General features: G+C 73.5%; 82 protein-coding genes, 1 tRNA gene and 2 riboswitches (1 of these 85 only partly in view). Of the genes, 34 read left to right on the top strand and 49 right to left on the bottom strand.

Annotated features, from left to right (window positions below; translation table 11 throughout):
- Positions 1-237: 237 nt before the first annotated feature.
- From ACFZBX_RS07975 to ACFZBX_RS07965, 3 genes are read right to left on the bottom strand one after another with little or no spacing between them, the layout of a single operon-like run.
- A complete protein-coding gene (locus ACFZBX_RS07975) occupies positions 238-1,317 on the bottom strand; it encodes a threonine aldolase family protein (protein ID WP_391532083.1) in 1,080 nt (359 codons plus the stop codon).
- Positions 1,314-2,072 carry an SDR family oxidoreductase gene (locus tag ACFZBX_RS07970; RefSeq protein WP_391532082.1) on the bottom strand — a complete coding sequence of 253 codons (759 nt, stop codon included), beginning with the start codon at positions 2,070-2,072 and terminating at the stop codon, positions 1,314-1,316. Before ACFZBX_RS07970 ends, ACFZBX_RS07975 begins: the two co-directional genes overlap by 4 nt.
- On the bottom strand, positions 2,069-3,469 hold the full coding sequence (locus tag ACFZBX_RS07965) for a DUF6421 family protein (protein ID WP_391532081.1): 1,401 nt from the start codon (positions 3,467-3,469) through the stop codon (positions 2,069-2,071). The genes ACFZBX_RS07970 and ACFZBX_RS07965 overlap by 4 nt, the downstream gene beginning before the upstream one ends.
- A gap of 353 nt (positions 3,470-3,822) precedes the next feature.
- On the opposite strand from ACFZBX_RS07965, the gene ACFZBX_RS07960 reads away from it, so the two are divergent.
- On the top strand, positions 3,823-4,440 hold the full coding sequence (locus ACFZBX_RS07960) for a DUF5134 domain-containing protein (RefSeq protein ID WP_391532080.1): 618 nt from the start codon (positions 3,823-3,825) through the stop codon (positions 4,438-4,440).
- A gap of 153 nt (positions 4,441-4,593) precedes the next feature.
- Positions 4,594-5,556, top strand: coding sequence for a M56 family metallopeptidase (locus tag ACFZBX_RS07955; RefSeq protein ID WP_391532079.1), 963 nt, complete (start codon positions 4,594-4,596; stop codon positions 5,554-5,556).
- Positions 5,557-5,568: 12 nt separating this feature from the next.
- Here ACFZBX_RS07955 and ACFZBX_RS07950 read toward each other — a convergent pair whose 3' ends face one another.
- Positions 5,569-6,039 (bottom strand): MarR family winged helix-turn-helix transcriptional regulator, encoded by a 471-nt coding sequence (locus tag ACFZBX_RS07950; RefSeq protein WP_391532078.1) that lies wholly within the window; start codon positions 6,037-6,039, stop codon positions 5,569-5,571.
- Positions 6,040-6,127: 88 nt separating this feature from the next.
- Here ACFZBX_RS07950 and ACFZBX_RS07945 point away from each other — a divergent pair, with 88 nt between their 5' ends.
- Positions 6,128-7,651, top strand: coding sequence for an MFS transporter (locus ACFZBX_RS07945; protein ID WP_391532077.1), 1,524 nt, complete (start codon positions 6,128-6,130; stop codon positions 7,649-7,651).
- Between the two features lie 258 nt (positions 7,652-7,909).
- Positions 7,910-8,515: a TetR/AcrR family transcriptional regulator gene (locus tag ACFZBX_RS07940; RefSeq protein ID WP_391532076.1), complete on the top strand. Its 606-nt coding sequence runs from the start codon at positions 7,910-7,912 to the stop codon at positions 8,513-8,515.
- A 76-nt stretch (positions 8,516-8,591) separates the two neighbouring features.
- On the opposite strand, the gene ACFZBX_RS07935 is transcribed toward ACFZBX_RS07940, so the two are convergent.
- Complete coding sequence (locus ACFZBX_RS07935; RefSeq protein WP_344327623.1) at positions 8,592-9,458, bottom strand: helix-turn-helix transcriptional regulator; 867 nt, start codon at positions 9,456-9,458, stop codon at positions 8,592-8,594.
- A gap of 414 nt (positions 9,459-9,872) precedes the next feature.
- On the opposite strand from ACFZBX_RS07935, the gene ACFZBX_RS07930 reads away from it, so the two are divergent.
- The gene (locus tag ACFZBX_RS07930; RefSeq protein ID WP_391532075.1) at positions 9,873-10,400 is read left to right on the top strand and encodes an ATP-binding protein; all 528 of its coding nucleotides are present in this window, start codon (positions 9,873-9,875) and stop codon (positions 10,398-10,400) included.
- A gap of 336 nt (positions 10,401-10,736) precedes the next feature.
- Here the strand turns inward: ACFZBX_RS07930 and ACFZBX_RS07925 are convergent, their stop codons facing one another.
- Positions 10,737-11,000: a DUF397 domain-containing protein gene (locus tag ACFZBX_RS07925; protein ID WP_391532074.1), complete on the bottom strand. Its 264-nt coding sequence runs from the start codon at positions 10,998-11,000 to the stop codon at positions 10,737-10,739.
- A 514-nt stretch (positions 11,001-11,514) separates the two neighbouring features.
- On the opposite strand from ACFZBX_RS07925, the gene ACFZBX_RS07920 reads away from it, so the two are divergent.
- Complete coding sequence (locus tag ACFZBX_RS07920) at positions 11,515-12,435, top strand: hypothetical protein (RefSeq protein WP_391532073.1); 921 nt, start codon at positions 11,515-11,517, stop codon at positions 12,433-12,435.
- A gap of 66 nt (positions 12,436-12,501) precedes the next feature.
- On the opposite strand, the gene ACFZBX_RS07915 is transcribed toward ACFZBX_RS07920, so the two are convergent.
- On the bottom strand, positions 12,502-14,715 hold the full coding sequence (locus tag ACFZBX_RS07915; protein WP_391532072.1) for a hypothetical protein: 2,214 nt from the start codon (positions 14,713-14,715) through the stop codon (positions 12,502-12,504).
- A 271-nt stretch (positions 14,716-14,986) separates the two neighbouring features.
- Positions 14,987-15,149, top strand: a riboswitch (cyclic di-AMP (ydaO/yuaA leader).
- Here ACFZBX_RS07915 and ACFZBX_RS07910 point away from each other — a divergent pair.
- Positions 15,136-16,425, top strand: coding sequence for a transglycosylase family protein (locus ACFZBX_RS07910; RefSeq protein ID WP_391532071.1), 1,290 nt, complete (start codon positions 15,136-15,138; stop codon positions 16,423-16,425). Its footprint overlaps the riboswitch before it by 14 nt.
- A gap of 161 nt (positions 16,426-16,586) precedes the next feature.
- The gene (locus tag ACFZBX_RS07905; protein WP_380764315.1) at positions 16,587-16,787 is read left to right on the top strand and encodes a hypothetical protein; all 201 of its coding nucleotides are present in this window, start codon (positions 16,587-16,589) and stop codon (positions 16,785-16,787) included.
- A 57-nt stretch (positions 16,788-16,844) separates the two neighbouring features.
- On the opposite strand, the gene ACFZBX_RS07900 is transcribed toward ACFZBX_RS07905, so the two are convergent.
- The 7 genes from ACFZBX_RS07900 to ACFZBX_RS07870 all read right to left on the bottom strand — a co-directional run bounded on the left by ACFZBX_RS07900 (position 16,845) and on the right by ACFZBX_RS07870 (position 27,699).
- Positions 16,845-17,864, bottom strand: coding sequence for a LacI family DNA-binding transcriptional regulator (locus tag ACFZBX_RS07900; protein WP_391532070.1), 1,020 nt, complete (start codon positions 17,862-17,864; stop codon positions 16,845-16,847).
- Between the two features lie 25 nt (positions 17,865-17,889).
- A complete protein-coding gene (locus ACFZBX_RS07895) occupies positions 17,890-19,596 on the bottom strand; it encodes a glycoside hydrolase family 13 protein (RefSeq protein WP_391532069.1) in 1,707 nt (568 codons plus the stop codon).
- 61 nt (positions 19,597-19,657) lie between these two features.
- Positions 19,658-20,590 carry a sugar ABC transporter permease gene (locus tag ACFZBX_RS07890; RefSeq protein WP_391532068.1) on the bottom strand — a complete coding sequence of 311 codons (933 nt, stop codon included), beginning with the start codon at positions 20,588-20,590 and terminating at the stop codon, positions 19,658-19,660.
- Between the two features lie 37 nt (positions 20,591-20,627).
- A complete protein-coding gene (locus ACFZBX_RS07885) occupies positions 20,628-21,629 on the bottom strand; it encodes a carbohydrate ABC transporter permease (protein WP_391532067.1) in 1,002 nt (333 codons plus the stop codon).
- Positions 21,630-21,801: 172 nt separating this feature from the next.
- Positions 21,802-23,079, bottom strand: coding sequence for an extracellular solute-binding protein (locus ACFZBX_RS07880; protein WP_391532066.1), 1,278 nt, complete (start codon positions 23,077-23,079; stop codon positions 21,802-21,804).
- A 308-nt stretch (positions 23,080-23,387) separates the two neighbouring features.
- Positions 23,388-24,473: an aldose epimerase family protein gene (locus ACFZBX_RS07875; RefSeq protein ID WP_391532065.1), complete on the bottom strand. Its 1,086-nt coding sequence runs from the start codon at positions 24,471-24,473 to the stop codon at positions 23,388-23,390.
- A gap of 181 nt (positions 24,474-24,654) precedes the next feature.
- Positions 24,655-27,699 (bottom strand): ATP-binding protein, encoded by a 3,045-nt coding sequence (locus ACFZBX_RS07870; protein ID WP_391532064.1) that lies wholly within the window; start codon positions 27,697-27,699, stop codon positions 24,655-24,657.
- 293 nt (positions 27,700-27,992) lie between these two features.
- Between ACFZBX_RS07870 and ACFZBX_RS07865 the strand changes: the two genes are divergently transcribed.
- The 3 genes from ACFZBX_RS07865 to ACFZBX_RS07855 all read left to right on the top strand — a co-directional run bounded on the left by ACFZBX_RS07865 (position 27,993) and on the right by ACFZBX_RS07855 (position 31,318).
- On the top strand, positions 27,993-28,940 hold the full coding sequence (locus ACFZBX_RS07865; RefSeq protein ID WP_391532063.1) for a terpene cyclase: 948 nt from the start codon (positions 27,993-27,995) through the stop codon (positions 28,938-28,940).
- Between the two features lie 291 nt (positions 28,941-29,231).
- The gene (locus tag ACFZBX_RS07860; RefSeq protein WP_391532062.1) at positions 29,232-30,755 is read left to right on the top strand and encodes an aldehyde dehydrogenase family protein; all 1,524 of its coding nucleotides are present in this window, start codon (positions 29,232-29,234) and stop codon (positions 30,753-30,755) included.
- A 239-nt stretch (positions 30,756-30,994) separates the two neighbouring features.
- Entirely contained in the window at positions 30,995-31,318 is a 324-nt protein-coding gene (locus ACFZBX_RS07855) for a nuclear transport factor 2 family protein (protein WP_391532061.1), read from the top strand.
- 46 nt (positions 31,319-31,364) lie between these two features.
- On the opposite strand, the gene ACFZBX_RS07850 is transcribed toward ACFZBX_RS07855, so the two are convergent.
- Complete coding sequence (locus ACFZBX_RS07850) at positions 31,365-32,612, bottom strand: serine hydrolase domain-containing protein (RefSeq protein ID WP_391532060.1); 1,248 nt, start codon at positions 32,610-32,612, stop codon at positions 31,365-31,367.
- A 34-nt stretch (positions 32,613-32,646) separates the two neighbouring features.
- Here ACFZBX_RS07850 and ACFZBX_RS07845 point away from each other — a divergent pair, with 34 nt between their 5' ends.
- From ACFZBX_RS07845 to ACFZBX_RS07830, 4 genes are all read left to right on the top strand, one after another.
- On the top strand, positions 32,647-33,192 hold the full coding sequence (locus ACFZBX_RS07845) for an NUDIX hydrolase (protein WP_391532059.1): 546 nt from the start codon (positions 32,647-32,649) through the stop codon (positions 33,190-33,192).
- A gap of 10 nt (positions 33,193-33,202) precedes the next feature.
- A complete protein-coding gene (locus tag ACFZBX_RS07840) occupies positions 33,203-34,042 on the top strand; it encodes a TetR/AcrR family transcriptional regulator (RefSeq protein ID WP_391532058.1) in 840 nt (279 codons plus the stop codon).
- 134 nt (positions 34,043-34,176) lie between these two features.
- Positions 34,177-36,066 (top strand): hypothetical protein, encoded by a 1,890-nt coding sequence (locus tag ACFZBX_RS07835; protein ID WP_391532057.1) that lies wholly within the window; start codon positions 34,177-34,179, stop codon positions 36,064-36,066.
- 314 nt (positions 36,067-36,380) lie between these two features.
- A complete protein-coding gene (locus ACFZBX_RS07830; protein WP_391532056.1) occupies positions 36,381-38,672 on the top strand; it encodes a glycosyl hydrolase family 18 protein in 2,292 nt (763 codons plus the stop codon).
- A 35-nt stretch (positions 38,673-38,707) separates the two neighbouring features.
- Here the strand turns inward: ACFZBX_RS07830 and ACFZBX_RS07825 are convergent, their stop codons facing one another.
- The 11 genes from ACFZBX_RS07825 to ACFZBX_RS07775 form a co-directional block, all read right to left on the bottom strand.
- Positions 38,708-39,415: a spermidine synthase gene (locus ACFZBX_RS07825; RefSeq protein ID WP_391532055.1), complete on the bottom strand. Its 708-nt coding sequence runs from the start codon at positions 39,413-39,415 to the stop codon at positions 38,708-38,710.
- Between the two features lie 104 nt (positions 39,416-39,519).
- Complete coding sequence (locus tag ACFZBX_RS07820; RefSeq protein ID WP_391532054.1) at positions 39,520-40,614, bottom strand: YeiH family protein; 1,095 nt, start codon at positions 40,612-40,614, stop codon at positions 39,520-39,522.
- 6 nt (positions 40,615-40,620) lie between these two features.
- The gene (locus ACFZBX_RS07815; RefSeq protein WP_391532053.1) at positions 40,621-41,187 is read right to left on the bottom strand and encodes a cysteine dioxygenase; all 567 of its coding nucleotides are present in this window, start codon (positions 41,185-41,187) and stop codon (positions 40,621-40,623) included.
- Positions 41,188-41,273: 86 nt separating this feature from the next.
- Entirely contained in the window at positions 41,274-42,179 is a 906-nt protein-coding gene (locus ACFZBX_RS07810) for a LysR family transcriptional regulator (protein ID WP_391532052.1), read from the bottom strand.
- Between the two features lie 115 nt (positions 42,180-42,294).
- Entirely contained in the window at positions 42,295-43,164 is an 870-nt protein-coding gene (locus ACFZBX_RS07805; protein ID WP_391532051.1) for an amino acid ABC transporter permease, read from the bottom strand.
- Positions 43,161-43,805 carry an amino acid ABC transporter permease gene (locus ACFZBX_RS07800; RefSeq protein WP_391532050.1) on the bottom strand — a complete coding sequence of 215 codons (645 nt, stop codon included), beginning with the start codon at positions 43,803-43,805 and terminating at the stop codon, positions 43,161-43,163. Before ACFZBX_RS07800 ends, ACFZBX_RS07805 begins: the two co-directional genes overlap by 4 nt.
- Before the next feature lie 14 nt (positions 43,806-43,819).
- The gene (locus ACFZBX_RS07795) at positions 43,820-44,707 is read right to left on the bottom strand and encodes a glutamate ABC transporter substrate-binding protein (RefSeq protein ID WP_391532049.1); all 888 of its coding nucleotides are present in this window, start codon (positions 44,705-44,707) and stop codon (positions 43,820-43,822) included.
- 10 nt (positions 44,708-44,717) lie between these two features.
- Entirely contained in the window at positions 44,718-45,446 is a 729-nt protein-coding gene (locus ACFZBX_RS07790; RefSeq protein WP_391532100.1) for an amino acid ABC transporter ATP-binding protein, read from the bottom strand.
- A gap of 47 nt (positions 45,447-45,493) precedes the next feature.
- Positions 45,494-45,736, bottom strand: a complete 243-nt coding sequence (locus ACFZBX_RS07785) for a LapA family protein (protein ID WP_380760729.1) — start codon at positions 45,734-45,736, stop codon at positions 45,494-45,496.
- Between the two features lie 134 nt (positions 45,737-45,870).
- Positions 45,871-47,643, bottom strand: a complete 1,773-nt coding sequence (locus ACFZBX_RS07780; protein ID WP_391532048.1) for an ABC transporter ATP-binding protein — start codon at positions 47,641-47,643, stop codon at positions 45,871-45,873.
- Positions 47,640-49,529 (bottom strand): ABC transporter ATP-binding protein, encoded by a 1,890-nt coding sequence (locus ACFZBX_RS07775; protein WP_391532047.1) that lies wholly within the window; start codon positions 49,527-49,529, stop codon positions 47,640-47,642. The genes ACFZBX_RS07780 and ACFZBX_RS07775 overlap by 4 nt, the downstream gene beginning before the upstream one ends.
- A 272-nt stretch (positions 49,530-49,801) precedes the next feature.
- On the opposite strand from ACFZBX_RS07775, the gene ACFZBX_RS07770 reads away from it, so the two are divergent.
- Complete coding sequence (locus ACFZBX_RS07770; protein WP_391532046.1) at positions 49,802-50,665, top strand: aldo/keto reductase; 864 nt, start codon at positions 49,802-49,804, stop codon at positions 50,663-50,665.
- A gap of 212 nt (positions 50,666-50,877) precedes the next feature.
- Here the strand turns inward: ACFZBX_RS07770 and ACFZBX_RS07765 are convergent, their stop codons facing one another.
- Positions 50,878-51,744 carry a MarR family winged helix-turn-helix transcriptional regulator gene (locus ACFZBX_RS07765; RefSeq protein WP_391532045.1) on the bottom strand — a complete coding sequence of 289 codons (867 nt, stop codon included), beginning with the start codon at positions 51,742-51,744 and terminating at the stop codon, positions 50,878-50,880.
- A gap of 590 nt (positions 51,745-52,334) precedes the next feature.
- On the opposite strand from ACFZBX_RS07765, the gene fabG reads away from it, so the two are divergent.
- On the top strand, positions 52,335-53,102 hold the full coding sequence (gene fabG / locus ACFZBX_RS07760; protein WP_391532044.1) for a 3-oxoacyl-ACP reductase FabG: 768 nt from the start codon (positions 52,335-52,337) through the stop codon (positions 53,100-53,102).
- 232 nt (positions 53,103-53,334) lie between these two features.
- A complete protein-coding gene (locus ACFZBX_RS07755; protein WP_391532043.1) occupies positions 53,335-54,060 on the top strand; it encodes a phosphatase PAP2 family protein in 726 nt (241 codons plus the stop codon).
- Here the strand turns inward: ACFZBX_RS07755 and ACFZBX_RS07750 are convergent.
- The gene (locus ACFZBX_RS07750; RefSeq protein WP_030305299.1) at positions 54,011-54,199 is read right to left on the bottom strand and encodes an I78 family peptidase inhibitor; all 189 of its coding nucleotides are present in this window, start codon (positions 54,197-54,199) and stop codon (positions 54,011-54,013) included. The genes ACFZBX_RS07755 and ACFZBX_RS07750 overlap by 50 nt on opposite strands.
- A 126-nt stretch (positions 54,200-54,325) precedes the next feature.
- Between ACFZBX_RS07750 and ACFZBX_RS07745 the strand changes: the two genes are divergently transcribed.
- Positions 54,326-54,598, top strand: coding sequence for a DUF6343 family protein (locus ACFZBX_RS07745; protein WP_391532042.1), 273 nt, complete (start codon positions 54,326-54,328; stop codon positions 54,596-54,598).
- Positions 54,599-54,660: 62 nt separating this feature from the next.
- Here the strand turns inward: ACFZBX_RS07745 and ACFZBX_RS07740 are convergent, their stop codons facing one another.
- The 15 genes from ACFZBX_RS07740 to ACFZBX_RS07670 form a co-directional block, all read right to left on the bottom strand.
- Entirely contained in the window at positions 54,661-56,121 is a 1,461-nt protein-coding gene (locus ACFZBX_RS07740; protein WP_391532041.1) for an aspartate aminotransferase family protein, read from the bottom strand.
- Complete coding sequence (gene dxs, locus ACFZBX_RS07735; protein ID WP_391532040.1) at positions 56,111-58,048, bottom strand: 1-deoxy-D-xylulose-5-phosphate synthase; 1,938 nt, start codon at positions 58,046-58,048, stop codon at positions 56,111-56,113. Before dxs ends, ACFZBX_RS07740 begins: the two co-directional genes overlap by 11 nt.
- Before the next feature lie 133 nt (positions 58,049-58,181).
- Positions 58,182-59,207 (bottom strand): adenosyl-hopene transferase HpnH, encoded by a 1,026-nt coding sequence (hpnH, locus tag ACFZBX_RS07730; protein ID WP_391532039.1) that lies wholly within the window; start codon positions 59,205-59,207, stop codon positions 58,182-58,184.
- A gap of 2 nt (positions 59,208-59,209) precedes the next feature.
- A complete protein-coding gene (locus tag ACFZBX_RS07725) occupies positions 59,210-59,905 on the bottom strand; it encodes a 1-hydroxy-2-methyl-2-butenyl 4-diphosphate reductase (RefSeq protein ID WP_391532038.1) in 696 nt (231 codons plus the stop codon).
- Complete coding sequence (gene shc / locus ACFZBX_RS07720; protein WP_391532037.1) at positions 59,902-61,995, bottom strand: squalene--hopene cyclase; 2,094 nt, start codon at positions 61,993-61,995, stop codon at positions 59,902-59,904. Before shc ends, ACFZBX_RS07725 begins: the two co-directional genes overlap by 4 nt.
- Positions 61,996-62,002: 7 nt before the next feature.
- Positions 62,003-63,091, bottom strand: coding sequence for a polyprenyl synthetase family protein (locus ACFZBX_RS07715; RefSeq protein ID WP_391532036.1), 1,089 nt, complete (start codon positions 63,089-63,091; stop codon positions 62,003-62,005).
- Positions 63,092-63,261: 170 nt separating this feature from the next.
- A complete protein-coding gene (gene hpnE / locus ACFZBX_RS07710; RefSeq protein ID WP_391532035.1) occupies positions 63,262-64,698 on the bottom strand; it encodes a hydroxysqualene dehydroxylase HpnE in 1,437 nt (478 codons plus the stop codon).
- Between the two features lie 166 nt (positions 64,699-64,864).
- Positions 64,865-65,722 carry a presqualene diphosphate synthase HpnD gene (gene hpnD / locus ACFZBX_RS07705; RefSeq protein WP_391532099.1) on the bottom strand — a complete coding sequence of 286 codons (858 nt, stop codon included), beginning with the start codon at positions 65,720-65,722 and terminating at the stop codon, positions 64,865-64,867.
- Positions 65,723-65,763: 41 nt separating this feature from the next.
- A complete protein-coding gene (gene hpnC, locus ACFZBX_RS07700) occupies positions 65,764-66,786 on the bottom strand; it encodes a squalene synthase HpnC (RefSeq protein ID WP_391532034.1) in 1,023 nt (340 codons plus the stop codon).
- Between the two features lie 274 nt (positions 66,787-67,060).
- Positions 67,061-67,864 carry an ABC transporter ATP-binding protein gene (locus tag ACFZBX_RS07695; RefSeq protein ID WP_391532098.1) on the bottom strand — a complete coding sequence of 268 codons (804 nt, stop codon included), beginning with the start codon at positions 67,862-67,864 and terminating at the stop codon, positions 67,061-67,063.
- A gap of 34 nt (positions 67,865-67,898) precedes the next feature.
- Positions 67,899-68,834, bottom strand: coding sequence for an ABC transporter permease (locus tag ACFZBX_RS07690; protein WP_391532033.1), 936 nt, complete (start codon positions 68,832-68,834; stop codon positions 67,899-67,901).
- 154 nt (positions 68,835-68,988) lie between these two features.
- Positions 68,989-69,834 carry a glycosyltransferase family 2 protein gene (locus ACFZBX_RS07685; RefSeq protein WP_380757893.1) on the bottom strand — a complete coding sequence of 282 codons (846 nt, stop codon included), beginning with the start codon at positions 69,832-69,834 and terminating at the stop codon, positions 68,989-68,991.
- A 125-nt stretch (positions 69,835-69,959) separates the two neighbouring features.
- Entirely contained in the window at positions 69,960-70,697 is a 738-nt protein-coding gene (locus ACFZBX_RS07680; RefSeq protein WP_391532097.1) for a CDP-alcohol phosphatidyltransferase family protein, read from the bottom strand.
- 91 nt (positions 70,698-70,788) lie between these two features.
- A complete protein-coding gene (locus ACFZBX_RS07675) occupies positions 70,789-71,862 on the bottom strand; it encodes an iron-containing alcohol dehydrogenase family protein (RefSeq protein ID WP_391532032.1) in 1,074 nt (357 codons plus the stop codon).
- The gene (locus ACFZBX_RS07670) at positions 71,850-72,605 is read right to left on the bottom strand and encodes a sugar phosphate nucleotidyltransferase (RefSeq protein ID WP_391532031.1); all 756 of its coding nucleotides are present in this window, start codon (positions 72,603-72,605) and stop codon (positions 71,850-71,852) included. The genes ACFZBX_RS07675 and ACFZBX_RS07670 overlap by 13 nt, the downstream gene beginning before the upstream one ends.
- Before the next feature lie 363 nt (positions 72,606-72,968).
- On the opposite strand from ACFZBX_RS07670, the gene idi reads away from it, so the two are divergent.
- The gene (idi, locus tag ACFZBX_RS07665) at positions 72,969-73,688 is read left to right on the top strand and encodes an isopentenyl-diphosphate Delta-isomerase (protein WP_391532030.1); all 720 of its coding nucleotides are present in this window, start codon (positions 72,969-72,971) and stop codon (positions 73,686-73,688) included.
- Between the two features lie 76 nt (positions 73,689-73,764).
- Here the strand turns inward: idi and ACFZBX_RS07660 are convergent, their stop codons facing one another.
- Positions 73,765-74,286 (bottom strand): ATP-binding protein, encoded by a 522-nt coding sequence (locus ACFZBX_RS07660; protein WP_380757877.1) that lies wholly within the window; start codon positions 74,284-74,286, stop codon positions 73,765-73,767.
- Positions 74,287-74,566: 280 nt separating this feature from the next.
- Here ACFZBX_RS07660 and ACFZBX_RS07655 point away from each other — a divergent pair.
- The 7 genes from ACFZBX_RS07655 (at position 74,567) to ACFZBX_RS07625 (ending at position 82,053) form a co-directional block, all read left to right on the top strand.
- Positions 74,567-74,654 (top strand) — tRNA-Leu (locus ACFZBX_RS07655).
- A 270-nt stretch (positions 74,655-74,924) separates the two neighbouring features.
- The gene (locus ACFZBX_RS07650) at positions 74,925-76,577 is read left to right on the top strand and encodes an APC family permease (protein WP_391532029.1); all 1,653 of its coding nucleotides are present in this window, start codon (positions 74,925-74,927) and stop codon (positions 76,575-76,577) included.
- A 179-nt stretch (positions 76,578-76,756) separates the two neighbouring features.
- Positions 76,757-77,647, top strand: coding sequence for an ABC transporter substrate-binding protein (locus ACFZBX_RS07645; RefSeq protein WP_391532028.1), 891 nt, complete (start codon positions 76,757-76,759; stop codon positions 77,645-77,647).
- Entirely contained in the window at positions 77,644-78,633 is a 990-nt protein-coding gene (locus ACFZBX_RS07640; protein WP_391532027.1) for an amino acid ABC transporter permease, read from the top strand. The genes ACFZBX_RS07645 and ACFZBX_RS07640 overlap by 4 nt, the downstream gene beginning before the upstream one ends.
- 20 nt (positions 78,634-78,653) lie before the next feature.
- The gene (locus ACFZBX_RS07635; RefSeq protein ID WP_391532096.1) at positions 78,654-79,415 is read left to right on the top strand and encodes an amino acid ABC transporter ATP-binding protein; all 762 of its coding nucleotides are present in this window, start codon (positions 78,654-78,656) and stop codon (positions 79,413-79,415) included.
- Positions 79,415-81,085 (top strand): amidohydrolase family protein, encoded by a 1,671-nt coding sequence (locus tag ACFZBX_RS07630; protein WP_391532026.1) that lies wholly within the window; start codon positions 79,415-79,417, stop codon positions 81,083-81,085. Before ACFZBX_RS07635 ends, ACFZBX_RS07630 begins: the two co-directional genes overlap by 1 nt.
- Positions 81,082-82,053 carry a serine hydrolase gene (locus ACFZBX_RS07625; protein WP_391532025.1) on the top strand — a complete coding sequence of 324 codons (972 nt, stop codon included), beginning with the start codon at positions 81,082-81,084 and terminating at the stop codon, positions 82,051-82,053. The genes ACFZBX_RS07630 and ACFZBX_RS07625 overlap by 4 nt, the downstream gene beginning before the upstream one ends.
- 57 nt (positions 82,054-82,110) lie before the next feature.
- Here the strand turns inward: ACFZBX_RS07625 and ACFZBX_RS07620 are convergent, their stop codons facing one another.
- The 3 genes from ACFZBX_RS07620 to ACFZBX_RS07610 form a co-directional block, all read right to left on the bottom strand.
- Complete coding sequence (locus ACFZBX_RS07620; RefSeq protein ID WP_391532024.1) at positions 82,111-83,046, bottom strand: LysR family transcriptional regulator; 936 nt, start codon at positions 83,044-83,046, stop codon at positions 82,111-82,113.
- A 157-nt stretch (positions 83,047-83,203) separates the two neighbouring features.
- Entirely contained in the window at positions 83,204-84,544 is a 1,341-nt protein-coding gene (gene lysA, locus ACFZBX_RS07615; protein WP_391532023.1) for a diaminopimelate decarboxylase, read from the bottom strand.
- A 183-nt stretch (positions 84,545-84,727) separates the two neighbouring features.
- A complete protein-coding gene (locus ACFZBX_RS07610) occupies positions 84,728-85,720 on the bottom strand; it encodes a class I SAM-dependent methyltransferase (protein ID WP_391532022.1) in 993 nt (330 codons plus the stop codon).
- 562 nt (positions 85,721-86,282) lie between these two features.
- On the opposite strand from ACFZBX_RS07610, the gene ACFZBX_RS07605 reads away from it, so the two are divergent.
- On the top strand, positions 86,283-87,731 hold the full coding sequence (locus tag ACFZBX_RS07605) for an aldehyde dehydrogenase family protein (RefSeq protein ID WP_391532021.1): 1,449 nt from the start codon (positions 86,283-86,285) through the stop codon (positions 87,729-87,731).
- A 67-nt stretch (positions 87,732-87,798) separates the two neighbouring features.
- Here the strand turns inward: ACFZBX_RS07605 and ACFZBX_RS07600 are convergent, their stop codons facing one another.
- Positions 87,799-89,256: a glycine hydroxymethyltransferase gene (locus ACFZBX_RS07600; protein WP_391532020.1), complete on the bottom strand. Its 1,458-nt coding sequence runs from the start codon at positions 89,254-89,256 to the stop codon at positions 87,799-87,801.
- Positions 89,257-89,276: 20 nt separating this feature from the next.
- Positions 89,277-89,374, bottom strand: a riboswitch (ZMP/ZTP riboswitch).
- A gap of 318 nt (positions 89,375-89,692) precedes the next feature.
- Here ACFZBX_RS07600 and ACFZBX_RS07595 point away from each other — a divergent pair.
- From ACFZBX_RS07595 to ACFZBX_RS07570, 6 genes are all read left to right on the top strand, one after another.
- Positions 89,693-90,673: an ABC transporter permease gene (locus tag ACFZBX_RS07595; protein WP_391532019.1), complete on the top strand. Its 981-nt coding sequence runs from the start codon at positions 89,693-89,695 to the stop codon at positions 90,671-90,673.
- 71 nt (positions 90,674-90,744) lie between these two features.
- A complete protein-coding gene (locus ACFZBX_RS07590; protein WP_391532018.1) occupies positions 90,745-92,502 on the top strand; it encodes an ABC transporter substrate-binding protein in 1,758 nt (585 codons plus the stop codon).
- A 99-nt stretch (positions 92,503-92,601) separates the two neighbouring features.
- Positions 92,602-93,594, top strand: a complete 993-nt coding sequence (locus ACFZBX_RS07585; protein ID WP_391532017.1) for an ABC transporter permease — start codon at positions 92,602-92,604, stop codon at positions 93,592-93,594.
- A 30-nt stretch (positions 93,595-93,624) separates the two neighbouring features.
- Positions 93,625-95,349: a dipeptide ABC transporter ATP-binding protein gene (locus ACFZBX_RS07580; RefSeq protein ID WP_391532016.1), complete on the top strand. Its 1,725-nt coding sequence runs from the start codon at positions 93,625-93,627 to the stop codon at positions 95,347-95,349.
- Positions 95,350-95,485: 136 nt separating this feature from the next.
- Entirely contained in the window at positions 95,486-96,016 is a 531-nt protein-coding gene (locus ACFZBX_RS07575) for a hypothetical protein (RefSeq protein WP_391532015.1), read from the top strand.
- Between the two features lie 139 nt (positions 96,017-96,155).
- Positions 96,156-96,719 carry an EF-hand domain-containing protein gene (locus ACFZBX_RS07570; RefSeq protein ID WP_391532014.1) on the top strand — a complete coding sequence of 188 codons (564 nt, stop codon included), beginning with the start codon at positions 96,156-96,158 and terminating at the stop codon, positions 96,717-96,719.
- Between the two features lie 7 nt (positions 96,720-96,726).
- Here the strand turns inward: ACFZBX_RS07570 and ACFZBX_RS07565 are convergent, their stop codons facing one another.
- Positions 96,727-97,458, bottom strand: the 3' portion of a protein-coding gene (locus tag ACFZBX_RS07565; RefSeq protein WP_391532013.1) for an MFS transporter. It continues 585 nt past the right edge of the window; the window shows 732 of its 1,317 coding nt (coding positions 586-1,317); its start codon lies beyond the right edge, outside the window — the gene reads right to left on this strand; the stop codon is at positions 96,727-96,729.

Genomic DNA, 97,458 nt, shown 5'->3' with positions numbered 1-97,458 from the left:
GGACGCTTCCTTCAGGCGGCTTTCACACCGGCCCTCCGGGCGCTTCGTTCTTTCGTGTTTCCAGCTTATCAGACGTTTTCCGCTCCGTTTTCCGGAGTTTCATTCACCCGACTTCGCTTTCCGCTTGTCCCCGCTCTCTCGCGGCGACTCCGGAACTGTATGGGAGGCGGCACGCCACATGCAAATCGTCCCGCCCTGCTGGCGCAGGGCGGGACGACAGGCGGTTCGGGGTCCGCGTCAGGCGCGGCCCATCTCCTCGGCGATGGCCGCCGCGAAGGCGTCGATGTCGGCCTCCGTGGTGTCGAACGCGCACATCCAGCGGACCTCGCCGGTGTGCTCGTCCCAGAAGTAGAAGCGGTAACGCTTCTGCAGCCGCTCGCTCACCTCGCGCGGGAGGATCGCGAACACCGCGTTGGCCTGGGCGGGGCGGACGACGGTCACGCCGTCGATCCCGCGGACCGCCGCCTCCAGCCGGCTCGCCATGGCGTTGGCGTGGCCGGCGTTGCGGAGGTAGAGGTCCCCGGAGAGCAGCGCCTCGAACTGGACCGAGACGAAGCGCATCTTCGACGCGAGCTGCATCGAGGTCTTGCGCAGGAACTTGATGTTCCGGACCTTCTCGGGGTTGAGCACGACCACGCACTCGCCGAACAGCAGGCCGTTCTTGGTGCCGCCGAAGGAGAGCACGTCGACGCCGACGTCCGTGGTGAAGGCGCGCAGCGGGACGCCGAGCGAGGCGGCGGCGTTGGCCAGCCGCGAGCCGTCCACGTGGACCAGCATGCCGTGCTGGTGCGCGTGGTCGACGATCGCCCGGATCTCCTCCACGGTGTAGAGGGTGCCGAGCTCGGTGCTCTGGGTGATGGAGACCGCGAGCGGCTGGGCGCGGTGCTCGTCGCCGTAGCCCCAGGCCTGCCGGTCGATGAGCTCGGGGGTGAGTTTGCCGTCCGGGGTGGGGACGGTGAGCAGCTTGATGCCGCCCATCTTCTCCGGCGCACCGCCCTCGTCCACGTTGATGTGGGCGGTCTCGGCGGCGATCACCGCGCCCCAGCGCGGGAGCAGGGCCTGGAGGGCGACGACGTTGGCGCCGGTGCCGTTGAAGACGGGGTACGCCTCGGCCCGGTCGCCGAAGTGGCGGCGGAAGACGTCCTGGAGGTGGGCGGTGTAGTCGTCCTCGCCGTAGGCGACCTGGTGGCCGCCGTTGGCGAGGGCTATCGCGGCGAGGACCTCGGGGTGCACGCCGGCGTAGTTGTCGCTGGCGAAGCCGCGGACGGCGGGGTCGTGCCGCCGTACCGCGTCCGTGGTGCCGGAAAGGTCGGTCATCGGGCTGTCAGCCACAGGTGCTGTCCGTTCAGTTCTTCTGCGGGGCGGTCCCAGAGGCCCGCCAGGTGTGCGGCGAGGTCGGCGGTGTCGGTGAAGCCGGCGAACTTCGCCTCCGGCTTCTCGGCCCGCATCTCGGGACTGACCAACGCCTTGATCACCAGGATGGCAGCCGCGGCGGTGGGCTTGCCGTCCTCGGCGGTGGTCTCCTTGCGGAAGGAGTCCGCCATGGCGAGCGTCCAGGCCTCGGTGGCGGCCTTGGCGGCGGCGTAGGCGGCGCCGCCGGAGGTGGGCTTGTGCGCGGCGGCGGCGGAGATCATCGCGTAGCGGCCGGACTCGCTGCGGACCAGGGCGGGCTGGAACGCCAGTGAGGTGTGCTGGAGGGTCCGCACGACGGTGTCGTGCAGGAAGTCCCAGTCGTCGATCCGGCTCTCGAAGAAGCTCTTGCTGCCGCGCCAGCCGCCGACCAGGTGGAAGACGCCGTCGACGTGGCCGTGCTCGGCCTCCAGGTGGTCGGCCCAGTCGTGGACCTCCTGGGGGTCGAGGAGGTCGATGACCTGGCCGCTGATCCGCGCTCCGCGCACGGCGACGCGCACGGTGTCGAGGGCGGCCTCCAGACGCTGGGCGTCGATGTCGGCGCCGATGACGGTGGCGCCGTCGGCGGCGAGGCGGCGCAGCACGGCCTGGCCGGCCGGGCCGCTGGCTCCGGCGACGGCGATGACCTTGCCGGTCAGCGGTCCCTTGGGTGCGGTGGTCACGCGGCGACTCCCTGGAGGCCGGCGCCGGTGATGCCGGCGGTGGAGGCGATGACGCCGCCGAGCTTCTTCGAGAGGGCCTCGTAGAACATGCTCAGCGGGAACTCGTCGGGGAGCACGGCGTCGCACAGGGCCTTGTTGAGCGCCTTGCCGTCGGTGATGTCGAACGGCAGCGCCTCGGTGCCCTTGGCCCAGGTGGAGGCGGGGTGCGGGGTGAGGTAGCGGGAGACCAGCTCGTAGGCGGCGACCCAGTGGGCCGGCTTGGGGCGGTCGATGCCCTCGCGGTAGAGGGTCTCGATCTCGGCGCAGAGCGCGTTGGTGACCTGCGGGGCGCGGTCCCAGTCGATGCTGAGGCGGTTGTCGCGCCACTGGAGGGCGTTGTTCTTGTGCAGGTAGGCGAAGAGCAGCTGGCCGCCCATGCCGTCGTAGTTGCGCACCCGGTCGCCGCTGAGCGGGAAGCGGAAGAGGCGGTCGAAGAGGACGGCGTACTGGACGTCGCGGGCGTGCTCGTTGCCCTCGGTCTCCAGCTGCACCGCCTCCTTGAAGGTGGTGAGGTCGCAGCGGAGCTCCTCCAGGCCGTACATCCAGAACGGGCTGCGCTGCTTGATCATGAAGGGGTCGAACGGCAGGTCGCCGTGGCTGTGGGTCCGGTCGTGGATGAGGTCCCAGAGCACGAAGGTCTGCTGGGTGCGCTCCTGGTCCTCCAGCAGGCTCGCGGCGTCGGCGGGGATCTCCAGGCCGAGCAGGTCGACGGCGTTGCCGGTGACGACGCGGAAGCGGGCGGCCTCGCGGTCGCAGAAGATGCCGCCCCAGGTGAAACGTTCCGGCGCCTTGCGCACGGCCACGGTCTCGGGGAAGAGGACGGCGGAGTTGGTGTCGTAGCCGGCCGTGAAGTCGGTGAAGGTGATCGGCACGAACATCGGGTTGTCGAAGCGGGTGCGCTCCAGCTCGGCGAGCCACTCGGGCCACACGACGTTCAGCAGGACGGCTTCGAGGTTGCGGTCCGGGTTGCCGTTCTGCGTGTACATCGGGAAGACGACCAGGTGCTGGAGGCCGTCCTCGCGCTGGTCGGCGGGCTGGAAGGCGAGCAGCGAGTCCAGGAAGTCGGGCTCCCGGTAGCCGGTGTCGGCCCACTTGGCCAGGTCGGCGTCGACGGCGGCCAGGTAGGCGGCGTCGTGCGGGAAGAGCGGGGCCAGCTCCGCGACGGCGGTGCGCACGGTGGCGACCAGCGGGTCGACGGTGTGGCGCTGCACGGCGGACAGGTCGATGGAGCCGTCCTTGGACTGCAGGGGGCGCAGGGTCTCGACGGCGTCCTTCAGACGCAGCCAGGCGGGGTGCTCGGCGAGGTTCTGGACCGGGGTGTCGGCCGCCACAGCGAGCCTTGGCGAAAGATTCTGCATCGTGGACTCACTTCGACAGGAGGGTTTTCAACGAGACCACCATAAGTACGAAAGGTTCTTCTGTTCAAGGGGGGTCTTGGCGGCGGATCTGCGGTGAGCTTCGACCGAGGCGCGCGCGGCGGGCGTGTGAACGGCCCCCGGGATCTTCCGGACGGCGGGGGACGAAGCCCCCCAAGGCGACCATGCCGCGCGTGTCCGGGGCCCGCCACCGGGGAAGAGATCCCGCACCGGCGCGGGCCGTCGGCCGCACCACGGCCGACACGTCCATGCGCCCCCGTACGCGCTCTGCTGCCCATGGCGGTCAGCGGTGATCGTGGACGGGACGCCCGTCCGCGCCGCCCGGGAGGCCGACGTTGCACGGTCCGGACCTGGTCAGCTGGCTGCTCGCCGTCCTCACCGCGGCGTCCGGGGGCTACTGCCTCTCCCGGCTGCGCCACGCCCCGTGCTCCCCGGCGGAGGCTGTGCCGGCGGAGGGCACGCCGACGGAGGCCGCGCGGGCGGACGGCCCGACGGCGGCCCGGCGGCGGCACTGGCGCGACCACGAGTCGGACCTCGCCGAGGGGCTGATGGGCTGTGGCATGGCGGTCATGGCGGTGACCGGGACGGCGGTGCCGGGCGAGGTGTGGGCCTGGGTGTACGGTCCGCCCGCCGTGCTCCTGCTGCTGGCGGCCGCCCGCCGCCCGGACCGGCGCGCGCACCGGCTGCACCACGCCGTCGGCGCGCTGGCGATGACCTACATGGCGCTGGTGATGGCCGCCGCCGGGCCCGGCCACTCCGGGCATCACGCGGCGGCGGACCCGCCGGCGCTGACCGGGGCGCTGCTCGTCTACTTCGGCGGGTACGCGCTGTGGTCCGGCAGCCGGCTGCTGAGCACGGACGGCGGCACGGTGCCGGTGGCCTCGGCCGGGCTGCCCAGGGCCTGCCGGCTGTCGGTGGTCATCGGCATGTTCGCCATGCTCCTGACCATGTAGCCGTTCGCGCGGGGCCAGCGGGACCCGGCGCGCCGGAGCGCGGCCGTGGCGTTGGTCACGGGTGGCCGAAATCCGTACCACCCCGCCGCGCCGGCGCATAAGTTGGCGGGAAGCGCACTGTCGCGCTCCGTGCCTCCTCGGGGAGCCCATGCCATGACGGCCCTGCTCGGCCTGCTCCTGCTCGGACTGCTGCTCGCCACCACCGCTCCCCGGCTGCTGACCCGGGCGCGCTGGGTGGAGCGTGAACCGGTGCTGGCGCTGCTGGTCTGGCAGTGCCTGGTGGTGGCCGTGCTGCTGTGCTGCGCGCTGAGCCTGCTGCTCGCCGCGATGGCCGCCCTGCCCGCCCTGCGCGAGGTGCTGTTCTCCGGCGCGCCGAGGGGCGTGGAGGCCGCGTACGGGCTGCACAACGCCGAGGGCTGGGGCCGGCTTTGCGCGGCGGTGCTGGCGGCGGGCGGGCTGCAGACGGTGTTCGCGCTGACCCGCGAGGTCCGGACGGCGAAGGCGCTGCGGGATCGTCGGCACGCCCAACTGGCCGAGCTGTCACCGCCGTTGCCGGAGTCGATCGAGCCGGTCTCGGGCCAGGGCGCCCGGCCGCGCCGGGAGCGGCTGGTGGTGCTGGAGAACGTCCGTCCCGAGGCGTGGTCGCTGCCGGGGCACGACTCCCGGCTGGTGGTGACCACCGGGGCGATGCGGCAGCTGACCGACCGGGAGCTGGCCGCGGTTCTCAGCCACGAGCGCGGGCACGTCCGGGCCCGGCACCACTGGCTGGCGCAGGGCGCCCAGGCGCTCGCCTCCGGTTTCCCCGGGGTCGGGGTCTTCCGCGCGTTCCGGGACCAGGTGGGCGAGCTGGTGGAGCTGGCGGCCGACGACCGGGCGGCGCGCCGGCACGGGCGGCACACCACCGCCCTGGCGCTGGCCGAGCTCAACCTGGGGCGCGGGGTGTTCGGCTCCTGCCCGCCCGGGCTGGCGCAGTCCCCGAAGCGGGTGGACCGGCTGCTGGCGGGGCGGCCGCGGCTGTCGGTGCCGAACCGGCTCCGGCTGACCCTGGTCGCCCTGACGGCGCCCACCGCGGCCGTGGTGCTGGCCATCGCGCCGGGCCTGCTCGCGCTGCGCTGAGCGCCGCTGCGGTCAGGAACCCGCGGCAGCGGCGGGCGGGTTGACGGCGGGTCGGCCGGTGATCGGCCCGCAGGCGGCCACCGGGTCGTCGTCCAGGGTGAGCGAGAGCACCTCGCGGTGCAGCGGGCGCGCCTCGGTGTAGCGCCGGCGCCCCTCCTCGGTCAGCGCGACCTTGATGCCGCGCCGGTCGTGGTCGCACATCGCGCGGGTGACCAGCCCGGCCTTCTCCAGCCGACCGATCAGCCGGGAGAGCGCGCTCTGGCTGAGGTGCACGGTGGGGGCCAGCTCCTGGACCCGCAGCCCGCCGCCGGTGCCGTCGCAGCCCTCGACCAGGCGTTCCAGGACCTCGAACTCGCTCATGCCCAGGCCGTGCTTCTCGCCGAGCTCGCGGTCGAGCAGGCAGGCGGTCTGGGCATGCCGGGCCAGCAGGTCGCGCCACTGGGCGACCAGACCTGCCTCCGCCGGGGAGTCGAGTTCAGTCACGCCGCCACGGTATCACAGGCGGAAGCAACTTATGCGTTAACATCTTATTCACTTGCATTGGATGCATGTGCATGTAGTCTCTTGCGCCATGACCTCAGCGACCGCCACGACACCCGACGCACCGTCAGCTGCCGGGGGCCACTGGACTCCTCGCCTCTGGGGCACGCTCATCGTGCTCTGCGCCGCGCTCTTCCTGGACGCCCTGGACGTCTCGATGGTGGGCATCGCCCTCCCGTCCATCGGCTCCGAACTGCACCTCTCCACCTCCACCCTGCAGTGGGTGGTCTCCGGCTACGTGCTCGGCTACGGCGGCCTGCTGCTGCTCGGCGGCCGCACCGCCGACCTGCTCGGCCGCCGCCGGGTCTTCCTGACCGCGCTCGCCGTCTTCGCCGCCGCCTCCCTGCTCGGCGGCCTGGTCGACGACGGCGGCCTGCTGATCGCCGCCCGCTTCCTCAAGGGCGTCGCCGCCGCCTTCACCGCGCCGGCCGGCCTGTCGATCATCACCACGACGTTCCCCGAGGGCCCGGCCCGCAACCGGGCGCTGTCGATCTACACCACCTGCGGCGCCAGCGGCTTCTCGCTCGGCCTCGTCCTCAGCGGACTGCTCACCTCGGTCGGCTGGCGCTGGACCTTCCTGATGCCGGTGCCGATCGCGCTGATCGCCCTGGTCTTCGCCGTCCGGCTGCTCCCCCGCCCGGTCGAGGAGAAGGCGCACGGCCGCTACGACGTGCTCGGCGCCATCACCGGCACCGGCGCCGTCCTGCTGCTGGTCTTCACCGCCACCGAGGCGCAGGGCGCGGGCTGGCTCAGCCTGCGCACCCTGGGCTCGCTCGCCGCCGTGGTGCTGCTCGTCGCGGCCTTCCTGGTGGTCGAGAGCCGCACCGCGCACCCGCTGGTGCGACTCGGCATCTTCCGCAACGGCCGGGTCGCCCGGGCCAATGTGATCGCCTTCGCGATGGCCGGCGCGTACGGCGGCTTCCAGTTCGTGGTCACCCTCTACCTCCAGGACCTGCTCGGCTGGTCGGCCCTGGCGATGGCGCTCGGACTGCTCCCGGCCGGTGCGATGATCGCCCTCTCGGCGCCGTTCATGGGCCCGGTGGTGGACCGCTTCGGCACCGGCCGGCTGCTGCCGATCGGCCTGCTCGCCCTGGTGGCCGCCTTCGCGCTGTTCCTGCGGCTGGACGAGCACAGCTCGTACCCGGTGCTGGTGCTCCCGTCGATCGTCCTGCTGGGCGTCGGCTTCGCGCTGGCCTTCCCCTCGGTGAACATCGCCGCCACCGACGGGGTGGCCGACGAGGAGCAGGGGCTGGCCTCCGGGCTGGTGAACACCGCGATCCAGGTCGGCACCGCGGTCGTCCTGGCCGGCGCCACCGCGATCATCACCGCGGGCAACGGCGGCGGGACGAGTGCCCAGGCCCAGCTGGACGGCTACCGGCCCGCGCTGTTCTTCGTCACCGCGGTCGCGCTGGCGGGCCTGGTGATCGCCGTCGCCGGCGCCGTGCTCGACCGGCGGAAGAAGGCCACTCCCCCGTCCGTCCCGGACTATGATTATCCGTCAGCGGGCCGGGAAGACCTGGCTCAGCGGCGCGGCGAGATCCTCAGCAAGAGCTGACCCACAAGCACCGGACGACATCGGGAACCCCGGACAGCGGTTCCCGGCCCGGGTCCGGACCACGCCGCCGGGCAAGGCGCCGGCTCTACCAAACCCCCGTGTTGGTAGGGCCGGCGCCTCCGTACGAACCGAACCGGACCGCGGCCGAGCGTCGGCCGCCGAGGTTCGGCCGCCGGCCCGGCCAGTATATTGGCCGCCAGCCAACGAACGTACGGAGCAGACACGATGGCACCTCGCGGGGATTCGGTCAATGAGGAGATGCGCCAGCGTTCCCGGCGACGCATCATGCGGGCCACCGTCGAACTGGTCGACCAGCGCGGCTACGCCGGCACCACGCTGACCGACATCGCCGAGCGGGCCGGGCTCGCACGCGGGCTGCTCTCCTACTACTTCGACGGCAAGCGGCTGCTGATGCAGTCCGCGACCCACCGGATGATGCACCAGGCGCTGACCGGCGCGCTCGGCGAGCTGGACCCCGCGGCGGGCCCGGAGGCCCGGCTGGCCCGGGCCATCGACACGGTGCTCGGCCTGGCCATGGACCACCCGCGGGTGATGCGCTCGCACCTCGCGCTGATCCTCGACCCGGACACCGGCGCCTTCGTCCAGGACCCGGAGCAGCAGCGGCTCGGCGCCATCCTCCAGGGACTGCTGCGCGACTGGGGGGCGCCCGACCCGGCGGCCGAGCACGCGGTGCTGCGCAGCGCCCTGATGGGCGGCTGCATAGGCGTGCTGCTGCCCGGGGCCGAGCTCTCGCTGGCGCCGATCCGCGCCGACCTGTTCGGCCGCTACGGCCTGCCCTGGCACCTGGGCCGCCCGCCGCAGCCGCAGCCCCCGGAACGCGAGCGGCCGCCGGCCCGCGGCTGACCCGCGGCGGCCGGCGGCCGCTCCCCCGTCGTGCTCCGGTCGTCTCCCGGTCTCCCGGCCTCCTCCCGGCTCCCTCTCAGCGCTCCTTCAGGATCGAGGCCAGCAGGTCGATGGTGCGCTCGGGCGTGAGACTGTCCACGCAGAGCCGCTCCATGACCTGGATGTAGGCGTCGACGTCGTCGCGCTTGTCCAGGTACAGCGCACTGGTCAGCTGCTCCAGGTAGACCACGTCCGCGAGGTCCTGCTCGGGGAAGCGCAGGATGGTGAACGCACCGGACTCACCGGCGTGCGCGCCGAAGCGGAACGGCATGACCTGGATGACCACGTTGGCCTCCTCGGCGGCGTCGATCAGGTACTGGACCTGGCCGCGCATCACCTGGGGCCCGCCGACCGGCCGGCGCAGCGCGGCCTCGTCGATGACCGCCCAGAGCCGCGGGCTGTTGCCCTCGGTGAGCAGCTTCTGGCGGCGCATCCGCAGGCTGACCCTGCGCTCCACCTCCTCCTCGCTGATCACCGGCCGACTCTGGCCGAAAACCGCCCGTGCGTACTCCTCGGACTGGAGCAGGCCGGGGACGAACTGGACCTCGTAGGTACGGATGAGGGCAGCGGCCTCCTCCAGGCCGACATAGGTCTGGAACCATCCCGGCAGGACGTCGTTGAAGCTGTGCCACCAGCCCGACTTGTTCGCCTCGCGGACCAGGCCGAGCAGTGCCTCGCGTTCGAGGCCGTCGTCCACGCCGTAGAGGCTGAGCAGGTCGGCGACGTCACGTTCCTTGAAGCTGACCCGGCCGAGTTCCATGCGGCTGATCTTGGACTCGGAGGCGCGAATCGCGTATCCCGCGTCCTCACGGGTGATGCCGCGCGTCTCGCGGAGCCGGCGCAGCTGGGAGCCGAGGAGGATCCGGCGGACCATCGAGCCGCCGCCCGGCTGAACTGTGGTCATGCGGTCCTAACCTCCACCTAGGGCAAACAGCGCACAGTCTGCCATCAGTTGAGCGCTCACGGTGCCGATACTGACGGATGTTCCTATCAGTTCCGCACTCCGCACACCAGGATGCACGTGCATCCGGCGCTTGCATATGCCATTTGAACGACTGCACGTGAATCGACTCTTGCATCTGCAGTGAGCGCAGAGCACGATGGTGCACGTGCACCTGCACATCCCTGGCAATCCCGCGGGCTCCGCGTCGACCCCACGCGCGATTCCGTGCACCGGCCCGGCAGCGCCCCCGCGCCTCCGGGCCCTCGTGCGCGCGCGCCTGGTCGAGGGGCGGCCGCGCGGCCGAGCGAGTCGGAGGTGACCGGCATGACCCCGGCGGGTCCAGCCGTGTCCGCCCCCTTATGGGAGGAGCTCTTCATGAGCACCGGAACGGCTTTGGCAGTCGACCCCCTAGTGGTCACCTGTACGCTCGCGCCCCGCTATGAGGCCGTCAGAACCGCGCGCGACTTCGCCAGGACCGCCCTGCAGCGCTGGGGGCTGGGCGAGCTCTTCGACGATGTCGCGCTGGTCGCGTCCGAACTGGTGACCAATGCGCTGCGGCACGCGATCGGCGCGTGCCCCACCGCGGCGGACGACTACGACTTTCCCACGTCGCCGGCCGCCGAGAGCCGGCTGCCGATCCGAATAAGCCTCGTGCACCGCGCGCCCCAGGTGGTCTGCGCGGTGAGCGATCCCAGCAGCATCGGCCCGGTGGCCCGGGAGGCGGACTTCGTGGCGGAGTCCGGCCGGGGCCTGCACCTGGTCGACTCGTTCAGCCGCTCCTGGGGCTGGCACCCGCTGGGCGGCGGCAAGGTCGTCTGGGCGCTGTTCGAGGCGGAACGGGCGCCACTGCCGACACCCGCCCCGGTGGCGGAGTTCGGCGGACGGCACCGCCGTTCGGCCTGAGGGACGACCGGCCAGAACGGGTACCCCGGCCGGCCACGGGTCCGGCGGTACGGCCCGCGCAACCACCACAGCACGGCGAACGACACCCCGGCAGCGGCGACCGGCGGCCCTCGGGCAGCGGGCACCGGCAGCCCCCGGCGGTGGCGGCGACAGCCGTGGCGTTCCCGGCACGCCCGGGGGTGCGGACCCCCGGCGGGCGGCCCGGACCGGCGTCCGCGGGGCGGCGCCCGGGAAGTCACAGGGCCGCACCCGGGCCTCACAGGGGCCGGAGAAAGACAAAGGCCGTCGTGGTGTCAGCACCCACGACGGCCCCCCGATGGTGAAGCCGGCGGCCGGTCAGACCGCCAGGTGGTCGAACTCCCCGTCCTTCGCCCCCAGGAGCAGTGCGGCGATCTCGGCCCGGGTGTAGATGAGTGCCGGACCGTCCGGGAAGCGCGAGTTGCGCATCGCCACCTCGCCCCCCGGCAGGGCGGCGAACTCGACGCAGTTCCCCTGGGAGTTGCTGTGCAGACTCTTCTGCCAGACCACACCCTTGAGATCGGTGGCGGCCATCCCGTTGTACGGGTCGTACGTGTCGTGCGTGTCGCGCGTGTCGTGCATAGAAATCTCCCGAAGAGCTCCGGAGTGGGTCGTTCAGCTCGGCGCCCCGGCCCCGGCCGAACGGACGGACCGGCCCCGTACCGGCCCGGCACAACGCCTCACTTGACGTGATGATAGCTCCAGTGCACGTGCATCAGCACGGGACGTTGCAGGTGCACGGCCTTTTCGACACCGAACCGGAACTCTTCACAAGGCCGCCTGCTGACGGTACGTAAACGGACATAGCCGACTGAATCGGCAAGCCGCCGATAACCGCCCGTAGGCGACCACCCGCCGATTGTTGATCTTCGAACGCCGGGAGTCGCCCTTCCGTGACGCTCCGTCAGCCCGTCCGCGCGCTGTGAGACATCTCACGCGCGGAAGCCGCAACGCGGTTCCCGTTCCGGCGCATCTGACCGGGTAGCGGGAGAACCGTCGGCCGGGGGCCGGTTATGTCCGATTTTCGCAGTGGCCGCCCCTCCTGGTTCGGCAGCCGACTGCGGAGCGGGTGGACCGATGTCCTACGATCTCCGCCATGAGCACCGCAGCCATCCCGGGCGCGCCACTGCCCGTCCGCACTCCAGGCTCCCGTGCGCGGGGGCGCCACCGCCGTCCCGAGCGCCCCGAGATCCCGGCCGGTTCCCCGGCCCTGCTGCTCGCCGTCCCCGCGGCCGCCGGGCCCGACTCCCGGTCCGTCGTCGAGGAGCTGCTGTCCATCGTCCGCAGCGAGCAGAACGGCGTCCGGACCGCCGCCGGCTACCTCCCCTCCGGTGACGGCGAGGCCGAGGCGGGCGACGAGCGCACCGTCGCCGAACTGCTGGCCGAGGCGGCCGGGGCCGGCCTGCCCGCGCCGGTCGTGGTGCCGCTGGTGCCCGGCCCGCACGACTTCCTCCCCGCACTGCACGGGCTCGCCGCCGAGTACGGCGCCCCCGTCACCGACGCGCTGGGCCCGCACCCGCTGCTCGCCGAGGCCGTCCACGTCCGCCTCTCCGAGGCCGGGCTGGCCCGTGCCGACCGGGCCAGGCTGTTCGCCATCGCGACCGCCGCCGACGGCGTGGTGCTCACCACCGTCGGCGGGCAGGCCGCGGCCGACGCCGCCGGCATCACCGGCATGCTGCTGGCCGCCCGGCTCGCCGTGCCGGTCGTCGCCGCCGCGCTGGACGTGCCCGGCTCGGTCGCCGACGCCGTCGCCCACCTCAAGGAGATGGGCGCCCAGAACCCGGCGCTCGCCCCGCTGGTGATCGGCCCGGAGGCGGACGCCGAACTGCTCGCCGCGGCCGCCGAGGAGTCCGGCTGCCCGTCGGCCGCACCGCTGGGCGCGTACCAGGCGGTCGGCCAGCTGGTCGCCTCCACCTACCTGGCCGCGCTGCCGGCCGCCGCCTCCGAGGCCGCCGACCAGGCCGGCCCCGCGCAGGAGGACGGCCCGCGCGCCGTCGGGCGGCACGCCGCCCAGTAGCACCCCCGTGCGAAGGGCCCGGAACGGACGCACCGTTCCGGGCCCTTCTCCATGTCCCGACGGGTCCTAGCGACCCACCCGGGTGGTGGGCGCGGCGGCGTCCTTCAGCCGCAGCGCCGGCAGGCTCACCGGCCGCGACTGGCCGGCCAGGGTGGGCACCACGGCCGCGGCGGCGTTCCACTGCGGCCGAGCGGTGCCCTCCTCGCCCGCCCGGCGCACCTGGAGCACCTCGGTGGACCCGGCCCGGCGCAGCAGGATGTTCTTGGGCGGCCCGGCCTCCGGGTCCAGCCACAGCTCATTGCCGCCGAACTCGCAGTCCAGCACCAGCAGGTCGTCCGGTTTGCCGTCGGCCCCGGCCCGGAAGGCGACCCCGGCCCGGCGGTAGCCGGTGAAGCGGCAGCGGCTGAAGGTGACGGACTCCCCGGCGAGCTCGTGCCGGGCGGTGGAGACCGCGAAGTCGCTGCGTCCGGCGGCGTCGATCAGCAGCCCGTCGAAGACGGTGCCCTTGTCCCGGCCGAGCGAGTGCAGCGCCACTCCCCCGCCCGCGTTGCCGTACAGCACGCTCGCGGTGTAGTCGAAGTCGTTGAGGTAGGCGCCGTGTTCGATGCCCCAGCCGCCGTTGTGGTAGGCCGCGAACTCGGTGACCACGTGGTGGTGCCTGGCGTTCAGCCAGACGAAGATCCCGTCCTGGAGGTTGTTGTGGGCCAGGCAGCGCTGGAAGGTCCAGACGCCCTCGCTGTTCTCCGGCCACTCGAAGCCCGAGGCGCCGTTGGCCCCCTGGACGCCGACCGCCACGCAGTCCAGCGCCTTGCCGCCGGTGCCCGCGCCGAGGTTGAAACCGGTCAGCCGGTAGGCCCGGGGGTTGGGTTCGAGCAGGGTGCGGGAGGCGACGCAGGACTCGTAGACGATGTCGTCGGACGGCTGCTGGGGGGTGCGGGTGTCCAGCGGGCCGTCCCACCAGTAGGCGTCCTCCCAGGTCTCGTGGCTGATGCAGGCGCGGAAGGTGATGCCGTGGCTGGCGTGCGGGACGTAGGCGTGGCTGCCGGCGTCGCGGACGACCACGCCCTCGACGACGGTGCCGCGGGTGGTGTCGCCGAGGCGGTGGAAGTGCAGGCCGTAGCGGCCGAGCACCGGCGCGGTGACCGGGGCGGCGCCGTCCGGGCCCTTCCAGGTCTCCTTGGTGTCGGCGCGCGGACCGACCCACCGCAGCGCGGCGTGCCGGACGTCGGCGCGCCGGGAGCTGGTGAGGTGGACGTGGGTGCGGCCCCCGGCGGTGCCCTCGACCCGGACGCTGCGGGTCAGGTTGAGCACCTCGGCGCCGACGGTGACGCCCCCTCCGGCGGCGACCCCGGGGTGGGCGTGGCGGAGCGGGGCGCCCAGGGTGACGGTGGTTCCGCTGACGGAGCGGATGGTGACGAGGTCGTAGGCGGTGGAGAAGCCGTCCTGGTCGGGCGGGCCGGTCGGGGTGACGGCGAGTTCGTCGCCGGGCAGCCAGCCGGCGGGCGGGGCGGCCAGCTCGACGACGGTGTCGCCGGCCGCGAGCGCGCCCCCGGCGCGGACCCAGGCGGTCTTGGCGGCGCCGTCCAGCCGCAGGTAGCCGGCGCCGGTGACCCAGAGGCCGACGTCGGTGTCGACCACCTTCATGCCGTCGCCCTGGAAGCGCTTCTCGTCGACGGCGGGGAAGCGCAGGGTGTGGACGTGGTCGCCGTCGGGGGCGAGGGCGAGGACGCCGCGGACCTCGACGTTGCCGGCGGCGGCGAGGGTGACGGTGCGGTCGGCGGCGAAGGTGAGCGCGCCGCCCGGCTCGACCAGCAGGGAGCCGACCTCGGCGTCGGTGTCGAGCAGCACCCGGTCGGTGATCCGTACGGCGCTGCGCGGGCCGGGCGGGCCGCCGCCCCAGCCGGCCCGGTCGGACCAGCGGCGGCCGCTCTGGTCGACGGTGGGTGCGGGGGCGGGCTGCTCGGGGGCCGCGCCGCCCGGCGGCGAGCCGCCGTGGCCGTCGGGGCCCATCGGGCCGGCCGCCTCGGTGGGGGTCGTGCCGATGACGGCGGCCGGGGTGACGAGCCGGGTCTCGCCGGTCAGCGAGCGGCGCAGGACCTCCTCGCCGCTGATCGCCGCGAAGGCGGTGCCGACGGCGAGCCAGCGCAGTAGTGCCCGGCGGGTCAGGTGAGTTCGGGACGGTTCGGGTTGGATGTCCGCTCTGCGGTGCTTTGCCCGGCGATGCGCTCCACGCGGCCGGGCGGCCGGACGGGAGGCGTCCGGCTCCTCGTCGATGCCCATCGGTGCGTAGCCCTCTCCCGAGACGGCTGCGGCGCGTCGGCGCGGTGCCGACGCTCTGAAGCATAGGCAGTTGCGTTGACCGCGACCGGCGTTGCGGGAAATCGGTCATTTCTGATCATGAAGGACAGCCGGTCGGCGGCGATTTCGTAAACCGTGACGAGCGTCACACATGTTTGCGGTTTGAACGCGCCTCTGCTTAACGTGCTCCCCGTTCGTGGCCACACGGACCCAGCACGTCCGCGACGCCGAGTCCTGCCGTCGGGCGCGCTGGCAGCGCAATGCACCACGGCAGGAGCGGGGGAACCACAGGTAGTTCGCCCAGGACCGGTCCTTTCGGGCCGGCCCCGGGCTAGGGGTGAAGCCGCGTCCACAGCGCGGCCGGGCAACTCCAGCCCGAATCCGACAGCTCACCTCGCAGGCGTGGGAGAGGACCGCGTCTTCATGCTGCCCACCAACGGCACCCGACTGTCCGGCCGTACCCGTCGCGCGATCGCCGCCCTCGGCGTCGCGGGCATCGGCCTCACCATCCCCTGCCTGACCTCCGGCACCGCCTCCGCCGCCTCCGTCGCCACCTGGGACAAGGTCGCCCAGTGCGAGAGCGGCGGCAACTGGAGCATCAACACCGGCAACGGCTTCTACGGCGGCCTCCAGTTCACCAGCTCCACCTGGGCGGGGTTCGGCGGCACCGCCTACGCCGCGCGCGCCGACCTGGCCACCAAGGACCAGCAGATCGCGGTCGCCGAGAAGGTCCTGGCCGTCCAGGGCCCCGGCGCCTGGCCGGTCTGCTCGGTCAAGGCCGGTCTGACCAAGGGCGGCACCCCGGCCGCGGTGGACACCTCCGCCGCCGCCAAGCCGGCCACCCCGGCCCCGGCCCAGACCCCCGCCCCGGCCGCCAAGCCCGCCGAGAAGCCCGCCGCCCAGCAGCCGGCCGCCAAGCCGCAGGCCCAGGCCCCGGCCGCCACCACCACCGCCCCCGCCGCCGAGCAGCGCCAGGACGGCCGGCAGTGGCGTCAGCAGGCCGGTCAGCAGGGCGCCGAGGCCTACACCGTGGTCGCCGGCGACTGGCTGTCCACCATCGCCGACGAGCAGCACGTCCAGGGCGGCTGGCAGCGCCTGTACGAGCTCAACCGCGCCACCCTGGCCGACGGCCCGCACACCATCTACCCGGGCCAGCGGCTGGCCCTGGGCGAGGGCGCCGAGGGCCGGGACTTCGACTGGTTCAACCGCGCCGGCAGCGGCACCCAGACCCCGGCCGCCCGGCCGCAGAGCCGGACCGAGGCCCCCGCCGCCAAGCCGGCCGAGAAGCCCGCCGCGCAGGCCCAGACCCCGGCCCCGGCCCAGACCGCCACCGGCAGCATGGCCGCCGCCGTCTCCTTCGCCCAGTCGAAGGTCGGCCAGGCCTACGTCTACGGCGGCACCGGCAACGGCGGCTGGGACTGCTCCGGCCTGACCCAGGCCGCGCTGCGCGCCGCGGGCGTCTCCGTCCCGCGCGTCGCCGCCGACCAGGCCGCCGCGTCCACCCACGTCTCGCTGGACGCCCTCAAGCCGGGCGACCTGCTGTTCTGGTCCAACAACGGCAAGGACTCCGGCGTCTACCACGTCGCGCTCTACATCGGCGACGGCAAGTACGTCGAGGCCGCCAACCCGAAGTCGGGCGTGCGCGTCCAGACGGTCGCCAACTGGGCCCCGGACTTCGCCGGCCGGGTCTGACCCCGCCACGCCGCGGCCCCCGGGGAGAGTCCGATCGCTCCTCCCCGGGGGCCGCGGCATGCCCGGAAACGCGCCGCTGCGTTGCCCGGACGACGGGCGGCCATGGTCAAACCGGGACCGCAGCGGGCATGCTGCTGCCCTGTACCCGAGGAGGAGTCACCATGGCCCAGGTCACCGTCTCGCTCGACGCCAACCTCGCGATCGACGCGATGATGCTGTCCGGCACCAAGAGCCCGCAGGACGCCGTAGAACTGATCCTCCGGGACTTCCTGGAGCGCGGCCGGCGCACCGAGACCCGCACCGGTGACGCCGCGGACGGCCACCGGGTCACCCAGGACCGTCCGATCGTCCAGGAGGGCTGAGCGGGAACGCCGAAGGGGCCCGGGAGCACACCGCTCCCGGGCCCTGCCCCGTTCTCCTCAGCGCGCGCGGGCCCCGGTCGAGCCGCGCATCACCAGCTCCGGCTGGAACATGAACTCCCCGCGCTGCACGGCGTTCCCGCCGACCTCCTCCAGCAGCGCGTCCACCGCCGCGGTGGCCATCGCCTCCACCGGCTGGCGCACGGTGGTCAGCGGCGGCTCGGTGAAGGCGATCAGCGGCGAGTCGTCGAAGCCGACCACCGAGACGTCCTGCGGCACCGCCAGGCCCCGCTGCCGCACGGCCCGGATCGCGCCGAGCGCCATCATGTCGCTGCCGCAGACGATCGCGGTGCAGCCCTTGTCGAGCAGCGCCCCGGCCGCCGCGTGCCCGCCCTCCACGCTGAACAGCGTGTGGTGGACCAGCCCCTCGGCCTCCTGGCCGGTGAGCCCCAGCACCTCGCGCATGGCCGCGGTGAAGCCCTCGATCTTGCGCAGCACCGGCACGTACCGGCGCTGGCCGACCGCCAGGCCGATCCGCTCGTGGCCGAGTTCGGCCAGGTGCTGGACGGCCATCCACATCGCGGCCCGGTCGTCCGGCGAGATGAACGGCGCGTCGATCCGCTCGCTGTAACCGTTGATCAGCACGAACGGCACCCCGCGCCCGGCCAGCCGGGCGTACCGGTCGTGGTCGGCGGTGGAGTCGGCGTGCAGGCCGGAGACGAAGACGATGCCCGCCACGCCCCGGTCGACCAGCATCTCCACCAGTTCGTCCTCGGTGGAGCCGCCGGGCGTCTGGGTGCAGAGCACCGGCGTGTAGCCGTGCCGGCTCAGCACCTGCTCGATCACCTGGGCCAGCGCCGGGAAGATCGGGTTGCTCAACTCCGGGGTGATCAGCCCGATCAGCCCGGCGCTGCGCCGGCTCAGCCGGGTCGGCCGCTCGTAGCCGAGCACGTCCAGGGCCGCCAGCACGGTCTGCCGGGTGGTGGCCGAGACGTTGGCCTTGCCGTTGAGCACGCGGGAGACGGTGGCTTCGCTGACCCCCGCCTGCGCCGCGATGTCTGATAGTCGCGCCGTAGTCACGGTCCCAGAGCCTATTGCAACCACGTCAGACCGCCCACCAGTCGGTGCTGTCCGCGGCGAGCACCGCCTCGCCGTCCGCCACCACCGGGTCGGCGCCGGCGGAGGTGAGCAGCAGCCGGCCGGGGGCCGGTATCCGCACCGGGGCGCCGGTGGTGTTGGCGGTGCAGACGAAGGAGCCGCGGCGGAACGCCAGGGTGCCCTCGGGGCTGTCCAGCCACTCGACGTCGGTGCCGGCGCCGAGGTCGGGGCGCGCCTTGCGGACGGCCAGCGCCGAGCGGTAGAGCTCCAGGGTGGAGGTCGGGTCGCCGGTCTGCGCCTCGACGCTGAGGGCGGCCCACTCGGCGGGCTGCGGCAGCCAGGACGGTCCGCCGGCGGTGGGGCCGAAGCCGTAGGGGGCCTCGGTGCCGGACCACGGGATCGGGACGCGGCAGCCGTCGCGGTAGCCGTCCTGGCCGGCCTGGCGGAAGAACGACGGGTCCTGGCGGACCTCGTCGGGCAGGTCGGTGACGTCCGGCAGGCCGAGCTCCTCGCCCTGGTAGACGTAGGCGGAGCCGGGCAGGGCGAGCATCAGCAGGGTGGCGGCGCGGGCGCGGCGCAGGCCGAGGGCGCGGTCGCCGGGGGTGCGGATCTGGGTGCCGAGGCCGGGCGGGTTGGCGAACCGGGTGGCGTGCCGGGTGACGTCGTGGTTGGAGAGCACCCAGGTGGTGGGGGCGTCGACCGGGCGCATCGAGTCGAGCGAGAGGTCGATCACGGCGCGCAGTTCGGCGGCGTCCCAGGAGGTGCCGAGGTACTGGAAGTTGAAGGCCTGGTGCAGTTCGTCGGGGCGGACGTAGTTGGCGGTGCGCTGGACGGTCGGGGTCCAGGCCTCGGCGACGCCGATCCGCTCACCCGGGTACTCGTCGAGGATGGTGCGCCAGGCGCGGTAGATCTCGTGCACGCCGTCCTGGTCGAAGAAGGGCATGACGTCGTTGCCGAGCAGCCTGAGCTGGTCGGCGCCGCCGAGGTCGGGCAGGCCGGGGGCCTTGACCAGGCCGTGGGCGACGTCGATGCGGAAGCCGTCGACGCCCATGTCCAGCCAGAAGCGCAGGATGGAGCGGAACTCGTCGGCGACGGCCGGGTTGTCCCAGTTGAAGTCGGGCTGCTCGGGGGCGAACAGGTGCAGGTACCAGTCGCCCGGGGTGCCGTCCGGGTTCTCGGTCCGGGTCCAGGCCGGGCCGCCGAAGATGGACTCCCAGTCGTTGGGCGGCAGTTCGCCGTTCGCGCCCTTGCCGGGGCGGAAGTGGTAGCGGTCGCGCAGCGGGGAGCCGGGGCCCTCGCGCAGGGCGCGCTTGAACCACTCGTGCTGGTCGGAGGAGTGGTTGGGGACGAGGTCCACGATGATCCGCAGGCCCAGCCGGTGGGCGTCGCGGATCAGCGCGTCGGCGTCCAGCAGGGTGCCGAACATCGGGTCGACGGCGCGGTAGTCGGCGACGTCGTAGCCGGCGTCGGCCTGCGGGGAGGCGTAGAACGGCGAGAGCCAGACGGCGTCGACGCCGAGGTCTCGCAGGTAGGGCAGGCGGCTGCGGATGCCGGGCAGGTCGCCCATGCCGTCGCCGTTGGAGTCGGCGAAACTGCGCGGGTACACCTGGTAGATGACCGCGTCCCGCCACCAGCCTCTGTCCGCGGCGGCACCGGCCCCGTCGGCGGTGGCGTCGGCGGCGGGCCGGGAGGTGTCGGCCAGGTTCTGGGTCATGGACGGTATCCCTTGCGGAGTGTGGCGGGCGGAGCGGTCGGGACGTCGGCGGGGACGTCGCTCAGGACTTGGAGGCGCCGGCGGTCAGGCCGGTCACCAGGTGGCGCTGCACCAGGTAGAAGAGGACCGAGGAGGGGATGGCGATCAGCACGGCGGTCGCGGCCATCAGGTTCCACTGGGCGTCGTGCTCGCTGACGAAGGTCTGGAGTCCGACGGCGAGGGTGTACTTGTCGGAGCTGAGCATGAAGGTGGAGGCGAAGGCGACCTCGGCCCAGGCGGTGAGGAAGGAGTAGAACGCGGCGACCGCCAGGCCCGGGCGGGCGAGCGGCAGCACCAGCCGCCAGAAGGTGCCGAACGGGGTGAGTCCGTCGACCCGGCCGGCTTCGTCGATCTCCACCGGGATGGTGTCGAAGTAGCCCTTCAGCAGCCAGGCGCAGTACGGCACGGTGGTGGTCGAGTAGACCAGGATCAGGCCGAGGTAGCTGTCCAGCAGGTCGAGCTCGGACAGGATCGTGTACATCGGCACGATCAGTACGGCGATCGGGAACATCTGGGTGACCAGCAGCGACCACATGAGCGGCTTGTGGCCGGGGAAGCGCATCCGGGAGACGGCGTAGCCGGTGGAGGCGGCGATCAGCACGCCGAAGACGGTGGTGACGCCGGAGACCAGGAAGGCGTTGCCGAACCACTTGAAGAAGTCGGTGTCGAACAGCACCGTCTCGTAGTTGGAGAGGGTCAGTTTGCCGAGGATCTCGCCGGGGTGCAGGTAGTCGGTCTTGTCCGGGCCGAACGAGACGTAGAGGATCCACGCCACGGGGAACAGCGCGATCAGGCTGGCCAGGGTCAGCGCGCCGTGCATCAGGGTCCTGGCGAGCGGGCCGCTCTCGCCGCGGGGGCGGACCTTGGCCGGGCGGGCGGCGGGGGCCGCGGGCCGGGCGGCGAGGGTGGTGGGTCGGGCGGCGAGGGTGGTGGGTCGGTCGGTGGTGGTGCTCATCGGAGTGTCTCCTTCGTGGTCGCCGGCTTCGCCGGGGTCAGCCGTTCGCCCGCTCGTTGCGGGCGAGCCAGCGGCGGTAGAAGGCGGTGAAGACGATCAGGATGGAGAGCAGGATGACGCCGTAGGCGGCGGACTGCGCGTAGTCCCGGGGCTGCTGGCCGAAGCCGAGCCGGTAGGCCCAGGTGACCAGCAGCTGGGCGTCGGGGGCGCCGTTGCCGAACAGCAGGAAGATGACGGCGAACTGGTTGAACGTCCAGATGACGCCGAGCAGGACGACGGTCGAGGAGACGGTGCGAAGGCCGGGCAGGGTGACGTGGCGGAACCGCTGCCAGGCGGTGGCGCCGTCCATCTCGGCGGCCTCGTACAGCTCGGCGGGGATCGACTGGAGGCCGCCGAGCAGCGAGATCATCATGAACGGCACGCCGACCCAGGTGTTGACCAGGACGGCGGCGGCCTTCTGCGCGGTCGGGTCGTCCAGCCAGCCGGGCTCGGGCAGGTGGAGGGCGGCGAGCAGGCCGTTGACGGCGCCGCCGTCGGCGAGCATCAGCCGCCAGGAGAAGACGGTGACGAAGGTCGGCACGGCCCAGGGCAGGATGAGCAGCATCCGGTAGACGGCGCGCCCGCGCAGCTTCTGGTTGAGCAGCAGGGCCAGGCCCAGGCCGATGGTGTAGTGCAGGCCGACGCACAGGGCGGTCCAGGCGATGGTCCAGACGAAGTGCGACCAGAAGCGGTCGTAGGAGCCGGGGCCCCAGAGGATGTCGGCGTAGTTGTCGAAGCCGACGAAGCCGTAGGTGGCCGGGATCTCGTTCTCGCCGATCTTGCGGGCGACGTTGAGGCTGTTGGCATCGGTGAGGGTGAGCCAGAGGCCCTCGGCGAGCGGGTAGAGCACCAGGACGCCGAGGACCAGCACGACCGGTGCGATCATCGCGTAGGCGTACCAGTGCTTGGCGTACGAGCGCTCGAGGCGCTCCATCAGGCCCGGACGCGGATCGCGCTGCCGGCTGCCCTGGCCGGTGGCGCCCTGCACGGCGACTGACATTGTTCGACACCTTCTCGGGGGAGGTCCGCCGCCTCGCTTCGGCGACTGCTGCTACGGGGTCCGGCCGTCCGGCCCGCCGGGGGAACGGCGGACCGGACGGCTGGGGCCTGTCTCTCGGGCTTTGCCGCGGACCGGGCAAGGACCCGGGAGACAGGCCCGTGGTGAGGGTGGATTACTTGGCGAAGCCCGGGAGGAGCTTGGCGTAGTCCGTGGCGACGGTGTTCAGGCCGTCCTGGGTCGCGGTGCCCTGGACGACCTTGCCGAGGTTGGTGCCCAGCGACGCGAACAGCGAGCTGTACTCCGGCAGTTCGGGGCGCGGCTTGGCGCTCGGCAGCACGGCCTGGAAGCCGGCGATGCCGGGGTCGGCCTTGACCTCGGGGGTGAAGGCGTCCTCGCGGGTCGGCAGGGTGGAGTTCTTCTGCGCGATGAAGGCCTGGCTCTCGGCCGAGGTCATGAAGGCGGCGAACTTCTCGGCGGCGGCCTTGTGGGCCTTGTCGGCGCCGGCGTAGACGGAGATGTTGTGGCCGCCGGTCGGGGCGCCGCCCTTGCCGGCGGAGCCGCCGGGGACTGCGGCGATGCCCAGGTTGGCCTTGTCGGCGAAGGCGGAGCCCTTGTAGATGTTGGTGATCTCCCAGGGGCCCTGGACGATCGCCGCGACCTTGCCGCTGTTGAAGGCGTCCATCATGTGCGCGTAGGCGTCGGTGGTGACGTCGGCCTTGGCGGTGCCGGGCGCGGTGAACAGGGACTTGTAGGTCTCGACGGCCTTGACGGCCTCGGGGCCGGCGACGGTGATCTTCCTGCCCTTGGCGTCGACGGTGTCGGTGCCCTCGCCGAACAGGAACGGCATCGCGTAGTAGCCGTCGGCGGCCTTCAGCCAGAAGCCGTCGACGCCGGCCTTCTCCTTGACCGCGGCGGCGGCGGTCTTGAGCTCGTCCCAGGTGGTGGGGGCGGCGGTGATGCCGGCCTTGGTGAAGAGTTCCTTGTTGTAGAGCAGGCCGAGGGTGTCGGTGACCAGCGGCACGCCGTAGAGCTTGCCCTCGTAGGTGGCCTGCTGGATGAGGCTGGGCTGGAACTTGGCGGAGTCGGCGGCGGCCGGGGTGCCGTCCAGCGGCGCCAGGTAGCCGGCCTTGGCGAAGGCGGCGGTCCAGCCGACCTCGGAGCGGAACACGTCCGGAGCGCCCTTGGCCCCCATGGCGGTCTGGAGCTTGTTCTGGGCCTGGTCGAAGGGCACGTTGACGAAGTCGACCTTGACGCCCGGGTTGGCGGCCTCGAACTTCTTGACGAGTTCCCGGTAGTTCGGCGCCTCGTTGGTGGCGTTCGAGGTGTCCCAGTAGGTGAGGGTGACCGGCCCGTCGGCCTTGCCGTCGGAACTGGAGCCGCTGCTGCCACAGGCAGCCATCGAGACCGCGAGGGCCACAACGAGGGCAGAGGCCGCGATGCCACGCCGCATGAGAACTCCTTGGAGGGTGGGGGTGCCCGAAATAACCGGAGACAGGCGCATAATGGCTGCCTTGCCTCGCGCCGACCGCACCGTTGCTGCCGCCGGGCCCGGAAGGAAGTTAACAGCGGGGCGACAGCTCCGGAAAGTCCTTGCAGCAAGTTTCTGCAAGAAACGGCGATCGTTACCCCCGCGTGTCCTCCACGTTGCCGCACGGTAGTTGACAGCCGGAAAATCTATTCGGTTTTGTCCGGTTTGCCCCGGTCAGCCGCGACCGCCGGGGCCACCCTCCGTGGTGAAAGCCTCTTGCAGCGCCCCCGTCAGCCGGTGGTGCCGAACCGCAGCACGGTGGTCGAACGGAACTCCTCGCCCGGGCGCAGCACGGTGCTCGGGAAGGCCGGGTGGTGCGGTGAGTCCGGGAAGTGCTGGGTCTCCAGCGCGATCCCGGCGTACGGCCCGTACGGCGTCCCGCTCGCGCCGGTGACCCGGCCCTGGAAGGTGTTGGCGGTGTAGACCTGGATGCCGGGCTCGGTGGTCAGCACCTCCAGGGTCCGGCCACCGGCCGGGTCCTCCAGCCGGGCGGCCCGGGCCGGGGCGCCGTCCGCCGGGCGGGGCCGCAGCACCCAGTTGTGGTCGTACCCGCCGGGCCCGGTGAGCTGCGGGTGGTCGTCGTGCAGCGACTTGCCGATCGGCCGGGCGGTGGTGAAGTCGAAGGGCGTGCCGGCCACCGGCTCGATCCGGCCGTAGGGGATCTGCCGCTCGTCGGCGGGGGTGTAGCCGTCGGCGTCCAGGGTGAGCAGGTGGCCGAGGACGTCCCCGGAGCCCTCGCCGGCCAGGTTGAAGTAGGCGTGGTTGGTGAGGTTGAGCACGGTCGGCGCGCCGGTCACCGCGTGATAGCGGATCGCCAGCTCGCCGCCGGCGTCCAGGGTGTAGTCGACGGTGACGTCGAGCGCGCCCGGGAAGCCCTGGTCGCCGTCGGGGCTGTGCAGCCGCAGCCGGACGCCGCCGGGCACCTCCTCGGCCGCCCACATCCGGTGCGCGAAGCCGTCCGGGCCGCCGTGCAGGGTGACCCCGTTGCCGGTCGGGGCGAGCTGGTGCTCCTGGCCGTCGAGGGTGATGACGCTGTCGGCGATCCGGTTGGCGTAGCGGCCGACCACGGTGCCGTAGTGGCGGGCCGGGCCGAGGATGTCGGCGAGCCGGTCGGTGGAGAGCAGCAGCTGGGCGGGGCGCCCGTCGCGGTCGGGGGCGACGAAGGTGTGCAGGGTGGCGCCGAGGGTGAGCACGCTCGCCTCGTACGGGCCGGCGTTCAGCGTCCACCGCTCGATCGCGGCGCCGGCGCCCGAGGGTTCGAAGGGCTCGCGCCGCACGCTGGTGGTCTGCGGCCCGTTCGCCGGGGGCGTCGCCATGGCCTGCTCCTCACTGGCGGGCCACGGGAAGCGCGCCCGCCCTTCGCCGGGGTGCCGGGCCCTGTGGGTGGGCCCGGGTCGGCGTCAGCCTAGTCAGCGCGGACGGCGCGGGGGCGCTCATCGAGTGCCCGCGCGCCGCCCGGTGTCCCGCGCGCCTCCTGGACGCTCTGCGAGCCGGGGATCAGCGGCCCGCGCCGAAGCCGCCTCCCACCGCGTCCGGCCCGCCCGGCCGGTCGAGCGGGTCGGAGCCGTCCCGCTGCGCGGGCGGCAGGCCGAGCGCGGCGGCCAGGCCGTCGGGGCCGCTGCCCGCCTTGCGGTAGACGGCGGCCAGCCGGTAGTTGACCTGGCTGAGCGGCAGGGCCAGGTGCTCGGCGATCCGCTGCGGCGGCACCCCGCGCACGGCGAGTTCGGCGACCTCCCACTCCGACTGGCTGAGCGTCTCGCGCGTGTCGCCGAGGCGGTTGGGCCGCAGGCCGTAGTTGGCCAGCTCGCGGCGGGCCCGGTCGACCAACCCGTCCGCCGCGCAGTGCTGCGCCAGCTCGATGCCCTGGTAGAGGTACTCCTGGGCGTCCTCCAGCCGGCCGACCCGGCGCAGCGCGGCGCCGAGGTCGACCAGTGCGACGGCGTGCTCGTAGCCGGCCGGCGACTGGCCGAGGTGGGTGACCGCCCGCTCCAGCAGCTCGACCGCCTGCTGGCCGTCCTCGATCTGGGCGTGCAGCCGCAGCGCCGTGCCGATCGCCGAAGCGGTGCCGAACCGCTCCGCGTCGACGACCGAGCGGCGGGCGTAGGCGCGGGCCCGCTCCGGTTCGTCCGCGGCGAGCGCGATGGCCAGGTGCCCGGCCCAGGGCGCCCAGACCGTGTTGTGCCAGCCCCGGACGTCCAGCTGGGCGCCGGCCTCGGTGAGCGCGGCGGCCGCGCCGGCGGGCCGGCCGACGGCGAGCAGCAGCTTGCCGTACAGCGAGGCGGCGTCGGGCAGCACCATCGCGGTGGCGTGGTACGGCGGGTGGAAGCCGAACTCGATGGCGAGTTCCCAGGCCTCCTGGTTGCGGCCGCGGGCGATCAGGGTGTCGATCAGCACGCCGACCGCGTCCCAGGCCAGCGGCAGTTTGGCACTGATCCGCTCGGAGAGCCGCAGCGCCCGGCGCAGGAAGTCCTCGGCCTCGGCGAGCAGGCCGCGCCGGAACCGTGCCAGGCCCATCAGGAAGTAGGCGAAGCCCCGGTGGGCACCGCTCCAGCCGGCCACCTCGAACTGGATGATGGCGTCCGAGAAGAGCCGCTCGGCCTGGGCGATCCGGTCGTTGTAGGTGTAGGACAGGCCGAGCGTGGCGGGCAGTTCGAAGCCCCAGGTGTTGTCGGTCCAGCCGAGGCCCTTGGGCAGCCGGCCGTTGTCCAGCACGTCGTCGGCGTGCCGCAGCACCTCGGCCGAGGGCTCGCCGCGCAGGGTGAGGTCCCAGGCCCGCAGCGCCAGCACCGCCCGGTCGGCCGCCTCCCGTCCGCTGAGGCTTTCGCACAGCGCGCCGAGCCGGGCGGAGCGGGCCGGCCCGTCCTCCTCGGACTTGCGGTAGGCGTGCCACATGAACGACGCGGCCTCCAGCCGCAGCCGGCCCGGCGGGTCCCCGTGGGTGCGCTCGGCCTCCTCCTGGCAGACCAGCGCGGCCTGGCGCAGCTCGCCGCTGTGGGCGAGCACCTCGGAGAGCCGGAAGGTGGCGTCGACCCGCAGCGAGGGGCGCAGCGGTCCCTCCTCCGGGTCGAGTGCGAGCCGCAGTTGGTTGACGGTGGCGGCGGGGTCGGTGAGCAGGGCGGAGCAGCCCAGCTCGTACAGCACCTCGGCGCGGTCCTGGTCGTCGGGCGGTTCGGCGAGCGCGCGGTGGAGGCAGCGCTGGGCGGCCTCGGGCGCGCCGATCAGCAGGTGTTCGGAGGCGGCCCGGCGGAGTTTGCGCACGGTGCGGTCGTCGCCCTCGCCCGCGAAGGTCTCCACCAGGTGGCGGGAGGCGGCGAGCAGGCCGAGCCCGGCGTTCTCGATCTCGGCGGCGGCCACGCCGTGCATGCCGGTGCGGGTGGCCTCCGGCATGGTGTTGTAGATCGAGCTGGCGATCAGCGGGTGGACGAATTCGAGGTTGCCGTTCGGGGTGGTGGTGAGGACGCGCTGCTTGCGCAGTTCCTTGATGGACTCGCGGGCGCCCTCGGCGGTCTGGGCGGAGATCCGGGTGGCGAGGTCGGGGCGGATGTCGGTGCCGAGCATCGCGGCGGCCCAGGCGAAGCGCAGGGTGGCGGCGCCGAGCCGGTCCAGCCAGGACTTGAGGGTCATCCCGGTGGCGTCGACGGCGAGTTCGCGCAGCTGCTGGGAGTTCTCCTCGACCGGGTCCAGCTCCTGGTCGCGGACCTGGTCGAGCAGGGCGACGACCTCGAAGGGGTTGCCGTTGACGACGTTCCAGAACTCGTAGCAGAACGCCTCCTCGGCCTTCTCGCCGAGTTCGGCGCGGATCATGTCGGTGACCGCGACCAGGGACAGCCGGCTCAGTTGGTGGCGGCGGGTGGCCAGGGCGGCGACCGCGCGGTGGTGCTCCTGGGACTCCTGCTGCCAGTCGGCGGTGTCGTCGCGGTAGGCGAAGACCAGCAGGACCGGCAGCTCGCGGGCCCGGACGGCGAACTGGGCCAGCCAGCCGAGCGATTCGAGGTCGGCCCAGTGCAGGTCGTCGACGATCATCACCAGCGGGGCGCGCCGCGGGGCGAGCTGGGTGAGGACGAAGTCGAGGCCGTCGCGGACGCCCTGCGGGTCGAGGCGGCGGGCGCCCTTGCGGGGCTGCTTGAGGCCCATCGCCGGGCCGACGACCTCCTCCCAGGTGCCCATCACCTGGCTGAACTCGCCGGGCTCCAGGCTGCCGAGCACCGGTTGGAGGAGCTGGCGCAGCACGTGGTACGGCTCGTTGAACTGGCGCTCGCCGCCGCGTGCGAACAGCACGGTGGCGCCCTCGCGAAGCTTGGCGATCCGGCGGACCTCGTGCAGCAGACTGGTCTTGCCGATGCCGGGGCGGCCGGAGAAGGTCAGCAGTTCGCCGATCTCGGTGCCGCCGGCCGCGAAGTCCCGGCAGAGCTTGTCCACCGCGGCCTCGGCGGAGCGGAGTTCGGCGTCGCGGTCGCGCAGTCTGATGCGATGGGGGGCGCCTTCCGCCTCCCGCGCGCCGGGCATCGCCTCCGCCCGGAAATCCCTGTCCCGCTCGGTCACCGTCGTGCCTCCGCCTCGCCGATCCCTGCTCGTGTGCCGAGGTTAGCGCCGGTGGGGGCCGGTTGGAGTGTATTCACGCAGGCGAGGGGCGAGTTGAAGGGTTTGGAGGACTGCCCGAGGGCAATTGCCCTATATCCCTAACGTCGGATCATTGCATCAGATACTCTACGCCCCGCACGCCAAGTTGATCATGCCATGACCATGCTCCACCCTCCGGCAGCGCCGCCCCAACTCCCCCGCCATTGCCCGCCATACCCATCAGTGCCCCCACCCTTCGCAGCTCCGGGAGTCCGATGTCTGACGACACCTCACTTCAGATTCCGTTCCCGCACCGTCGCAGCGAGCACGGGCCGTACGCCACCGAACTGCACCGCGCCTGGCTGACCCGCCATCCACTGCTGCCCGACCCGGCCCACCCGTCCTACGCGCACTGGGACGTGGTCGACCTCGCGGCGCTCGGCTACCCCGACGCCGGACCCGACGAACTCGCGCTCGCCGCGGACCTCATGGGTTTCTACTTCCTCTTCGACGACCAGTTCGACGGCCCGCTCGGCCGCCGCCCCACCGAGGTCGCCCCGATCTGCGACCGGCTGATCGCCGTCTTGCACGGCGCGTCGCCCGACCGCGGCTCGCCCGTGGAGAGCGCCTTCGCCGACCTGTGGGCGCGCAGCGCCCGGGGCATGCCGGCGCGCTGGCAGGCGCGCGCCGCCTACAACTGGGAGTACTACCTCGCCTCCCACCCCGCCGAGGCGGCCGGGCGAATCAGCCCGCGCCCGCCGGACCGGGCCGGCTACCAGGTGCTGCGGCGTGGCACCGCCGCGATGGAGACCATCTTCGACATGATCGAGCGGCTCGGCCACTTCGAGGTGCCGCCGGCCGTGCTGCACCACCCGGTGCTGCGCCAACTGCGCCAACTCGCCGCCGACATCCCCTCGCTGACCAACGACGTGCGGTCGTTCCCGCTGGAGGCGCCGCGCGGCGACGTCAACAACCTGGTGATGATCGTGCGCCGGGAGCGGGACTGCTCGGCCGAGGAGGCCTGCGCCGTGGTGATGGCCGAGGCGCAGTTGATGGTCGAACGCTCGCGCGAGCTGTACGAGGGGCTGCCCGACGTCCACCGGGAGCTCGGCCTGGCCCGGGTGGAGCGGATCGTCGCCCAGCGCTACGCCGACGGCCTGGTCACCTGGCTGGCCGGCTACCTGAGCTGGGAACGCCGCACCGGCCGCTACCAGGCGGTCTGATGGCCCGCCGCCCGCCTCCGGGCCGCGCCGGGCCGGCGCCCCTGCGCCGCGGAGGCTGCCGTGGAGGCCGCCGGGATCGCGCCACCCTCCGTCGACCACCGCCGCACGGACCGTAGCCGAACGGGCCGTCCGCCGGTTAGGGTGCTGCCCGGCGGACGCCCCCGGCACGGGGTGCGCCCGACCCGCGTGTGTGTCCGTTCACTCCGCCGGGCCGCCCCTGCGCGGCCCGGCGCACCGCTCCGGCCCGCACGGCCGCGGCGGTGCCCCGACAGCGCGAGGAGGCACCAGAGCATGCCGGTCTACCAGCCCCCCGGGCAGCCCGGATCCATCGTCGACTACCGCCCCCGCTACGAGCACTGGATCGGCGGCCGGTGGACGCCGCCGGTCCTCGGCCAGTACTTCGAGAACCCCAGTCCGGTCACCGGCGAGGTCTTCACCGAGGTCGCCCGCGGCACCGCCGAGGACATCGAGGCCGCGCTGGACGCCGCCCACGCCGCCGCCCCGGCCTGGGGCCGTACCCCGCCCGCCGAGCGCGCCCAGGTGCTGCTGCGGATCGCCGACCGGATCGAGCAGAACCTCGAACGGCTCGCCGTCGCGGAGAGCTGGGAGAACGGCAAGCCGGTCCGCGAGACGCTGGGCGCCGACCTGCCGCTGGCCGTCGACCAGTTGCGCTACTTCGCCGGCGCGCTGCGCGCCCAGGAGGGCGGCCTCTCCCAGCTGGACGAGGACACCGTGGCGTACCACTTCCACGAGCCGCTGGGCGTGGTCGGCCAGATCATCCCGTGGAACTTCCCGATCCTGATGGCCGTCTGGAAGGTCGCCCCGGCGCTGGCGGCGGGCAACACCGTCGTCCTGAAGCCGGCCGAGCAGACCCCGGCCTCGGTGCTGCTGCTGGTCGAGCTGACCGCCGACCTGCTGCCGCCGGGCGTGCTCAACGTGGTCAACGGCTTCGGCCTGGAGGCCGGCCGCCCGCTCGCCTCCAGCGACCGGATCCGGAAGATCGCCTTCACCGGCGAGACCACCACCGGCCGGCTGATCTCGCAGTACGCCAGCGGCAACCTCATCCCCGTCTCGCTGGAGCTCGGCGGCAAGAGCCCCAACCTGTTCTTCGCCGACGTCGCCGCCGAGCAGGACGCCTTCTACGACAAGACCGTCGAGGGCTTCGCGATGTTCGCCCTCAACCAGGGCGAGGTCTGCACCTGTCCCAGCCGGGCGCTGATCGAGTCCGCGGTCTACGACCGGCTGCTCGCCGACGGCCTGGAGCGGGTCCGCACGCTGCGCCAGGGCGACCCGCTGGACACCGCGACCCAGGTCGGCGCGCAGGCCAGCGACGAGCAGCTGCGCAAGATCCTCTCCTACATCGAGATCGGCCAGGCCGAGGGCGCCAAGCTGCTGGCCGGCGGCGAGCGGGCGGACCTCGGCGGCGCGCTGTCGGGCGGCTACTACGTCACGCCGACGGTCTTCGAGGGCGTCAACGGGATGCGGATCTTCCAGGAGGAGATCTTCGGCCCGGTGGTCGCCGTGACCCGCTTCGAGGACTTCGACGACGCGATCACGCTCGCCAACGACACCCTGTACGGGCTCGGCGCCGGCGTCTGGACCCGCAACGGCACCACCGCCTACCGGGCCGGGCGCGCCATCCAGGCCGGCCGGGTCTGGACCAACTGCTTCCACGCCTATCCGGCCCACGCCGCGTTCGGCGGCTACAAGAACTCCGGCATCGGCCGGGAGGGCCACAAGGCCGTCCTGGAGCACTACCAGCAGACCAAGAACCTGCTGGTCAGCTACTCCCCGCAGGCCACGGGCCTGTTCTAGCGCCCCGGCGCCGAGCGCGCCCCGGAACGCGGAGTGGGAAGTCGGGCCGGCCGACTTCCCACTCCGTACGCCACTCCCCGTGGCCCGGTCGGGGACCCCTGGGGGGTACATCACCCGTATCGGGATCCAAGCACATGAATCCCGGGAAATCCCCGACGCGCCGCCGACATGCGCGGCGAGTCCCGGCCAACGTCCTAAACAGGAGTCCCGACCCGATTTTTCGACTCCTGGGAGACCGGATGACCATCGCCACCGCCAAACTCTCCGACGCGACCGTGCGCGCCGCCGTCACCGCGATCAACGACGGAAACCGGCAGGCCTTCGTCGACCTGCTCGCGCCGGACGCCACGATGTCCGACGACGGCACCGAGCGCGACCTCCAGGACTGGATCGACCGGGAGATCTTCACCGTCCACGGCCACATGGAGGTCCGCTCCGAGTCGGCCGGCGGCCGGACCCTGATCGCCGACTACCGGAACGAGACCTGGGGCGAGATGCGCACCTCCTGGCGCTTCACCGTCGAGGACGGCCGGATCAGCCACTTCGCGACCGGCCAGGCCTGACCGTCCGTCCGTCCGGGCCTCCTCCGGCCGGCCGGCCGTCGCCCCGTCAGGCCGCCCCGAGGCACTCCCGCACCGCCCTGATCAGCGTGCGGGAGCGGATGTCCCCGGTGACGCCGGGCTGCATGCCGTTGGTGACGTAACCGAAGCCGATCCCGAGTTCCGGGTCGGCGAAGCCCAGCGAGCCGCCCCGGCCCGGATGGCCGAAACTCGCCGGCGAGGCCATCGGCGCGGTCGCGCCGTGCCGGAAGAAGCCCAGCCCGAAGGTGGAGTTGACGATCAGCACCCGGTCCGGGCCGCTGACCACCGGCCCGGCCGCCCGGGCCAGCACCTCGGACCCGAGCAGCGGCGGCAGCGTCCCGCCGCCGCTGCCGTGCCGGTCGGCCGCGCCGATCAGCGCCGCGTAGAACCGGGCCACCGAGCGCGCGGTGCCGATCCCGCCCGCGCCGGGGATCTCGGCGGCCTGCACCGCCGGGTCGTTCAGGTCCACCCCGGGCCGAACCGAGGCGAACGCCCGGGCGGTCAGCGAGGCCGGGTCCTGGTAGGCCTCCCGCACGGACTGCTTGGGGCGCAGCCGCAGCCCGCTCGGGCCGGTCCGGGCGGCCGGCGGCGCGGGCAGGTCGACCAGCCGGCCCACCCGGGGCGCGGCGCCGGCCGGCAGGCCGATCCACAGGTCGAGGCCGAGCGGCCGGGCGATCTCCTCGGCGAAGTACTGGCCGACGGTGCGCCCGCTCACCCGGCGCACCACCTCGCCGACCAGCCAGCCGAAGGTGTACGGGTGGTAGCCGTGCGCCGTGCCGGGCTCCCAGGCGGGCGCCTGGGCGGCCACCGCGGCCGCCGCCCGCTCCCAGGTGAGCACGTCCTCCAGCCGCAGCGGCACGTCCAGCGCGGGCACCCCGGCCTGGTGCGACAGCAGCCAGCCCACCGGCACGCCGTCCTTGCCCGCGGCCCCGAACTCCGGCCAGTAGGAGACCACCGGCGCGTCCAGGTCCAGCAGCCCGCGCTCGGCGAGCAGCAGCGCGGTGGTCGCGGTCAGGCCCTTGGTGACCGAGCGCAGCACCTGCGCGGTGTCCGCCGTCCAGGGCACGGCCGGCGCGGGCCGCCCGCCGACCTCGGGCCGGGCGTCGCCGCCCCACAGGTCGACCACCTTGCGGCCGCGCACGTACAGCGCGAACGCCGCGCCGAGCTCCCCGTACTCGCGGAAGTTGCGCGCGAAGGCCTCCCGCACCGGCTCGAAGCCCCCGGCCGTCTCGCCCCAGATCTCCACCACCGCGCGCCGCCCTCGCCGTTCGTCCATCCATGGATCGCCCGGAAACCCTAACCTGTCGGTCATGACCGAGCCTGCGCGGAGCGATTCCGCCGATCCCGCCGATGAGCTGCTGGACGTCGTCGACGAGCACGACCGGGTGACCGGCACCGCGCCGCGCGGGGAGGTGTACCGGCGCGGGCTGATCCACCGGTGCGTCTTCGTCCTGGTCCGCGACCCGGCCGGGCGGATCTTCGTGCACCGGCGCACCGACACCAAGCTGTTCGTCCCCGGCGCGCACGACATGTTCGTCGGCGGCGTGGTGGGCGCCGGCGAGACCTACCGGCAGGCCGCCGTCCGGGAGGCCGAGGAGGAGCTGGGCGTCACCGGGATCGCCCCGCGCCCGCTGTTCCGCTTCCTGTTCCGCGGCGAGGGCCTCGCCTGGTGGTCCGACGTGCACGAGGCCGAGTGGGACGGCCCGGTGGCCCCGCAGGAGTCCGAGGTCGCCTGGCACGCCTGGCTCACCCCCGCCGAGCTGGCCGAGCGGCTGGAGCGCGACGTGTTCGTCCCGGACGGCCGCGAGGCCTACCGCCGCTACCTGGAGCACCGTCCGGCCCGACCGGGCGGATAGGGTGACGCGCATGGCATCCCGCACGCCGCCGGCCCCCTCCCCCGCGTCCGCGTCCGCGCGCGGCGAGCGCCCGGAGCCCGCCGGGCGGACGCGCCGCCGCCTCAGCGTGGACGAGCGGCGCGAGCAGCTGATCGCCGTGGCGCTGGAGCTGTTCAGCCACCGCCCGCCGGAGGAGGTGTCGATCGACGACATCGCCGCCGCCGCGGGCGCCTCCCGGCCGCTGGTCTACCACTACTTCCCGGGCAAGCAGGCGATCTACGAGGAGTCGCTGCGCCGGGCCGGGCGGGAGCTGTCGGCCCGCTTCGAGGAGCCCGCCGAGGGCCCGCTCTCCGAGCGCCTGTACCGGGTGATGGGCCGCTACCTGGACTTCGTGCAGAGCCACGGCCCCGGCTTCGCGGCGCTGCTGCGCGGCGGTTCGGTGACGGCCAGCACCAACACCTCGGCGGTGATCGACGAGGTCCGGCAGGCCGCGTACGACCAGATCATCGGCCACCTCGCGCTGCCCTCGCCCAGCCCGGGGCTGCGGCTGACCGTCCGGGCCTGGATCGCCAACGCCGAGATCACCTCGCTGGAGTGGCTGGCCGACCGCTCGGTGCCGCTGGAGGACCTTCAGCTGCACCTGGTGCAGGAGTTCGTGGCGGCGCTCACCCTGACGGCCGCCCGGGAGCCCGCGCTGGCCGCCGAGCTGGCCGGGTTCCTCGCCGACGAGCGCCCCGACGGGCCGACCGGACGGCTGGTCGACGACCTGGCGGGCCTGCTGGCCGTCCCCGGTCTCGCCGACGCCCTGACCGCCCTGGCCACCGGCCCCCGGCCCGCCTCCGACGCCGCTGCGGACACCACCGCCGGGTGACGCCGGACGGCCTGTTCTGCCGCGTCGGCGGCCTCTGATAGGAATGTGCACGGATCTGACGGCCCGCCGGTCACCCCCCGGGCCGGGATCCACGGACCACCGGACGCACAGCGAGCAGAGCGGGGGCTCAACAGTTGACCCAGGACGGCCAGTTCAGCACGGAGGCCGGCCCCTTCACGGCCGCCGAGCGGGTCTCCGCGACCCTCGCCAGCCTCACCGACGCCCTCTTCGGCGCCCGGACCTCGCGCCAGCCCGCCGCCGCGCTGACCGCCCTGCGGGAGGCGACGCACCCGGCCGCCGACGCCCTGTTCAACCTGCCGCTGGCGCCCAACGGCCCGGTGCACACCGCCGTCGACCGGCTCGGCACCGTGGTCACCGCCGGCACCGCCCGCCCGGGCACCGGCGCCGCGCTCGGCCCGTCGGCGACCGGCGCGCTGCTGGCCCGCTACGGCGCCACGGGGGCCGTCCGCGGCACGGCGGCCGGCTCCGCCGAGGAGATCACCGCCGGGCTCTTCGAGCTGCCGGTGAACGGCGAGCCCGCCGATCCCAAGCTGCGCCCCGCGTTCGCCGCGCCGCTGGCCGCACTGGCCGCCGGCCGGCAGACCCGGCAGCCCGTCGAACTGCCCACCGGCGCGGGCGCCGAGGTCCGCCTGGTCGTCCCGCCGGGCTTCCACGCCCTCACCGCGCCGGACGGCCCGCCCGGCGTCTCCGCCCGGACGGTGCGCACCGGCCCGGTGGACGGCGTCCCGGTCGGCCCCGGGGCCGACCCGGCGACCGGCGCGGCCGCCGCCGCCCTGACCGCGCACCTGGCCGAGACCGCCGAGGAGCTCTTCAGCGGCACCGGTACGGCCGAGCGCCGCGACTTCGCGCTGATCGCCGCCGCCCTGGCGGACACCGTCACCTCCTCCGGCGCCGTCTACGCGGGCCTCGGCGCCTTCCACCTGGACGGCCGGCCGAGCGACGCCACCCTGGTCGTCTCGCTGGCCCGCCACCCGCTGCCGATCACCGGCCTCGCCACCGAACTGGCCACCGTGCGCCGGCACGCCGAGGTCTGGACGGTGCTGCTGCCCGCCGGGCCGGCCGCCGTCCTGGTCGAGGCGCGCAGCGTGCCGGTGCCGGGCCCGCTGGCCGCCGACGGGGGGCGCCGCTGGGCGGTCACCTCGGTGGTGGAGGCGTTCGTCCCGCTGCCGGACGGCGTCTCGGTGCTCTGCGTGCAGCTGACCACCGCCCAGCCGCAGGACTGGGAGCTGTACACGGACGTCTTCGCGGAGCTGCTGAAGAGCGTTCAGTTCGGCTGGGACGGCGTGCCCGCCACCCCGCTCGCCCCGGCCGCCCCGGCGCCGTCCCCCGCGCCGACCGTCGCCGTGCCCGCCCCGGCCGCTCCCCCGGTGCCGCCGCCGACGGTGCCGGTGCCGGTGCCCCAGGAGGACGCCACGCCGGTCCGCATCCCGCCGGCCGACTTCAACCCCTTCGCCCCGGTCGCCGACCCGACCCCGGCCCGGCCGATCCTGGTGCCCGACGAGGCCGCGCAGCCGCCCGCCCCGCCCAAGGGCACCCCGGTGGCGGTCCCGCCGCCGGACTTCGACCCCTTCGGCATCCTCGGCACCCCGGCCGCCGAACCGGCCGCCCCCCAGGCCCCGGAGCCGCCCAAGGGCACACCCGTGATGGTGCCCCCGCCGGACTTCGACCCCTTCGGCATCATGGGGACCCCGGCCGCCGAGCCGCTGCCGGCCGCCGCCCCCCAGCAGCCCGCGGCCGCCCCGGCCACCGACCCGTTCGGCACGGTGACCGCCGCGGACCGGCCCAGCGACCCGTTCGGCACCACCGTCCCGGCGCCGCCCAGCGCCCCGCCGGCCGTTCCCGCGGCCGCCCCGGCCGCCGCTCCTGCCGCCGCCCCGGGCCCGGTCAAGGGCACCCCGGTGATGGTCCCGCCGCCGGACTTCAACCCCTTCGCCCCGCAGCCCGAGGACGCCCCGGCCCCGCCGCCGCCCGCCACCGCTCCGGAGCAGAGCCCCTTCGGCTGAGACCGGCCCCGCACCGGCGCGACGCCGCCGCCACGCCGCCGCACCCCCACCGCCCTGGCGACCCCGGTCGCCGGGGCGGTGGCCGTCCGTACCCCGGTCATGTTCACGATCGACAAGTGGTACAGACCTATTGCCAGTTCGCCCGTCCGCTCCCTACCCTCGGCACAGGATCCTCCGTGGCACCCCGACGGCCAGAGGACCGGTTCCGCGCCGCCCCCATGGCCCGGAGCAAGCTGCTCCACGCACCTGACACCTCCCCACGGGTTACGGGGGGTCCGGGCCTGCCCCGGGACCCCAGGACAGGAGCCACATCCATGCGCAAACGTCGGATCAGCCTGCCGCTGCTCGCGGCCGGGACCCTGCTCGTCCCCCTGCTCGGTGCCGCCCTGCCCGCCACCCTCGCCCACGCCGCCGACGACGCGGCCGCGCAGGCCCTCGCCGGGTCGGTGACCGCGGCCCTCACCAAGGGCAGCGACTGGGGCAGCGGCTACGAGGGCAGCTACACCATCACCAACGGCTCCAGCGCCCCGGTCAACGGCTGGACGCTGGAGTTCGACCTGCCCACCGGCAACACCGTCGCGGGCCTGTGGAACGCCTCGTACACCGCCTCGGGCTCCCATGTCACGGTCAAGAACCCCGGTTGGGCCTCGACCCTGCCGGTCGGCGGCACCTACAACGTCGGCTTCAACATCGCCTACTCGGGCGCCTACCAGCCGCCGGCGAACTGCAAGCTCAACGGCAAGCCGTGCGACGGCAGCGGCGACGACCTGACCCCGCCGTCCGTCCCGGGCGCCCTGAAGTCCGGCACCGTCACCCAGACCACCGCGGCCCTCTCCTGGACCGCGAGCACCGACAACGTCGGCGTCACCGGGTACGACGTGTACCGGGACGGCACCAAGGTGGCCACCACCGACGGCGCCACCACCGGCGTCACCGTGCAGGGCCTGACCGGCGGCACCACCTACCAGTTCACCGTCCAGGCCTTCGACGCGGCGGGCAACCGCTCGGCGGCGGCCGGCCCGGTGAGCGTCACCACCCCGCCGCCGATCGAGGACAAGGAGGCGCCCACCACCCCGGGCACCCCCGCCGTCACCGGCTCGGACTCCAGTTCGGTCTCGCTGAGCTGGACGGCCAGCACCGACAACGTCGGCGTCACCGCCTACGACATCACCGCGAGCAACGGCGTGGTGACCACCGTCACCAGCCCCTCCGGCACCGTCGGCGGCCTGGCCCCGGACACCGAGTACACCTTCACCGTGAAGGCCCGTGACGCGGCCGGCAACGTCTCCCCGGTCTCCGGCGCGGTCACCGCCCGCACCAAGAAGGGCGGCACCGGCGGCGCGCTGAAGATCGGCTACTTCACCCAGTGGAGCATCTACGCCCGCGGCTACAGCGTGAAGCAGCTCGACACCTCCGGCTCGGCCGGCCGGCTCTCGGTGATCAACTACGCCTTCGCCAACATCCACCCGACCACCAAGCAGTGCTTCATCACCAACAAGGCGGCCGGGCCGGACAACGACCCGAACGCGGGTGACGGCGCCGGTGACGCCTGGGCCGACTTCGGCAAGGGCTGGGACGCCGGCAACTCGGTGGCCGGCACCACCGACACCTGGGACCAGAAGCTGGCCGGCAACTTCAACCAGCTGAAGCAGCTCAAGGCCAAGTACCCCAACCTCAAGATCCAGATCTCGCTGGGCGGCTGGTCGTACAGCAAGTGGTTCTCCGACGCGGTGGCCACCGACGCCTCCCGCAAGGCGCTCGTCACCTCCTGCATCGACATGTACATCAAGGGCAACCTGCCGGTCATCGACGGCCGCGGCGGCGCGGGCAGCGCGGCCGGCATCTTCGACGGCATCGACCTCGACTGGGAGTGGCCGAACTCCGACGGGCACACCGGTAACATCTTCCGGCCCGCCGACAAGGCCAACTACACCCTGCTGGCCCAGGAGTTCCGCCGCCAGCTGGACGCCCTCGGCGCCACCACCAACAAGCACTACACGCTGAGCGCCTTCCTCCCGGCCGACCCGGCGAAGGTCACCGCGGGCATCGACATCCCGGGCCTGTTCGGCGCCTTCGACTTCGCCACCATCCAGGGCTACGACTACCACGGCGGCTGGGAGATGGTCACCAACCAGCAGTCCGGCATCAAGGTCGCCGCGGGCGACCCGAACCCGCCGGCCCGCCAGTTCAGCTCCGAGGTCGCGATCGGCGCGTACGTGAACGGCGGCGCCCCGAAGAGCAAGCTCACGCTGGGCATCCCGTTCTACGGACGCGGCTGGACGGGCGTGCCGCGCGGCACCACCAACGGCCTCTTCCAGACCGCGACGGGCCCCGGCCCGGGCACCTACGAGGCCGGCTTCGAGGACTACAAGCGCCTCAAGGACATGGCCACCACCGGCGGTTACACCATCTACCGCGACCCGGTGGCCGGCCACTCCTACATCTACAACGGGACCGTCTTCTACACCTACGACGACCCGACCGAGATCGCCCGCAAGACCGCCTGGATCAAGTCCCAGGGGCTGGCCGGCGCGATGGTCTGGGCCTTCGACGGCGACACCCCGAACGGTGAGCTGATGGCCGCGGTGGACAACGGCCTGAAGTAACCCCGTCCCCTTCCGGTGCCTGGCCCGTCACGCGCTCACCGCGCGCGGCGGGCCAGGTGCACGACGTCCGGCACCCCGCGGGCCACCGCCACCTCCCGGGTCGCCACCTCCGTGAAGCCGGCCGTCCGCAGCGCCTCCTCGAAGGCCGGTGACGGCCGGGCGCTCCACACCGCCAGCACGCCGCCCGGCTCCAGCCGCCGCAGCAGCAGCGCCAGTCCCTCCGCGCCGTACAGCCCGGCGTTGCCGTCGGTGACCGTCCAGTCCGGCCCGTTGTCGATGTCCAGGCAGAGCGCGTGGTGGCGGACGCCGTCGGCGCCGGCCAGGTACTCCAGCAGGTCGGTGTGCAGCACCTCGACCCGCGGGTCGTCCAGCGCGCCGGCCGAGAAGGCGGCCAGCGGGCCGCCCCGGTGCCACTCGATGATCGCGCCCTCGCGCTCCACCACGGCGATCCGCCCCCAGCGCGGCTCGGCCGCCGCGTGGGCCAGCGAGAAGCCGACGCCGAGCCCGCCGATCAGCACCGACGGCCGCGCCGACGGTCCGCCCCGGTCCAGTTCGTCCAGCGCCGCCCGTACCAGCAGCCGCTCGGAGCGCCCGTCGGCGGTGTCCATCAGGAAGCAGCCGTTGGCGATGATCTCGTAGGTGCCGCCGCGCCGCCGCAGCGCCACCTCCCCGAACGGACCCTCGCGCCGGTCGAGCGTGACGACGGCCGAGGAGCCGTCCCGTTCCGGCAGTGCGGTGGACATGCGGCGGGTTCCTCCGTGGTGTTCGACGACCTGGACACGCGGCCCGCCCGACCGGCCGGGCCACCCTCCCGACAATAGCCCAACCCCCACCGGACGCCCGGTGTTTATGCGGTGGCCAGCACCCCGGCGTACGAGACCCCCGCGACCACCACCCAGGAGCCGAGCCCGAGCAGCGCGAGCCGGCCTCCGGTGCGCACCATGGTCGGCAGGTGGACGGCGCTGCCGAGCCCGAACAGCGCGGCCGCCAGCAGCAGTTCCTGGGCGTCCCCGGCGAGGGTGAGGGCCCGCTCGGGCAGTACGCCGGTGGTGCGCACCGCGATCATGGCCAGGAACCCGGCGACGAACAGCGGCACCAGCGGCGGCCGCTTGCCACCGGCCCGCGCGGCGCCTTCCGGCGCGGTGCCTTCCGGCGCGGCGCCGGCCCGCCGTTGTGCGCGCCGGGCCGCCACCGCGACCCCGGCGACCAGCGGCGCGAGCAGGACCACCCGCATCAGCTTGACCAGCACCGCCTCGCGCAGCGCGCCCGCCCCGCCGCTCTGCGCGGTGGCGACCACCTGGCCGACGTCGTGCACACTGGCGCCGACCCAGCGGCCGAAGCCACTGGTGTCCAGGCCGAGCGGGTGCTGGAGCAGCGGCAGGACGGCGATGGCGAGGGTGCCGCAGAGGGTGACCAGCGCGACGGAGGCGGCGACGTCCTCCTCCTCGCTGCCGGCGGCCTGGCTGACCGCGCCGATCGCCGAGGCGCCGCAGATGGAGTACCCGGTGGCCACCAGCAGCGGCTGGTCACCGGGCAGGCCGAGCCGGCGCCCCAGCCACAGGGTGCCGGCGAAGGTGGCGGCGACCACCGCGATAACCATGGCGACGGTGGCCCAGCCGAGGCCGAGCACGTCGTCGAGGCCGAGTTTGAGGCCGAGCAGCACGATGCCCAGGCGCATCAGCCGCTTGCCGGCGGTGGAGAGTCCGGGCCGGGCGACGCCGCGGACCACCGGGCGCAGGCCGGGAAGGTGGGCGGCGGCGACACCGAGCAGCACGGCGGCGGTGAGCCTGGGGACGGCGGGCACGGCCTGGTGGACGGCGAACGCGGCGGCGACGCCGAGCCCGGCGAGCAGCAGCCCGGGGGCGTCGCCGCCGAGCGGGGGAAGGGCACGGGTGCGGGTGCGCGAGGGCCGCACCGCGCGGTCCCGGAGGGTCAGGGCCATCCGGGCTCACCGCCGCCCGTCGGCGGGCAGCCGGTAGACCCGCCGGATGCTGGTGCCGAGCCGGGAGACGTCGGCGCCGTACACGTGGAGGGAGATGGCGGTGGCGGTACAGGCGTTGCGCACCAGGTGGATGTCGCCGGGAGGGGCGAAGGCGGCGACGGTGCCGGCCGGGCCGACCACGTGCTCGGTCTCGACCAGGTGGGCGGTGCGCCCGTCGGAGACCAGCCGGTAGCGGGTCTCGCTCTCCTGGCCCTCGTGGACGCCGGCCACGCACCAGGAGACGTGGTCGTGGATCGGGGTCTGCTGCCCGGGCAGCCAGACCAGGGCGACGACGGAGAAGGAGCCGTCGTCCTCGGCGTGCAGGACGTGCTGGCGGTAGCGCTCGGGGTCGCCCTCGCGCTGGTCCGCGGTGAGGAGTTCGGCGTCGCCGAGGTGCGGGGCGAGCCGTTCGCCGACCAGGTAGGCGGTGAGCTCGGGCGGCAGGCCGCGGTCCACGACCGCGCGGATCTCGCCGACGAGGGCGGTCATGCGCTCGGTGAGCCGGCCCCTGCCGACCGTGGCTGACGTTGTCATGCCAGCAGGTTCGCGGCCGCCGACCCATCACGTCCAAGGAGGGTTCTTTCGCTCTCCCCCAACCAGTGCTTATCGATCGGCCGCGCTCAGCACCCCACCCGCGCGGCGGCGGCCTGCCGCAGGTGGTCCAGGACCAGCGCGGTCGCCGGGATCCGGCGGTGCTCGCGGAGCACGTACGCGCTGACCTGGCGGCGCAGGTGCGGTTCGACGGCCCGCCCGGTGACCTTGCGGTGGCACATGAAGGAGAGCACCAGCGCGGGCATCAGCGCGATCCCGACCCCGGCGGCGACCAGGCTCTGCACGGCGAGGTTGTCGTCGGTGGAGAAGACGATGTCCGGGGCGAAGCCCTCCTCCGCGCACACGTGCAGCAGGTTGGCGCGGCAGCGCGGGCAGCCGGCGATCCAGCGCTCGCCGTCGAGGTCGGCCAGCCGGACGGCGTGCCGGCGCCCGAGCGGGTGGCCGACCGGCAGCAGCACGGTCAGCAGGTCCTCCATCAGCGGGATCTCGTCCAGCTCGTCCGGCACCTCGGCGGGCGCCCCCGGATAGCGGAAGGCCAGCGCGATGTCGCACTCCCCGCGCAGCAGCCGCTGCACCGAGTCCGGCGGCTCGGCCTCCAGGAGTTCGACCCGCACGCCGGGGTGCTCGGCGAGCAGCCGGGCCATCGCCTCCGGTATCAGGGTGGCGTTGGCGCTGGGGAAGGCGCAGACCCGGACCCGTCCGGCGCGCAGCCGGCCGAGCGCGGCGAGCTGCTGCTGGGCGGCGGAGAGGCTGCCGAGGATCTGCTCGGCGTGCCGGGCGAGCGCCTCGCCGGCCTCGGTGAGCCGCAGCCCGCGCCCGGCCCGGGTGAACAGCGGCAGGCCGACGGTGCGCTCCAGGGCCTTCATCTGCTGGGTGATGGCGGGCTGGGTGTAGCCGAGCTCCCGGGCGGCCGCCGAGTAGGAGCCGGCCTGGACGACCTCGTGGAAGGTCCTGATGTGCCGTGAGTCGAACACGGGCTCCACTGTCCCTCCGCACGGCCGTGGTGTCACTGCCCGACAATCATAAGCAGAGATTGGAGGTGCCGAGCCAGACCTCGTTCGCACCTATGGTTCACCGGTGAACCGCCCGTCACGGCCGCGCGGACGGCGGCAGCCCCATCGACACCTCGGCGGGCGCCACCGGGGCCCCGCCGCGCGCGCTCGGGCTGTGCCGGCTGCGCCGCTCGACCCAGTGGGCGAACCAGGAGAGCAGCAGGCACATGCCGATGTAGATCGGCGCGATCACCATGACCACCGGGATGAACGGCAGGTCGTAGTCCAGGTTGGTGGCGATCAGCTTGCCCGCGTGCAGGAACTCCTCGTAGGTGATCAGGAAGCCCAGCGAGGTGTCCTTGAGCGCGACCACCAGCTGGCTGATGATCGCCGGCAGCATCGCCCGGCAGGCCTGCGGCACCAGCACGTACGCCATCACCTGGGACTTGCGCATGCCGAGCGCGAAGGCCGCCTCCCGCTGGCCCTTGGGCACCGCGAGCACCCCGGCCCGGAACACCTCGGCGAGCACCGAGCCGTTGTAGAGGACCAGCCCGGCCACCAGCGCCCAGAGCGGGGCGACCTTGAGGGCGACGAAGATAAAGAAGATCATCACCAGCAGGGGCATGGCCCGGAAGAACTCCACCACCAGGGTGGACACCCAGCGCACCACCCGGTGGTCGGAGAGACGCCCGACGGCGAACAGCGCGCCGAACGGCAGGGCGAACAGCACCGTCCAGCCGAAGGCCTTGAGGGTGTTGGCGAGCCCGCGCAGCAGCAGGTCCTGGACGCCCTGGTACTGGAACGCCGTCCACTTGGCCGCGGTGAACTGCTGGGTGTGGAAGAGCATGTAGACGATCCAGCCGATCAGCGCGGCGATCGCCAGCAGCGCGATCCCGCCGTACAGCCGGTGCCGGGCGAGCGCCTTGGGGCCGGGGATGTCGTAGAGCGCCGAGGATTCCACCGTCATCGCGACACCGCCAGTCGTCGTTCCAGCAGGTTGAACACCGCGCTGATGGCCAGGGTGATGATCAGATAGCCGACGGCGATCCAGATGAAGGTCCAGACGATGCTGTAGCCCAGCTCGTTGATGGTCCGGTAGGTGCCGAGCAGTTCGGTGACGCTGAACGAGCCGGCGATCGCCGTGTTCTTCGCCAGGGCGATCATCACACTGCCGATCGGGGCCACCACCGAGCGGTACGCCTGCGGCAGCACCACCAGGCCCATCGTCTGGCCGAAGGTCATGCCCAGGCTGCGCGCCGCCTCCCCCTGCCCGACCGGCACGGTGTTCACGCCCGAGCGCATCGCCTCGCAGACGAACGCGGAGGTGTAGCAGCCGAGCGCGAGCACCGCGAAGGTGAAGAACGGCAGGGTGATGTCGAACCGCGGCAGGCCCAGCACGACGATGAAGAACAGCAGGGTCAGCGGGGTGTTGCGCAGCAGGGTCACCCAGGTGGTGCCGAACGCCCGCAGCGGGCGCACCGGGGAGACCCGGAAGCTCGCCATCAGCACCCCGAGCACCAGCGACAGCACGGCGCTCACCGCGAACAGCGCGAGGGTGCCGAGGAAGCCGTCCCAGTAGGTCGACCAGTTGTCGGTCAGCGTTTTCACAGCCCGGCCCTTCCTCAGTACCGGTCGATGGGCGGCGGGGCGGGCGCGGGCACCCCGGACAGGCCGAGGGTCGCGTCGTACGCCTTCTTCCAGTCGCCGTTCTCCTCGTGGTGCGCCAGCGCGTCGTTGAGCGCGCCGCGCAGCACGGTGTCGTTCTTCGGCGTGCCGATCCCGTACGGCTCCTGGGAGAACGGCTCCCCGACCACCTTGAGCTCGTCCGGCACCTTGGCCGCGTAGCCCATGAGGATGGTGTTGTCGGTGGTGACGGCGTCCACCTGGGAGGTGATCAGGTTGTCCACGCAGGCGGAGTAGGTGTCGTAGCCGATCAGGTGCGCCTTCGGGTACTGCTTCTGGATCCGCTGGTACGGGGTGGAGCCGGACGCCGAGCAGACCTTCTTGCCGTCCAGGTCCTGCGGGCCGTTGATGTCCTTGTTGTTCTTGCGCACCAGCAGCGACTGACCGGCCATGAAGTACGGCCCGGCGAAGCCGACCAGCTTCTTGCGGTTGTCGTTGATGGTGTAGGTGCCGACGTAGTAGTCGACCTGGCCGTTCTGCAGCGCGGTCTCGCGGTTGGCGGAGGCGATGGTCTTGAACTCGATCCGCTCCGGGCCGAACCCGAGGTCGGCGGCGACCATCTTGGCGATCTCGATGTCGAAGCCGGAGTACTCACCGGTGGCCGGGTTCTTCTGGCCGAGGTAGGGCTGGTCCTCCTTGGCGCCGACCACCAGGTGCCCCCGGCCGCGGGCCGCGTCCAGCGTCGGCGAGCCGCTCACCGGGCTGCCCGCCGCCACCGCGTAGGTGGGCAGCGCGCTGGCCTGCGGCCCCTTGGGCGGCGGGGTGCCGGGCTTGCCGCAGCCGGCCAGCAGCACGGCGGCGGCCGCGAGGGTCAGGGTCTTCTTCACGGGCCCGGCCTCAGTGCTTGAGGATCTTGGAGAGGAAGTCCCGGGCGCGCTCGCTCTCCGGGGCGCTGAAGAAGTCCTCCGGGGCGCGGTCCTCGACGATCCGCCCGTCGGCCATGAAGACCACCCGGTTGGCGGAGGCGCGGGCGAATCCCATCTCATGGGTGACCACGATCATCGTCATGCCCTCGTGCGCCAGCTGGCGCATCACGTCCAGCACTTCGTTGATCATCTCGGGGTCGAGCGCCGAGGTCGGCTCGTCGAACAGCAGGGCCTTGGGGTCCATCGCCAGCGCCCGGGCGATCGCGACGCGCTGCTGCTGGCCGCCGGAGAGCTGGGCCGGGTACTTGTCCGCCTGCGAGGCCAGCCCGACCCGCTCCAGCAGCGCCCGGGACTTGGCGTCGGCCTCCGACCTGCCCCGGCCGCGCACCTTCACCTGCGCCAGCGAGACGTTCTGCAGCACGGTCCTGTGCGCGAAGAGGTTGAAGGACTGGAACACCATCCCGACCTCGGCCCGGAGGCGGGCCAGCCCCTTGCCCTCCTCGGGCAGGGGCCGGCCGTCGATCACGATGGAGCCGGACTCGACCGGCTCCAGCCGGTTGATGGCCCGGCAGAGGGTGGACTTCCCGGAGCCGGAGGGGCCGATCACCACCACGACCTCGCCCCGGCCCACGGTCAGCTCGACGTCCTGGAGGACGTGCAGCGCCCCGAAGTGCTTGTTGACGCCGCGTAACTCGATCAGCGGAGTGAAGCCGCCCGGCCCGGGCGGGGACGGTGGCTCGGCGGCGCTCACTTCCCGCGCCGCCCCTTCAGCAGCCACCCGAGCGCCACACCCGCGACCAGCGTGGCCAGCAGGGCGATCCAGAGCGGAGCGGTCACGGTGAACACCCAGAACTGGATCTTCACCTTGTCGAGGTTGGCGAACAGGAACCACGCGGCGAGCACGACGATCACGCCGATGCCGATGTAGCGGGTGGGCACCCCGCCGATCTCGCTGCGCCTGGTACCCGAGGAGTCCGAAATCTTGGTCACCCGAGCATTCTGAGGGCGATTGGGGGTATTTGCCCGGATGCGCGGCCGGGAGTGACCCACAGAGGTCAACTTCGCCCCCGCGGGTTCACCACCCGTCACCCTCGGTCAGGTTCGTCAGCGTTCGTCAGCACTCGTCAGCGTTCGTCCCGCCACGAGCGCCAGAGCGCCGCGTACGGGCCGCCGGCCGCCACCAGCGCGGGGTGGCTGCCGTACTCGCTGATCCGCCCGTCCTCGACCACCGCGATCACGTCCGCGTCGTGCGCGGTGTGCAGCCGGTGCGCGATGGCGATCACCGTCCGGCCCTCCAGTACCCGGGCGAGCGAACGCTCCAGGTGCCGGGCGGCCCTCGGGTCCAGCAGCGACGTGGCCTCGTCCAGCACCAGGGTGTGCGGATCGGCCAGCACCAGCCGGGCCAGCGCCAGCTGCTGGGCCTGCGGGGGCGTCAGCGCGGTGCCGCCGGAGCCGACCTCGGTGTCCAGCCCGGCCGGCAGCGCGTCCACCCACGACCCGGCGTCCACCGCGTCCAGCGCCCCGCGCAGCTCCGCGTCGTCGGCGCCCGGCGCGGCCAGCCGCAGGTTGTCCCGGAGCGTCCCGACGAAGACGTGGTGCTCCTGGTTGACCAGCGCGACCTCGGCGCGCACCCGCTCGGCCGGCATCCGCGACAGCGCCGCCCCGCCGAGGGTCACACTGCCCCGGCCGGGCGCGTAGATCCCGGCCAGCAGCCGGCCCAGGGTGGACTTGCCCGCCCCGGACGGCCCGACCAGCGCCACCCGGCTGCCGGGGGCGACGTCCAGACTGATGCCGTGCAGCACATCGGCGCCCTCCCGGTAGCCGAAGCGCACGTCCCGCGCCTCGACCCGCCGCCCGCTCGGCCGGACCTCGTCGTCGGACTGCGCCTGCGGCACCTCGTGCACCCCGACCAGCCGGGCCAGCGAAGCCTGACCGATCTGCAGTTCGTCGTACCAGCGCAGGATCCGGTCGACCGGCGCCACCATCGCCTGGGCGTACAGCACCCCGGTGGTCAGCTGGCCCACGGTGATCCAGCCCCGCAGGGCGAACAGCCCGCCGAACACCAGCGGGCCGAGCACGGCCAGGGTGTACGCCGCGTCGATGGTCGGGAACCAGACCGAGCGCAGCCAGAGCGTGTACCGCTCCCAGGCGATCCACTCCGCCAGCTTGCGGTCGGTCAGCCGGACCCGCCGCTCGCCCAGCCGCAGCGCCTCGACCGTCCGGCCGGCGTCGACCGTCTCGGCCAGCACCGAGTTCGCCGCCGCGTACCCCGCCGACTCGTTGCGGTAGGACTGCGGGGCGCGCCGGAAGTACCAGCGCGAGGAGACCAGCAGCAGCGGCACGCCGATCAGCGCGGTGAGCGCGAGCAGCGGCGAGGTGAGCGTCAGCGCGCCGAACACCAGCACCAGCGAGACGATCCCGACGGCCAGCTCCGGCACCGCCTCGCGCACCGACTTGTCCAGCCGGTCGATGTCGGTGGTGCCCCGGGAGACCAGGTCGCCCGTCCCGGCCCGCTCCAGGACGCCGGTCGGCAGCGCCACCGAGCGGACCAGGAAGTCCTCCCGCAGGTCGGCCAGCACCCGCTCGCCGAGCACCGCGCCGCGCATCCGCGACCACCAGGTGAAGGCGGACTGCACTGCGAGCGCGAGCAGGTACCACGCCACGGCGACCGTGATCGCGGACTCCGCGGTGCCGGCGGCCAGCGACTCGACGAGCCTGCCGAGCACCCAGGGACCGACCAGCCCGGCCGCCGTGGCCACCGCGTGCAGCCCGACCACCGCCGAGAGGCCGCCCCGGTGACGCCGGGCCAGCAGCCGCAGGTAGCCGCGCACGGCGGCCGGCGAGCCGACCGGCAGGGTGACGGCCGGTCCCTGCTCCTGGTGGACGGGAGGCTTCATGCGTCACTCCTCGACTCGGTGCGGGCGGCGCCGGCCCCGGCCGGCCGCTCCCCCGCCGGTTCCGGCTCGTCCGTGCGGGTGACCACCGCCCGGTAGGCCGGATCCGCGCGCATCAGTTCGCGGTGGACGCCGGTCGCGGCCACCCGGCCGTCGCGCAGCAGCACCACCCGGTCCGCCTGGTCGAGCAGCAGCGGGCTGGTGGCGAAGACCACCGTGGTGCGCCCCTCGCGGTTCTTGCGCAGCCCGGCGGCGATCCGGGACTCGGTGTGCGCGTCGACCGCGCTGGTCGGCTCGTCCAGCACCAGCACCGGCGGGTCGGCCAGCAGGGACCGGGCCAGGGCCAGCCGCTGCCGCTGCCCGCCGGACAGCGACCGCCCCCGCTCGGTGATCGACGCCCCCATCACGCCGGGTGCCTCCGATGCCGCCTCCAGGCGCTCGGCCCCGGCGCGCCCCCCACCCGGGGCTGCGGCCTCCAGGGCTGCGGCCGCCGGGGCCTCCCAGCCGTCCGCCAGGGCGTCGAGCACGTCCTGGGCGCGGGCCGCCGCGAGCGCGTCCCACGGATCGACCCGGCCGGAGGCGGGGATGTCGAACAGCGCCGCCAGGGTGCCGGAGAGCAGCACCGGCTCCTTGTCGTGCACCAGCACCGCGGCCCGCGCCTCGGCCAGCGGGACGGTGTCCAGCTCGGTGCCGCCGAGCCGGACCGACGGCTCCGCCGGCCCGTCCCCGCCCGCCGGCACGTGCCCGCCGAGCCGTTCGGCGAGCGCGCCAGCGAAGTCCGGGTCGCCGCAGACCACGGCGGTCAGCTCGCCGGCCCGGGCGGTCAGCCCGGTCACCGGGTCGAACAGGTCGGAGCGCGCCGGGTCGGTGAGCGAGCCGGTTCCGTCGCCCTCCGTCCTGGCCAGCACGAGCACCCGCAGGACGCGCCCGGCGGAGACCCGGGCCACGCTCCAGGCGTGCGCCGACTCGCCGAGGATGCGCAGCGGCGCGGCGAGGAACACGATGGCGCCGTAGACCGCGACCAGGGTGCCGACCGAGATCCGCCCGTCGGCCGCCAGGCGGGCGCCGTACCAGGTGATGCCGACCACGAAGAGGCCGGGCAGCAGCACCTGCTGGGCCTGCATCAGGGCCCAGATCCGGGCCGAGCGGACGGCCGCGGCGCGGAACCGCTGGGAGGCGGCCCGGTAGCGGTCGAGGAACAGCTGCTCGCCGCCGATCCCGCGCAGCACCCGGAGCCCGGCCACCGTGTCGGCGGCCAGCTCGGTGGCCTTGCCGCCGAGGGCGCGCTGATCGGTGTAGCGGCGCTGGAGCGGCCCGAGCAGCGGCCAGACGGAGGCCGCGAGCACGGGCACCCCGAGCAGCACCGCCACCCCGAGCACCGGCTCGACCGCCAGCACCGCGGCGCCGACCGCCAGCCAGACGGCGACCGCCGCGCGCAGCCGGGCGGTGAGTTCGACGTACCAGCCGACCTTCTCGACGTCCCCGCTGCCGACCGCGACGACCTCGCCGGTGGCGATCCGCCGGGACAGCCCGGAGCCGAGGTGCGAGGCCTGACGGGAGACCAGCTGGCGGACCTGGCAGACGGCGTGGATCCAGTTCCAGACCGCCTGGCGGTGCAGCAGCACGGTGGCGAGCGCGGACACCGCGGTCAGCGCCAGGGCGAGCGCGCCGATCCGCCACAGGGCGCCGGTGTCGCCGTCGACGACGGCCTGCACACCGAGGCCGACCGGCACCGGCAGGGCGGCCTGACAGCCCATCTCCAGCAGCGCCCAGCAGGTGGCGAGCGCCTGCCCCCGCCGCTGGCCGCGCTGGAGCCAGCGCAGCAGGGCGAGCGGGGTGGAGAGGTCGGGACGGCCGGGATCGGCCAGGGGGAGGGTTTTGAGCAGCATGACGCTCCGTTGCGGGGCGGTGCGGGCGGAGGGTGCGAAGGACGGCCGGTAGGGTCGCGAGGTGGGCTCGTCAGGAGGTCATGGCAGCGAGAGTGCCAACTCGGATGTGACCTGCGCAACAGGTTTTCCGGGCCCCGGCCGACCCCGTAGGGTTGTGCACGCGCCGGTAGCAGGCGTCGGAAAATTTTTCCCGGCCAGGGGAACATTTCCGGCCGTCGCGCCGGTTGCCCCCATCGGAACCACAGGGACGACCAGGAGAGGGCACTCCTTCCGTGAGCAACATCCCCAGCGTCACGCTCAACGACGGCACCCGGATCCCCCAGCTCGGCTTCGGGGTCTGGCAGGTGCCGGACGCGGAGGCCACCGCCGCCGTCCGCGCCGCCATCGAGGCCGGCTACCGCTCGATCGACACCGCCGCGATCTACGAGAACGAGTCCGGCACCGGCAAGGCGGTCGCCGAGGCCCTGGCGGGCGGCCTCGCCCGCGAGGACCTCTACATCACCACCAAGCTGTGGAACTCCGGCACCCGCGACTGGTCCGGCGAGCAGGGCCGCGACTCGGTGCTGCGCGAGTTCGACGCCTCGCTGGACCGGCTGGGCCTGGACTACCTCGACCTCTACCTCATCCACTGGCCGCGCCCGATGCACGGCAGCTACCTCAACGTCTGGAAGGCGCTGGAGCAGCTGAAGGCGGACGGCCGGGTCCGCTCGGTGGGCGTCTCCAACTTCGGCACCGAGCAGCTCACCCGGCTCGCCGAGGAGTCCTCGCTCCTCCCGGCGCTGAACCAGGTCGAGCTGCACCCGTACTTCCCGCAGGAGGAGCTGCGCGCCTTCCACGCCCGGCACGGCATCGCCACCGAGGCGTGGAGCCCGCTCGGCCAGGGCAAGGAGCTGCTCTCCGAGCCGGAGCTGGTCCGGATCGCCGCCAAGCACGGCCGCACGGTCGCCCAGGTGGTGCTCCGCTGGCACCTGCAGAGCGGCGTCATCGCGATCCCGAAGTCGGTCACCCCCTCCCGGATCAAGGAGAACCTGGACGTCGCCGGCTTCGAGCTGGACGCCGAGGACCTCGCCGCGGTCTCCGGCGTGGCCACCGGCACCCGGATCGGCCCGGACCCGCAGTCGTTCGACTGGAACTGACCGGCCCGGCGGCCCCGGCCGCCCGACCGCCCGACCGCCCGTCAACGGCGAAGGCCGCCCGCCCCGCTCGGGGGAAGGCGGCCTTCGCCGCGTTGACCTGTGGAAACCGTCACCGGCCCGGGATCGGCGGGCTCGGGCCGGCCACCGGACGACTGGCGACCGACCGGCGACCGGCTGGTGAATCGTTTTGGCTGACGGCCTCGGCGTTCCGGCTAGAGCCGGGCGGCCTTGGCGATCAGCGCGAGCGCGGCCTCGTGCTCGTCCTCCTCCAGCGGCGCCAGCAGCAGCTGCTGGACCTGGGCCACGCCCGCGGCCGAACGGTGCAGCAGGTCCTGTCCCGCCGGTGAGAGCGAGAGCAGGTTGCGCCGTCCGTCCGAGGGGTCGCGGCGCCGCTGGACCAGGCCGCGCCGGACCAGCCGGCTGACCATCTCGGCCATCGTGGCCTTGTCCAGCGAGGCCAGCTCGCCCACCGTGCGCTGGTCGGCGCCCGGCTCCAGTTCGAGGGCGTCCAGCACCGCGTACTGCGGCGCCGTCAGCTCCGAACCGACGTGCTCCGACCAGAGCTTGGTGTGCACCTGCTGGCTCACCCTGATCAGGTAGCCGATCGCCCGCTGGGCGTCCAGCATCGGTCGCGCGTCCGTGAGGACGGCGACCTGGGCCGGCTCCAGTCTGGCTATCTTGGCCATCACGCGGACGAGTTCCAGCTGCTCCTCCGAGCTGAGCGGCTCGAACAGCGTGCGCTGCACGCGGACCACTCCGCCGGTGGCCTCGCGGACAGCCTGGGCGCCGCTCTGCGAGAGAGCGAGCAACTTGCGCCGGCCGTCGGCCGGGTCTCGGCGCCGCAGCACCAGGCCGCGCCGGACCAGCCGGGCGACCATCTCGGCCATCGTGGCCTTGTCGAGCGAGGCACGCTCGCCGACCGTGCGCTGGTCAGCGCCCGGTTCGAGGGCGAGAACCAGCAGGACCGCGAACTGCGGAGCCGTGAGATCGGCTCCGACGTGTTCGGACCACAGTCGTGTGTGGACCTGCTGTGCAACGCGGATGAGGTGTCCGGGCGACTGCTGCAGTCGCGCGGACACGCGGGTCGTCGGGATCTCCCCCAGCACCATGTATCCGTCCCGATGTCACACCCGGTGTGTGTGGGACACCCGGGTGGGGCAGTAACGGCGAGTGGGCGTCCCGCTGTGAGGGAGAACGCTCCAGCCGTGCAGCCGGTGGCTGCTGGCGGACACTATACAAACGGCGGGCCCTCGCTGGCAGGCAGGGGCGGATAGTAGACGCAGGTTCGGCAACATTGGCATATTTACGCGCCGAGCCGACCCGCCGGTAACCCGTTCGCAGGAGAAAGCCGACCGCCCGGTCCTTACCCACGGTCACCTGCGCCTTCACCCTGGCCGAGCCCCCTACCCGCCGGTAGGGTGTGGCCACCGGGCCGGATCCGGGCTCCGGAACGGCCCCGGATCCCGAGCACCTCCCGAGCGGTTCCTGGGAGTTTCCTGGACCCCCGGCCCCGACGGCGCACCCGCTCCGGACCCGGCTCCGGAGCGCGACCGGCGCACGACCGGCGCGCGACGGGCCCGGCCGCGACCCCCGGGCGGCCGCAACTGACCTGCGACAACGCACGATTGCCCCGATCACTGCGATGACCCCGAGAGAGACGAGACCGAGCATGACCGAGCAGACCACCGCCCCCCGGGTCGCCGTCGTCACCGGCGCCGCACGCGGCCTGGGCGCCGCCACCGCCGTGCGCCTGGCCGCCGACGGCTACGCCGTGGCCGTCCTCGACCTGGAGGAGTCGGCCGGCCGGGAGACCGTCGAGCGGATCACCGCCGCCGGCGGCCGCGCCCTCGCCGCCGGCGCCGACGTCGCGGACGCGGCCCAGGTCCAGGCCGCCGTCGAGCGGATCGCCGGAGAGCTCGGCGCCCCGGTCGTGCTCGTCAACAACGCGGGCGTGCTGCGCGACAACCTGATCTTCAAGATGACCGAATCGGACTGGGACACGGTCATGAACGTGCACCTGCGCGGCGCGTTCCTGATGACCCGGGAGGTCCAGAAGTACATGGTGGACGCCGGTTTCGGACGCATCGTCAACCTCTCGTCCTCGTCCGCCCAGGGCAACCGCGGCCAGGCCAACTACTCGGCCGCCAAGGCCGGTCTCCAGGGCTTCACCAAGACCCTGGCCATCGAACTCGGCAAGTTCGGCATCACCGCCAACGCGGTCGCCCCCGGCTTCATCGCCACCGACATGACGGCCGCCACCGCCGCCCGGGTGGGCATGGACTTCGAGGACTTCAAGGCCGCCGCCGCCACCCAGATCCCGGTGCAGCGGGTCGGCGTGCCGGAGGACGTCGCCCACGCCATCTCGTTCTTCGCCTCCGAGGGCGCCGGCTTCGTCTCCGGCCAGGTGGTCTACGTGGCCGGCGGCCCCCTCGACTGAGCCACCGGACCTACACAGGGTTACCACGGGGTGGGAACCGGCACGGCCGGTCTCCCGCCCCGTTCCTTTTGCCCGGTCTTGGGGAAAAGCACACGAACCCCTTACGGACATTCGATCCGAAATCGCCTTTGGATCGTCCTGAAACAGACCTGGGCCGATCGGAGAACGGCTTTGCCGGGGAATTCCGAATCGGACGGGGAATCACGCTGCGTCGCTGGGTAGGTTCACCGCCGTGCATGCGCCGAGTGAACCGCCGCGCCGCCGGCAGGCCGCCCTGCTGGGCCTGGCCGCCCTCGGCTACCTGCTCGTGGCCGCCGCCGTCCTGCTCGACACCTCACTGGTCGACCTCGACTGGAAGATCCGCCTGTACCGGCCCTCCGAGCACTGGCCCGGCCTCCAGCCGCTGCTGGACACCTGGGTGGTGGCCGGTCAGCGCGGCCCCTCCGCGCTCGCCGCGTTCGCCTGGCTCGGCTGGCGCGCCCGCCGGCTGGGCCGGGTCCGGCCGCTGCTGGTGATGGGCGCGGCGCTGCTGCTGCTCAACCTCACGGTCGGCGGGGTCAAGATCGTCACCGGTCGGCTCGGCCCGCACTACGCCCACTACATCGGCTCGCCCGGGCTCTTCTCCGGCGGCACCATATTCCCGTCCGGGCACACCGCGAACGCCGTGGTCACCTGGGGCGTGCTCGCCTACCTGGCGGGCCGCTGGCGGCGCACCGGCGCGCTCCTCGCGGGCGCCACCGCCTGGTCGGTCGGCCTCACCACCGTCTACCTGGGCACCCACTGGGTCACCGACGTGCTGGCGGGCTGGGCCGCCGGACTGCTGGTGCTGCTCTCGCTCCCGCTGCTGGAACCGCTGGTGCTGGCCGCGGAACGCCGACTCACCCGGCGCCGGAGAAGGGCCGGCGCCGCTATCCCTCCCAGCTGCGGACGACCACCCCGTCACGCACCGCGAGGTTGAGCCGGCCCTCCCGGTGGTCCATGGTCATCGCCGCCCCGGGCGGCAGCACCCGCACCGAGGCCCAGCCGTGCCGACGGGCCAGCTCCTCGGCCCGTTCGACCCGCAGCCCCGCGTAGCCCTCCGCGTCCGTGTCCGTCATCGCCCCTCCCCGGCTCGCCCAGCGGACGTACGCTGGAATCGTAGACCGCCGGCGGCGGACCGGCCGCCCGGGCCGGGCGAACCGGGACGACGGGAACGACGGGAACGACCGGGAGGTGACCGACGGATGCCCGCCACCACCCCGCGGCGGTGGCGCAGCGGCACCGAGCCCGCCACCGCCCGCAGCGACCTCAAGCTGCGCTACCTGCTCGCGCTGACCTTCACCCCGCTGTTCGCGCTGGCCACCGCGGGCTTCGCGTTCTGGGCCGCGAACGCCCCCGCGTTCGGCGCGCCGAGCCGGGGCACCCTCACCGGCTTCGCGGTGGCCTGCGGCCTCCTCACCCTGTTCGCCGTGGTCGATCTCGTCATCGTCGTCCGGCGCCGCCGGACCGAGCTCTGACGCGGTGTCTCCCGTGGGGTGGGAAGCCGGCCCCGGCCCCCCACCCCGCGAAACGGCGGGACTCAGCGGTTGCCGACCGCCTGCTTCACCAGCGTCCGCCCGAAGTCCCACATCAGACCGCTCCCCCGGTGCGCGTCCTCCATCACGTCGGTGAAGGCCGCCATGAACCGGTCCACGTCCCGCTCGGTGATGATCAGCGGCGGGATCAGCTTGATCACCTCCAGGTGGTCCCCGGACACCTGGGTGAGGATCCGGTGGCGCTGGAGCAGCGGGACCACCACCATCTGGGCGAACAGCCCCTTGCGGGCGGCCTGGAGCGCCGTCCAGCCGGTCCGCAGCTTCAGCGACTTCGGGCGGCCGAACTCGATGCCGATCATCAGACCGCGCCCGCGCACCTCGGCGAGCAGTTCGTAGCGGTCGACCAGCTCGGTCAGCCGCTCGCGGAAGTGGTCGCCCACCTTGCGGGCGTTCTCCACCACCCGCTCGTCCCGGAGGACCTCCAGGGTCGCCAGGCCGGCCGCCATCGCCTGGGCGTTGGAGCCGAAGCTGGCCGAGTGCACCAGCACCCGGTCCATCGAGGAGTACACCTTCTCGAAGATCCAGCCCTTGCCGAGGGTCGCCCCGACCGGCACATAGCCGCCGGACAGCGCCTTGGCGGCGCAGACCAGGTCCGGCAGCACGCCGTCCTCGTGCTGGTAGGCGAAGAAGTCGCCGGTGCGTCCGATGCCGGTCTGCACCTCGTCGCAGATCAGCAGCGCCTTGTGGTCGTGCAGCAGTTCCTGCGCGGCGCGCAGCCAGCCGGGCGGGGTGGCCTGGACGCCCTTGCCCTGGATCGGCTCGACGATCAGTGCCGCGACGTCGCCGCGCTTGAGCTCCCTGGCCAGCGCGGCGAGGTCGCCGAGCGGGATCGCGGTGTCCGGCAGCAGCGGGTCGAAGCCCTTGCGGAACCCGTTCTCGCCGTTGACCGAGAGCGAGCCGGTGGTCAGGCCGTGGAAGGCGTGGTCCGCGTAGAGGATCCGCTTGCGGCCGGTGGCGTACCGGGCGAACTTGAGCGCGGTCTCCACCGCCTCGGTGCCGCTGTTGCCGAAGAAGACCCGGTCCAGCCCGGGCGCGTGGGAGAGCAGGCGCTCGGCGAGCAGGCCGGGCAGCGGCGAGCAGTCGAAGCGGACCAGGTCGGGCAGGTCGAGGTCCATCACCTGCTGGACGGCCGAGCGGACCACCGGGTGGTGGCGGCCGAGCGCGAAGATGCCGAAGCCGGCCAGCATGTCGAGGTACTCGTTGCCCTCGGCGTCGTAGAAGTACTGCCCCTGGGCCCGCTCGTAGTACTTGTCGAAGCCGATGGTGTGCAGCATCCGCGTCAGCTGCGGGTTCAGGTAGCGGCTCTGCAGCTCGTACCGCTCGCCGCCGCGCTCGGCCAGCAGGGCGGCCAGGTCGAAGCGTGACCCGGCGCGCCCGGCGCCGTCCACGTGCTGCTCGATCCCGCCGCGGTCGAGGCGGTCGGTGCTGTCGGGGTCAGCCGGCATGGTGCTGGTTCGCTCCTCGGTTCGGAAGTCCCCGGTCCGGTAGTCCTCGGGCCGGAAGCAGGTGCTTGGCGAAGGCGGCGGTCTGGGCGGCGACCCCGGTGCCGGTCAGCCCGGTCTCCTCCAGGATCTCGCCGCGCGCGGCGTGCCCGAGGAACTCCTGCGGCAGGCCGAGCACCCGCACCGGGACGTCCACGTCGGCGTCCCGCAGCGCCTGGGCGAGCGCCGCGCCGACCCCGCCGGTGCGGCCGTTGTCCTCGACGGTGACCACCAGCCGGTGCCCGGCGGCCAGGGGCGGCAGCGCCGGGTCGACCGGCTTGACCCAGCGCGGGTCGACGACGGTCGCGGTGAACCCCTCGGCGAGCAGCAGCCGGGCCGCGTCCAGCGCGGCGCCGGCCATGGTGCCGACGGCGACCAGCAGGATCTCCGGCCGCTCCCCGGTGCGCAGCAGCACGTCCACGCCTCCGATCCGTTCGACGGCGGGCACGGCGGGGCCGATGACGCCCTTGGGGAAGCGGACCACGGTGGGGGCGTCCTCGACCTCGACGGCCTCGCGCAGCTGGGCGCGCAGCTGGTCGGCGTCGCGCGGGGCGGCCAGCCGCAGCCCGGGGACGACCTGGAGGATCGACAGGTCCCACATGCCGTTGTGCGAGGCGCCGTCGTTGCCGGTGACGCCGGAGCGGTCCAGGACGAAGGTGACGCCCAGCCGGTGCAGGGCGACGTCCATCAGCACCTGGTCGAAGGCCCGGTTGAGGAAGGTCGCGTACACCGCCACCACCGGGTGCAGTCCGCCGGTGGCCAGGCCCGCCGCGCTCGCGACGGCGTGCTGCTCGGCGATGCCGACGTCGAAGGTCCGTTCGGGGTACGCCTTGGCGAACCCGGCGAGCCCGACCGGCTGGAGCATCGCCGCGGTGATCGCCACCAGGTCCGGCCGCTCGGCGCCGAGGGCCACCAGTTCGTCGCCGAAGACCGAGGTCCAGGAGACGCCGGCGCTGGGCGAGATCGGCAGGCAGGTGTAGGGGTCGATCGGGTTGACGGCGTGGAAGCGGTCGGCCTCGTCCTGTTCGGCGGGCCGGTAGCCGCGGCCCTTGACGGTGAGGCAGTGCACGATGACCGGGCCGCCGAAGCCGCGTGCCTTGGTCAGCGCGGACTCCAGGGCGGTGAGGTCGTGGCCGTCGATCGGGCCGAGGTACTTGAGGCCGAGGTCCTCGAACATGCCCTGCGGGGCGAAGGCGTCCTTGAAGCCCTTCTTGGCGCCGTGCAGCGCGTCGAAGATCGGCTGGCCGACCACCGGGGTGCGCTGGAGGGCGTCCTTGCCCCAGGACAGGAAGCGCTCGTAGCCCTGGGTGGTGCGCAGCGCGGCCAGGTGGTTGGCGAGGCCGCCGATGGTGCGGGCGTAGGAGCGCTCGTTGTCGTTGACGACGATGACCAGCGGCCGGTCCTTGGCGTCGGCGATGTTGTTGAGCGCCTCCCAGGCGAGGCCGCCGGTGAGCGCGCCGTCGCCGATGACGGCCACCACCGGGTCGCTGCGCCCGAGCAGCTGGTTGGCCTTGGCCAGGCCGTCGGCGTAGGAGAGCGCGGTGGAGGCGTGCGAGTTCTCGACCAGGTCGTGCTCGGACTCGGCGCGCGAGGGGTAGCCGGAGAGGCCGCCCTTGGAGCGCAGCCGGGAGAAGTCCTGGCGGCCGGTGAGCAGCTTGTGGACGTAGCTCTGGTGGCCGGTGTCCCAGACGATCCCCTCGCGCGGGGAGTCGAAGACCCGGTGCAGGGCGATGGTCAGTTCGACGACGCCGAGGTTGGGGCCCAGGTGGCCGCCGGTGCGGGTGACGGCGTCGATCAGGAAGTCGCGGATCTCGTCGGCGAGCCGGGGCAGCTCGGCGGCCGGGAGGCTTCGCAGGTCCGCCGGGGATGTGACGCTGGAGAGCAGTGACATGGGTTCACCTCACGACTCGGAGCAGTGCGCCGGGTGCCCCGCCGTGGCCGCGCCCGCGGGGTGGTCCGGCCCGGGTCGGGGCCCGGGCCGGACGGGGCGGGCGGCGCGGTGCGCCGGCCGCCGGGGAGTGCGTTCAGCGGCTCCGGCTGGAGCCGACGGTCTCGGTGATCGCCCGCAGGGACTCCTTGAGGGAGCCCATGGTGGCGAGGACGGCGGTCGGCTCGTAGCCGCAGTGCGCCATGCAGTTGGAGCAGCGGGCGTCCTTGCCGCGGCCGTACTTGTCCCAGTCGGTCTTCTCGATCAGCTCGCGGTAGGTCGGCACGTAGCCGTCGGCCATCAGGTAGCAGGGCCGCTGCCAGCCGAACAGCGAGTAGTTGGGGATGCCCCAGGCGGTGCACTCGAAGTCGACCTTGCCCTCCAGGAAGTCCAGGAAGAGCGGGCTGTGGTTGAGCCGCCAGCGCCGCCGGTTTCCGCCGGCGAAGGTCTTGCGGAACAGTTCGCGGGTCTGCTCGACGCCGAGGAAGTGCTCCTGGTCGGGCGCCTTCTCGTAGGCGAACGCCGGGGAGATCATCATCTCGTCGACCTTGAGGTCGTCGTTGAGGTAGTCGAGCACGTCGATGATGGTCTGCGGGGTGTCGGTGTTGAAGAAGGTGGAGTTGGTGGTCACCCGGAAGCCGCGCCGCTTGGCCTCCTTGATCGCCTCCACCGCCTCGTCGAAGGTGCCCTCCTTGGCCACCGAGGCGTCGTGCCGCTCGCGCAGCCCGTCGATGTGCACGGTGAAGGTGAAGTACGGCGAGGGCTTGAACTTGTCGAGCTTCTTGCGCATCAGCAGCGCGTTGGTGCAGAGGAACACGTACTTGCGGCGCTCGACCAGCTGCCGGACGATCTCGTCGATCTGCGGGTGCATCAGCGGCTCGCCGCCGGCGATCGAGACCATCGGGGCGCCCGACTCCAGGACCGCGCCGACCGCCTGGGCGACCGGCATGCGCTGCTTCAGCACGCCCGCCGGGTGCTGGATCTTTCCGCACCCCTCGCAGGCCAGGTTGCAGGCGAAGAGCGGTTCCAGTTCGACGATCAGCGGGAATTTGTCGCGTCGCTTCAGCTTCTGCTGCATGAGGTAGGTGCCGACCCGCACGGTCTGGCGCAGCGGCATGGCCATGGCTAGCTCGCCTCCTGGGGGAGCGTCGAGGATGTGGGGTGGTTGAGGGCGGCGGGCGCGGGGCGGCCTCGCGCCGGCCGGTCGTTGCGAAGGTGCCAGTCGACCAGGGCGGGCACCGTGGAGCGCAGCGCCCGCCAGGCGCGGACGCCGGCCGGCAGGGTGCCCGGGCGCAGCAGCTCGCGCTCGGGCGTGTCGACCACGACCCGCAGGACGGCCGCCGGCAGGCCGGGGCGCAGCTCGCACAGGGCCGCCAGTACGGCGGCGGCCTCCATGTCGACGGCGAGCGCGCCCTGGAGGTGCAGGGCGCGCCGTTCCAGGCCGCGCACCACGTGGTCGGCGGTGTGGTGCACGCCGGTGTGCGCGGTCAGGCCGCGCACGGTGAGGGCCCGGGTGAGCGACGGGCCGGAGTCGACGGCGAAGTGGTTGCCCTCGGCATCGCGCACCCCGTCGGCAACGATCACGTCACCGGGCGTTATTCCCGGCGCGACGGCGGCGCCGAAGCCGGCCACCACGACGGCGCCGTAGCCGCCGGGGGCGGCCGTGAGCAGCCTCCTGACGGCGAGTGAGGCACGCCGCCGGCCGACCCCGGTGCGCACCACGACGGGCGGGCCGCCCGCCGCGCCGCGCCAGTCCCCGCCGCGCAGGGCCCACACCTCGGGGCCGAGCGCGCAGAGGACCAGCAGCGGGGAAGCGGTCACCGGGACGCCCCGATCGCCGCCGGTCCGCCGGCCGGGCGGCCGGTGGCGGGGCTGCCGTGCAGGTAGCGGCCGAGCGCGGTGACCGGGAACACCAGCCGGTACAGGTGGTAGTTGATGGAGAAGTCCCACGGGAAGCCGGTGCCGGTGAACTGGGGTTCGTCCCAGGTGCCCTCGGGCAGCTGGGTGCGCACCAGCCAGTCGGCGCCGCGCTCGACCGCCGGGTTGGCCCGGCCGTCCGGTCCCTCGTCGGCCGCGAGCAGCGCCATCAGCGCCCAGGCGGTCTGCGAGGCGGTGGACTCGCCGCGCCCGGCCCAGCGCTCCGGGTCGTCGTAGGAGCGCATGTCCTCGCCCCAGCCGCCGTCGCCGTTCTGGCGGTCCTCCAGCCAGCGCACCGCCCGGCGGATCGCCGGGTGCTCGGCGGGTACGCCGGCGGCGACCAGTGCGGGCAGCACCGAGCCGGTGCCGTAGATGTAGTTGGTGCCCCAGCGGCCGAACCAGGAGCCGTCCGCCTCCTGGTTGCGCAGCAGCCACTCGACGCCGCGCCGGGTGCGCGGGTCGTGCGCCCGGCCGACCTCGGCGAGCATCTCCACGACGTGCGCCGTGACGTCCGCGGACGGCGGGTCGACGACCTCGCCGAAGTCGCAGAACGGCAGCTTGTTCGGCAGGGTGCTGGTGTTGTCGACGTCGAAGGCGCCCCAGGCGCCGTTCTTGGACTGCATGCCGAGGTTCCAGCGCACGCCCCGGTCGACGGAGCCGGCCACCTTGGCGGGGTCGGGGTGGGCGACCCGGCGCAGCGCGAGCACCACCTCGGCGGTGTCGTCGATGTCCGGGTAGGTGTCGTTCTCGAACTCGAAGGCCCAGCCGCCGGGGGCGAGCGCGGGCCGCTGGACGGACCAGTCGCCGCGCTTGGTGATCTCCTCGCCGAGCATCCAGTCGACGGCGGAGACCAGCGCCGGGTGGTCGGCCGGGACGCCGGCGTCGACCAGGGCGATGGTGGCCAGGCAGGTGTCCCAGACCGGGGACTGGCAGGCCTCCAGCCAGCGCCGGCCGTCGGGGGTGTGCACGGTGAAGCGGTCGAAGGAGGCGAGGCCGGCCCGCATCACCGGGTGGTCGAGCTCGTAGCCCTCCAGGTGCAGGGCGATCAGCGAGTAGACGGCGGGGGGCTGGATGCCGCCCCAGCAGCCGTCGGCCTCCTGGCGTTCGACGATCCAGCGGCAGGCCTGGGAGAGCGCGAGGCGGCGCAGCGGGCGCAGGGCGCGCCGGTGGTAGGCGTGCAGGACCTTGTCGAGGCGTTCGAACAGGCCGTCCCAGCTGGTGGCGGGCGCGAGCGGCCGGGCGGGGAAGGGGTCGTCCGGGTCGGTGTGCAGCTCGGTGAGCGGGAAGGGGGCCGGACGGACCGGGCGGTGGGCGGAGACGATGGTCAGCGGGACGATGGTCTGCCGGGCCCAGCAGCCGAAGGCGTAGATGTTCAGGGGGAGCCACTTCGGCAGGAACATGATCTCCGGCGGCATCTCGGGCAGCCGGTCCCAGGGCCACCAGCCGAAGAGTGCGAGCCAGATCCGGGTGAACACCCGGGAGGCGGCGATGCCGCCGGCGGAGCGGATCCAGCGGGCGGCGGCCAGCATGTGCGGGGCGTTCGGGTCGTCCCCGGCGAGCTTCAGGGCGACGTAGGCCTCGACGGTGGTGGAGAGCTCGGCCGGGCCGCCGTGGAAGGTGGACCAGGTGCCGTCCTCGCGCTGCTGGGAGCGGATCCACTCGGCGGTCGCCTTCGTCTGCTCCTCGGCGCGGATCCCGAGGAACTGCCGGAGCAGTAAGTCCTCGGCGTCCATCGTGACGTTGGTCTCCAGATCGCCCTTCCACCACCCCTCGGAGCTCTGCAGGGAGAGCAGGTGCGTGGTGGCACGGGCCAGGGCCTCCTCGGCGGAGGCGGCGCCGTCCTGCGGTTGGTCGGTCCGGCCGGCCGGGGCGTCGGGGCCGGACCCCTCGGGCTGCCACCGCCCGGCGCTCAGCAGCGCCGGGGGGAGGCCGCCCACCGCGACCGGCTCGGAATCGTACTCAGGGTCGAGCCGGCCGTCCGCGGTTGCTGTCAACGTAACGTCACCTCTCTCGTACCACCACGAATTCGGCGAGTGCGACGAAGTGCTCGCGCACCACATCGGGCATGGGCACCTCGTCCAGGGCGGCGAGGGCAGTCGTGTGCTGGCGGCGGGCCTCCTCCTGGGTCCAGGCTCGTCCGCCGGCCTTCTCGATCAGCAGGGCGCGGGCGGCCAGCTCGGTCTCGCTCTCCTCGCCGCGCCCCTTGGGGTCGGCGAGCTGTTCGGCCAGTTCACGGGAGGCCGCGCCGCCCTCGGCGAGGGCGGCGGCGACCGGCAGGGACTTCTTGCGCTGGCGCAGATCGCCCCAGTGCGGCTTGCCGGTGACCTCGGTGGCGCCCCAGATGCCGAGCAGGTCGTCCACCGCCTGGAAGGCCAGGCCGAGGTGCTCGCCGAAGCGCTGGAGGGAGTCGGCGGCCCGGTCGTCGGCGCCGGCCAGGACGGCGCCCAGCGCCGAGGCGGCGGAGAGCAGGGCGGCGGTCTTGCCGCCCTCCATCTCCAGGCACTCGGCGACGGTGACGGTGTCCCGCTGCTCGAAGGCGACGTCCATCGCCTGGCCGTCGATCAGCCGGCGGCTGGCGGTGTTGAGCAGCCGGACGGCGCGCGCGGCGTCGGTGGCGCTCGCGCCACCCGTGGTCGCGGCGTCGAGCAGCACCTCCGTACCGAGCGTCGCCAGGGCGTCACCGACCAGGATCGCCTGGGCCGGGCCGAAGACCGTCCAGGCGGTGGCCCGGTGGCGCCGGGTCTCGTCACCGTCCATCAGATCATCATGGAGCAGGGAGAAGTTGTGCACCAGTTCAACAGCGACCCCACCGGGCACGCCGGCCTCCGCCGGGGCGCCGGCGGCCTGGGCCGAGAGCAGGGCCAGGGCCGGGCGGACGGCCTTGCCGCCGTCCCCCGCGACCGGCGTGCCGTCGCGGTCGATCCAGCCGAAGTGGTACGCCGCTACGGTGTCCATGGGTGCCGCCAGACGGGCGACGGCGGCCCTCAGCGGCGGGGTGCAGAGCGCGCGGGTGCGGTTGAGCAGCTCCGGCACCGAGACCGGTTCGGCATGTGCCGTGCCTCCGACGGCCCTGCCGATGCGTGACTCCACGTACGTTCCCTCTCCCTGGTGGTGCCTGGCCGCGTGGGACGGCCGGACGCTGGCGGTTTTGGTGCGGCCGGTGGGGCCACGGCCGGCGAGGACGGTCGTGCCGCCGGGACCGAACGGGTGACCGCCCGCTCTGACGGGCTCGCCGCCGCCCCCGGGGGGCGGGGCGCCGGTCACCGCGGCCACCTCCCGTCGCCGCGGTCCACGGGCCGGCGCCGGCCGTCGGCGGCGAGGGCCGCGTCGGCGGCGGCGTGGCCGCTGCGCACGGCCCCTTCCATGGTGGCGGGCCAGCCGGTGGCCGTCCACGCGCCGGCCAGCAGCAGGCCGGGGACGGCGGTGCGCGGGCCGGGGCGCAGCGCGGCCGTGCCCGGGGCCGGGTCGAAGGTGGCGGTGCGCTCCCTGGTGACGAAGAAGTCCAGCACCTCGGCCCCGCCGGCGGCGGGCAGCAGCCGGGCCAGTTCCGGCAGGTAGCGGCGGCGCAGCTCGGCCACCGGCAGGTCGATCTCGTCCTGCACGGCGGACTGCGACAGCGCCAGGTACTGGGCGCCGGGGTGGGCCGCGCCGAGCGCGGTCGCGGCCAGGCCGGAGTGCGCGGTGCGGTCGAAGACCCACTGGACGGGTGAGCCGAGCGCGGCGAAGAACGGCCGCCGCAGCACCCGGCGGTCGTAGATCACGTGCACGTTGAGGATCGGCGCGGTGCCGAACCCGGCGAGCCGGTCCTGTCCGGCGATCGCGTCCGGCGGCAGCAGGGCCGCCGCGGTGTCCTGCGCGCCGGCCAGCACCACGGTGTCGGCGGCGAGCGGCTCGTCGACACCCTCCAGCCGGACGGCGTGCTGCGGGACGGCGGGCTTGAGCTCGCTCACCCGGGCGCGCAGCAGGACCTTCACGCCGGCGCGCTCCAGTTCGGCGAGCGCCCGGTCGTGGTGGATCGCGCCGAGCGGGACGGCGGCGGTGCCGATGTCGGAGGCCCCGGGGTCGGAGAGCAGCCCGGTCTTGAACACCATGGCGGCGAGCGCCAGCGACACCTGGTCGGCCCGGGCGTTCAGGGTGGCCACGCCGACCAGGTCCCACAGCGCGGCGAGGGTGCGCTCGTTCTGGCCCTGGCTGCGCAGCCAGTCGCCGAAGGAGACGGCGTCCAGCGCCGGGTCGGCGAGGTCGAGGCGGCGCAGCGCGAGGGCGCCGCGGACCACCCGGGCCCGGTCGGCCGGGCCCAGGTGCGGGTAGCGGGCCAGGCTGCCGGCCAGGTGCAGCGGCACCGGCAGCCCGGCGCGCGACAGCCGGCCCAGGGTGCGCACCGGTGCCCCGGCGGGCCCGGAGACGCCCAGCACGGGCACGTCCAGGCGGTCCTGGAGGTGCACCAGCCGGTTGGCGCCGAGCCGCTCCAGCAGGCCCCGGTAGGCGGTGCAGCAGCGCAGGTAGACGTGCTGGCCGTTGTCGACGGTCAGCTCGCCGCGCTGGAAGGAGAAGGCCAGGCCGCCCAGCCGGGGGCGGCCCTCGGCGAGGGTGACCCGGTGGCCGGCCTCGGCCAGCCGCAGTGCGGCGGTGATGCCCGCGAGGCCGCCGCCGACCACGACGGCGGCCGGGCGCGCGGCGTCGGCTCGCCCGGTCATCGGCTCTCCCCCTCGCGTCCCGCGCCCGGTCCGGTCGTGGCCGGAGCGCCCGTGGTCAATGCGGTCGGACCCGGGACCAGTGCGGTCGGATCCGGCACAGCCGTCAACAGGGCTCTACCCAAAAGTGATTCCCCGCTGACACAGCGTGACAGAACTGTGGCAAGAATCAAGAACGCCCCCCGGCGAGCCCGGAAAGCGCCACATACGCCTTCTCCCAGCCCGGCAGCGACACCCGGCCGCGCAGCACCGACTCCGGGTCGGCGGCGATCCGGCCGAGCAGCCGGTGGTAGATGCCGGCCATCGCGGCGGTGCAGGCCCGGCTGCGACGGTCGAGCATCGGCAGCAGCCGCAGGCCCTCCTCGAAGGCCGCCTGGGCGCGGGCCGCCTCGAAGGCGATCAGCCCGGTGAAGTCGGCGCCGACCGGCGGGCGGGGCCGGGCGAAGCCCTCCTGGCAGCCGAACCGGACGAGGTCCTCGGTCGGCAGGTAGGTGCGGCCGTTCAGGGCGTCCTCGCGCAGGTCGCGCAGGATGTTGGTGAGCTGGAGCGCCAGGCCGAGGGTGTCCGCGTAACGGGCGCCGCGCTCGGGGTCGTCGCAGCCGTAGACGCCGAGCGAGAGCCGCCCGATCGCCCCGGCCACGCACCGGCAGTAGACCTTGAGCTCCTCGTACGTCTGGTACTCGGCGCCCTTGAGGTCCATCTCGACCCCGTCGATCAGCTCGTCGAAGCCGCCGAGCGGGATCGGGAACCGCCGGGCCGCGTCCGCCAGCGCGACCTTGATCGGGTCGGTGTCGTCCTCGGCGACGGAGCCCGCCCGGACCTCGTCCAGCAGCTCGCGGGTGCGCAGCAGGGCCTCGGCCTTGCGGTCGTCCGGGAGGTCGCCGTCGCCGATGTCGTCCACCCGGCGCGCGAGCGCGTACAGGGCCGACATGGCCAGCCGCTTCGGCTCCGGCAGCAACCTGATGCCGTAGCTGAAGTTGCGGGCCTGCAGCCCCGTCACTGCCTCGCAGTACCGGTACGCCGCCATGACCGGCGCAGACGCCAGTGGTGATGCCGCCACTCGGGCGTTCACCTTCCCTTCGCGAAGATGGCCGCCGCCTTCGCTGCGAGGCGGCGCTTGTCCGGCTTCGCCTGCTGGGCGAGAACGTCGTACCCGGCGTCCTCGACGGCCGCCAGGGCCGCGTAACCGCCCGCGGTGAATCCCGCCAGGAGCAGTCGAAGCCTCCCCCGAACCGTACCTACCAATGGCGCACCGCGGTCGAGCAGGGTGCGGGCACGGTCCACCTGGAAGGAGATCAGCCGGCGCACGGCGGGGCCGGCGCACGGCGCGGCGAGGTCCTGCTCGGTGACGCCGAACCGTTCGAGGTCCTCGGCGGGCAGGTAGATCCGGCCGCGGGCGAGGTCCTCGGCGACGTCCTGGAGGTGCTCGACGATCTGCAGGGCGGTGCAGACCGCGTCGGACATCGCGATCCGCTCGGGGGTGGAGACGCCGGCGATCGCCAGCACCAGGCGGCCGACCGGGTCGGCGGAGAGCGTGCAGTAGCCGAGCAGGTCGTCGTAGGTGGCGTAGCGGTCGGTGGTCTGGTCGACCCGGTTGGCCTGGATCAGCCGGCGGAACGGCTCCGGGGTGAGGCCGTGCCGGTCGACCAGCGGGACCAGCGGGCGCATCAGCGGGTGGCGGGGGGCCTCGGCCGCCGCGGAGGGGGCGAGGGCGGTCTCGAAGACCCGGTCGAGGTCGCGCTCCAGGCCGTCCAGCAGGGCGAGCCGGAAGGCGGTCTCCGCGGGGCCGGGCCGGTGCGGGCCGTCGGGGACGGCGCCGGAGGCCGGGGGCGGGGAGGGCGCGCCGAGCAGTGCGGCGGTGCCGGCCGGGTCGGCGAGGTCGCCGTCTCCGGCGTCGTCGACCAGCCGGGCGAAGCCGTAGACCGTCATGAGGTCGTCGCGCCACGCGGCGGGCAGGAAGAACGGGGCGACCGGGAAGTTCTCCGCGTCCGCCTTGGCGAGGGTCGCCGCTCCCGCGGCACTCTCCGCCGGGTGGCCGTCCCCGGTCGGGGAATCACTGTTGGGCTGGGCCGAAGCCGACACTGCTGTCACTCCCCCGTTCTACACCGCTCCGGTGACCGGCCCGAGTCGGACACGCGTCCGATCACGGGAGTCACGTCCGGCACACCACCCCCGCGCCTACAGACTCGCACCAACGTCCGCGCCGGAGAAGAGCGCCTCGCCCGGCGCACGGGGCGCTCACCCGGGCGGCGGCGGGCCACCCGGGGCACGGCGGGCGGGCCGGGGGCGCACGAACGGCGGGGCCGGTCCCGGACGTCCTCCGGAACCGGCCCCGCCGCACGGTCCTGCGCGCCGCCGCGCCGCGTTACGGGCGCTCGCCGCGCTCGTAACGGCGGACGACCTCCTCGGTCGGCCCGTCCATGATCAGCTCGCCGGCCTCGATCCAGATGGTCCGCTCACAGGTCTCGCGGATCGACGCGTTGTCGTGGCTGACCAGGAAGACCGTACCGGCCTCCTCGCGCAGCTCCGTGATCCGCTTCTTGCTGCGCTTCTGGAAGGCCTGGTCGCCGGTGGCCAGCGCCTCGTCGATGAGCAGCACGTCGTGGGTCTTGGCCGCCGCGATCGCGAAGCGCAGGCGCGCGCCCATGCCGGAGGAGTAGGTGCGCATCGGCAGCGAGATGAAGTCGCCCTTCTCGTTGATGCCCGAGAAGTCGACGATGTCCTGGTAGCGGCCCCGCACGTCGGCCGGCGACATCCCCATGGCCAGGCAGCCGAGGACGACGTTGCGCTCGCCGGTCAGCTCGTTCATCAGCGCGGCGTTGACGCCGAGCAGCGAGGGCTGGCCGTTGGTGTAGATGCCGCCCTTCTCGGTCGGCAGCAGGCCGGCGATGGCCGCCAGCATGGTGGACTTGCCGGAGCCGTTGGAGCCGATCAGGCCGATCGCCTCGCCCCGGTAGGCGGTGAAGCTGACGCCCTTCACCGCGCGCACCTCGCGCACGCCGGAGGCGCGCTTGCGGCTGATGATCCGGCTGAGCGCCGAGGTGGCGCTGCCCTTGCCGGAGCCGGCGCCGTGCACCCGGTAGGTGATGTGCACGTCGTCGCAGATGACGGTGGGCTCGCGGGCGACGTCCGCGTCGAACAGCTTGCGGCGCGGGGCGGCGTCCTTCAGGCCCTTGGTCAGGTCGGTCCCCCGCACGTCGGTGTCAGCCACGGCCGTATTCCTCCTCAGCCTTCCAGAAGAAGACGTATCCGATGACCAGCATGCCCACACCCCAGGCGATCCCGTACTTCCACTGGTGCGGCGGGAACTCCAGGAACTGCGCCTGGTGCTTGTTGTAGATGACCGGGGCGAGGGCGTGGCGGACCAGGTCGATGTAGACCGAGGCCGGGTTGAGCTCCATCACCTTCTGCCAGAACTCCGGCCACTCCTTGATCTTGTCCGTGATGCTGTACATGACACCGGACAGGAACAGCCAGGCGCGCATCGCGAACGGGATCAGCTGGGAGATGTCGCTGGTCTTGGCGCCGATCCGGGCGAAGATCAGGGCGACGCCGGTGTTGAACATCGACTGCAGCACCAGCGCGGGGACCACCAGGATCCAGGTCCGGCCGGGCTCGACGCCGTTCAGCAGCACCACCGCGAACAGCACGACCATCGAGATCAGCAGCTGCTGGAGCTGGATGACGGTGAACGCGACCGGCAGCGAGGCGCGCGGGAAATGCAGCGCCCGGATCAGCCCGAGGTTGTCCGAGATCGCCCGGGTGCCGGACTGCACGGCGTTCTGGGTGAACTGGAAGATGAAGACGCCGATGCAGAGCCAGGCGACGTAGTACGGGTTGTCGTCCTTGTTGCTCAGGATCTCGCCGAAGACCAGGTAGAACACCGCGCAGTTCAGCAGCGGCGTCACGACCTGCCAGATCTGGCCGAGCTTGGCGTCGGTGTACTGGGCCACCAGGCGCGCCGTGGCGAAGGCCCAGATGAAGTGGCGGCGGGCCCAGAGCTGCTTGCTGTAGGCGAACAGGCCGGGCCGTCTGCCGCTCACCGTCAGGCCGTACTTGTCCGCAAGCTGCTTGGGGGTCAGGCCCGCGTCCGCCCCCCTCGGGGCTGAGAGGCTGACGGGTTCACTCACTGTCGACACATTCGTCCTTCGCGCGGGATCGTCGGCACCGGGCCGGTCGACGGGGGTCCGCCGGCCTTGCGCCGCTGGGGATCCACTCGGATATCGGGGGGAGTGCGGCCGGTGTGTGGTCACCGGCCATGACGGCCGTCCTACCGCACGGTCGTCGGACTGATCAGATGACCGGCGGTCGGCCCAGCCGGGTCAGGCGCCACACGGTACGCCATCGCATGGGCCGCCGCGCACCGCAGGGTTCGCGCCAGCCCGCCTTGAACCCGCCCAGCCAGGCCTTGAGCGCCTCCGGGGAGGGCCGGCGGGCCAGCGTGAGCAGGAACCAGGTTCCCAGGTATAGAGGCGCCAACAGGGCCGGAAGGTTCCGCCTCGCGAGCCAAACCCTGTTCCGGGCCACATTGTGGAAGTACGTGGCGTGCCGCGCGGGCGAGGTGGTGGGGTGGTGGAGCACCACGTCGGCGCGGTAGTCGATGGACCATCCGGCGTCCAGCGCGCGCCAGGCGAGGTCGGTCTCCTCGTGCGCGTAGAAGAACTCGGCGGGCAGCTGGCCGGCGTTCTCGAACACCGCGCAGCGCACCGCGCTCGCCCCGCCGAGGAAGGTGGTCACCCGGGAGGAGCGCAGCGGGTCGCTGGCGCGCAGCCGGGGCACGTGGCGGCGCTGGGTGGCGCCGGTGTCCGGGTCGGCGATCCGGAAGCTCACGATGCCGAGCTCCGGGTCGGCGGTGAAGGCCTCGCGCAGCAGCCGGGCCGCGTCGGTGCCGGGCAGCCGGCCGTCGTCGTCCAGGAACAGCACCGCGTCGACGTCCCGGCCGTTGGGGCCGAACAGCTCGATGCCGACGTTGCGCCCGCCGGGGATGCCGAGGTTCTCGGGCAGCTCGACGGTGCGCACGCCCTCCGGGAGCGGGGGCATCGGGACGCCCTGGGCGACCACGGCCAGCTCGACGGGCGGGCCCTGCTGGGCGCGGACCGACTCGATCAGCGCGGTCAGCTCGGCCGGGCGGTTGCCCATGGTGATGATCACCGCGCCGAGCCGGAAGGCGTCGGCGCCGGTGCCCCCCGCGGCCTCGGTTCCGGTCCCCTGCACGTCGCTCCCCTGCACGTCGCTCCCGTTCACGCTGCTCCCCTTCACCCGGCTCACCTGAGCCTGCTCGACAGGACGATGCTCAGCAGGTGCAGCACGGTCTGCAGCATGGCGATCGCGGCCAGCACGACGACGGCGATCCGGGTGAAGAACAGTCCCCCGTGGAGGACGTCGGCGACGCCCGCGGCCAGGATGAACAGCGAGGCCTCGACCGCGCCGACCAGCCGGTGGAACTTGAGGAGCGAGGCCGCCCGGCGGGCCCTGGCGACGCCGGCCGAGCGCGGCACCGAGGCGCTGTCCTCGACCGCCGTCATCCCGCTGCGGGCGCGGGCGACGTCGACCAGGTCGGTCTCCGACTTGATCAGGATCGCGCCGAGCGCGGCCAGCGTGCCGAGGAAGGCCCACTCCCACTGCGCGGCGGAGCCCTCGCGGTGGAGCAGGTCGGTGGCGCGCAGGCCGAGGCCGGTCAGCAGGGCCGCCTCGGACATGTAGTGGCCGACCCGGTCCAGGTAGACGCCGGTGAGCGAGGTCTGCCGGCGCCAGCGGGCCACCTCGCCGTCCACGCAGTCCAGCAGCAGGTACACCTGGATCAGCAGGGCCGCCAGCACGGCGCCCGCGATCCCCGGGACGACCAGCGCGGCGCCGGCCAGGATGCCGGTGACCATCATCAGGTAGGTCAGGCCGTTGGGCGTGATCGCCGTCACGGTGGACAGCACCCGGGTGATCCGCAGCGAGATCTTCCGCATGTAGAGCCGGCCGGCCCAGTGCTCGGCGCTGCGGCGCTGGAGCATGCCCTCCGGGTGGATCACCGCGCGCAGTTCCTCGATCGAGGGCCGGCGGGTCAGGTCCACCGGCGGCGGCGCGGCCCCCGCGGCGGAGCGGTCAGCTGTTGACGGCTTGGACATAGTCGGCGTACGCGTCCCTGATTGCGGAAGGGGAGAGGTCGAGGTGCTCAAGGATGGTGAAGCGGCCCGGCCGGGTGTTCGGAGCGTAGTGCACCGCCTCGGTGAACTCCGCCTCGGTGAAGCCGATCTGAGCGGCGGTCACCGGCAGCCCGTGGTGCGCCAGGCGCTCCACGATCAGGCCGGTCAGCTCACGCTCGCCCCGCAGGAAGCTGGCGAAGGCGGCGCCGAGGCCGACCTGCTCGCCGTGCTGGGCGGACCGCTTGGGATACAGCACGTCCAGGGCATGCGAGATCTCGTGGCAGGCGCCCGACGAGGGCCGGGTGCTGCCCGCGATGTTCATCGCGATGCCGGACAGTACCAGTGCCTCCGCGAGGGCCGTCAGGAAGCCCCGGTCCTGGAGGTTCCCCGGGTGGCGCAGCAGGTTCTCGCCGGCCGAGCGGGCCATCGCGACGGCCAGTCCGTCCACCGGTTCGCCGGTCTCGGCGTGCGACAGCTCCCAGTCGGCGCAGGCCGAGATGTTGGAGACGATGTCGCCGATGCCGGCCGCGACGAAGCGCGGCGGGGCGCCCAGGATCACGTCCAGGTCGATCACGATGCCGATCGGGCTGGGCACCCCGTAGGAGCCGCGCCCGCCGACGTTGTCCAGGGTGGAGACGGGCGAGCAGATGCCGTCGTGGGCCAGGTTGGTGGGGACGGAGACCAGCGGCAGGCCGATCCGCGCGGCGGCGTACTTGGCCACGTCGATGATCTTGCCGCCGCCCAGGGCGACGACGGTGTCGTAGTGGCCGCCGTGCACCCCGCCGCGGATCTCGTCCGCCAGCCGGACCGCGCTGTCGAGGCTGCCGTCCTCGACGCTGTACCAGTCGGCACCGGGCAGCGCAGGCTCCAGCCGGGCGCGCAGCACCGAGCCCGAGCCGTTGCTGATCGCCACCGCGATCCGGCCCGAGGCGGACACCCGCTGGTCGGCGAGGATGCCGCCGAGGGAGTCCAGCGCGCCCGGGCGGATCTCCACGAAGACCGGCGAGGGCACCAGCCGGGTCAGTACTGGCACGCGATCTCCCGCGCCTTCGCCAGGTCGTCGTGGTTGTCGACCTCGACCCAGGAGACCTCGCCGATCGGCTGGACGTCGATCCGCAGGCCGCGGTCGACCATCTCCTGGTAGCCGTCCTCGTAGTACAGCTGCGGGTCGCGCTCGTAGGTGGCGCGCAGCGCGTCGGCGAGGTCGGCGGCGGCGGACGGGTTGATCACGGTGACGCCGATGTACTCGCCGGTGGCCTCGGTCGGGTCCATCAGCTTGGTGATGCGGCGCATGCCGGCGGTCGGGTGGACGACCACCTTCATCTCCTCGTCGGCGAGGCGCTTGACCGTGTCGAGGGCGAGCAGGATGCCGGGCTCGCGGCCCTCGGCGGCCAGCCGGGCGTTGGCCTCCAGCATGGTGCGCTGGACCGAGACCGGGTGGACGGTGTCGCCGTTGGCGAGCAGCAGGCCCTCGGTGAAGAGGTCACGGGCGCACCAGAGGGAGTAGGCGTTGTTCCACTCCTCGGCCTTGTCGTTCTCGACCAGGGTGAGCCGGACCCCGTACTTCCGCTCCAGGGCCTCCTTGCGCTCCTCCACCGCCTCCTTGCGGTAGCCGACGACGATCGCCGCCTCGCGCAGGCCGACCTCGGCGAAGTTGCCGAGGGTGAGGTCCAGGACGGTCCGCTCCCCGTCGACCGGCACCAGCGCCTTGGGCAGGGTGTCGGTGTACGGGCGCAGTCGGCGGCCTGCGCCGGCTGCCAGAACGAGGCCGATCATGCGGGGTCTCCTGATCCGTCGTGCGGTGCGCGGCCGCGCGCGGCTACCGGGAGTCTCCGGGTGACCGGCGATGGCGCGCCGGGGCCGCCGAGATGCGGCCGCGGTGTCCTATGTGATGGTAGGCGACCATGACCACCGGCCCGAACGCGGCCGGAGCGTCGAACACCGATCGAACACATTCCGAACATCTCTACTATTACGGCGCCCCTCCCCCGCCACCTGACGCCCCCGTGCCGACCGGTTGTGCGTGGGACCCCTGCGCGGTGCCACCCGTACGGCAGACTGGGGCGCGACGCCACCGGTGCGAGCCGTGGTTGCTCCCCGTGCTCCCGAAGTGCTCCCGAAGCTGCCGAAAGAGGCCTCATGCCCCAGAGTCTGCCGACCGACCACCCGACCCACCTCGACCCGGAGGCCGGTCCCGGCGCCGACGCCGGCCGGGGGACCGGCCTCGACACCGGCTCGGACAGGGGGCTGGACACCGGGCTGGACACCGGCCTCGACGTCGAGACGGACGTGGACGGCGGCGCGGGGTCCGCCGGGGCGCCGCAGGAGATCCTGCTGGAGCTGGTGGACGACGAGGGTGTGACGATCGGCACCGCGGAGAAGCTCTGGGCCCACCAGCAGCCCGGCCGGCTGCACCGGGCGTTCTCGGTCTTCCTCTTCGACCGGCAGGGCCGGATGCTGCTCCAGCGCCGGGCGCTCGGCAAGTACCACTCGCCCGGCGTCTGGTCGAACACCTGCTGCGGCCACCCCTACCCCGACGAGCCGCCGTTCGTGGCCGCCGCCCGGCGCACCGCGGAGGAGCTGGGCGTCGCCCCGGCGCTGCTCTGCGAGGCGGGCACGGTCCGCTACGACCTGCCGGACGAGACCTCCGGGCTGATCGAGCGGGAGTGGAACCACCTGTTCGTGGGCCTGGTCACCGCGCCGGTGCGGCCCAACCCGGACGAGGTGGACGACTACGCCTTCGTGACCGCCGAGGAACTGCGCGCGCTGGAGGCGGAGCGGCCGTTCTCGGTGTGGTTCCGGACCGTCTTCGAGGCCGCCCTGCCCGGCATCCGCGAGATCGCCGGGAGCTCCTGGTAGTCCGTCCGGCACGCCCGGTGCGTCCGGTGTGTCCGGCACGCCCGGTGCGCCCGCCGTGCCGCCGGTCCGCCCGCGGTCAGCCATGCTCCCCCCGGGGGAGCGGCAGCGAGGCCCAGATCACCTTGCCGCCCTCCCCCGCCTTCTCCACGTCGCAGACCCCGCCGGCCTGCAGCGTGACGCTCTTCACCAGCAGCAGCCCCCGCCCGCCGGTCTGACCCGCGTCGGCCGCCAGCGCCTTCGGCCGGTACGGGTCGCCGTCCTCGACGGAGACCCGTACCCAGCCCCCGCGCACCGTCAGCTCGGTGGTCACCTCCGGCGACAGCTCGGCGGCGTGCGTCACCGCGTTGCCGACCAGCTCCGAGACGATCAGCAGCAGGTCGTCCACCAGTTCCTGGTAGCGGTTCTCCGCCAGCCCCTGGGCCAGCAGCCGGTCGCGCACCGCGTGCCGGGTGCGCGGCACCGAGGCCTGCACGGCCGGCACGGTGAACCGCCAGACCCCCTCGACGGGGCCGCCCCGTGCCGCCGCCTCTTCCTCGCTGATCCGCTCCACGTCCAGCCGCCCTTCGTCCGCGACCCGGGAATCAGGCGTTCCGCTCATGGCGCCCTCGGTGCACAGAGGCTAGGAGAGCCGCCACCGGGCCCGGGGCACCGTCGACAAGTTGCCCGTGTCGGACCGCCCCCGCCCGTTCCCGACCGTTCACCGTCCGCAACCCGACCGCTAACCGCCGTCGAACCACCGCTTCGCGCACATCTGCGATCCATCCCCGCGACCCCCACCATCCCCACCGGGGAAACGCAGGTGAGAAGCACTCCGAAACCCTGGTAATGTTCTCTCTGTCGCCGAGGGGGCGAGCAAAAACCCCCGAAGCACACACCCCGTCCGGGTGGCGGAATGGCAGACGCGCTAGCTTGAGGTGCTAGTGCCCTTTATCGGGCGTGGGGGTTCAAGTCCCCCCTCGGACACCATGGATTCCCCGTGGGAACTCGAAAGAGATCCCACGGGGAATTTTCTTTTCCCCGCCCTTTCCAGGACCTCCTTTCGGATCCTCCTTTCGGGCCCGCCGGACCTCCCGTCGGCCTACTCCCGGGGAGTGATGGTTCGGGCACGAGATGACAACGATCGGGTGTTTTGGGTCGCATTTGAGGGTCATTTGAGGTTTCGCCCGATTTGGCCGTTTAGGCTGTCTCCGTTTGTCCGGAAAACCGAGTGACATGATGAGACAGAGGACCGATACGGTGAGTGAACCCGAGTCGACGACGGCATCACACCAGCACTACCGCCGCTCGCTCGGCACGATCAGCCTCACCGCGGTGGGGCTGGGGTCGATCATCGGGTCGGGGTGGCTCTTCGGGGCCGAGCGGGCGGCGCGGCTGGCCGGGCCGGCGTCGATCGTCGCCTGGGTGATCGGGGCGGCCGTCGCCCTGACCATCGCGCTCACCTACAGCGAGCTGGGGTCGATGTTCCCCAAGGCCGGCGGCATGGTCCGGTACGGGCAGTACTCGCACGGGTCGCTGGCCGGGTACCTGGCCGCCTGGGCCAACTGGATCGCCATCGTCTCGGTGATCCCCGGCGAGGCGACCGCCTCGGTGCAGTACATGAGCTCCTGGGACTTCGACTGGGCCAAGGGGCTGTACGACGGGCGGGAGCTGTCCGTCAGCGGTGTGGCGCTGGCCAGTGTGCTGCTGCTGGTGTACTTCGCGCTGAACTGGTTCGCGATCACGCTGTTCGCCAAGACCAACACCGCGATCACCGTGTTCAAGGTGGTCGTCCCCACCCTCACCGCCGGCGCCCTGCTGTTCGCGCACTTCGACACCTCGCACTTCACCGACCACGGCGGCTTCGCCCCGAACGGCTGGAGCGCGGTGTTCACGGCGGTGGCCGTCTCCGGCATCGTGTGGGCGTTCAACGGCTTCCAGTCCCCGCTCAACCTGGCCGGCGAGGCCCGCAACCCCGGCAAGTCGCTGCCCAAGGCGGTGATCGGCTCGATCCTGATCGCCCTGGTGATCTACGTCGCGCTGCAGATCGCCTTCCTCGGCGCCGTCCCGACCGCCGACCTCGCCAACGGCTGGAGCGGCCTCGGCTACACCTCGCCGCTCGCCGACCTGGCCATCGCCTGGGGCCTGAACTGGCTCGCGCTGCTGCTGTACGCGGACGCCTTCGTCTCCCCCAGCGGCACCGGCATGATCTACGCCGCCACCACCTCCCGGATGATCCACGGCGTCCAGGAGAACGGCCACCTGCCGGCCGTCTTCGGCAAGGTCGACCGCAGGACCGGCATCCCGCGCCCGGCGCTGGTGCTCAACCTGGTCGTCGCCTTCGGCTTCCTCGCGGTCTTCCGCGGCTGGGGCTCGCTCGCCGAGATCGTCTCGGTGGCCACCGTGATCTCCTACATCACCGGCCCGGTCGCCGTGATGGCGCTGCGCCGCCTGGCGCCCGAGCTGCCGCGCCCGGTGCGGCTGCGCGCGATGCCGGTGATCGCCCCGGTCGCCATGGTGTTCGGCTCGCTGGTGCTCTACTGGGCCCGCTGGCCGCTCACCGGCAAGGTCATCCTGCTGATGGCGGCCGGCCTGCCGATCTGGGCCTTCTACGAGCTGCGCAAGCCGTTCGCCGAGCTGAAGCCGCACCTCAAGGCGGGCGCCTGGATGGTCGCCTACCTCTTCGTGATGGCCGGCGTCTCCTGGGCCGGCTCCGCCGACTTCGGCGGCCACGGCTACCTGCCGGAGGGCTGGGACCTCCTCGTCGTCACCGTGATCGCCCTGGCCTTCTACGCCTGGGGCGTCCGCAGCGCCTGGGCCAACCCCAGCCTGGCCGCCGTCAAGCGCGAACTGCTGGAGACCGACGGGGCGCCGGTTCCCGACCGGGAGAGCGCCGCGGTTCCCCAGGCCTGACCGCCGCCGTACATGCGAAAGCGCCGACCGGAGGACGTCCGGTCGGCGCTTTCGCATGTACGCGTTGGGGGGGAGGCGTACGTATTTCGTTGGTCAGGGGGCAATAGTTTCATCATCTTCCATTCAGCTGGGAGCGGCTGCCAGCATCGGCGGACCGTCACCGCCCGAGGGAGATGCCGATGAACCGCCCCCGTCCTCTGCGTTGTCTGGCCGCGCTGGCGCTGGTGGCCCTGGCCGCCACCGCCTGCGGGCGTTCCGACCAGGGTTCGGCCGCCGCACCGGGTGCGGCCGCCGGGGACACCGCCGGAAAGAGCTCGGCCGAGCTGCTGCCGGGCAAGTACAAGCAGGCCGGCGTGCTGAGAGTGGCGACCGCCGTAGGGTACCCGCCGATGGAGATGTACAAGCCGGGCACCACCGAGCTGACCGGGGTCGACCCGGACCTCGCCGCGGCGGTCGCGGCCAAGCTCGGGCTGAAGCTGGAGATGACCAACGCCTCGTTCGACGGGCTGATCCCGGGCCTCCAGGCCGGCCGGTTCGACCTGGTGATGTCCTCGATGACCGACAGCGAGCAGCGCCGCCAGGCCATTGACTTCGTCGACTACTTCCGCACCGGCGGGGTCGTCATGACCACCAAGGACAACCCCCAGGGCATCAAGTCCCTGGAGGACCTCTGCGGCAAGCAGGTGGTGCTCGCCAAGGGCAGCTCCAACCTGGAGATCGGCGAGCAGCAGAACACCAAGTGCGCCGAGAAGATGACCATCTCGCAGAGCGAGGACGCGCCGACCGGGCTGCTGCAGCTGGACAGCGGGCGGGCCGTCGCCACCATCGTGGACTACCCGGTGGCGCAGATGTTCGCCCAGAAGAACACCGCCTACCAGGTGCTGCCCGAGCAGTACGGGACCGCGCCGTGGGGCATCGGGGTGGCGAAGAAGGAGAGCGGGCTGCGCGACGCGGTGCAGCGGGCGCTCCAGGAGCTGATCGACTCGGGCGAGTACCGCACGGTGCTCGACAAGTACGAGGTCGGCGGCAGCGCGGTCACCAAGGCCACCGTCAACACGGTCGGGCAGTGAGCACGGTGACGGGCGACGGCATGAGAGGCGCCACGGCGATCGCCACCGTGGCGAAGGCCGCCGAGGAGGACCTCGCGCTGCGGATCACCGGGCGGCCCCGGCCCGCGCGGTGGGCGGCCGTGCTGGTGGCCGCGTTCGTGGCGGTCTGGCTGGCGTACACCGTCATCGTCAACCCCAACCTGCACTGGGACGTCATCGCGAAGTACCAGTTCGACGGGGTGATCCTGGAAGGCCTGTGGGTCACCGTCCAGCTGACCCTGATCTCGCAGGTGGTCGGCATCGTGATCGGCGTGCTGGCGGCGGTGATGCAGCTGTCGGACAGCCCGGTGCTGCGGGCCACGTCCGGCGCGTACACCTGGTTCTTCCGCGGCACGCCGCTGCTGGTGCAGCTGATCTTCTGGTTCAACCTCGCGCTGCTGATCCCCGAGATCTCCATCGGCATCCCGTTCGACGGGCCGAAGCTGGTGAGCTGGCAGACCAACGCGCTGATCACCGGCTTCGTCGCGGCGCTGCTGGGCCTGTCGATCAACGAGGGCGCCTACATGTCGGAGATCGTCCGGGCCGGCATCCAGAGCGTCGACCCCGGGCAGCGGGAGGCCGCGGCGGCCCTCGGCATGTCCAACCGGCAGATCCTCGTCCGGGTGGTGCTGCCGCAGGCGATGCGGGTGATCATCCCGCCGTTCGGGAACCAGTTCATCTCGATGCTGAAGACCACCTCGCTGGTCTCGGTCATCGCGGGCGCCGACCTGATGACGGTCTCCCAGCACCTGTACCTGGCGAACTTCGAGGTCATCGCGCTGCTGGTGGTGGCGTCGATCTGGTACCTGGTGCTGACGACCATCGCGAGCGTCGCGCAGCACGCCGTGGAGCGGAAGTTCAGCCCCGGGGCGCAGACGGCGCGCCCGGCGCTCGGGCAGCGGGTGCTGCGCAACCTGCGGCCCGGGGCGAGGAAGACGGACGTCAAGAAGAAGGGGGTGGCGAAGTGACGGTGGCGACGGACGAGGTGATCCTCTCGGCGCGCGGCGTGCGCAAGCACTTCGGCGATCTGGAGGTGCTGCGCGGGATCGACCTGGAGGTGCGCAGCGGGGAGGTGCTCTGTGTGATCGGGCCCTCCGGCTCGGGCAAGTCCACCCTGCTGCGCTGCTTCAACCACCTGGAGAAGATCGATGCCGGGCGGATCGCCGTCAACGGCGAGCTGATCGGCTACGAGCCGGCCGGCTCCGGCGGGACCACGCTGCGCGAGCGGCGGCCCAAGGACATCCAGCGCCAGCGCGAGCGGATCGGCATGGTGTTCCAGCGCTTCCACCTCTTCCCGCACCGCACGGCGGTGCAGAACGTGATGGAGGGGCCGGTCGCCGTCCAGGGCCGCGGCCGGGCCGCGGCCGAGCGGCAGGCCCGCGAGCTGCTGGACCGGGTCGGCCTCGCCGACCGCGCCGACCACTACCCGGGCCAGCTCTCCGGCGGCCAGCAGCAGCGGGTCGCGATCGCCCGGGCGCTGGCCATGGAGCCGACGCTGATGCTCTTCGACGAGCCCACCTCGGCGCTCGACCCCGAACTCGTCGGGGAGGTGCTGGGCGTGATGCGCGACCTGGCCCGCAGCGGGATGACGATGATCGTCGTCACCCACGAGATGGGGTTCGCCCGCGAGGTCGCCGACCGGGTCGTCTTCATGGACCAGGGCGCGGTCGTCGAGGCCGGACGCCCGGACGAGGTGTTCACCGCCCCGCGCCACGAGCGCACCCGGGCCTTCCTGGCGACGGTGCTGTGATGGCGGGCGTGGAACTCCTGGTCCGCGGCGGCCTGCTGGTGGACGGCACCGGGGCGCCGGCGCGGCCCGCCGACCTCGCGGTGGCGGGCGGGCGGGTCACCGTGCTGGCGCCCGGGTCCGGCGCGGACGGGGCGGGCGAGCGCTCGGTGCCGGTCCTGGACGCCACCGGCCTGGTCGTCACCCCCGGGTTCATCGACGTGCACACGCACTCCGACGCGCTGGCCGCCGTCGGGGAGCCGGCCGCCGTCGGGGAGTCGGCCGCGGTCGCCGACGACAAGGACACCGCGTGGGGCGCCCTGGAGGAGCTGCGGCTCGCCCCGCTCCTCCAGGGCGTGACCACCGAGATCAGCGGCAACTGCGGCAGCAGCCTCTTTCCCTGCCTGCCCGAGCGGCTGCCGGAGCTGGCCGAGCACCTGCGGGTCACCTTCGGCATCGGCCCGGTCGGCCCCGCCGAGGACTTCGCCGCCTTCGCCGCCGCCCAGCGGCCCGAACTGCGGCGCAACCACCTCGCCTCGCTGGTCGGCCACGGCACGCTGCGCGCCGGGGTGATGGGCTTCGCCGACCGGCCGCCCCGGCCCGAGGAGCTGGACGCGATGTGCGGACTGCTCGACCGCGCCCTCGCCCAGGGCGCGGCCGGGTTCTCCACCGGCCTGATCTACCCGCCCGGCACCTACGCCGACACCGAGGAGATCGTCGCGCTGGCCCGGGTCGCGGCCCGGCACGGCAAGCCGTACGTCACCCATCTGCGGGACGAGATGTCCCAGGTGGAGAAGGCCCTGGAGGAGGCCCTGGAGATCGCCGCACGCTCCGGCGCACCGCTCCAGGTCTCCCACCACAAGACCGCGGGCCGGCACGCCTGGGGCGCCACGCTGCGCACCCTCCCCCGGCTCGAACAGGCCCGCGCGGACGGCCTGGACGTCCTGTGCGACGTCTACCCCTACACGGCGGGCAGTACGGTGCTGCACGCGATGCTGCCGCCGTGGGCCAGCGAGGGCGGGATCGGCGCGCTGCTGGAGCGGCTGCGCCGCCCTGAGGTGCGCGAGCGGATCCGGGCGGACATCGCGGGCGGGGTGGACGGCTGGGAGAACACCGTCGGCAACGGCGGCTGGGACCTGATCGCGGTCGCCGCCGCCCCGGCCCGCCGCGCGGCGGAGGGCCACCGGATCGCGGAACTCGCGGCCGCGGGCGGCGTCGACCCGGTCGACTACGTCTGCGACCTGCTGCTCGACTCACAGGGGGAGGTGACCATCATCAGCCACTCGATGCGCGAGGACGACGTCCGCCGGGTGCTGGCCAGTCCGCTGTCGATGATCGGCTCGGACGGCGTGCCCAAGCCCGGGAAGCCGCATCCGCGCTGGGCGGGCAGCTTCGCCCGGGTGCTCGGCCACTACGGCCGGGACGAGGGACTGCTGTCGCTGGAGGACGCGGTGCACAAGATGACCGGGCTGCCGGCGGCGCGGTTCCGGCTCGCCGGGCGCGGGGTGGTCCGCGACGGCGCGGTGGCGGACCTGGTGGTGCTGGACCCGGACGCCGTCCGGGACGCGGCCACCTTCGAGCAGCCGCTGCTGCCGCCGCGGGGGGTGGCGGCCGTGGTGGTCGCCGGGCAGGTCGCGGTGCGTGACGGGCGGCCGACGGACGCCCGGGCCGGAGAGGTGGTACGGGTCCGATGATCCTGGCGCAGGTGGCGGCCGCCGCGAGGTCGGCGGCCGCGCTGCCGCTGACCCTGGCGGTCGCGGCGGTGGACGTGGACGCGGACGTGGAGCTGACGGCCGGATCGGACGGGAGCGACGGGGGCGGCTCGGTCGGGGTGGACGACACGGTGGTGCTGCCGGTCGCCAGCGCGTCCAAGCTGCTGCTGCTCGCCGAGGTGGCGCGCCGGCTGGACGCCGGGGAGCTGCGGGCGGACGCGGTGGTGCCGATCGAGGACGAGGACGTGACCGGCGGCACCGGCCTGCTGCGGCGGCTCTCGCGCCCACGCGCGGGCGCTGGCGCGGGTGCGGGCGCGGGTGCGGGTGGCGGCGCGGACGGGTGCGGCTGGACGGTCGAGGACCTGGCCTGGCTGACCGCCTCGGTCAGCGACAACACGGCCACCAACGCGCTGCTGCGGACCGTCGGCCTGCCCGCCACCGAGCGGCTGGCCCGCAACCTCGGACTGGACCGGCTCACCCTGCACGACCGGGTCCGGGACGTCCGCGGGCCCGGCATTGCGCCGGTGTTCGCCACCGGGACCGCCCGGGACCTCGCGCGGCTGGTCGCGCTGGCCGTCCGGGGCGACCTGGTCACGCCCGGCGCGTCGGCGCGGCTGCTGGCGTGGATGCGCTCCAACACCGACCACGGGCTGGTGCCCGCACTGGTCCAGCACGACCCGTACGCGGAGTGCTTCCCCGGTCCGCTGCCCGGTGGGCTGCTGGTCGCCAACAAGACCGGGACCGACACCGGGGTGCGGGCCGACGCCGGGGTGCTGATCGGCACCCGGCGGGTGGCCTACGCGGTGATCGCGCACTGGGACGTGGCGCTCGGGCCGAGCACCGAGCGCGCGGCGGTGCACGCCATCCGCGAGGTCGGGCGGGCGCTCGCGGCGGGCGCGCTGCGCGGCGAGCCGGCGACCTGCGCACTGCTGCGGCAGGCGGGCGGCTGAGCGGGCGCCCGGCTGGACGGACATCCGGGGTACGGCGGTCGGCGGCCGCCGGGGTGGTCAGGACCACTGCAGTTCGAGCAGTGACCTGACCTCCCCGGCGGCCGCCCGCAGTTCGCCGAGGAACGCCCGGACGGCCGGGTTGCGGTTGGTGGCCCGGGTGGCCACGCCGATCCGGCGGTGCAGCTGCGGGTGGTCCAGCCGGCAGACGTGCACACCGGCGCTGTCGGCCAGGCCGAGGGCCGGGATCAGCGCGACGCCCATGCCGGCCCGGGCGAGGTTGATCGTCACCTGGTAGTGGTCGCTGCGGCAGCGCACCCGGGGGCGGAACCCCTCGGCGGCGCAGGCGCGTTCCAGCACCGGCTCGCCGGTGGAGCCGCCGTGGGTGCCGATCCAGCTCTCGCCGTCGAGCTCGGCGAGCCGGACGAGGGAGCGCCGGCCGAGCCGGTGGCGCAGCGGCACGATCACCAACTGCGGCTCGTCGAAGTAGAGTTCGACCTCGGCCACGCCCTGGCGGGCGGCCTGCCGGATCCACGGGTCGAGCGGGTGCTCGAAGACCACCGCCGCGTCCAGCCGGCCGGCCTCCAGGTCGGGGAGCAGTTCGTGCGGCTGGCCCATGATGAGTTCGAGTTCGACCTGCGGGTGCCGGGCCGAGAAGGCGGTGAGCGCCCGGGGCAGCAGGTCGAGGCCGGCCGAGGCGAAGAAACCGAGCCGCAGCACGCCCGCCGTGCCCTCGGAGTGGGCGCGCAGGTCGTCCTGGGCGACGGCCATCAGGTCGGCGATCGCCTGGGCGTGCTCGGCCAGCCGGACGCCGGCCGGGGTCAGCCGCAGCGACTGCGGCTGGCGCTCGACCAGCGCGACGCCCAACTCCTGTTCGAGGCGGGCCAGCTGGTGGGAGACGGCGGACGGGCTCAGGTGCAGCGCCTGCGCCGCGGCCACGATGGTGCCCCGGCGGGCGATCTCCAGCAGGACGAGCAGACGGGCGCTGTTCAGCATCGGGCCAGGGTAGGTCATCTCGGCCGGTCAGGGGCGGAGCGGGACAAAAGGGGTCCGGCCCGCCGGTCGCGCCGCGGGAGCGGGCGCGAGGCGGGCCGGTCAGCCTGGGGCAGCCACCCGGGTCGGGCGCCGGGCGCCGGCGGTCAAGCGGCGGCGGTCAGGCGTCGGCGTCGAGGCGGAGCAGGTCCTCCTCGGTCTCCCTGCGCACCACCACCCGGGCGTCGCCGTCGCGGACGAAGACCACGGCCGGGCGCGGCAGCTTGTTGTAGTTCGACGCCATCGCGTACCCGTACGCGCCGGTGACCGGGGTGGCGAGCACGTCGCCGATCCGCAGGCCGGCCGGGAGGGCGGCGTCGTCGATGATGACGTCCCCGCTCTCGCAGTGCTTGCCGACCAGGCGGGCGCGCAGCGGCCGGGGCTCCTCGGGGCAGCGCGGCAGGAACGCCTCGTAGCGCGCGCCGTACAGGGCGGGGCGGAGGTTGTCGCTCATCCCGCCGTCGACGCTCACATACGTCCGCACGCCCGCTATCCGCTTGACCGTGCCCACCCGGTAGAGGGTCAGCCCGGCCCGCGCGGTGATCGAGCGCCCCGGTTCGACGCCGACCTCCCCGCTCCAGCCGGCCCCGCGGACGGCCGCCCGCACCCGGTCCGCCCACACGGCGAAGGACGGCGCGCTCTGGCCGGCCAGGTACGCCACACCGAGGCCGCCGCCGACGGTCAGCCGGGCCACCCCGCTGTCCACCGCGAACCGGGCCACGGCGGCGGCGCCGTCGGCGAGTTCGGCCGGGTCCAGGACCTGCGAGCCGACGTGCGCGTGGACGCCCTCCAGGTGGACCGCCGGCGAGGCGGCGGCCCGGCGGACGGCGGCCCCGGCGGCGCCGTCCAGCAGTCCGAAGCCGAACTTGGAGTCGTGTCCGCCGGTCTGGATCGCCTCGTGGGCGCCCGCCGCGACGCCCGGCGCCACCCGCAGCTGGACCCGGGCCGGCGGCAGGCCCTCCTCGGCGACCAGGCGCTCGATCCGGTCCAGTTCGTCGAAGCTGTCGACGACGACGTGCCGCAGGCCCGCGGTGAGGGCGGTGCGCAGTTCGGCGTCGCTCTTGTTGTTGCCGTGCAGCACGATCCGCTCCGGGGAGACCCCGGCGTGCAGGGCGGTGCGCAGTTCGCCGCCGGAGGCGACGTCGAGCAGCAGGCCCTCCTCGGCGGCGAGCCGGGCCATCGCGGTGCAGAGGAAGGCCTTGGAGGCGTAGGCGACGTTGTCCGGGCCGAAGGCGGCGACGGCCTCGCGGCAGCGGCGGCGCAGGTGCTCCTCGTCGTAGACGAAGAGCGGGGTGCCGAAGCGGCGGGCGAGTTCGGTCAGTGCCACGCCGCCGACGGCGAGGCCGGCGGGGCCCGTCCCGGCGGTGAGCGGCAGCAGTCCGGCGTCCACGGGCGGCTCCGCGGGCAGGGCGCCGGGCGGGGCGGCGAGGGGCGACTGGACGGCGGGCGAGACAGGCGACACGGATTCCTCCCGGCGGGCTGGTTCGCCTGCCATCCTCGGCCGGGTGGGAGGAGTCGGAAAAGCGCATTCTTCCGACCCTGAGCGGTACCGCTTTCGATGCTCCGGACGGAGGCGGCGCGCTACCGGCGGCAACACGCCGGCCGCGCACCCCCGCGGTCGGGGGTGCGCGGCCGGCGGGACGGGTCAGCCGCGGCGGGCGCGGCGGATGGCGGAGGTGACCACCGGCGGCAGCAGGTCGCCCACCGCCCGCTTGGCGACATTGGCCGGGCGGCGGCGCTCGGCGGCGCGGGCGCGGCGTGCGGCGAGGTCGCGGACGGCCTCGTCGCGCTCGCGCTCGGCGGCGCGCAGGGCGTCCTCGGTGGCCTGCGACTGCTCGCGGCGCACCGCCTCGGCGGCCAGCCGGTCGTGGTGGCGGGAGACCCGGAACGGCTCGGCGCCGTCGGAGCTGCCGCTGATCCGGACCACCCGGTGCGAGGCGAGCGTCTCCGTGGTGATGTCGCAGTCCGGCAGGGTGCCCCGGCGGGCCAGCAGGTCGAGCTGGGCGGCCTCCGGGTCGCCCCAGGTGCCGTAGAACTTGGTATCGGTGAGCACGACGGGCCGCAGGCCGTGGTTGAAGACCGCCTCCCAGGTGGCGGCGGCGACGCCCGGGGTGTGCGCGGAGCGGTAGTCGTCCAGCACCACGACGCCCTCCGGCGCGAGCGCGGTCCTGGCCACCTGGAGGTCGCCGGCCACGTGCTCGTAGAGGTGCGAGGCGTCGATGTGGATGAACCGGAACCCGCCCGCCGGGATGCGGCCGTCGGCCAGGACCGAGGTGGGGGCCTGGATGATCTCCGGCAGCCGGTCGTGGAAGGAGAGGTAGTTGGTCTCGAAGGCGGTGCGGGTCAGCGTCCTGCGGTAGGACATGTCCATCTCGGCGGCGTTCTCGTCGTCCGGTGCGTCCGAGTCGAACAGGTCGCAGACCGTGAAGGTCTCGCCCGCCTGGAGGTGCGCCCCGATCACGATCGCGCTGCGGCCCAGGTAGGCCCCCATTTCCATGAGGTCCCCGGAGAATCCCGCTTTCTCCTGGCGCCCGAGGAACCAGTCGAAGAGATGACGGTCGTGGTCCCAGAACCACCCCGGCACATCATCCAGAACGGCCGGCTCCTGCTGGTCGGTTCCAAGTGCGGCGTCGGTCACGAAGCGGCTCCTAAGACGGTACGAACGACCATGGGGGGCTTTTCTCCGGGCCCTGGAGGGGCCCGCCCGCCCCGGCTGCCGGCGACGGTCCTCGTCGGCCCCTGCGCCCGGGCGGGGTGAAGCCTCGGGCACGTGGACAGGACGCGACCTGCCGCCAACCGTAGTCCTACGTAGCCGAGTTCGCCGCAATCTACCGGCTCCCGAGCGAACTTGGACGGAGTTCGGAGAAAGGATTTCGCGACCCGGCACTATGTGCGCGTACTTGACCGCGTTCCGCCCCGGAACGGTGGACCGCTTCGTCCATATTGCCGCCGCCTCAGCGGATTTGCCATCGTCACGGAAAACGATCTTCGCTGAACCGGCACGCCCCGGCGTGAGTCCCCCCAGGGACTGCTCCGGATGGCTGACGCGGGCCGCGAGCGCCGCCGCGGCGCGCCCCGGTGGTGCTCCCGCCGGACCTTGCGTCCCCCGGGGCGCGCCCCGTTGACTGGCCCCGGGGCCGGCTGTACGAAGGGCCGGCGGGGGCGCGAGGACCAGCGGAACCGGCAGGAGAGGGCAGCACATGGCGGGCGAGAGCGAGCGGGCCGAGGGGTACGCCGAGTACACCGATCAGTATGTCGACGGCGCCTGGCGGCCCGCGCTGGACGAGGGGTCGATCCCGGTGCTCGACCCGGCGACCGAGCGCGTGCTCGCGACCGTCCCGGCCGGCGGCGCGGCGGACGTCGGCGCCGCCGTGGCGGCGGCCCGCCGGGCGGCCCGCGCCTGGGGCGCGACCACCGTCGCCGAGCGGCTGGTCCCGCTGACCCGGCTGCGCGACGGCCTGGCCGCCCACCAGGAGGAGATCGCCGCCACCGTGACGGCCGAGCTGGGCGCGCCGATCGGCTTCGCCACCGCGGTGCAGGCCACGCTGCCGCTGACGATCACCGATTCCTACCTGGAGCTGCTGGCCGACTACCCGTTCGAGGAGCGGATCGGCAACTCGGTGGTGCACGCCGAGCCGGCCGGGGTGGTCGCGGCGATCACGCCGTGGAACTACCCGCTGCACCAGATCGCCGCCAAGGTGGTGCCCGCGCTGGCGGCCGGCTGCCCGGTGGTCCTCAAGCCGGCCGAGGACACCCCGCTGGTGGCCCGGCTGTTCGCCCGGCTGGTCGACACGGCGGGCTTCCCCGCCGGGGTGTTCAACCTGGTGACCGGCACCGGCGCGGTGGCGGGCGCGGCGCTGGCCGGCCACCCGGACGTGGACGTGGTGTCCTTCACCGGCTCGACGGCGGTCGGGCGGGCGGTCGCCGAGGCCGCCGGACGCGGCATCAAGCGGGTGTCCCTGGAGTTGGGCGGCAAGTCCGCCAACGTGGTGCTGCCGGGCGCCGACCTGGCCCGCGCGGTGAACGTCAACGTCGCCAACGTGTTCACCAACGCCGGCCAGACCTGCAGCGCGTGGACCCGGCTGCTGGTCCACCGCGACCAGTACGACGAGGCGGTGGCGCTCGCCTCGAAGGCGGCCGGCAAGTACGTCCCGGGCGACCCGAGGGACCCGGGGACCAGGATCGGACCGCTGGTCAGCGCCCGCCAGCGCGAGCGGGTGCGCGGCTACATCACCGGCGCGCTCGCCGAGGGCGCGCGCCTGGTGGCGGGCGGTGCCGACGCCCCGGACGGCCTCGGCACCGGCTACTACGTCCGCCCGACGGTGCTCGCCGACGTCACCCCCGACATGACGGTGGCCCGCGAGGAGGTGTTCGGGCCGGTGCTGGCGGTCCTGGCGTACGACGACGAGGACCACGCCGCCGAGTTGGCCAACGCCACCGAGTACGGCCTGGCCGCCGGGGTCTGGGCGGCCGACACCGAGACCGCCGCCCGCTTCGCCCGCCGGCTGGACGCCGGGCAGGTCGACCTCAACGGCGGCCGCTTCAACCCGCTGGCCCCGTTCGGGGGTTACAAGAACTCGGGCCTCGGCCGCGAGCTGGGCCGGTACGGCCTGGAGGAGTACCTCCAGACCAAGTCGCTCCAGTACTGACGCCTCACCCCGGGCGCCGACGCCGCGGGCCCGGCCGGGACCGACCCGGCCGGGCCCGCGTCCGGGGTCAGACCAGGTCGACGCCCGGGTAGAGCGGGAAGCCGGCGAGCAGGTCGGCGGCGCGCTTGGCGACGCCCTCGGCGACCGCCGGGTCCAGGGTGTACTGGGCCTTGGACGGGGCGCCGGAGGCGGTGGCGGCCGGGGCGGTGGCGCGCAGCACGGTGTCGATCAGGCCGGCGATCTCGTCCATCTCGGCGGCGCCGAGGCCGCGGGTGGTGAGCGCCGGGGTGCCGATCCGCACGCCGGAGGTGTACCAGGCGCCGTTCGGGTCCTGCGGGACGGAGTTGCGGTTGGTGACGACGCCGGAGTCGAGCAGCGCGGCCTCGGCCTGACGGCCGGTCAGGCCGTGGCCGGAGACGTCGGCGAGCACGAGGTGGTTGTCGGTGCCGCCGGTGACGAGCGCGGTGCCGCGGCGCAGCAGGCCCTCGGCGAGCGCCTGCGCGTTGTCCACGACCTGCTGGGCATAGGTGCGGAACTCGGGGCGGCGGGCCTCGGCGAGGGCGACCGCCTTGGCGGCCATGACGTGCGAGAGCGGGCCGCCGAGCACCAGCGGGCAGCCGCGGTCGACGTGCTCGGCGAGCGCGGCGGTGCTGAGGACCAGGCCGCCGCGCGGGCCGCGCAGCGACTTGTGGGTGGTGGAGGTGACGATGTCGGCGTGCGGGACCGGGTCGAAGTCGCCGGTGAGCACCTTGCCCGCGACCAGGCCGGCGAAGTGCGCCATGTCGACCATCAGGGTGGCGCCGACCTCGTCGGCGATCTCGCGCATCTTCGCGAAGTTCACCCGCCGCGGGTAGGCGGAGTAGCCGGCCACCAGGATCAGCGGGCGGAACTCGCGGGCGGTGGCGCGCAGCGCGTCGTAGTCGATCAGGCCGGTGGCCGGGTCGGTGCCGTAGCTGCGCTGGTCGAACATCTTGCCGGAGATGTTGGGGCGGAAGCCGTGGGTGAGGTGGCCGCCGGTGTCCAGGGACATGCCGAGCATGCGCTGGTTGCCGAGGTCCCGGCGCAGCTCGGCCCAGTCCTGCTCGGTGAGGTCGTTGACGTTGCGGACCTTGGCGCGCTCCAGGGCGGGGCTCTCGACGCGCTGGGAGAGGACGGCCCAGAAGGCGGTGAGGTTGGCGTCGATGCCGGAGTGCGGCTGGACGTAGGCGTGGTCGGCGCCGAACAGGGCGCGGGCGTGCTCGGCGGCGATGGTCTCGACGGTGTCGACGTTGCGACAGCCGGCGTAGAAGCGGCGGCCGGCGGTGCCCTCGGCGTACTTGTCGCTGAGCCAGTTGCCCATCGCGAGCAGGACGGCCGGGGAGGCGTAGTTCTCGCTGGCGATGAGCTTGAGCGAGGCGCGCTGGTCGTCGATCTCCTGGCCGATGGCGGCGGCGATCCGCGGCTCGACCTCGCGGACCACGTCGAGCGCGGAGCGGAAGGCGGTGTTGGCGGCGGGGGTGGCGGCCGTGTGCGGCTGCTGGGCCATGGCGGTCTCCTGGCGGGAGGTCGGGGGGCCCAGGCGCTCGGCAACTGCGTCGTGATCCGGCACGGGGCCGCTTCCCGATGGTCGATTCCATCCGTGCGCGCCAGTCGCGGCCCGCCGGAATCGTACCAATGCCGGGCGGCCTGTGGCAGAGGTCTCACCATCCGGGACGGCGGCGGACATGTCACTCCTTTCGTCCGCTTATGTCCGTTCTATTGCTACGGCAGTATTGCGGCGGAATGAAGCCGTCACAATTCCCGAAACAAAGCACGGGAACCAGTTCGCGGACGCCCTCTGAATGATTTGCGGAAACTCCCCGGCATCCGGTCTGATGACGCCCGGAAGGCCTTCCGGGAAACCCCCGGACCGGCCGTCCTGAAATGCCCGCCGACGCACCCAGACCCACGGGGCGGCAGAGAATTCGGGGAGTACGCCTCTCATGGCAGTGGTCGAACAAGTCGCAGCGCCGGACGCCCCGGCGCGCCCCCCGGCGCCCGCCCCGAAGAGCCTGCTGCGCCGGGTCTGCCGCGACCGCACCGGGGCCGTCGCGCTCGGCGTCGTCCTGCTCTTCCTGCTGATCGCCCTGGCGGCCCCGCTGATCGCCGCGCTGTACGGCAAGAACCCCACCGAGCACTACGGCCAGAACACTCCCGGCCTGCTCAGCGACGGCGGCCTGCCCCTCGCGCCGAACGGCGGCATCTCCGCGGAGTTCTGGTTCGGCCTGGAGCCCGGCCTCGGCCGGGACGTGTTCACCCAACTGCTGTACGGCATCCGCACCTCGCTGCTGATCGCCTTCGCCTCGGCCGCCGTCACCACCGCGCTCGGGGTGCTGGCCGGCGTCGCGGTGGGCTACCTCGGCGGGGTCACCGACCGGGTCTTCGGCTTCCTCTCGAACGTCCTGCTGGCCTTTCCGACGCTGCTCCTGCTGCTCGCGCTCAGCCCGGTGATCCAGTCCCGGCTGGTCGATCCGGGCACCGCGGAACCGGAGTGGATGCAGTTCCTGGTACTCGTCCTGGTCTTCTCCGCGTTCGGCTGGATTCCGCTCGCGCTTTCCCTGCGGGCCGCCGTCCGCTCGCTCCGGGAAAGGGATTTCGTGCAGTCCGCCCGGGCGCTCGGCGCGAGCCGGTTCCACATCGTCGTCCGGGAACTCCTGCCGAACGTCCGGGCGCAGCTGCTGGTGCACGCCACCATGGCGGTGCCGTCCTTCGTCGCCTCCGAGGCGGTGCTGTCCTTCCTCGGTGTGGGCATCACCGAGCCCGTCCCCGACTGGGGCCGGATGATCTCCCGCGGCTCCGAGGTGTTCCAGGCCGACCCGACGTACATGGTCTTCCCCGGCGTCGCGCTGCTGGTCTTCGTGCTCGCCTTCAACCTGCTCGGCGACGCCGTCCGGGACGCCCTGGACCCGCGCGCCGCCCGCTGAGACCTCCCCCTCCCTTCCTTCACCCACGTTCACCCGACCGCCCCGAGCCCCGGGGCAAGGAGAGATTCGCCATGCGCTGGATCAGACCGTCCCTCGCCGTCCTCGCGACCGCCCTGCTGGCGACCTCCTGCTCGGCCGGCGCCGCCTCCACCTCCTCCACCGCCGGCCCCGGCGCCGCGGCCAAGGACGCCTCGCCGCTGACCGCCGCGCTCGGCACCGAGCAGGAGAGCGCCGGCCCGGCCCCCGCCGTCGCCGGCGCCCGCCAGGGCGGCACGGTGAACGTCTACAACGCCACCGACTTCCGCCACCTCGACCCGCAGAAGGTGTACGCGGGCGCCACCTACAACACCTCGCTGCTCTGGGGCCGCCAGCTGACCCAGTACCAGGTGGTCGACGGCAAGGCCAAGCTGGTCGGCGACCTCGCCACCGACACCGGCACCTCCACCGACGGCGGCCGCACCTGGACGTACCGGCTGAAGGAGGGCGTGGCCTGGGAGGACGGCCAGCCGATCACCTCCCAGCAGGTCAAGTACGGCATCCAGCGCTCCTTCGGCAAGGGCTACGAGGTCGGCCCGCCGTACTGGCCGCAGTGGCTCACCGGCGAGGCCAGCTACGACGACGCCCGCAAGAAGTACGGCGGCCCGCAGGACGGCGACCTCGCCGCGATCGAGACCCCGGACGAGCGCACCGTCGTCTTCCACTTCCCGCAGCCGCAGGCCGACGTGCCGTACATGGCCGCGCAGTCCTCCTCCTCGCCGGTGCGCCGGGACAAGGACACCGGCACCGACTACGACCGCCAGCCGTTCGCCACCGGCCCGTACCGGATCGTCGAGCACGTCCAGAACACCCGCATGGTGCTGGAGCGCAACCCGCACTGGAAGCCGGAGACCGACCCGATCCGCAGCCAGTACCCGGAGAAGTTCGTCTTCACCTTCGGGAAGGAGGCGCTCAACATCAACCAGGAGATCCTCTCCGGGCGCGACGGCGGCGAGAACGCCACCACGGCGGCGACCGTGCTCTCCCCCGAGCTGTACCAGACCGTGGACACCGACCCCAAGGCCAAGGACCTGGTCGTCTCCGGGCGGCAGGGCGCCTTCGTCACCTATCTGATGGTCAACAACGAGCGGGTGGCCGACGTCGAGGTCCGCAAGGCGCTCAACCTCGCCTACCCGCGCCAGCAGGCCCGCCAAGTCCGCGGCGGCAGCCGGGCCGGCGAGCTCGCCACCACGCTCAGCTCCCCCGCCCTGCTGGACTGGCAGAAGTACGACCTCGACCCGGCCAGGCCCGAGGGCGACCCGGAGGCCGCCAAGGCCGCGCTGGCCAAGGCCAAGCAGGCACCGGCCACGCTCACCTACGCGTACGCCAACACCCCCGACGGGCAGCGGGTCGCCCAGGTGCTGGTGGACGGCTTCGCCAAGGCCGGCATCACCGTGGTGCCCAAGCCGGTCGACCCCAAGGCGCTGCTGGACGAGGTGCACCGCGCCGACTCCCCGTACGACCTGTGGGAGGAGACCAGCTCGGTCGACTGGCCGACGCCCTCCACGCTGATCCCGTTCTCCTTCGACGGCCGCGCCAACAGCGACATCAACTCCGCCCGCTACCGCAACCCCGAGGTCGACAAGGAGATCGACCGGATCAACCAGATCGGTGAGCCGCGCGCCAAGGCCAAGGAGCTGTACGCCCTGGAGCAGACGGTGATGAAGGACCTGCCGGTGCTGCCGTTCAGCTACCCGACGGTCAACCAGCTGCGCGGCTCCAACGTCGGCGGCGCGTTCATCCACCCGATCTACGGGACGGTCAGCCCCGCCTGGCTCTACCTGAAGTCCTGACCCGCCACGGAAGTCCCCCGGTGGTCCCGCCGCGCGCCGTCCCCACGAGCGCGCGGCGGGCCCGCCACCCCGACGCCCCCCGAACCCGGACCGGCCACCATGCTCTCCTTCGCCCTGCGGCGGATCCTCCAGGCGCTCGCCGTCCTGGCCGCGGTCTCCGCCGCCGCCTTCGCCCTCTTCTACGCCGCCCCCGCCGACCCGGCCCGCGCCGCCTGCGGCCCGCGCTGCGACACCGGCCAGGTCGCGGCGGTCCGCGCGAGCATGGGCCTGGACCAGCCGCTGCTCACCCAGTACACCGACTACCTGGCCGGGATCGTCGCCGGCCGGGACATCCAGGACGTCGACGGCTCCACGATCCACTGCGACGCGCCGTGCCTCGGCTACTCCTACCGGCTGCACCAGCCGGTCACCGAGGCGCTGGCCGACCACCTGCCGGTCACCGTCTCGCTGGCGGCGGGCGCGCTGGCCGTCCTGGTGGTGCTCGGGCTCGGCACCGGCTTCGTCAGCGCGCTGCGGCACGGCACCCGGACCGACAAGCTGCTCTCCGGCTTCACCCTGATCGGCGCCAGCGTGCAGATCTACTTCCTGGGCTACGTCGCCCAGTGGGGCCTGGTCTACACCACCGGGCTGCTGCCGCTGCCCTCCTACACCCCGCCGGCCGCCGACCCGGCCGCCTGGGCGGGCGGCCTGCTGCTCCCCTGGATCGTGCTGGGCTTCGTCAACTCGGCGGTGTTCGCCCGGCTCTCGCGCTCCCAGCTGCTGGAGACGATGAACGAGGAGTACGTCCGCACGGCCCGCGGCAAGGGCCTCGGCCGGCTGCGCACGCACCTCAAGTACACCTCGCGCGGCGCCGCCGGGCCGCTGGTGCAGCTGCTCGGCCTGGAGGCGGGCGCGCTGCTCGGCGGCGCGGTGATCACCGAGACGGTGTTCGGGCTGAACGGCGTGGGCCGGTTCGCCACCGAGGCCGTCGAGGGGCAGGACCTGCCGGCCGTGGTCGGCGCGGTGCTGCTGGCCGCCTGCTTCGTCGTGCTGTTCGTCGCGCTGGCCGACCTGGTGGTGGCCTGGCTCGACCCGCGCATCCGCCTTGGCTGACCGCCCCGTCCCGTTCTGGAGCCCGTCCCGATGACCCCCTCCCCCGTCCCCGCCGATGCCGCCACCGAACCCGCCGCCGAACCCGCAACGGAGCCGCCGGTGCTGAGCGTGCGGGACCTCAGCGTCACCTTCGCCGACCCGCGCGGCGGCGCCCCGGTCGCCGCCGTGCACCGCCTCTCCTTCGACCTGGCCCGCGGCGAGGTCCTCGGCCTGGTCGGCGAGTCCGGCTCCGGCAAGTCCGCCACCGGGCTCGCCGTGCTCGGCCTGCACGACCCGCGCACCACCACCGTCACCGGCTCGATCCGGCTGGCCGGGCAGGAGCTGGTGGGCGCCGAGGAGTCCGTGCTGCGACGGGTGCGCGGCGGCCGGGTGGCCCTGGTCTTCCAGGACGCGCTCACCTCGCTCAGCCCCTTCCACGGCGTCGGCGCGCAGCTCGCCGAGATGTACCGGCTGCACCACCCGGGCACCGGGCGCGCCGAGGCCCGGCGGCGGGCGGCGGCGATGCTGGAGCGGGTCGGCATCCCGGCCGCCAGGGCGCGCGACTACCCGCACCGGTTCTCCGGCGGCATGCGCCAGCGGGTGATGATCGCGATGGCGCTGATGAACGACCCCGACGTGCTGATCGCCGACGAGCCGACCACCGCGCTCGACGCCCGCGTCCAGCGCCAGGTGCTCGACCTGCTCGGCGAACTGCAGCGCGAGCACGGCACCGCGGTGCTGCTGGTCAGCCACGACCTCGGGGTGGTCGCCGGCACCACGGACCGCACCCTGGTGCTGCGCGGCGGCCGGGCGGTGGAGTCGGCGCCGACCGCGACGCTGCTGGCCGCGCCCCGCGAGCCGTACACCACGGCCCTGGTCGGCGCCGCGCTCACCCTGGACTCCGTCCCGGGCGCGCCGCTGCCGACCGTCGACGACCCCTCGCCCGCGCCCCGGCCGGCCGCCTCCCGGCCCGTTCCGGCCGCCGCGCGGGGCCGCTGGCTGGCCGAGGTCGAGGACCTCGCCGTGCACTTCCCCGGCCGCGGCCCGCGCCTGCCGGGGCGCGGGCGGCCCGAACCGGTCCGGGCGGTCGAGGGCGTCAGCCTGCGCATCGCACCCGGCGAGACGCTCGGCCTGGTCGGCGAGTCCGGCTCCGGCAAGTCCACCACCTCCCGGGTGCTGGCCGGCCTGCAGCCCGCCACCGCCGGCACCGTCCGCTACGACGGCGTCGACGCCACCCGGCCCGACCGGGCGCTGCGCCGGCGGCTCGCCAAGGAGGTCCAGCTGGTCTTCCAGGACCCGTACGCCTCGCTCAACCCGCGCCGCACCGTCGCCCAGACCCTGGACACCCCGCTGCGGCTGCACACCGCGCTGGACGCCGGGCAGCGGCGCGAGCGCTCCGCCGAACTGCTGGAGCAGGTCGGCCTGACCGCCGCCCACCTGGACCGCTACCCGCACGAGTTCTCCGGCGGCCAGCGCCAGCGGATCGGCATCGCCCGGGCGCTCGCCCCCGAACCGCGGCTGATCATCGCCGACGAGCCGGTCTCCGCCCTGGACGTCTCGGTCCAGGCCCAGGTGCTCAACCTGCTGATGGAGCTGCGCGAACGCCTCGGGGTGGCCTTCCTGTTCGTCTCGCACGACCTCGCGGTGGTCCGGCACTTCTGCGACCGGGTCGCCGTGATGCACCGCGGCCGGCTGGTCGAGTCCACCGACCGCGACCGGCTCTTCGCCGCCCCGCACACCGCGTACACCCGCGAACTGCTCGCCGCCGCCCGCTGAGCGGCGGCGGCCGGTGGACGGCCGCCGGTGAGCGGCGGCCTGTGGTGTCGGTCCCCCGTCCGCGCGGGCGCTGCGCCTACGATCGGTCACCGACCGTGAGCACGCGGCCACCCGTCCCCGGAGAAGGGGTTTTCCGATGACCACGCTCGTCCACAGATCCGTCACCCTGGTCTCACTCGTGGGCCGGCTCAATCCCGCGGCCCTGGACGGGCTGATCCCCCACGAGGCGGCCCACGGCGTCCTGGACGGCCTCCTCGCGACCCGCGCCGGGACCGCCGGCGGCGCGGCCGGGCTGAACCCGCAGCCGCTGCCGCCCGTCGCCGCCGCGCTGCGGCTGTCGGTCGCCCGCACCGTCAACGCCGTGGCCAACGCCGCCATCACCGCCCGGGTCTCCGGCGGCGACGCCGGGCGGATCCTCGCCGAGGCCGGCGACGACTGGTGCGGCACCCCGCACGGCAGGATCCCCTGGCCCCGCCACTGGCCGCTCCCCTGGCCGCCCGAGGGCCCCCTGCCGATCGACCCCGGCTTCGCCACCCCGGCCGTCCAGGCCCAGGCCGCACTCGCCTTGCAGGGCTATGCCAACGGCATCGCCGACGAACAACTCAAGTCCTCCTTCGGCGAGTTGGCCGAGAAGCTGGCCGACGCGGCGCTCCAGAACGCGGGCTGAGCGGCGGACCGCCGATCCGGCCGGGCGCCAGTTCACGGCTTCGGCTGCGCGGCCGGCGCCCGGCGGGATAGCGTGCTGCGTCCGATCGTTGTGACCGGTCCCGCCGTGAACGCCGGGACCGACCAGCCGGGGGAGACGGGTGTCCGAGGAACTGCTGCTCGCGAGGATCAACCACGGGTTCGACCACCTCGACGCCGACGGGGACGGCCTGCTGACCGAGCACGACCACGTCCTGATGGGCCACGCGGTGGCCCGGTCGCTGGGCCACGCCGAGGGGTCGGGCGCCGAGAAGCGGATCGTCGCCGCCTACCTCGCCATCTGGCGCGACCTGCACGTCTCCCACCTGCCGATCGGGACCACGGCGATCAGCCGGCGGCAGTTCGTCGCCTCGACCCGCTCGCTCGCCGACGACCCGGTGGCCGCGCGGACCGTGTTCGGGGCGCTCGCCGAGGCGTTCCTGGCGATCGCCGACGTGGACGGCAGCGGGACGGTCGACGCGGGCGAGTTCTTCGTCTTCCAGCGCGGCCACTTCGCCGCCCTCTCCCGCGACGACGCCGACGAGGCGTTCCACCACCTCGACCGGGACGGCGACGGCACCCTCTCCGCCGAGGAGTTCATCACCGGCCTCATCGAGTTCTGGACCAGCCGCGCCCCGGAGGCACCCGGCCACTGGTGGGCCGGTCGGCCGCCGTACGAGGCCTGACCGGCCGTCAATCCTCCGGGTCGTCCGGGAACTCGCGCAGTGCGCTCACCTCGCGGGTCAGCAGCAGTGGCAGGACCGACAGCAGCCCCACCCCGGCGACCGCCCAGAGCGCCGGGCGCAGGCCCACCACCGACCCGAGCAGACCGCCGGCGGCCGCCCCGAGCGGCAGCGTGCCCCAGATGACGAAGCGCACCGAGGCGTTCATCCGGGCCTGCATCGCCGCCGGGGTCACCGCCTGCCGCAGGCTGACCTGGGCGATGTTGTAGGCGGTGATGCCGGTGGCGATGATCCCGGCCGCCACCGCCACGGTGGGCACGGCGGTGCCGGGCCGGGCGGTGGCGAGCAGCAGCACACCGAGGCCCGGCAGGCAGCGGGCGGCCAGCAGCAGCCGGCCCAGGCCCAGTACCCGCACCAGCCGGGCGGTGAACAGCGCGCCGAGCAGGGCGCCGGCGTTGCCGACGGTCAGTGCGAGGCCGAGCCGGCCGGGCGAGAGGCCGAGGTCCCCCAGGGCGAAGGCGGGCAGCAGGGCGCTGAGCGCGCCGCCGAGCCCGGCCAGGTTGGCGACGGCACTGGCCAGCGCGAGCGCACGCAGGGCGCGGTGGCGGAAGACGAAGCGCAGGCCCTCGGCGATCCGGGTGCGCATCGGCTCGCGGGCCGCCGGTGGCTTCGGGTCCGCCCCGGTGGCCCGCGCCGGGGACCGGATCGTGCCGAGGAGCAGCGCCGAAACGAGGTAGCTGGC

The organism is Kitasatospora sp. NPDC008115 (assembly GCF_042957205.1).
GTDB lineage: Bacteria > Actinomycetota > Actinomycetes > Streptomycetales > Streptomycetaceae > Kitasatospora.
This window is presented reverse-complemented; position numbering and strand designations above follow the sequence as displayed.

Coding starts and splice junctions, on each gene's coding strand:
- ACFZBX_RS07680 (WP_391532097.1), bottom strand. CDS start 70,697: ATGCTCCAGCGCCGCAGCGCCGAGCACTGGGCCGGCCGGCTCTACATG.
- ACFZBX_RS07590 (WP_391532018.1), top strand. CDS start 90,745: ATGCGCTGGATCAGACCGTCCCTCGCCGTCCTCGCGACCGCCCTGCTG.
- ACFZBX_RS07860 (WP_391532062.1), top strand. CDS start 29,232: ATGCCGGTCTACCAGCCCCCCGGGCAGCCCGGATCCATCGTCGACTAC.
- ACFZBX_RS07975 (WP_391532083.1), bottom strand. CDS start 1,317: ATGACCGACCTTTCCGGCACCACGGACGCGGTACGGCGGCACGACCCC.
- ACFZBX_RS07865 (WP_391532063.1), top strand. CDS start 27,993: ATGTCTGACGACACCTCACTTCAGATTCCGTTCCCGCACCGTCGCAGC.
- ACFZBX_RS07920 (WP_391532073.1), top strand. CDS start 11,515: ATGAGCACCGCAGCCATCCCGGGCGCGCCACTGCCCGTCCGCACTCCA.
- ACFZBX_RS07850 (WP_391532060.1), bottom strand. CDS start 32,612: ATGGACGAACGGCGAGGGCGGCGCGCGGTGGTGGAGATCTGGGGCGAG.
- ACFZBX_RS07885 (WP_391532067.1), bottom strand. CDS start 21,629: ATGTCAGTCGCCGTGCAGGGCGCCACCGGCCAGGGCAGCCGGCAGCGC.
- ACFZBX_RS07660 (WP_380757877.1), bottom strand. CDS start 74,286: ATGAGCGGAACGCCTGATTCCCGGGTCGCGGACGAAGGGCGGCTGGAC.
- ACFZBX_RS07935 (WP_344327623.1), bottom strand. CDS start 9,458: ATGACCACAGTTCAGCCGGGCGGCGGCTCGATGGTCCGCCGGATCCTC.
- ACFZBX_RS07580 (WP_391532016.1), top strand. CDS start 93,625: ATGACCCCCTCCCCCGTCCCCGCCGATGCCGCCACCGAACCCGCCGCC.
- ACFZBX_RS07600 (WP_391532020.1), bottom strand. CDS start 89,256: ATGGCCCAGCAGCCGCACACGGCCGCCACCCCCGCCGCCAACACCGCC.
- ACFZBX_RS07880 (WP_391532066.1), bottom strand. CDS start 23,079: ATGCGGCGTGGCATCGCGGCCTCTGCCCTCGTTGTGGCCCTCGCGGTC.
- ACFZBX_RS07775 (WP_391532047.1), bottom strand. CDS start 49,529: ATGCTGCTCAAAACCCTCCCCCTGGCCGATCCCGGCCGTCCCGACCTC.
- hpnD (WP_391532099.1), bottom strand. CDS start 65,722: ATGGCGGCGTACCGGTACTGCGAGGCAGTGACGGGGCTGCAGGCCCGC.
- ACFZBX_RS07830 (WP_391532056.1), top strand. CDS start 36,381: ATGCGCAAACGTCGGATCAGCCTGCCGCTGCTCGCGGCCGGGACCCTG.
- fabG (WP_391532044.1), top strand. CDS start 52,335: ATGACCGAGCAGACCACCGCCCCCCGGGTCGCCGTCGTCACCGGCGCC.
- ACFZBX_RS07780 (WP_391532048.1), bottom strand. CDS start 47,643: ATGAAGCCTCCCGTCCACCAGGAGCAGGGACCGGCCGTCACCCTGCCG.
- ACFZBX_RS07805 (WP_391532051.1), bottom strand. CDS start 43,164: ATGACGGTGGAATCCTCGGCGCTCTACGACATCCCCGGCCCCAAGGCG.
- ACFZBX_RS07840 (WP_391532058.1), top strand. CDS start 33,203: ATGGCATCCCGCACGCCGCCGGCCCCCTCCCCCGCGTCCGCGTCCGCG.
- ACFZBX_RS07875 (WP_391532065.1), bottom strand. CDS start 24,473: ATGGCGACGCCCCCGGCGAACGGGCCGCAGACCACCAGCGTGCGGCGC.
- ACFZBX_RS07915 (WP_391532072.1), bottom strand. CDS start 14,715: ATGGGCATCGACGAGGAGCCGGACGCCTCCCGTCCGGCCGCCCGGCCG.
- ACFZBX_RS07670 (WP_391532031.1), bottom strand. CDS start 72,605: ATGATCGGCCTCGTTCTGGCAGCCGGCGCAGGCCGCCGACTGCGCCCG.
- ACFZBX_RS07820 (WP_391532054.1), bottom strand. CDS start 40,614: ATGGCCCTGACCCTCCGGGACCGCGCGGTGCGGCCCTCGCGCACCCGC.
- ACFZBX_RS07940 (WP_391532076.1), top strand. CDS start 7,910: ATGCGCCAGCGTTCCCGGCGACGCATCATGCGGGCCACCGTCGAACTG.
- ACFZBX_RS07945 (WP_391532077.1), top strand. CDS start 6,128: ATGACCTCAGCGACCGCCACGACACCCGACGCACCGTCAGCTGCCGGG.
- ACFZBX_RS07750 (WP_030305299.1), bottom strand. CDS start 54,199: ATGACGGACACGGACGCGGAGGGCTACGCGGGGCTGCGGGTCGAACGG.
- ACFZBX_RS07620 (WP_391532024.1), bottom strand. CDS start 83,046: ATGCTGAACAGCGCCCGTCTGCTCGTCCTGCTGGAGATCGCCCGCCGG.
- ACFZBX_RS07930 (WP_391532075.1), top strand. CDS start 9,873: ATGAGCACCGGAACGGCTTTGGCAGTCGACCCCCTAGTGGTCACCTGT.
- ACFZBX_RS07605 (WP_391532021.1), top strand. CDS start 86,283: ATGGCGGGCGAGAGCGAGCGGGCCGAGGGGTACGCCGAGTACACCGAT.
- ACFZBX_RS07925 (WP_391532074.1), bottom strand. CDS start 11,000: ATGCACGACACGCGCGACACGCACGACACGTACGACCCGTACAACGGG.
- ACFZBX_RS07585 (WP_391532017.1), top strand. CDS start 92,602: ATGCTCTCCTTCGCCCTGCGGCGGATCCTCCAGGCGCTCGCCGTCCTG.
- ACFZBX_RS07815 (WP_391532053.1), bottom strand. CDS start 41,187: ATGACAACGTCAGCCACGGTCGGCAGGGGCCGGCTCACCGAGCGCATG.
- ACFZBX_RS07905 (WP_380764315.1), top strand. CDS start 16,587: ATGGCCCAGGTCACCGTCTCGCTCGACGCCAACCTCGCGATCGACGCG.
- ACFZBX_RS07745 (WP_391532042.1), top strand. CDS start 54,326: ATGCCCGCCACCACCCCGCGGCGGTGGCGCAGCGGCACCGAGCCCGCC.
- ACFZBX_RS07630 (WP_391532026.1), top strand. CDS start 79,415: ATGGCGGGCGTGGAACTCCTGGTCCGCGGCGGCCTGCTGGTGGACGGC.
- idi (WP_391532030.1), top strand. CDS start 72,969: ATGCCCCAGAGTCTGCCGACCGACCACCCGACCCACCTCGACCCGGAG.
- ACFZBX_RS07955 (WP_391532079.1), top strand. CDS start 4,594: ATGACGGCCCTGCTCGGCCTGCTCCTGCTCGGACTGCTGCTCGCCACC.
- ACFZBX_RS07595 (WP_391532019.1), top strand. CDS start 89,693: ATGGCAGTGGTCGAACAAGTCGCAGCGCCGGACGCCCCGGCGCGCCCC.
- ACFZBX_RS07855 (WP_391532061.1), top strand. CDS start 30,995: ATGACCATCGCCACCGCCAAACTCTCCGACGCGACCGTGCGCGCCGCC.
- ACFZBX_RS07685 (WP_380757893.1), bottom strand. CDS start 69,834: ATGGGCAACCGCCCGGCCGAGCTGACCGCGCTGATCGAGTCGGTCCGC.
- hpnH (WP_391532039.1), bottom strand. CDS start 59,207: ATGGCCATGCCGCTGCGCCAGACCGTGCGGGTCGGCACCTACCTCATG.
- ACFZBX_RS07625 (WP_391532025.1), top strand. CDS start 81,082: ATGATCCTGGCGCAGGTGGCGGCCGCCGCGAGGTCGGCGGCCGCGCTG.
- ACFZBX_RS07895 (WP_391532069.1), bottom strand. CDS start 19,596: ATGACCCAGAACCTGGCCGACACCTCCCGGCCCGCCGCCGACGCCACC.
- ACFZBX_RS07645 (WP_391532028.1), top strand. CDS start 76,757: ATGAACCGCCCCCGTCCTCTGCGTTGTCTGGCCGCGCTGGCGCTGGTG.
- hpnE (WP_391532035.1), bottom strand. CDS start 64,698: ATGACCGGGCGAGCCGACGCCGCGCGCCCGGCCGCCGTCGTGGTCGGC.
- ACFZBX_RS07845 (WP_391532059.1), top strand. CDS start 32,647: ATGACCGAGCCTGCGCGGAGCGATTCCGCCGATCCCGCCGATGAGCTG.
- dxs (WP_391532040.1), bottom strand. CDS start 58,048: ATGTCACTGCTCTCCAGCGTCACATCCCCGGCGGACCTGCGAAGCCTC.
- ACFZBX_RS07575 (WP_391532015.1), top strand. CDS start 95,486: ATGACCACGCTCGTCCACAGATCCGTCACCCTGGTCTCACTCGTGGGC.
- ACFZBX_RS07965 (WP_391532081.1), bottom strand. CDS start 3,469: ATGCAGAATCTTTCGCCAAGGCTCGCTGTGGCGGCCGACACCCCGGTC.
- ACFZBX_RS07890 (WP_391532068.1), bottom strand. CDS start 20,590: ATGAGCACCACCACCGACCGACCCACCACCCTCGCCGCCCGACCCACC.
- ACFZBX_RS07825 (WP_391532055.1), bottom strand. CDS start 39,415: ATGTCCACCGCACTGCCGGAACGGGACGGCTCCTCGGCCGTCGTCACG.
- ACFZBX_RS07740 (WP_391532041.1), bottom strand. CDS start 56,121: ATGCCGGCTGACCCCGACAGCACCGACCGCCTCGACCGCGGCGGGATC.